Below are 107,044 nucleotides of genomic sequence, written 5' to 3' on the forward strand. Positions count from 1 at the left end.
GGCGCGGGCGCCTCGGCGACCGGCTCCGGGCTCGGGGCGCTCGCCTCGGGCGCGGGCGTGGCCGCCGGGGCCTCGGCCGCCTCCGCCTCCGCCACCGCCGGCGGGGCCTCGGCCACCGGGGCGCTGGTCGCCTGGGCCTCGGCGGCCGGCGCGGCCGCGGCCTGCTCGGCCGCCACCGGGGCGGTCGCCGGGGTCGCCTGGTTCTCGGCCGTCACGGCCCCGGCGGCGTTGGCGTCGACGCCGATCTGGGTGCCGCCGGAGGCGAGCGCGGCGCTGCTGGTGCGAGCGCTGGCCTTCTGGAGCTGGGTCCCGCTGGTGGTCTTCGCCGCGGTCTTGGTCGTCGTGCTGCCGCTACCGGCCGTCGTGGTGCTGCGCGAGCTGGCCTTGCCGGCACCGCTGTAGTACGGCGCCGGATCGACCGCCTTGCCGTTCTTGCGGACCTCGAAGTGCAGGTGCGGGCCGGTGGTGCGGCCCGTCATCCCGACGTAGCCGACGACGTCGCCCGCCTGGACCTTGGCGCCCTGGCGGACCGCGTTCTTCGACATGTGGGCGTAGCAGGTCTGCAGCCCGTCGCCGTGGTCGACGCAGACGATGTTGCCGTAGCCGGACTGGGTGCCGCTGAACGCCACCGTGCCCGCCGCGTAGGCCTTGATCGGGGTGCCGATCGCCGCGGCGATGTCCATGCCCGCGTGCTGCCGGCCCCACCGCGCGCCGTAGGGCGAGGTGACCGTGCCGCTGATCGGCTTGGCCGTCCCGCTGGTCGACCCGGTCGAGGACGATCCGCTGCCCGTGTCGGTCGGGGTGTCGGCCTTGGGGGACGCCTCGCGGTCGCTCGACGTCTCGCCGCCGCCGGTGCTCTTCGCCGCGTCCTTCGACCCACCGTCGCCGGTCGCCGTCGATGCCGCTCCGTCGCTGGAGCTGGAGCCCGCCCCCGAACCCGAACCGGAACCCGTCCCGGAATCCGACCCCGAGCCCGAGTCGGACGTGGCCGCCGCCTCGTCGCTCGCCGCGGTGCTCGACGGCGACCGATCGTCGTCGGTCAGGGCCGCGGTACGGGTCGTCGCCGCCCGCTCGCTCGGGCCGACGAGGACCAGGTCCTGCCCGCCGTCGGCGCTGGTCCGCGCCGCCACGACCTTCAGCGACGAGCCGCCCGCACCCGCGCCGCGGACCGACGCCTGCTGGGTGCTGAGCAGCGCCGTCCAGGTCTGCGGCCCGAGGACCCCGTCGACCTGCAGGCCGCGCTGGCGCTGGAAGCGCTCCACCGCCCGCACCGTCCGCTCGCCGTAGACCCCGTCGACGTGGACGCCGAGCCGCTGCTGGGCCTCGCGCACGTCCTGCCCGGTCGCGCCCGCGACCAGGATCGAGCGCGTCCGGCCCTCGTCGCTGATCGGCCCGGCGATCCGACCGCTGGTGGTGGCCGAGCCATCGGTCGTCGTGGTCGCGGTGTCGCCGGTCGCCCCGGCGGCGATCGCACCGCTGACGGCGGGACCGGTGGTCGAGCCGACCATCGCCACGCTCATCGCCATCGCCATCTTGCGCCGGCGCCGCTCGCGCGCCCGCTGGATCGGGACGCTGATCCGCCGCTCGCGCGCCCAGACCGTCGAGCGCTGCCAGAGGCTCGGATCGGCCAAGTCGCGGCCTCCGACACCGGTGCTCGCCGGAACGCCGGCCGCGGCCAGGGCCGAGGCGACGCCGTTCGGCCCCAGATCGATCGCGGTCGCGGTGTGGGTCGGGCGCGCCGCCGTCGCCTCCAACCGCCGCGCCAGGCGCGAGGGCTCGGACGCTGAGGTACCACGGATCGCCCGCTGGCGACGCTGTCGGGAGCGCTCGTGGGACGCCTGCCACAGGTCGTCGCGCACGAGGTCGCGCTGCTGTCCGGTCACTCCGGCATTCCTCCTGTCGGTGGCCTGCGGGGTGAGCTGACGGGCTCGCGCTCCAGGAGCTGCGCTACGCCTTGCGGCGATTCGCCCCAGCGGTCGTGACGACCGCGGTTGGTTCCCCCGCCCGCGCGCATCGGGCGCGCGGTTCGGCCGTTGAATCCGCAGAGCACCGTAGCGCACCCGCAACGCGGATTGCAGCACTTGAGGAAACGTTCATCGGGCCTTGAGGTGCCTCAGTCGACGACCACCTCGACGTCCTCGCGGCCGTCGTCGAAGGCCAGGTGGGTCTGGATCCGGGCCGCCTCGGCGAGCGGCGTCTCGTAGCTCCAGGCGACGTCCTCGACGCCCGCGACCGTCCAGTACGACGCCTCGCCCTTGTAGGGGCAGATCGTCCGCAGGCCCGAGCCCGGCGCCACCGCTCCCGGATCGACGTCGGCGGCCGGGACGTAGACCCGCGGCGGCAGGCCGGTCTCGAAGAGCAGCTTCGGCCGCACGCTGCGGGCGACCACGGTGCCGCCGATCCGGACCTCGACCGACCGCGATCCGTCGTGGACGTCGACCCGGTGGTAGGGGTCGCGCAGGTGGCCGACGATCCGGTCCTGCTCGGCGAACCAGGCCTCGACCTTCTCCGGGTAGAGGGCAGCCAGGCCGCGCAGCCAGGGAGCGGCGGGCTGTGGGTCCTCGTAGGCCCAGATCGCGTCCTCGACGACCTGCCCGCCGGCGTTCAGCGACCAGTACGAGGCGTCGCCCTTGAAGGGGCAGTGGGTGGTGGTCGCGGTGCGGGTCATCAGGTCGCCGCGGTAGTCCTCGAACGGGGCGTAGATCCGCGGCGGGATGCCGGTCTCGTAGAGCAGCTGCGCGCGGTCGCTGTCGAGGACCAACTCGCCGCCGACGACCGCCCGCACCCGCGGGCCGTAGGGCTGCAGGTAGAGCTGGTGGGCGGGGCTGGCCGCCCGCAGGTCGAAGTTGAAGCGACCGCCGGGCGCTCCCGCCAGCGGTCCGTCGCCGAGGGTCAGGCTCATGCGACGAGGTCTAGCGGGTCGCGAGCCGGTCCCGCCAGCGACGGGCGATCGGGGCTCACCCGTGGCGGGCGACGAGCGCGCGCAGGGCCGCGAAGGCCGGCTTCGGAGAGAGGTCGTCGCGCAGCAGGCCGTAGCGGCTCTGGAAGTCGGCCGAGCCGGAGTCGGCGTCGCGGAGGTCGAACCAGCGGTAGTCGCTGACCCCGTAGCGGCGGCGAGCGCCGAGCACGGCGGCGACCGAGGCCCGCAGTACCCGCGCCTGGGTCCGTTCGCTGCGGCCGGGGCCGGTCGGATAGCCGTTCTCCGAGACGTGCACCGCGACCCGTCGGCCGAGGCCGGCGCGGCGCATGTTGGCGCGCAGGCGGGCGAGCGAGCGGCGGACGGTGGTGCGGACCGCGTGCGACGAGGGCGGACGCCGGGCCGGGGTCGGCCAGGTGCCGGGGTAGACGTCGAGGCCGACGTAGTCGACGGCGCGGGCGAAGGCGGGGCCGCCGCTGCGTCGGAGGCCGGTCCAGAAGTCGTGGCCGCGCAGGTCGTGGGCGGCGTTGAAGCCGATCGCCAGGTGGCGGTGGCCGAGCCGGTCGCGCTCGGCGGCGGCGGTGGCGACTCCCTCGACGAGGGCCTGGGCGACGCCGGGGTAGTCGCCGTCGGCGGCGGCCGGGGCGCCGACGACGTTCGCCTCGTTGGTGATCTGCAGGCCGACCAGCTCGCGGCGGGGCCCGTAGGTGCGAGCGACCTGGCGGACGAACTCGAGGTAGGCGGGCACGGCGTGGGCCGGCTCGCGGTCGCTGGGCTGGTAGCGGAGGACCAGCTCGACCTGGCAGCCGGTGGCGGCGGCGTCGCGCAGGACCTGGTCGACGTGGGGCACGGCGGCGGCGAACGAGCCGGCGTCGTGGAAGGCGGCGTACTCGTGGAGCACGAAGTCCCGGCGGCCGGCGCGGAGGCCGCGGATCATCGCCAGCCGTCGCCCCGGGTCGACGGCCTGGGCGCGGAGGACGCCGTCGGTGCCGCCCGCGTCGCCGCCCGGATAGACCCCGAACCGCACGGCCCCAACGTAGCCCGGCAGCGGGCGGGCGGCGTCGGCCGTCGCGGGGGCGAGCGCCGGACCGCCGCGGAGCGCGACGGCGAGGGCGAGGGCGGCGAGCACCAGCAGCAGCGCCGAGCGGAGATGGGGCATCGATGACGTAGTCGTCCGCCCACGGGCGGAGGCGCACGGGCGGCGGGCGGTCCTCGACGCATGTCGCAGCGCCGCGAGGCCCGTGCGCACCGGCGCGACCACGGCCGGGGCGACCGAGATCGGGGGGAACGGGGGGTTCGAAACGCGCTGGCGCCCGCTCGGCACGGCGGGAGGCGCACGTCCTGTCGCCACCGTAGCGGGAACGGCCCCGCCGCCGCTCCCCCGACCGGCGGGTCTCCACGCACCCGCTCGCCGCGCCCGCTAGACTGCACCGCCGTTGCGCCCGTAGCTCAGCTGGATAGAGCGTCGGTCTACGGAACCGAAGGTCAAAGGTTCGAATCCTTTCGGGCGCGCTGCGGAAAGGCCTCCAGATGGAGGCCTTTCTTGCTGCTGGGGTCGCCCCGGACGCCGACCCGTCAGCCCGCGGTGACCGACCGCAGGTCCTCGAGCGACTGGTCGATCAAGCGCCTGAACGCCGCGGGGTCGTCGTGCGCGATCCAGCGCGCGAACGCCGCGTGGAAGACGATCACGCCGGCTCGCGCGGCGAGGTCGGCGTCGTTCGCCGATACGCCCCGCTCGCGCAACGCCGCCTCGATCGCGCTGGCGAGGTCGTCGAGCTTGATCAGCTCGCGCTCCCTGAGCTCGGGGGCGGCGTCGACGATCCGGGCGCGCGTGCGGGCGAACGCGTGGCGCTCGACGAACATCTCGGCGATCGGGTCGAGCCCGGCGACGACGGCCGCCAGCGGGGTGGCGTCCGGCGGGGCGGCGGAGACGGCCGCCGTCCAGGCGCGCTCCAGCTCGTGGCCGCCGCCGAACAGGACCTCCCTCTTGTCCGGGAAGTGGCGGAAGAACGTCCGCTTCGTCAGGCCGGCGCGCTCGGCGATCTGGGCGACGGTGGTGTCGTCGTAGCCCTGCTCGTCGAAGAGCGCGATCGCGGCCGCCATCAGGCGCCCGGCTGCGTCTGGTTTCCAGCGGGCCATGGGCGACCAGCGTAGTCGATGACACGGAGTGCCATCGGCCTGCTACTGTGATGTCACAAGGTGTCATCACCTCCCTCCCCGCGAGCCATCTGGAGAACCCACCATGCGCGTCTTCGTCACCGGTGCCTCAGGCCATGTCGCCTCCGCCGTCATCCCCGAGCTCCTGGCCAACGGCCACGCGGTCGTCGGCCTCGCCCGTTCGGACGCCGCGGCCGCCACGGTCGCGGCGCTCGGTGCCGAGGTCCGCCGCGGCGACCTCGACGATCTGCCGGGGCTCGAGCGCGCGGCCGCCGAGGCCGACGGCGTCATCCACCTCGCCTTCCGGCACGAGGCGATGCGCGCCGGCGACTTCACGGGCGCGATCGACTCGGACCTGGCCGTGACCCGGGCGATCGGCGAGACCCTCGTCGGAACCGACAAGCCCTTCGTGACGACCGGTGGCACGCTGATGCTCGCGATGGCGGGGATCACGGGACGCCCCGGGACCGAGGACGACCAGGTCGACGACGGTCCCCGGGCCGCGGCGGCCAACTACGCGCTGGCCCTCGGGGAGCGAGCCGTGCGCTCCTCGGTCGTGCGCCTGGCGCCGCTGATCCACAGCGACCTCGACCACCACGGCTTCACCCACGGGCTGATCGACGCCGCCCGCGAGACCGGGGTCGCGGCCTACACCGGCGACGGCACGAACCGCTGGCCGGCGGCCCACACGTACGACATCGGCGTCCTCTACCGCCTGGCCCTGGAGCGGGCCCCCGCCGGTTCGACGCTGCACGGCGTCGGCGACACGGGCATCCCGCGCAAGCTAATGGCCGAGACGATCGCCGCCAAGCTCGGCGTGCCGACCAAGAGCATCAGCGCGGAGGAGGCGCCGCACTACCTGGGCTACCTCGCGGCCTTCGCCGGGCTCGACAACCCGACCTCCAACGACCGGACCCGGCAGCTGCTGGGCTGGGAGCCGACCCACCCCGGCTGGGTCGAGGACGTCGAGCAGGGCCACTACTTCGCCTAGTCCCCCTCCCCCGCCCGCGCCCGCGCCCGCGCCGCCTGCCGCACCAGGTGGTCCCTCTCGGCCACGTCGGTGGCCCGGCGGGCGGCCTCGGCGTAGGCCTCCGCGGCCGGCCCGAGGTCGCCGGCCAGCTCGTGCAGGTGACCGCGGACGGCGTGCCAGCGGTGGCGGTCGCCGAGCACGTCGCGCAGGCGGTCGGTCTCGCGCAGGCCGGCCGCCGGGCCCATCACGTGGGCGACCGCGACCGCCCGTCCGAGCACCGCCGCCGGGTCCTGGCGCAGCGGCTGGTCACTCAGCGCGACGAGGTCGTCGTACCAGGCCAGGATCTGGGGCCAGTCGGTCTCCTCGGCCCTGGCGGCGTCGTCGTGGAGGGCCGCGATCGCCGCCTCGATCTGGTACCGCCCCGGGCGCTCGCGGGCCAGCGCCGCCTGCAGCACGGCCACGCCCTCGGCGATCTCGTCCGTCCTCCAGCGCCCGCGGTCCTGGCGGTCGAGCGTCACCAGCCGGCCCTCGTCGTCGAGCCGCGCCGCCCGCCGCGCGTGGTTGAGCAGCATCAGCGCCAGCAACCCGCCCACCTCGGGCTCGTCGCTGGCCAGCGTCAGCTGCCGCGTCAGCCGGATCGCCTCCTCGGCCAGGTCGACCCGGGTCGCCGGGCCCACGTGCCCCGCCGTGTAGACCAGGTAGAGCACCCGCAGCACCACCGCCAGGTCGCCCGGCCGGTCCAGCCGCCGCCCGGCCAGCGTCCGCTTCGCGCGGCTGATCCGCTGGGCCATCGTCGCCTCCGGCACGTAGAAGGCGTCGGCGATCTCGCGCGTGGTCAGGCCGCCGACGGCGCGCAGGGTCAGCGCCACCTGCGAGGCCGGCGGCAGCTCGGGATGGCAGCAGCAGAAGAGCACGAACAGCGTGTCGTCGCCCTCCGCCACCGGCCCCGGCGGCGGCTCGGCGTGGACCGTCTCCTCGCGCCGGACCCGCGCCGCCTCGCTGCGGCGAGCGTCGACCAGCCGCCGGGTGGCGACCGCCGTCAGCCACGCCCGCGGGTCGTCCGGCGGATGCTCGGGCCAGACCCGCAGGGCCTCGATCAGCGCCTCCTGGAGCGCGTCCTCGGCCGCGTCGAAGTCCTCGCCCCGCCGGACCAGCGCCGCCAGCGCGCGCGGGACGAGAGCCCGCAGCGCGCCCTCGTCCAGCGGCGCCACCGGCGTCACTCCGGCGACGGCGCCGCGGTCATGACCTCGCGCACGTCCAGCCACTCGTACAGCGGCTCGCCGCGCGGACCCGGCTCGGACGAGACGTAGGCCGCGACCTCGAGCGCCCGCTCGTGGGACTCGACGTCGATCATGAACCAGCCCGCCACCAGCTCGCTCGTCTCCGGGTGCGGGCCGTCGGTGGTGACCGGCGCCGCGCCCGGACCGCCGTAGCGGACCCAGGTGCGGGTCGGGGTCAGCGCCTGCGCGTCGACGAACTCGCCGTTCTCGCGCAGCATCTCGGCGACGTGGTGCTGGAAGGCGATGTGGGCCTCGACGTCCTCGGGCGCCCACTGGTCCATCGGCGGGAACGGGTGGTGCGGCTCGGGGCCACCGCGGTAGTGCTTGAGGATCAGGTACTTGGGCATCGGGGTTCTCCTGGTCTCGCGGGCCGCGCCGTTCGTGGCCCTTCACCTGGTGAGCGGAGCCGCGGGCATCATCTCGACAGCCGGCGCGAAATTGGCGCGTAGGCGCTCGCGACCGCTCAGGCCGCGCGCGGCGGCGTCGGCAGCTCGACCGTCACCGACAGCCCACCACCCGGCCGCGCCGCCAGCGTCAGCGTGCCGTCGTGGGCGTGGGTGATGCTGCGGACGATCGCCAGGCCGAGCCCGACGCCGGCGTGGTCGCTGCGGACCCGGCTGCTGCCGCCGCGCTGGAACGGCTCGACCAGCGTCGCCACCACCGACGGGGTCAGCGGCTCGCCCGTGTTCTCGACCGTCAGCCGCGGGCCGCGGGGCCCGGTCCCGGTGGTGATCCAGACCGTGCCGTCCCGCGGCAGGTTGTGGACGATCGCGTTGTGGACCAGGTTGGTGCTGACCTGCAGCAGCAGCGCGTGCGAGCCGCTGGCCACGGCCACGTCGCCGGCGATCTCGACCGCCACCCCGCGCTGCTCGGCGAGCGGCAGCAGCGTCTCGACCGCCTCCTCGGCCACCAGCGAGAGGTCGACCGGCTCGCGCACGAACGACCGCTGGTCGGCGCGGCTGAGCAGCAGCAGCGCCTCGGTCAGGTCGATCGCGCGGGCGTTGACGACGTGCAGCCGCTCGACCAGCTCGCCGTTGTCGTGGTCCGGATCCTTGCGCGCCACGTCGAGCAGGGTCTGCGTGACCGCCAGTGGGGTCCGCAGCTCGTGCGAGGCGTTGGCGGCGAACCGCTGCTGCTCGGCGACCTGGGCCTCGAGCCGCGCCAGCATCGCGTCGAAGCTGTCGGCGAGCTCGCGGAACTCGTCCTGGCGGCCCTCCAGGTGGATCCGGTGGGCGAGCGATCCGCCGGCGGCCACGCGGGTGGCGTTGGTGATCCGGGCCAGCGGGGTCAGCATCCGGCCGGCCAGGAACCAGCCGCCGACGAGGCCGAAGATCAGCAGCGAGCCGAGCACGATCGCCGCCTTCGGCACGAACGCGTCGAGCAGCTCGGAGCGATTGGGCCCGGTGATCAGGACCATCCGGCCGGGCGGCATCCGGTGGTCGGAGACGTCGGGGACGTAGCGCAGCAGGAACGCCCAGACGACCGCCATCAGCAGCACGCCGGCCAGCATCAGGAAGCCGGCGTAGCTGAGCGTCAGCTTCAGCCGGACGCTGGCCCCCGGCGCCCTATCCACGCCCTCCTCCCCCACCGTCGCCGTCGGCCGGGTCCTCGATCCGGTACCCGACGCCGGCCACGGTGGCGATCACCCACGGCTCGCCGAGCCGCTTGCGGAGGGCCGAGACGGTGATCCGGACCGCGTTGGTGAACGGATCGGCGTTCTCGTCCCAGGCCCGCTGCAGCAGCTCCTCGGCGCTGACCACCCCGCCGTCGGCCTCGATCAGCACCTCGAGCACCGCGAACTGCTTGCGCGTCAGCCCGACGTAGCGGCCGTCGCGGTAGACCTCGCGCCGGAACGGGTCGAGCCGCAGGCCGGCGATCTCGCGCACCGGCGGCCGGTGGTGGGCGCGGCGGCGGTCGAGCGCCCGCAGCCGCAGCACCAGCTCCTGCAGCTCGAACGGCTTCGTCAGGTAGTCGTCGGCGCCGAGCTCGAAGCCGGAGGCCTTGTCGTCGAGCCGGTCGGCCGCGGTCAGCATCAGGATCGGCATGCCGCTGCCCGAGGCGACGATCCACTTGGCGATCTCGTCGCCGCTCGGTCCCGGGACGTCGCGGTCGAGGACGGCGATGTCGTAGGCGTTGACCTGCAGCAGCTGCAGCGCGCTGTCGCCGTCGCCGGCGATGTCGGCCGCGATCGCCTCCAGGCGCAGGCCGTCGCGGATCGCCTCCGCCATGTACGGCTCGTCCTCGACCACCAGCACCCGCATGCCGCCGAGGCTAGCGCCGGCGCATATCGTCGGTGTATCGAGATCCGCGTACGCGCGCGCGACGTCGGACCGCCTTGACTGGCGGGATGACCTTTCGCGAACGGCGGTCGACGACGAGCGGGACGCTGCGGCTGCTGGCCGCCGCCGCGACGCTCGCGCTGGCCGTCACGGGCTGCTCGAGCGATTCGTCGACGACCGACACGACCACCGCCACCGCCGCCGGCACGAGCGGCCGCAGCGCCCCGAGCAGCGCCCGCGATCAGGCGGTCCGGTTCGCCGAGTGCATGCGCAAGAACGGCGTCGACGGCTTCCCGGACCCGAACGCGGACGGCGAGCTGACGGTCGACGGGGTCCTCAACGGCTCCTCGATCGACCCCGACGGCCCGGCCTGGAACCAGGCCCTCAGCGCCTGCCAGGAGCTCCAGCCGGCCGGCTTCAGCGGCCACCAGCGCAACGCCGAGCAGCAGCGGACGGCGCTGGCGTTCGCCCAGTGTATCCGCGAGAACGGCGTCGCCGACTTCCCCGACCCGACGCCCGACTCGCCGCTCGTCGACACCAACCGGATCCCCTCGACCGCGCGCGACGGCAACGCGGCGCTGAACGCGGCGATGCAGAAGTGCGGCGCCGTCTACGGCGAGAAGCTGGGCGTGAAGGCCCCGTGAGCGGGCGGACCCGGCTGCTGGCCGCCGCGGCCGTCCTGGTCGTCGCGGGCGCCGCCGGCGGCGTGGTCGCGGCGACCGGCTCCGACGACGCGACCGCCGCCGCCCAGGACCCGCCCGCGACCACCGCGCCCGTCGTCGCAGGACCGCTCTCGGCGGTGGTCGCGCTGAACGGGACGCTGACCTACCGGGCGCGGCCGGACGGCTCGCCCTACGTGGCGATCAACCAGGCCCGCGGGACCTACACCGCCCTGCCCGAGAGCGGCGACCGGATCGGCTGCGGCGACGCCCTCTACCGGGTCGACGACCGGCCGGTGCTGCTGCTCTGCGGCGCGATCCCGGCCTACCGCGACCTCGCGCTCGGCGCCCGCGGCCGCGACGTCCGGCAGCTGAACGCCAACCTCCACCGGCTCGGCGCCGACCGCGGCGGACCGGTCGATCCGCACGACCACGACTTCACCTGGAGCACCCGCCAGGCGCTGGCGCGGCTCCAGCGGCGCGCGGGCGCGACGGCGACCGGGGCGCTCGACCGCGACGCGGTCGTGGTGCTGCCGCAGGCGGCGCGGATCGCCAAGCTGGCCGCGACGCTCGGCGGCGGCGCGCGGCCGGGCGCCGCCGTCGCCCAGGCGACCTCGGACGCGCTCGAGGTGCAGGTGCGGCTCGACGCGTCGCAGCAGGGCCAGGTCCAGCCCGGTGACCGGGCCGTGGTCACGCTGCCCGGCAACCGCTCGGCCAAGGGTCGGGTCAGCCGGCTCGGTCGCGTCGCCCGTGCCGCCGGCAAGGACGGCGACGTCGCGGGCGCCACGATCCCGGCCGCGATCCGGCTCGACGACCGGCACGCGGCGCGCGGGCTCGACCAGGCGCCGGTGCGGGCGGAGATCACCACCGCGGGCGTGGCGCGCGCCCTCAGCGTCCCGGTCACGGCGCTGGTCGGGCGGACCGGCGGCGGCTTCGCGGTCGAGCTGGTGCGGGCCGGCGGCCGGCGGGCGCTGGTGGCGGTGCGGCTGGGCCTGTTCGACAGCGCCGGCGGCCGGGTCCAGGTGACGGGCGCCGTGCGCGCGGGCGACCGCGTGGTGGTCCCGTCGCGATGAGCGAGCCGGTCCTCGAGCTGCGCGAGGTGACCAAGGTCTACGGCGAGCCGGAGGCGGACGGCTCGCCGGTCGCGGCGCTCCAGGGGGTCTCGTTCGCGGTCCGGCCGGGCGAGCTGGCGGCGATCGTCGGGCCCTCGGGGTCGGGCAAGTCGACGCTGCTGCACGTGATGGGCACGCTCGAGCCGCCGACCAGCGGCGTGGTCCGGATCGGCGGGGTCGACGCGGCCGGGCTCGACGACCGCGCGCTCTCGCGGCTGCGCGCGCAGCGGATCGGCTTCGTCTTCCAGCAGTTCTTCCTCGCCGAGCACGCGACCGTGCGCGAGAACGTGGCCGACGGGCTGCTCTACGCCGGCGTCGCCGCCGGCGAGCGCCAGCGGCTGGCCGACGAGGCGCTGGAGCGGGTCGGGCTGGCCGACCGCGCCGGCTTCAAGCCGACGGCGATCTCCGGCGGGCAGCGGCAGCGGGTGGCGATCGCCCGGGCGCTGGTCGGACGGCCGGCGATCGTGCTCGCCGACGAGCCGACCGGCAACCTCGACAGCGCCACCGGCGCGGCGATCGTCGACCTGCTCCACGAGCTGCACGGCGACGGCGCGACGATCGTGCTGATCACCCACGACGGCGCGCTCGCCGAGCGGCTGCCGCGGCGGATCCGGATGCTCGACGGCCGCGTCGTCGCCGACAGCGGCGGCCCCGCGTGAGCGCCGTCCGCCACGGGCTGCGGCCGCGCGACGCGCTGCGGGTGGCCAGCGTCGGCCTCCGCTCGCGCCCGCTGCGGGCGGCGCTGTCGGCGCTCGGGATCGCGATCGGGACGGCGGCGATCGTCGCCGTGCTCGGGCTCTCGTCCTCGTCCCAGGCCGGGCTGCTGGCGGAGATCGACCGGCTCGGCACCAACCTGCTGACCGTCGAGGCCGGGCAGCGGCTGGCCGGCGGCGAGGCCCAGCTGCCGCACGAGGCGCCGGCCCGGATCGGCCACCTGGACGACGTCGCGCAGGTGGCGCACAGCGGTCTGCTGAAGGAGCGCAAGGTCTATCGCAGCTCGATGGTGCCGGCGGCCGAGAGCGGTGGGCTGCGGGTGCGGACCGCGAGCCTGAACCTGCCCGCGGTGCTCGGCACCGGCCTCGCCCGCGGCGCCTGGCTGAACGCGGGCACGGCGCAGGTGCCGGTGGCAGTGCTCGGGTCGGCCGCCGCCGCGCGGCTGGGGATCGAGCGGATCGACCCCGACCAGCGGATCTGGCTCGGCGACCGGTGGTTCGCCGTCGCCGGCGTCCTGCGGCCCTCGCCGCTGGCGCCCGAGATCGACGACAGCGCCCTGATCGGCTACCCCGCCGCCGAGCGCTACCTGGGCCACGTGAGCATGGTCGGCGGCGCGCCCCGTGTCGGCCCGCCGAGCACGATCTACCTGCGGACGGCGACCGGCCACGAGGCGAGCGTCCAGGCGCGGCTGGCGCCGACCGCCAACCCACAGGCCCCGAGCGAGGTCGCCGTCAGCCAGCCGTCGGACGTCCTGACCGCGCGGGCCGCGGCGGCGGGGGCGTTCGACAGCCTCTTCCTCGGGCTCGGGGTCGTGGCCCTGATCGTCGGCGCGGTCGGCGTCGCCAACACGATGATCATCTCGGTCCTCGAGCGGCGCTCGGAGATCGGCCTGCGGCGGGCGCTGGGGGCGACCAAGCGTCAGATCCGGGCCCAGTTCCTCGGCGAGTCGGTGCTGCTGGCCGTCCTCGGCGGGGTCGCTGGCGTGCTGGCCGGGGCGCTGGCGACCGCGGTCTATGCCAGCGCCAAGGGCTGGACGGTGGTGATCCCGGCCGAGGCCTGGTCGGGCGGAATCGCGGCGGCGATCCTGATCGGCGCGCTCGCCGGGCTGACCCCGGCCGTCCGCGCTTCGCGGCTGCCGCCGACGGTGGCGCTGCGGACGGTCTGAGCGGCCGCGTCAGCGCGGCTCGTCGCGCGGCCGCGTCGGCACCGCCGGCCGCGGCCGGCGCAGCATCGTCAGGCCCGCAGCGCCTGCAGCAGCCGCTCCAGCTCCTCGCGGGTCTCGCGCGCGGCGGTCGGCTGGTCGTCGGCCCGGGCGACGGCCATCGCGGCCTCGCAGAGGGCCCCGAACAGCAGCCGGGCCAGCGGCTCGACCGGGCGCGGGGCGAGCAGGCCCTCGGCGATCGCCCACTCCAGCGCCTCGTGCAGCAGCCGGTACGAGCCCTGGCCCTCGATCGCCCGCATCTGCTCCCAGCCGAGCGCGGCCGGGGCGTCGAGCAGGGTGATCTGCTGGACCTCGCGGTCGAGGCTGTGGTCGAGGAAGGCCACGCAGGCCGCCTCGACCCGCTCCCAGACGTCGCCGTCGACCTCGGCGTCGGCGATCACGGCCGCCATCAGCCGCTCCTGCTCGCGCTCGTAGACGGCCCGGAACAGCTCGCGCTTGTTGGCGAAGTGGTGGTAGAGCGCGCCCTTCGTCACGCCGGCCCGGGCGACGACGTCGTCGAGCGAGGTGCCGGGATAGCCGCGGGCGGCGAACAGCTCCCGCGCCGTGCTCACCAGCAGCGCGGTCGTCGCCTGGCTGCGCTCGGCCTGGGTCGGAGACATACCCGAAGTAGGTTACCCCGCCGCCGACGCCCGGAGATTTACAAACTGAGAGTACGTACTCATGGTATGTTCAGCCCGAGATCCACCCCCGACGAAGGGCACGACATGGGCAACACGCCTCAGGAGATCGAGCGGACGCTGCAGGCCTACGCGCTCGCCAAGAACCGCCACGACGTCGAGGCCGCGGTGGCCCTCTGCCACCCCGACGCCTCCTACGAGAGCGTCGGCGTCGCGGGCCGCATCCAGGGCCACGACGGGCTGCGGGCCTTCTTCGGCCAGCTCTTCACGATCCTGCCCGACTACCGCGGCGACTTCGACGGCACGGCGATCGCCGGCGACACCGCCGTGGTCTGGGGACGCTTCTCCGGGACGCTCGCCGCGCCGCTCTTCGACGGCGCGGTCGACGGGGCCAGGATCGACGTCCCGGTGACGTTCGTCTGCCGCTTCCGCGACGGGCTCCTGTACAGCGACACCGGCTACTTCGACGCGGCCACCTTCTACCGTCAGGCCGGCGCGCCGCTGCCCTCGATCCCCGCCTTCGTCGAGGCCGCCGGGTTCGTCCAGCGGTTCGCCGAGCGGTGGGCGAACCCGAGCGCCGAGGCCTTCCGCGAGATCCTCGACCCCGAGACCCGCAACCTCTACCCGGGGATGAGCGAGCCGCAGGGACCGGACGGGATCGTCGCCTGGCTCGGGGCCGCGACCGAGGCGCTGCCCGACCTGCGGCTGGAGGTGACCCGCTGGGCGACCGACGGCGACGCCGTGCTGATCGAGTTCCGGGCCTTCGCGACGGTCGCCGGCGAGCCGCGGACCTGGGAGGGCGCCGACCGCTTCCGGCTGCGCGACGGCCGCTGCATCGAGGGCCGCTCGTACTTCGACACCGCCCCGCTGGCCAGCGCTGTCCCGGCCGGCTGAGGGTCCCGCCCGCGGGATCGTGCCGGCGCCGATCGCGACCGGCTCTGACACGATCCCGCGCCTCCGGTCATGCAGCGACGATGGCCCCTTCCCTGACGACCCTCGACGACGCCGAGCTGCTGCGGCGCAGCGCCGACGATCCGGACGCCTTCCTCGTGGTCCGCGACCGCTGGGCGCCGCCGCTGGAGCGCTGGATCCGGCGCCGGACCGACGGCGACGCCCAGGCCGCCGACGCGCTGGCCGAGACCTTCGCCCAGGCGCTCCAGCACGCCGGCCGCTTCCGCGACGAGGTCGGCGGCTCGGCCGGCCCGTGGCTCTACGGGATCGCCGCCAACGTCGTCCGCCAGAGCTGGCGCCGGACCGAGGTCGAGCGACGCACCCGGTGGCGGCTGCAGCACCGCGACCCGCCGGCCGCCAGCGCCGACGAGGACGGGATCGCGGCCCGGATCGACGCCGACGCCGGGGCGGCGGAGCTGCGGTCGGCGCTCGCCGCGCTGCCCTCGGACCAGCGCCGCGCCGTCGAGCTGCGGGTGGTCGACGAGCTGCCCTACGACGAGGTCGCCGCGCGACTGGCGTGCAGCAACGACGCCGCCCGGCTGCGGGTCTCGCGCGGGCTGCGGCGGATGCGGCTGCTGCTGCTCGTGGTGCTGACTTTCGTGCTGCTGGTGGCGGTCGCGGCGGCCACCGGGCTGCTGCCGGCGGTGCGCAACGTCGTCCTCGGCGACGCCCAGCAGGTGCGGGCCGTCGACGGGCGCGGCGCGCCGCTGGCGACCATCCGCTGCTCCGGTCGCGACGCCGGCGACCTGATCTGCCGCACGATCCCCGGCGACGGACCGCCGACGATCCAGCAGGCGATCCGGCTGCGCGCGGCCGGCGCCCGCGCGGCGGTCGTCGAGTCGGGCCGGCTCTGCGTCGGCGGCCGCTGCCGCGAGCTGGTCGCGCCCGCCGTCGTGCCGCCCGCCGCCCCCGGACTGCGGACCCTCCACCGCAGCAGCCTGAGCCTGGCGGGACCGGCGCCGCGGGCCGGCCGCTTCCGCGGGACCCCGTCGTCCGGCGTCACCCACCTGACCCTGCCCGGCCGGGCCACCGTCGCCTGCCCGGCCCGCGGCGGGCCGCGCCCCTGCCGGCGGCTGCGGGCCGCGCAGGCCGCGCAGCCGCCGGTCCCGCTGGCGAAGCTGGCCGAGGCGCTCGGGGTCCGCTGGGCGGTCCTCGAGACGGCCACCGCCTGCACGCTCGTCCGGGGTCTCCGCTGCCGCGGGATCCCGCTCGCCGAGGCCCGCCGCGAGTCCGCCCGGGCGCGGGTCCGGGGCGCCGTGCCCGGCTCGATCGACTACGGGGCGATCGCGGTCCGCGCCGCACGTTGACACGGATCCGCCGCCGGCGGCGATGGGGCAGGCGTGATCGCTCGACCCCGGAACCCCAGGCGGCTCGTGCCCGCCGCCCTCCTCCTCGCCCTCGCCGCCCCGCCGGGCGCGGCCGCCGCCCCGATCGCGGCGCTGCGGGGCGACGCCGACCGCGACGGTCGGATCGACGTCGCCGGCGACCGTGACCTGGCCGCCCAGCGGACCGGGACCGTCGCGGCCGGCGTGCTCGTGCTGCCGAACGTCGACGACGACAGCGGTCGCTGCGCGGCGGAGCTGGCGAAGATCGTCGAGAAGCCGTTCACGCCGGTGGCGGCCGCTGCCTGCCGCGACGGCGCCGACGACGTCGTCAACGGCGACCGCGACGCGCTCGACCTGGCCGAGCTGCGGGTGCTGCCCTGGGCCGACGCCCCCGGCGACGCCAGCGGCAGCGTCCGGATCACGAGCGGCCAGCAGCACGCACGGCTGTTCCGCCGCGACGGCGGTCGCTGGTCGCCGGCGGCGGAGCTGTCGGCGGCCGACCTGCGGGCGGGGGTCGTGCTCGGGCTCGAGGCGACCGCGATCGCCGGCGACGGCGGCTGGGACGGGCGGATCGAGGTCGCGCTCGAGGTCCGGGCCGGCGGCCAGGCGGCGAGCGACCAGCTGGCGGCCCACGTCGCCCCCGTGCTGCTGGTGCCGCAGACCGCCCCGGCCCGCACGCTGTTCGCCAACGCGCCGGAGAGCCGGCGCCAGATCGACGCCTACCACCGCGAGTCCCGCGCGCAGGTCGGCCGCACGATCAAGTTCCTGAAGACGACCAAGCGCAAGGACGTGCCGAACTTCCTGCGCCGCTACCACCGCGATCCCGAGAGCTACCGCGCGGTCGGCCTGCGCCAGGCGAGCAACACGCGGTCGCTGAGCCTGGCCGCGCGCACGTTCGACCGCCGGCTGAAGGCCGCGGTCGCGGCGGTCGGGCTCGGTCGGCAGCTCGTCACCGACGCGGACACCTGGGCCTTCGCGCAGGACCAGTTCGAGCCCGCCTACGCCGCGGTCCCCGGTCCCGACGGCAGCCGCGTGATGCGCGTCGCGCTGCGGTCGACCGGGTTCGCCGACGAGCGGGCGGCCGACCTGACGCGCCACGGCGACAGCGCTTGGCTGCTGCGGACCCTCCGCGGAGCCGACTCCGGCGTCGTGCTCGGAGGCTCCGCGAAGAGCCCGTGGGAGATGGACGGCGGCCTCGAGGCGACGCCGCCGGTGCCCGGCGCGCCCCACGGCAAGGTCCTGGTCAGCGGCTCCGAGGCCGCGCGAGCGGCCACGGTGATCACGGCCCAGGGCGCCCAGCCGGCGATCACCGTCGACACCGGCTGGCTGCAGGTCGGCCACGTCGACGAGCTGTTCGCGTTCGTCCCGGCCGCGACGGCGCGCGGCTGGGCGCTGGTGGCCGCCGACCCGGCCGGGGCGCTGCGGCGGCTGCGGAAGCTGTCGGCGCGCGAGCGGCGGCGGGCCCGGGTGGTCGGCTCGGCCGACCGCTACGACGATCAGGCCCGCAAGCTGCCCTCTCCGACGGTCGCCGCGCTGCTGCGCTCGAAGGTCGCCGACCAGAGCGCCACCGCGGCCCGCCGGATCGACGCCCAGCTGGCCGTCCTGCGGCGCGAGCTGGGCCTGACCGACGCCGACGTCGTCCGCGTGCCGGTGCTGTTCGGCATCGCCCAGGACGCGCGCCGGCAGATCGCCTGGACCGGCAACGTCGCCAACGGCCTGGCCCCGGGCGGCCGGACCTTCCTGGCCGCCACGCCGCACGGCCCGGTCGTCGGCGGCCGCGACCTCTTCGCCGACGACGCCGCGGCGGCGCTGAAGGCGAAGGGCATCAGCGTCCGCTGGGTCGACACCTGGCCGTCGCCGCACGTGCGGCAGGGCGAGGTCCACTGCTTCACCAACGCCCTCCGCGACCTCGGCGACGGCGCCTGGTGGCGCCGCTGAGCCCCTCACCACGCTGGACATCCGACCAGTCCATCCTTGACAGATGGATAGTTCGTTCCCTACGGTCGGCGCATGGGCTTCGCGATCGCGGCACACGTCTCCGGCCTTCCCGTCGAGGAGACGCTGGCCGCCTTCGCTCCCGCGTTGACCGTCGGGATCGGCGTGCTGGGGATGGCGGCGCGGCAGCGGATCGGCCTCGCGCTGCGACGGCTGCGGCGGTCGCCGCGCTGACCGGCTCAGTCGTCGCCGGAGGCCCGCAGCACCAGCCGCTGGAGCGCGGCGACGCCGGCCCGCGTGGCCTCGATGTCGCCGTAGAGCAGGTACTGGAGCGAGAGGCCGTCGATCGCGGCGAAGACGACGTTGGCCAGCGCCGGGTCGCCCTCGACCCCGAAGCGGTCGAGCGAATCGCGGACGGCGGCGATGAAGCCGTCGTAGCTGCGCCGCACGTCCGGCGCCAGCTGCGGCCGGCGGGCGGCCGCGAGTACCAGCTCGTAGGAGAACATCGCCTCTTCCGGGAAGCGCTCCATCAGCTCCGGCAGCGATGACGCGAAGGCCGCGGGATCGTCGACCTCGGGCGCGATCCGGGAGACGCTGGTCGAGTGCTCGGCGGCCCACTGCAGCGCCTCGCGGACCATCGTGTCGCGGTCGCCGAAGTGGTACGAGGCGAGCCCGGCCGTGACCCCCGCCTCGCGTGCGACCGCGCGGAAGGTCACGCCGTCGAGGCCGTCGCGGGCGACGACGGCCACCAGCGCGCGGCAGAGCGCCTCGCGTCCGGCCCCCCGTCGCACGGTCCGTGGAGCTGATTCGTCGCGCTTCGCCACGTCCTCCACGGTAGCGACCCCCGCGCGCGTGGTCGATCGCGCGCGCCTCCCTCCCGCCGGCCACTTGACACTCGTCCAGCAGCCTGGTGGGGTGACGCCCGGCTGGGTCCGCAACCACCGGTGACGAACGTGAACCTCCCCCTGCAGCAGCCGACCCTCGAACCGCCTGTGCATGCCGCCGGGCGGGCGGCGGGAGGCGCCGATGCCGGCTGAGCGGAGCGCCGACGTCGTGGTCGTCGGCGGCGGCCACAACGGGCTGGTGGCCGCGATCGAGCTGGCCGCGGCCGGCCTCGACGTGGTCCTCGTCGAGCGCGACGAGCGGGTCGGCGGCGCCTGCAAGCACGGCGAGCCGACCGCCCCGGGCTACGTCCACGACCTCTACGCCACCAACCAGAACCTGTTCCTCGCCTCGCCGCTCTTCCAGCAGCGAGCCGCCGACCTGGAGCGGCACGGGCTGACCTTCGCCACCACCGACCGGCCGTTCGCCAACGTCTTCCCCGGCGAGCGCTCGCTGCGGGTCTACCAGGACACCGCCCGCACGCTCGAACTGCTGCGCGAGCACTCGCCCGGCGACGCCGACGGCTGGGAGCGGCTGTCGGCCCAGTTCGGACGCTTCTCCGAGCTGCTGTTCTCGCTCTACGGCAGCGAGCTGCCCTCGCGCGAGGCGGCCGGGCACCTCGCCCGCGCGCTCCGCCGCCACGGGCCGCGCGGCCTCGGCGAGCTGGGCTCGCTGCTGCTCTCCTCGACCCGCGAGCTGGCCGAGGACTACTTCGCCACCGAGGAGGCGCGGGCGCTGATCGCCCCCTGGGGCATGCACCTGGACTTCGGCCCCGACGTCTCCGGCGGGGCGATGTTCCCGTTCCTGGAGACCTTCGCCGACCAGGCCAACGGGATGTCGGTCGCGCGCGGCGGCGCCGGCCGGATGCCGGAGGCGCTAGCCGGGCTGCTGGGCGACGTCGGCGGCGAGCTGCGGACCGGCGACGGGGTGGTCCGGATCGCGGTCGACGAGGGCCGCGCCGCGGGCGTGACGCTGGCCAGCGGCGACCGGATCCGCGCGCGGGTCGCGGTGGTGGCCAACCTGGCGCCGCCGCTGGTCTTCGGCCCGCTGGTCGACGGGCCCTCCCCCACCTACCGCTACGGGCCGGCGACGATGGTCGTCCACGTCGCCCTCCGCGAGCCGCTGCGATGGCTCGGCGGCGACGACCTGCACCGCTTCGGCTACGTCCACATCGGTCCCTACGTCGACGACATGGGCCTGGCCTACGCCGAGGCCCAGGCCGGGCTGCTGCCGCGGGCGCCGCTGCTGGTCGTCGGCCAGACCTCGGCGATCGACCCGACCCGGGTGCCCGAGGGCGCGGCCTCGCTCTGGATCCAGGTGCGGGTGCTGCCGCGGACGATCCGCGGCGACGCCGCCGGCACGATCGACGCCCGCGACTGGGCGACGGCCAAGGCCCCCTACGCCGAGCGCGTGCTCGACCTGATCGAGGGCTACGCGCCCGGCCTCCGCGACCGGATCGTCGCGACCGCGGTCACCGGTCCCGACGACCTCGAGCGCGAGGTCCCGACGCTGGTCGGTGGCGACTCGCTCGGCGGCAGCCACCACCTGAACCAGGGCTTCCTGCTGCGGCCGGCGCCCGGCTGGTCGCGCTACGCCACGCCGCTGCCGGGGCTGTTCCTGTGCGGCTCCTCGACCTGGCCCGGCGCCGGGCTCAACGCGGTCTCGGGCACGCTCGCCGCGCGCGCGGTGCTGCGCGCGACGGCGTCGCCGATCGAGCGGCTGCGGGACGGCCGCTGGCCGTTCAGCCGCAGCTCGCTCCCCGGGTCCCGAAGGCGTCGGCCGACGTGATCCGCCAGCGTGGGTCGACGCGCTGGAAGAGCGTCGGCCCGCGATCGCGCGAGAGCGAGTAGTAGACCCGGCCGCGGGCGGCGCCGAGACCGTCGACGTCGACCGTCGTGCCGCCGGCGGTCGCGTCGAGGAACCCGACGTCCTCCTCGCAGGGGGCGCGCGGCAGCAGCCGGATCCGCTGGAAGCCCTCGCCGACCACGCCCGCGCGGGGGTAGGTCCAGCGCAGGTAGACGCTGTCGCCGCCGAGCTCGACCTCGGGCACCGCGAACCGCACCCGCGGGCTGTTGTCGCGCCGCAGCAGCACGAAGCCGCGGCGACCGTCGGTGCGGCTGGCGTGGACGACCGTCACCGACGCGCCGGGCTCGCGCGCGACCGGCTGGTACTCGACCCAGACGAACGAGCGGCCCTCGAGGTCGAGCGCGCCGCCCTTGACCGCGCCGCTCGCGACCCGCAGCGCCAGCCGCCCGCCGGCGACCGCGAAGACGCCGTCGCCGCCGCGGCAGGCGCCGGGCGGACCGCCCAGCAGCGCCAGCGTCGTCGCCCGCCAGGTCGCCCAGGCCTGCGCCGCGCAGGCCCCCGACGGCAGCTCCTCGACCAGCGGCACCGGCCGCGCGCCGCCGTGGTCGAGCCCCAGCCGCAGCAGCGAGCAGCGGCGCTCGTCGCAGCGCCGGTAGACGACCGCGATCCCGCCGTCGGGACCGCGCCCCAGGTCGGGCAGCGGCGGCCGGGTCGAGGCGATCGGGTCGACGGCGACGAGGCCGCCGTTCTGGACCCGCACCACCCGGTAGCGATCGTCGAGCGTCCGCACGACCCCGACGACGACCTCGCCGAGCGCGTCGACCTGCTCGACGATCCCCGGCGCCAGCACCCGGTCGTGGGTGGCGGTCGGGGTCGTCGTGCCGACCCCGCCGGGGGTCACGAAGCGGGCGGCGCGCTGGCCGTAGCGGCGCGACCGCAGTCCCGCGGCGAAGGCGGCCCGGGCCCGCTCGGAGCTGTCGACCCGCCAGTCGGAGCGCTTGTTCAGCTGGAACCAGATCAGCGCGTCGATCGCCGGGGTCCGGGAGAGGAAGCGGAACATGTCGGCGATCCAGGCGGCCTTGTCGCCGCCCTGCTCGGCGACGCCGACCTCGCTGATCTCGATCGGCTTCTCCGGCGCCAGCGCGTGCAGCTCGTCGAGCGCCGGGCCGAACAGCGCGGAGAACGGGCGCCAGGGCCGGAACCGCAGCTGGATCCCGCCGACGAAGCCCGACAGCCCGAGCCGGTCGACGTAGCGCGACCCCGGATACTCGCTCTCCTTGATCGCCAGCGCCACGGGGCTCCAGACCCACTCGACGTTGGTGGCGCCCTCGCTGTGGAAGATGCTCCAGACGTGCCGCCAGGCGCGAACGTACTCGCCCGAGCGGTTGCCGTTGAAGACCTCCGACCACGGATACCAGTTGCCGTTCATCTCGTGCGCGAAGCGCAGCCGCACCGGTCCGCCGTAGGCGGCCAGGTCGCGGGCCCAGCGGCGGATCAGCGGGTCGTAGCGGCCGCCGATGATCTCGCGCAGGCGGTAGGCGGGCTGCGGCGTCCGCAGCGGCTTGCTGCTGTCCCACGGCTCCCAGGTGATCTCCGGCAGGCTGCCGCGGGCGGCGATCCGGCGCAGCTGGCCGAGGTCGGGCCGCGCGACGTGGGCCCAGTCGGCGAACCAGAGCACGACGCTGACGTGCTTCTCGGCCGCGCGCTCGAAGCGGTCGACCGAGCGCAGCGCCGCGTCGTCCCACGGCTGGAACGAGTTGCGGGCCAGCTCGGTGGTGGTGACCCCGAGCATCACCTGCGCGACCGGCGACGGCGCGACCGGCAGCGCCGGCGGGCCCTCGTCGCCGTCGCGCTCGACCTGCAGCACCAGCAGCACGGCGATCGCCAGCAGCAGCGCGGCGGGGGCCAGCGCCATCCGCCAGCGGCGCGGACGCGGTTCGTCGCTCATCCGACCGCCGCCGCGATCGCGCCCCACAGGTGGACGGCGGTCGCGACCAGGGCCACGGTCAGCGCCGCCGCCAGCAGCAGGATCCCGCCGTGGGCGAGCAGCGCGTCGCGGCGGCCCGCGCCGCGGCGGGCCAGGCCGCGGACCTCGCCGCCGAGCGACACCAGCAGCGCGACCAGCGGCACCAGCGCATTCAGCAGCACCAGCACCACGTAGGAGTCGGCGGTCGCCGTGCGGCCGCTGAGGTCGGCTGCCCAGGCGACGGCGAGCGGGATCGCCACCAGCGCCGCCGTCGGCCCGAAGACGACGGCGGTCCGGGTCCGCGGCAGGCTGCCGCCGGTCCGGCCGCGCTTGGGGGTGATCATGTAGGAGTGCTCGGTCCGCAGCAGGACGCTGACCAGCGCCCACAGTACGACCGGCCAGCGAGCGACCATCAGCACCGCCCCGCGCCAGGTCATCCCGACCCCGGCCGGCTGGAACCACGGCCGCGCGAAGCACCACATCAGGAACCCGGTCAGCGAGACCGGCAGGAAGTAGGTGACGTAGTCGGCCAGCTCGGCGACGGCGATCCGCTGCTCGCTCAGCAGCGCCACCGACGGCGCCAGCCAGAGCAGCAGCAGCGTGGTCGACCAGAGCAGGTACCAGGTCTGCGCGAAGAGGAACTGGACCGCCTGCGCCGGGCTGTAGCGGCGCAGCAGCCGCGGCGTCCAGCGCAGCAGCACGGTGATCATCGAGTGGGCCCAGGCGAACTGCTGGCGCAGGTAGGTGCCCAGCTCCTCGGGGCCGTCGCCGGTCGCGATCTGCTCCGGCACGTAGACCCCGCGGTAGCCGTGCGCGGCCAGCACCACCGTGTCGAGGTGGTCCTCGGCCCGGGTCGGCTGGAAGCCGCCGATCCGGCGCACCGCGTCGGTCCGGTAGCTGGTGTGGGAGCCGACGATGAAGGGCGTCCCCGAGTGGCCGTAGAAGCCCATCTGGAGCGGGCCCTGGAGCACGATCTCGTGCTCGGCCAGGCCGCGGGCGGTCCAGCTGTCGAGGTTGCCGCAGACGCTCGGGGCCTGGACCCAGGCGACCTCGGGGTCGTCGAAGTGGCCGAGCACCCGGTCCAGGTACTCCGGCAGCGGCCGGTGGTCGACGTCGAGCTGGACGAAGACGTCGTACTCCTCCCCCAGCTCGGCGACGTGGCTGAGCCAGGCGTTGACGTTGCCGGCCTTGGTCTTGCGCTGGTGGGGCGGGCCGGGCTGGTTCCAGCGCTCGATCCCGGCGCGGGTGAAGTAGCGGACGCCGTGGTGCTCGGCGAGGTCGCGGACGACCACCGAGCCGCCCTCGTCGAGGATCCAGCTGTCGTGCGGGTGCTCGACCGCGCGCAGCGCCCGCAGCTGGGCCTCGATCACCTCGGTCGACTCGACCGCCGGCACGCAGAGGGTGATCATCGCCACCCGCAGCCCGGGCGGCGCGGGCCGCTCGGGCGGGCGCTTGATCCGGCCGACGAAGAACCAGAAGACCGAGGGCAGCACGACCGCCTGGTAGGCCAGCGCGGCGCTGACCGTGGCGGCCAGGGCCGGGGCGCCGTCGGCCGCGTGCGGCAGCCACCAGCGCCAGAACTGGACGTTGACCACGACCCAGAGCAGCAGCAGCGCCAGGTAGCCGATCCGGCGGCGGCGGAAGCGCGGCCGCGGACGCCCCGGACCGGCCGGGCGGCCTGAACCGGGCGGCGCGGTCGGGGTCGGGGCCGGGGCCGAGGTCGAGGTCGAGCCCGGGGCGAACGGCGGGGTCGACGCCGGGGCGCCGACGGCGACCGGAGCCGGCCCCGAACCGCCGGCGCGGGCGACCGCGAAGCGGGCGATCGTCGCGCGCCGCCGCCGGAGCAGGTCCCGCGTGGCGCGCGCGCTATGTCGTCCCCGCGTCCCAACTGACGCGGGCATACCCCCTCGCCGCACGGTCCGAGCCCCCCTCTGCGTGCGATCCGATGCCGCGGCGGGAGCTTCGACCCCCACCCGTCCGCGGCGTTCTGTCAACGAGAAGGGTAGCGCGCCGGCCGCGCGTCGTCGACGCCGTCAGCCGGCGGCCCGCAGCGGGCCGTGCCCGCCGTCCACCCCCCGTTCCCGCAGCGCGTCCAGGAGCGTCGCCAGCCGCTCCGTCAGGTGACCCTCGGCGGGCAGGCCGAGCTGGGCCAGGGCCCGGTCGGCCAGCGGCGCCAGGTGCCGCCGCATGCTCGAGCTGCGGCAGTGGCGCTCGATCTCCGCCCGGTCGGCCGCGAACGTCAACCGCGGCTGGTCGGGCAGCAGCGCGTACGGCGGGCAGCGCGGCCGGTCCGGGTCGAGCGCCCGGCCGGGCCAGGCGTAGGCCACCGCCATCCCGTCGCCGAAGATCTCGCGGTGGATCCGGTCGAAGTGCGGCTCGTCGCGCCCGGGACCGGCGCCGGTCGGATCGGCGCTCATGCTCCAGCCGACCTTGACCCCGGCCCCGTGGACCCGCCGTGCCCACTCGACGTCGGCCGCCTGGCGCGCGGCGTAGAGGTCGCCGCACGCCCGCCACGCCTGCTCCAGCAGCCGCGGGTAGCAGCGGTCGCCGATCTCCGACGCCAGCACCACCTCGTAGTCCTCGAGCTCGAACGCGGCCACCAGCGACCGCAGCTCGCCCGCGACCGTGCGGGCGCAGGCCGCCACCCGGCCGCGGGTCGCCTGCGCCCCGTAGAGCGCGTGGCGGTCCGCGATCAGGTGGACGACCCGCTCGGCGCCCCGCAGCTCGCGCTGGCGGGCCGCGACCAGCACCATCGCCAGCGCGTCCAGCGGCAGCCGGCCGACGCTGACGCCCTGCCGCGTCACCAGGCCGAAGCCCAGGTAGACCGCGGCGCAGTGGTCGTCGTCGCCCTCCGCGACCGACCGCACCAGCGGATCGGCCACGGCGGGCGGCGCCAGCTCAGTGGTCATCGCGCACCAGCGCCGGATAGTCGTGCTCGCGCGTCATCCCGATCCGCTCGGCGACCCGCTGGCTGGCCACCAGCTCGACGTCGCTGCTGCCGGTGACGTCGAACCCCGCCTCCGCCAGCTGCCGGGCCGCGATGTAGACGAGGTTGGTCGGGACGCCGCGGCGACGGTGCTCGGGCACGGTCGCGTGCCCCAGCTCGGCGCTGTGGGTCCCGACCACCGGGTGCATCCAGGTGATGATCCGGTCGCCCTCGACCGCGCAGAAGCCCAGGTCCGGCCCGGCCGCGAACGCCTCGGCCGACCCGTAGACCGCCAGCATCGTGTCGCCCAGCAGCGGCTGCTCCAGGTCCTCGGGCCGGATCGCGCGGACCTCGAAGCCGAGCGCGCGGACCGCGGCGATCCGCTCCCGCACGCCCTCCTCGGTCAGGTCGCGGGCCAGCGCCGCGCTGCGACCGCGGTACTGGCGACGGACCATCGCCCGGAACCCGGGCGGGGCCTCGCCCTCGCCGACGGTGGCGTCCGGCGGCAGGATCACCGTGACCCCGTCACGACGCTCCAGCAGCCGGCCGACCTCGGCCAGCACCCCGGCGTCGATCTGGCCGGTCAGGTAGCAGAACTTCGCCCCCACCTCGACCAGCCACGAGCTCGGCTCGCCGTCGACCGGGCCGATCGACCAGGTCCGGCCGGGGATCCGGCCGGCGCCGTGGGCCTCGACCCACGACGCGTTCGGATGGTGGGGCCCGAAGCGGGCCACGACCTCGGGCGAGGTCGCCCCGACGGTGCTGAGCAGCGTCGTCGTCGTCATCGGACGCTCCGGCCGCTCAGGCCCGCGCCACGGGGACGGCCTCGGGCACCCGCGCCCCGGCCACGCTCATCCGGAACATCAGCCGCTCCTCCGGGTAGTAGTCCGCGACCGGCAGGTGCTGGAGGCTGCGGTTGTCCCAGACCAGCAGGTCGCCCTCGCGCCAGACGTGGCGGTAGTGGAAGGCCGGGTTCTCGACGTGGTGGCGGAGGAAGCCGAGCAGGTTGGCGGCCTCGTCGTCGCTGAGGCCGACGATCCCGGTGGTGTGGGGCGCCGACATGAAGAGCGCCTTGCGGCCGGTCAGCGGGTGCTCGCGGATCAGCGGGTGGGCGACGGCGGTGTGCTGGGCGAAGTGCTCGTCGGGGTCGATCCCCTTCGCGCGCAGCGCCCGCTCCAGCATCGGGTTGCGGAACGCCTGCCGCATGTCGTGGACCCCCTGCAGCCCCTCCAGGAACCGCTGCATCGTCGGCGACAGCGCCTCGTAGGCGAGGTGCATGTTCGAGAACAGCGTGTCGCCCCCGACCTCGGGCGTGATCTTCGCGTAGAGGACCGTCGCGCTCGGCGGGTCGAGGAAGCCGATGTTGTCGCTGTGCCAGTGGTCGAGGCCCGGGCGGCGCTCGGCGCTGTTGTGGAGCGCCAGGCAGTCGGGGTGGCCCTCGAGCGCGAAGACCGACGTGTGGATCCGCATCTCGAGCGGGTTCTCGCCCGCGGCCGGGTCGAGCTCGCTGAAGATCGTCGCGAACCGCCGCTGGTCGTCGACGGTGATGTCCTGGCCGCGGACCACCAGCAGGTGGTGGTCGCGGAAGGCGCGGCGCGCCGTCTCCCGCTGTTCGTCGTCGATCTCACGAGCGAGGTCGACGCCGTCGAGCCGCGCGCCGAGCGCGAGGCTGACCCGCTCGACGGTGGTCGCTTCGGCGACGAGCTGATCGGTCGTCATGTCTTTCCCCCTGTGCTGCGATGGACACGAGTTCCTGGTGTGGCGCGAGGCTCGCAGCGGACGCCGGCGGCGGCAGTGCCAGTTCGGTCCCTCCTTCGTCCCGGGGTGCAACGTTCGGTCCGCTGGCGTGATCTGGCAGGCTCCCCCCGTGGCTGCCCTGCGCGTCCTGATCGCCGAGGACCAGGTGCTCCTGCGGTCGGGGCTGGCCCGGCTGCTGGAGGACGCGGGGCTCGAGGTCGTGGCCGAGGCGGGCGACGCCGACGAGCTGCGGCGCAAGGTCCGCGCGCACCGGCCCGACGTCGCGATCGTCGACGTCCAGATGCCGCCCGACCACGCCGACGACGGACTGCGGGCGGCGGTCGAGATCCGCCGCGAGCTGCCGGGCACGGCGGTGCTGGTGCTCTCGCAGTTCCTGGAAGAGCGCTACGCGACCGACCTGATCGGCGACGACGCGCACGGCGTCGGCTACCTGCTGAAGGACCGGATCATCGACGTCGAGTCGTTCGTCGACGCGGTCCGGCGGGTGGCGGCCGGCGGCTCGGCGCTCGACCCCGACGTGGTCGCCCGGATGGTCGGCCGCCAGCGGGTCGACGACCCGCTCGACGCCCTCACCCCGCGCGAGCGCGAGGTGCTGGCGCTGATGGCCGAGGGCCACTCCAACCGCGGGATCGCCGAGGCGCTCGGCGTCGGCGCCGCCGCGGTCGAGAAGCACACCACGCGGATCTTCCACAAGCTCGGGCTGACCGCGACCCCGACCGAGCACCGGCGGGTGATGGCGGTGCTGACGCTGTTGCGGGCCCGTTGACCGGGGGTCCGGCGGCGAGGGTTCGGGTTCGGGCCCAAAATCCACGGGATCGACCCTGAGGTCCGTGCCGGCGACCGGGCCTACGCTGCGGGCCGGATGTCGTCCCCCGCCCACCCGCTCCACTTGCCGGCCGTGCGCCGGTCCGCCGGCCGATGACGGTGCCGGTCGCCCCCGGCGTGCTCCAGCTGGCCGGCCGCCCGCGGAACGCGATCAACGTCTACCTGGTCGGCGACGTGCTGGTCGACGCCGGCACCCGCCACGCCCGCCGGCGGATCCTGCGCCAGCTCGCCGGCCGCCCGGTGCGGGCCCACGCCCTGACCCACGCCCACCCCGACCACCAGGGGTCGAGCCACGCGATCTGCGTCGAGCTGGGGCTGCCGTTCCTGGTCGGGGCCGGCGACGCCGACGCCGCCGAGACCCCCGGCGGGGTCGCGGCGCTGCAGGCGCCGGGCCTGGCCAACCGGCTGCAGCAGCGCTGGTGGACCGGCCCGCCGCACCCCGTCGACCGGCGGCTGCGCGAGGGCGACGAGCTGGCCGGGTTCGCAGTCCTGGAGACGCCCGGCCACAGTCCCGGCCACCTGGCCTTCTGGCGCGAGCAGGACCGGGTGCTGCTGCTCGGCGACGTGCTCAACCACGTCCACCCGCTGACCGGCCGGGTCGGCCTCCACGAGCCCCAGCCGATCCTGACCCCCGACCCGGTCCGCAACCGCGCCTCGATCCGGCGGCTCGCCGAGCTGCGGCCGCGGGTCGCCTGCTTCGGCCACGGGCCGGTCCTGCGCGACCCCGACGCGCTGCTGCGGTTCGCCGAGCGGCTGCCCGACGACCGCTGAGCCGGTCCGTCCCGTCCGTCCACCCGTCCCACCAGGAACCGATGTCCGCCACCCTCGCCGACGACCCGATCTGGACGTCCTTCGCCGCCAGCTACGACGACCTCGTCCCGCGCCTCGACTGCTTCTGGCGGATGGCCGCCAAGGCGGTCGACCACGTCGCCGGCCGCGCGACCGTGGTCGACGCCGGCTGCGGCACCGGGCTGCTGCTGCCCGAGCTGCTGCGGCACGGCGCGCGGCGGGTCGTCGGCTTCGACCCGAACCCGGCGATGCGGGCCCGGGCCGAGCGCCGCCGCGCGGCCCTCGCCCCCGGCGACCGCGTCCGCGTGACGCTGCTCGACGGCCGCGCCGAGCGGTTCCCCGACGCCGTGCCCGCGACCGTCGACGCGATCCTGCTGGTCAACGTGCTCTTCAACGTCGGCGACCCGGAGGCCGTCTTCGCCGCCTGCCGCGAGCGGCTCGCGCCCGGGGGTCGGCTGGTCGTGACCGGACCGCGCCAGGCGCCCGACCTGGACGGGCTGATCGAGCGCTCGCTGGTCGAGTGGAAGGAGCAGGGACGTGACGACGACGAGCACCGCGCGGCGATCGACCGCCACCTCGACGCCGCCCGTCGGATCGTCGCCGAGCCGGGGCACGTGCGGCGGCTGTTCGCGCCCGACGAGCTGGCCGAGCTGCTGCGGGAGCAGGGCTTCGCGCGCGTCGTCGCGGCCGACGGCGACGACTACTTCGGTCAGAACTTCCACGTCTGCGTTGAGCGCTGACCGCCCAGCGGCCCTGGTCGGCCGCGACGCGACGCTGCTGCGGCTGACCGAGCTGGTCGAGCGGACGGCCGGCGGCCTCAGCGCCGCCGCCGTGCTGACCGGCCCCTCGGGCTCCGGTCGCACCACGATCCTGGAGCTGGTCGCCGCCCGCGCCCGCCGCAGCGGCCTGCACGTGATCGCCCTCCGCGGCAGCAGCGGCCGGCCCGAGCCGTCCGGCTCCGCCCTCGCCGATCTCGTCGGTCCGCTGATGCACCTGGCCCAGGAGCTGGGCCCCGGCCACCAGCTGCTGCTGCGGCGGCTGACCGGCGGCCACGGGGTCGCGGCGTCGGCGCTGCTGCGGGCGGCGACGGCGGTCCACGCGCTGCTCGGCCGGGCGGCCGAGCGGCGGCCGCTGGCGCTGCTGGTCGACGACGCCGACCGGCTCGACCGCGCCTCGCTCGACGTCCTGCACCTGATCGGCCGCCGGCTGCTGGCCGAGCCGGCCCTGCTGGTGCTGGCCTCGCCGGCCGAGGCGCCGGCCGAGTTCGAGCGGATCGCGCTGGAGCCGCTGGCCGACGACGATGCCGTCGCGCTGCTGGCCGGCCTGCGCCCGGACCTCGCGCCCGGGGTCGCCCGCCGGATCGTCCGCGCGGCCGCCGGCCAGCCGCGCGAGCTGCGGGCGATCAGCGGCGACCTCGGCGAGGCCCAGGCCCACGGCCGGGCGCCGCTGCCGCTGCGGCCGGTCAGCGCCCACCGGGTCGCCGCGCTGCGGGCGCTGCTGGCCGAGGCCAGCCCCGCCGAGCGGACGCTGTGGACGACGCTGGCGGCCAGCGTCCCCGGCCCGCGCGACGCCGAGGCACTGGTGTCGTGGGTGCTGCGCGACGGGGCCGGGGCCGACCCGGGTCTGCGTCCCGGGCTGCTGGTCCACGACGACGACGGGCCGCGCTTCGCCTGCCCGCTCGACGCCCACGCCGTCCACGCCGCCTGCACCCCGACCGAGCGGCTGCTGGCCCACCGGCGGCTGGCCGCGATCTACCGCGACCAGCGGGCTCGGCTCTGGCAGCAGGCGCAGGCCGCCCCACGCGGCGCCGAGTCGCTGGCCGTCGCGCTCGAGCTGGCCGCGGTCGGGGCGCTCGGCGACGGCGCGCTGGCCGACGCCGAGCTGCTGGCCGCACGGGCGCTGGAGCTGACCACCCCCGACCGCCCGCGCCGCCGCCGCGCGCGGCTCCACGCCCGCTGCCTGGACGCCGTCGGCCGGCCGCTCGACGCGCTCGCCGTGCTCGACCTTGCCGGCGACCGCGACGGTGACGGGCGCGGGGTCCGCGAGCTGCGCGCCCGCGGCACGATCCGGGCCGCCGACCCGGTCGTCGGCGCCCGCCGGCTGGCGCCGCTGGCCGAGGCTCGCCGGACGCCGCGCGGGGCCCGGATCGAGCGCGAGCTGCGGGTCGCCGACGCGCTCGCCGGGCTGCCGGTCCCGCCCGGTCCCGAGACCGGTCCGGCCGAGGCGCTGGCCGCCGCCACCCACGCCGCCGCCGAGCAGGAGACCGCCGCCCGCGCGCTGCTCTCCGGCGCCGGTCCGGCGGTCCCGCTCGAGCGCGACGCGCCGATCGAGCTGGTGGCCCAGGCCACTCGCTCGCGGCTCGACGGCGACCTCCAGGCCGCCCGCGAGCAGCTGGTCGCGGCCGAGGCGGCGAGCGCCGACCAGCCGGTCCTCGCGGCCCACCTGGCGCTGCTGCTGCTGGAGATCCGGACCGTCGCCGGCCCACTGCCGGAGCCCGAGGAGTGCGACGCGCTCGCCAGCCGGCTGGCCGGCCACGGGATGACCGCGCTGCGCTGGCGGGTGCTCTGGGCCCACGGCCGGATCGCGCTGCTCGCCGGCTCCTGCGCCGAGGCCGGCGTGGTGCTCGACGATGCCGCGGCCGAGCGGCTGGCCAGCGGCGAGCCGCTGCCCGCGGCGCTGCTGCTCGACCGGGCCGAGGCCGCCGCCTGCGCCAACCAGCCGCCACCGCCGGTCGCCGTCGCCGAGCACGCCGGCAGCTGGGCCGCGGCCCACGCCGCGCTGGTCCGGGCCGAGAGCGCCGACGCGGTCGCCGCGGCCGCGCGCTGGTTCCTGGAGCGCCCGCCCGAGCGCGCCGGCTGGCGCGACGGCGCGGCGCTGGTCCACGCCGGCACCCGCCTGCGCCGGGCCCGGCGGCGGGCCGCGGCCCGCACCGTCCTGGTCCACGGCGAGCGGCTGCTGCGGGCCCGCGGCGCCTGGCCGTGGGCCGACCGCGCCGTCGAGGCGCTGGCCACGGTCGAGCGGCGACCGACCGCCGAGCGCAGCGGCCGGCCCGAGGCCCTGACCCCGAGCGAGCGCTGCACCGCCCGGCTCGCGGCCGACGGGCTCCGCAACCGCGAGATCGCCGGCCGCCTGGCCGTGGCCGAGAAGACCGTCGAGCAGCGGCTGACCGTGATCTACCGCAAGCTCGGCGTCCGCTCGCGGGTCGACCTGCGGGCCTCGCTCGACCGCGCCGGCGGATCAGCCCCCGGCCAGCGCCCGGCGCAGCGCCCGTAGGTGCAGCTCGGCGCAGCCGTGGCGGCCGGCCGACAGCCGGTCGCCGAGCAGGCCCTCGACCCAGCGGACGTCGAGGTCGTCGAGCTCGGCGGCCGCCATCCCGACCAGCGGCGCCGAGCAGAGCGACGCCGCGCCCTGCGAGATCGCGCAGCCCTGGCCGTCGAACCGCAGGTCCTCGATCCGCCCGTCCCGGACCCGCGCCGAGGCGCGGATCCAGTCGCCGCAGACCGGGCTGTGGACGGTCGCCTCGTGGGTCGCGTCGTCGAGCCGTCCGCGCCGCCGCGGCGCCCGCACGTGCTCGACGATCAGCGCCCGGTAGGCCTTGCGCTCCACGTCAGGCCACCGAGGTCCGCAGCAGCGCCAGCACGTCATCCAGCTCCCCCACCACCCGCTCGACGTCGGCCTCGCGGCTGTAGGGGCCGAAGCTGATCCGGACGCTGCCCTCGGGCAGGCCGAGCGCGGCGTGCAGCGGCTGGGCGCAGTGGAAGCCGCCGCGGACGCAGCAGCCGGCCTGACCGAGCAGGTCGGCGACGTCGTGGGGATGGGCGCCGTCGATCGCGAACGCGACCACGCCGGTCCGCCGGTCGAGGTCGTCCGAGCCGAGGATCCGGACCCCCTCGCGGGCGCCGAGCTCGCCGAGCGCGAGCGCGGTCAGCGTGCGGTCGTGGGCGCGGATCCGGGTCGGGCCGACGGCCTGCAGGTACTCGACCGCCGCCGCCAGCCCGCAGGCCTCGGCGATCGGCGGGGTGCCGGCCTCGAACCGCCACGGCGGGTCGCTCCAGACCACCTCGTCGGCGACCTGCTGGACCATCTCGCCGCCGAGCGCGTAGGGCGGCAGCGCGGCCAGCAGCGCCGGGTCGGCGTGGAGGACGCCGATCCCGGTCGGGCCGAGCGCCTTGTGCCCGCTCCAGCAGTAGACGTCGGCGGCCAGCGCCCGCAGGTCGACCGCCAGGTGGGCGACCGCCTGCGCCCCGTCGACGACCGTGCGGGCGCCGGCGGCGCGGCAGGCGGTGGCGATCCGCGCCACCGGGTTGATCGTCCCGAGCACGTTGCTGACGTGCGGGAAGGCCACCACCCGCACCCGGCCCGCGGCCAGCACGTCGGCCAGCCAGGCCTCGTCGAGCGCGCCCTCGGCGGTGACCGGCGCGACCAGCAGCCGCGCGCCCGCCTCCTCGGCCGCCCGCCGCCACGGCAGCAGGTTCGAGTGGTGCTCGGCGATCGAGACCACGACCACGTCGCCGGGCTGGAGCCAGGCCCGCCCGGCGCAGGCCGCGGCCAGGTTCAGCGCCTCGGTCGCGTTGCGGGTGAAGACGGTCCCGTCCGGATCGGCGCCGAGCGCGGCCGCGATCCGGCGGCGGGCGCCCTCGAAGGCCGCCGTCGCGCGCTCGGCCAGCGGGTAGAGCCCGCGGTGGACGTTGGCGCTGTCGCGCCGCAGGTGCTGCTCGACGGCGGCGATCACCGGCGCCGGCTTCAGCGCCGTCGCGCCGGAGTCCAGGTAGACCAGCTCCGGCTCGGCGGCGAAGATCGGGAAGTCCCCGCGGACGTCGAGCGCCGTCATGCCGCCCGGCTCACGACGAGCTCGATCCGTCCGTCGTGCTCGCGCTCGTGCAGCTCGAGCCGTTCGACCGCCGCCCAGGCGCCGAAGTCGACCGACGCCTCCGGGTCGGTCGCGATCACCGTCAGCGACTCGCCGGGCGCCAGCCCGCGCAGCGCCTGCTTGGCCCGCAGCAGCGGGATCGGGCAGCGCTCGCCCGAGGTGTCGAGGACCGTGCCGCCGGTCATCGGAAGCGGATCCGGTCGGCCTTGACGTCGCCGGCGATCGCCCGCGCCTCGTCGCTCGGGGCAGTGAACGCGACCCGCAGCACCCGCGCGGCCTCGGCCGCCGGCAGCGCGCCGATCGCCACCAGCCGCTCGCGGATCCTCCCCGCGGCATCGCCATCGGCCGGCTCCTCGCCCTCGACGGTCAGCGTCGCGCCGACCTCGGGCAGGCCGTTGTCGCGGACGTCGAGCCGCCAGTCGTGCAGCCGCTCGCCGACGACCGCGTCGACCGCCGCGTGCAGCTCCATCTCGTGCAGCGGGCGGCCACCGAGCCGCAGCTCGTTCTTGCGCCGCCCGAGCACCGACAGCCGCGGTCCGGGGCGGCCGCAGGGACAGGGGCTGCGGTGGACCTCGACCATGTCGCCGGTCCGGTAGCGGATCAGCGGCAGCAGCTCGCGGTCGAGGTCGCTGACCACGACCTCGCCGCGGACGCCGTCGGCGCAGGCGGAGACCGGGACCGGGCGGTCGCCGTCGCCCTCGGTCAGCAGCTCGACCACGACCTTGTCCATCAGGTGCATCGTGCGGTCGCCCTGCGGGCAGCTCATGGCGATCACGTCGGCCTCGACGCTGCCGTAGAGCAGCCGCACGTCGACATCCCAGTAGCGCCGCACCCGCCGCTCGACCGCCGGCGGCATCACGTCGCCGTAGAGGATCGCCGCGCGCACGTTCGGGAAGACCCGCGCGACCGGCCCGAAGGTCTGCTCGGTCATCTCGCCGATCAGCTCCAGCATCAGCGGCGTGCCGAAGAGGAAGGTCACCTCCTCGCCGCGGCCGGCGTCGAGGATCCGGTCGAAGTCGACGTAGGAGCTGTTGAGGACGGTCGCCCCCAGCCGCTCGCTGCCGGCGACGGTGGCCCACGCCGACAGCGAGGGCGGCGGCGAGGCCAGCGTCATCACCCGGTCCTCGGCCGTCAGCCCGGCGACCGCGAACGACCGACTCTCGTGCTCGATCTGGGCGTCGAGGTCGGCGCTGGTGAAGGGGATCTGCTTCGCCTGCCCCGAGGTGCCCGAGGTCTGGAAGTAGCAGCGCGGGCACTCGCCGAAGGTCGTCACCGTCTCCTCGACCGGGTGCGCGGTCGTCCAGCGGGCGAGGGCGTCGGGCGTCAGCAGGCCCGCGTCCTCGAACCGCTCGAGCCGGCCGTACAGCTCGTGCTCGAAGGGGAACTCGGTGCGTTGCGCGACGGGCAGCGGGGTCTCGCTCATGTGGGCCTCCGGGGTCGGGTTCGCGGTCCACGCTAGGCCGGCTCCCCTGGTCCGTCACCGGGGGTTTCCCGGCGCCGTCGTTGCCGGCGCCGGGAGCAGGGGAACCCCCCTTGCGAGGCCGCCGCCGCCCGGCCACGGTGCCCCGATGCCGATCCGGGAAGCGAGCGGGCGCGACGCCATCACCGAGCTGCTGGAGCGGGCCCGGGAGACCCACGCGCGGGCGCTGCTGACCGACGGCGCGGGAGGCCAGTGGCCGGTCGCCGTCGAGCGGCCCGACCCCCGGACCGTGCGGCTGGAGGCGGCCGCGCCGCTGCCGGCGCTGGTCGGCGAGCCGTGGCTGGAGCTGGTCCTGCCGGGCTCGTCGTGGCTGCTGCCGCTGGCCCTCCGGCGGGTGGCCGGGGACGCGGTCGAGGCGGCGCTGCCGGCCGTCGCCCGCGCCGCCTCGCCGGCCGCCGTTGGGGCCGACGCCGGCTGGACGCTGCGGACCGGGCGCGACGCCTGGCCGGTGGTGCGGGCCGACCTGGCGTCGCTGGTGGTGGTCGGCGACCCGCCGCCCGGGCCGCGGATCGACGCCACCCTGACCGCCGGCGCGACGACGCTGCCGCTGACGCTCGAGGTCGCCGCGCGGCTGCGCGGGCGGACGGTCCTGCGGCCGGCCGGAGCGCCGTACGCGTACCACGACCTGATCGCCCGGCGGACGTGGAGCCGGACCCGGCGGTCGGCGGCCAACGGGGCCGCCGTCTGGGACGTCTTCGCCGACAGCGGCCTGCTCGGCACCTTCGCCGACCCGACCGCGGCCGCCCGCCGCCGCGAGCGCTACGCCGCCGCCACCGCCCGGCTGGAGGCCGTCCCGCAGCTGGGCTTCAAGCTCGACTGGCTCGACGAGCAGCAGCAGCCGTTCGCCAGCGTCTCGTGCCTGAAGCTCCACGAGCGGGCCTGGTTCGGGCTCCACCTGGCCAAGCCGCAGGGCGACGCCGCCGACGGCACGCCCGGCAAGCGGGTGCTCGACGAGATCTTCGTCCAGTGGCACGAGCGGCTGGCCGCCGACCCGAGCGCCCGCTGGCTGGTCAACCTGCTGCGCGACCAGCCCGGCTTCCCGCAGGTGGCGGTCCGCGACGACCTCCGGCATCTGCAGGCCAGCGGCGGCACCTGCGAGGTCCGCAGCCGCGTGATCGAGGTCGCGATCGGCGCGCCCGACCCGGCGGCCGAGGCGGCGGTCCGGCGGCCGACCGCCGGCGAGCTGACGACGATCGCCGACGCGATCGCGGCGATCCGCCCGCACGGCTACCGCGAGGCGTTCGACCTGGTCGCCGAGCGGCTGGACGGGGCCGGGAGCGCGGCGGCGTGGGCGGCGGCCGGGCTCGACCGCGGCCGCGAGCTGTTCGTGCTGCCGGCCGCCGACGCCGGGCTCGACGGGGTGGCGGTGGCCGAGCGGCTGACTCCGGGCCTGCACCTCTACGACCTGCTCGACCTGACCCGCGTCTACGTCTTCGGCGGCGACGGCGAGCGGGTGCTGACCGCGCTGCTGGAGCGGGTCGCGCGCTGGTACCGCGACGCCGGCCGCGAGCGCTTCGTGCTGCTGGTCGACGACGACCTGGCGATCGACGAGCGGCGGCTGGCGACGCTCGGCCGCGACCTCGGCGAGGTCGACCAGGTGGTCCTCGACCTGCGGCTGGAGCCGGTCAACGTGGAAGGGCTGCGACGGCGGCTGGCCGTCGGCGACCGCACGCCGGTCGCGGCGGCGGCGAGGCCGGACGGCCCCGGTCCGCGGTGAGCGACCGCCACGGTCCGGGGCCGCCCGTCTCCGGCGTCGCCGGAGCGGGGCGACCGGATCAGGCCGAGGGGGCGGCGCCGGGCCAGGCGCCCTCGCGCTCGGCGCGCTCGCGCAGCTCGGGCGAGGCCTGGTCGGGCCAGACCCCGTAGCGGTCGAGGAAGCCGCGGGCGTCCTGCTCCTCGTCGCGCTCCTGCTCGCCCTTCAGGCCCATCCGGTACAAGCGGTCCGAGACGACCACGCCCAGCCCGCCGCCGAGCATCATCGCCGCGCCCTCGACGCCGATGATGTCGGGCCGCGCGACCACCATCACCGCGCCGACGACGAACATCAGGCCCGGGAGCCAGAAACGGACGATCTTGACGGTGGTGCTCACGGTCGACTCCAGTGCGGTCGAGGAGGGAAGGGCGGGACCCGGGAGAGGCCGGATCCCGCCCCGTGGACCGATCGTCTCGCGTCGCGCGCGGCGCCGGAAGAGGGTGACGCCGGACAGCGGTGGTCGGGCTAGCCGGACATCGCCGGCGGCAGCGGGACGACCGCCCGCAGCTCGCTGCCGCCGCCGTCGGCCGGCGCCACGGCCAGCGTCCCGCCGTGGGCCGCGACCCGGTCGCCGAGGCCCTGGAGCCCGCGGCCGGCGGCCGGATCGGCGCCGCCGCGGCCGTCGTCGGCGACCGTCACCAGCAGCCGCCCGTCGCGCTGCTCGACGTCGACCCGGGCCAGCGACGCGCCGGCGTGCTTGGTGACGTTCGCCAGCGCCTCGGCGATCACGAAGTAGGCGGTCGCCTCGACGGCGGCCGGCCAGCGGACGTCGGGGATCGTCGCCCGGACCGGCAGCGGCATCCGTCCGGTCAGCCCGTCGACGGCGGCGGCCAGCCCGCGGTTGGTGAGGATCGACGGGTGGATCCCGGCGGCCAGGTCGCGCAGCTCGGCCAGCGTCGCTCGCAGCTCGTCGAGCGCGGCGGCCAGCTGGGCGCGGGCCTCGTCGGGCCGCTCGTCGAGCGCGCTGATCCCCTGGCGGACCCCGAGCGCGACGTTCATCAGCCGCTGCTGGGCGCCGTCGTGGAGGTCGCGGCCGATCCGCCGCCGCTCGGCGTCGGCCGCCTCGACGATCCGGATCCGCGACCGCTCCAGCTCCTCGGCGCGGGCCCGCTCGACCGCGGCGGCGCGGGCGGTCCGCTCGCCGGCGCGGCGGTCGCTGACGTCGCGGAAGACGACCACCGCCCCGAGCCCGTCCGCGGTCGCGACCGGCGCCGACGAGTAGGAGACCGGGAACAGCTGGCCGTCGCGGCGGACGAACCAGTCCTCCCAGACCCGCACCACCTCGCCGGTCAGCCGCGGCCGCAGCAGCGGGCACTCGGCCTCGGGGAAGGGCCGGCCGTCGGGGCGGGTGTGGTGGATCGCCGCGTGGCTGGGGCGGCCGACCAGCTGCTCCTCCGGCCAGCCGAGCAGGTCGAGCGCGGCGGCGTTGGCGAAGCGGACGATCCCCTCGTGGTCGACCAGGTAGACGGCGTCGGCCAGGCTCTGGAGCAGCGCCCCGAGGACCGCCGGCGGGTCGGACCCGGCCAGCGTCGCCGGAGGGCCCTCCTCGCCGGCGCCGGCCGCCATCGCGCTCAGGCCCCGACCGGGGCGGCGGAGAGCCGCTCGACCGTCTCCACCAGCGGCCGCAGCTCCTCCTGCTCGCGGGCGACGGCGAGCGCCCCGCGCAGCGCCTCGTCGTGGGTCGGGCGGGCGCGGGCCAGCAGCGCCTGGCCGGCGTCGGTCAGCTCGGAATAGATCCCGCGGCGGTCGGTCGGGCAGAGGTGGCGGGCCAGGAAGCCGCGCTCCTCCAGCCGGGCGACGAGCCGGGTGGTGGCGCTCTGGCTGAGCACGACCGCGCCGGCCAGCTGCTGCATCCGCATGTGGTGCTCGTCCTGCCGCGAGAGCACGTCGAGCACCGTGTACTCGTTGACGCTGAGGTCGTGGCGGGACTCCAGCTCGCGGGCCAGGCAGTCCTCGATCCGGGCGTGGAGCGCGGCCAGCGTGCGCCAGCCCTGGGCTCGGGCCTCGATCGCGTCGTCGGGCATCGACATCGTGTCGAGAGAATACCAGTTGACGTCAATAGCCAGCGTTTGCAACTATTGCAGTCGCCGCTACTTGCTGGCGCCGCAATTTCGCCCTCCCCGTCCCGACTCCTCCGCCATGCCCCTCGCCCTCCTCGCCCTCGCCCTCGGCGCCTTCGCGATCGGGACCACCGAGTTCGTGATCGTCGGCCTCCTGCCCGAGGTCGCCGCCAGCTTCGACGTCTCGATCTCCTCCGCCGGGCTGCTGATCTCCGGTTACGCGCTCGGCGTCGCCGTCGGCGCCCCGCTGCTGACCGCCGCCGTCACCCGGATCTCCCGCAAGACCGTGCTGCTGACCCTGATGGGGGTCTTCATCGTCGGCAACGTACTGGCGGCGCTCGCGCCCAGCTACGGCGTGCTGATGGTCGCCCGCGTCGTCGCCGCGTTCGCCCACGGCGCCTTCTTCGGGATCGGCGCCGTCGTCGCCGCCAACCTGGTCGCGCCCGAACGGCGGGCGAGCGCGATCGCGCTGATGTTCACCGGTCTGACGGCGGCCAACGTGCTCGGCGTGCCGCTCGGCACCTTCCTCGGCCAGCAGCTCGGCTGGCGCTCGACCTTCTGGGCGGTCTCGCTGTTCGGCGCCGTCGGGCTGGTCGGGATCCTGACCCTCGTCCCCCGCCAACCGGCCGCCGCGGCCGGCGCGCTGCGGCGCGAGCTGGCCGCCTTCCGCCGCCCGCAGGTGTGGCTGGCGCTCGGCACCACCGCGCTCGGCTTCGGCGGCGTCTTCGCCTCGTTCACCTACATCTCGCCGATGATGACCGAGCTGGCCGGCTTCTCCGACGGCACGATCAGCTGGCTGCTGGTGCTGTTCGGGGTCGGGCTGGTGGCCGGCAACGTGATCGGCGGCCGGCTCGCCGACCGGGCGCTGATGCCGAGCCTCTACGCGATCCTGCTGACGCTCTCGGCGGTGCTGGCGCTGTTCGCCTTCAGCGCCCACTCGCAGGCCGCGTCGATCGTCACGATCGTGCTCTTCGGCGCCGCCGGCTTCGCCACCGTCCCGGCCCTCCAGGCGCGGGTGATGCAGCAGGCGGCCGGCGCCGAGACGCTGGCCTCGGCGGCCAACATCGCCTCCTTCAACCTCGGCAACGCGCTGGGGGCGTGGCTCTCCGGACTGGCGATCGCCGGCGGACTCGGGTACACCGCTCCCAACTGGATCGGCGCCGCGCTCGCCGCCGGCGGGCTGTTGCTGGCGCTCGTCTCCGGGTACCTGGAGCGGCGGACCAGCGCCGCCCGCGCGGGCCAGCCCGCCGCCGTCTGACCTTCCCCCTCCGCAACCGAAAGCCCCACGATGACCCAGATCCCCACCATCGACCTCAACGACGGCCACGCGATCCCGCAGCTCGGCGTCGGCGTCTTCCAGGTGCCGCCCGAGGACACCGAGCGGGCGGTCAGCACCGCGCTCGAGATCGGCTACCGCAGCCTCGACACCGCCGCGATCTACGGCAACGAGGAGGGCGTCGGCGCCGCGATCGCCGCCTCCGGCCTGGCCCGCGACGAGCTGTACGTGACCACCAAGCTCTGGAACGACGACCAGGCGCGCCCGCGCGAGGCCTTCGACGCCAGCCTCGAGCGGCTCGGCCTCGACCACGTCGACCTGTACCTGATCCACTGGCCGACCCCCGGCCAGGACCGCTACGTCGACGCCTGGCGGGCGCTGGCCGAGCTGCGCGAGGCCGGCCGCAGCCGCTCGATCGGGGTCTCGAACTTCCAGCCCGCCCACCTGCGGCGGCTGCTGGACGAGACCGGCGTGGTGCCGGCGGTCAACCAGATCGAGCTGCACCCGCGGCTGGCCCAGGCCGAGCTGCGCGCGTTCCACGCCGAGCACGGGATCGTGACCGAGGCCTGGAGCCCGCTCGCCCAGGGCGCGGTCCTCGACGACCCGGCGATCACCGCGATCGCCGCCGCCCACGACCGGACCCCGGCCCAGGTGGTGCTGCGCTGGCACGTCGAGCTGGGCAACGTCGTGATCCCGAAGTCGGTCACGCCGTCGCGGATCGCCGCCAACGCCGCGCTCTTCGACTTCGCGCTGACCGCCGAGCAGCGGGCGGCGATCGACGCGCTCGACGCCGGCGAGCGGATCGGACCGGATCCGGACGCCTTCGGCGGCTGAGCGCGTCGCGGCGGGCGGCTACGGCCAGACGAAGACGAACGGGTAGTGCGGCAGCAGCGCGTCGAGCGCCTCCGCCAGCCCCGTCGCCACCGCCTGCCGCGAGCTGGCGCTGTCGCGGACGTGCTTGCGCAGCTCGGCGTGGACGAAGCGGCCGCCGGCGGCGCGGGTCGCGTCGCCCTGGACGTTCTCCGTCCCCGCCAGCGGCGCGCCGCAGCCGCCGTTGCCGACGAAGGTGAAGACGCTCAGGCCGTGGGCGGTCAGCCGCTGGGCGGCGAGGGTGACGACGTCGTTCGGCGTCGACACGCCGGCCGAGACCACGACCTCCTTGCAGGTCGCCGGGCGGTCCTCCGCGAACCCGTGCAGCTGGACCACGGCGACCTTCGCGTCGGCGATCACCTGGTGGACGGCGTGGAAGACGCTGCCCGGCGCGTGGGCGACGTCGGCCACCCGGTCGCCGCTCGGCAGCGTCGCCGCGTTGGCGTTGCGGTGGGCCCCGGCCAGCAGCAGGTCGGCCGCCCGCGCGCCGCGCAGCAGCCGGACCGCGACGTCGAAGGTGCCGCCGTCCCAGATCGGGTGCGGGGCCTCGACGACGGCGTCCCAGAGGACCGCGTCGGGCGCGTGGACGTACAGGCCCCAGCCGTGGGGCCAGCTGTCGTCGCCGTTCTGGCGCTCGCGCAGCAGCACGTAGTCGCGGTCGACGACGGTGTCGTGGAAGCGGACCACGTCGTACTTCAGCGGCTGGGCGACGGTCGCGGCCTGGGTCAGCTCGCCGCGGCGGATCTTCCCGTAGGCGTCGGCGATCTTCTGGGCCTCGCTGGCGGTCGGCACGTCGTAGCCCTCGCTGCCGCTCACGGGCAGCTCGTCCTCGAAGGTGGCGACGACGGCGGAGAGGTCGCCCTGCTCGTCGAGCAGCGCCGCCGAGGCGACGGTCGGGACGGTGGCCAGCGCCGCCGCCGCTGCTGCGAGCAGCGCGAGCAGCGCCCGCAGCAGCGGGCCCGGGTGGGTGGTGTGGATCGAACGGTTCACGCAGCGGTGACGGCGGCGGGCGGCGGCGCCTTACGCGGCCTGGCGTAAGCCCCGCGGGGCGCGGACCGTCGTACCGGCGTGTCCAACCACAAGCACCAGATCCGATTCACGACCGCGCTGGCCGGCGCGTTGGCCGCGGTGGCCCTGCTCCCCGCGGCCGGCGCCTCCGCCGCGCGGACCCCCGCCGGCACGCTGTCCGCTGGCGCCCCGCGGCCGTCGGTGGCCAAGGTCTGCTGGGACGACCTCGGCGGCTACGGCTGCGAGAACGAGGACGGCAGCGGCTACCACTGCGACCAGACCGTCGACGGCAAGACCCTCGGCTGCATCCGCTGGGACGGCGACGGCAACGTCAGCGAGCTGTGACCGGGCGGCCGGCGCGGGCCGCGTAAGGCCGCGCCGGCCGGCGCCGTCTCCTCGGTCACCGGGCCCGCGCAGTCCCCCTCGCGGGTCCGGTGCGTAACTCACACCCATCCGAGGAGCGAGCAGATGCTCAACACGCCGGTCGTCGTCGCCGGGTTCCGGCTCAACCACAACCAGGCGCTCACCACGCCGGTGGTCGTCGCGGGAACCCGCTTCAACCACAACCAGGTCCTCACGACCCCGGTGGTGGTCGCCGGGGGTCTGCTGAACCACAACCAGGTCACCGGCCGCTAAGCGCCACGACCACGGGGATCGCGCCCGCCGGCGCGATCCCCGACCCCTCCTCCGGCGATGACCGCCCGCTCCGCCGCGCAGCTCTTCCGCTCCGCGGCGCACGCCGCCGAGCGCGGCGACCTGCTGGTCGCCGCCGACCTCGCCGCGGCCAGCGCCGAGCGCTTCGGCCGCTCGCCCGACGGCGCCAACGCCCGCACCCTCGCCGCTCGCTGCCTGCAGGCCCGCGGCCGCTACGCCGACGCCCACGACCACGTCGCCCGTGGCCTCGACGCGCTCGCCGCCGTCGTCGCGCCCGACCCCGCGATCGCCCGCGTCCGCGCCGCCCTGGTCGTCACCGGCGCCTCGATCGCCGTCGACCGCGGCCACTACGCCGAGGCCGTCGCCGCCGTCGAGGCGCTGCTGCGCGACGCCCCCGACGGCGACCCCGCCGACCGCTTCGCCGCCGCCACCACCGGCGGCGTGGCCGCCAAGGCGCTCGGCCGCCACGACCGCGCCGCCGCCTTCTACCGGATCGCCGAGGCCGCGCTGCGGACGGGCGCGCTCGGCGGCGAGGCGCGGGCCGTGCTCGACCACAACCTCGGCGGCCTGGCCCACGCCCGCGGCGACCTCGAGACCGCCCGCCGACACGCCGAGGCCGCGCTGGCCTGGCGGCAGGCCGCCGCCGGCGACCGGCCCCACGACCGCGCGGTCGCCGTCGAGCGGGCGGCGCTGGCCGCGATCCTGATCGACGCCGGCGAGTGCGTGGCCGCGGTCGCGCTGCTCGACGCGGCGCTGGCCAGCTTCGCGATCACCGGGACCGACGACCCGCTCGACGTCGGCGCCGCCCAGCACAACCTGGCCGAGGGCCTGCGGCGGCTCGGCGACGACCGCGGCGCCGCCCGCGCCTACGAGGCCGCGGTCCGGGCCAAGAGCGCCGCGCTCGGCCCCGCCCACCCCGAGGTCCGGCTCAGCCGCGAGGCCCGCGACGCGCACCGCGCGCGCCGCGCCGGCGGCTGACCCTCAGCGACGGTCGCGCAGGCGGTCGACCGTCCGCGCCCGCCAGCCGTCGTCGGGCGGCTCGATCCGCCAGCCGGCGTAGGCCTGCCGGGCCCGCCGCAGGCCCTGCTCGGCCTCGCGGCAGCGCGGGCAGCGGGCGCGGTGGACGGCGAGCGCCGCGTCGGCGACGGCGGCCTCGTCGTCGAGGGCGGCGGCGACCTCGCGGAGGGCGCTCCAGCATTCGCGGCCGAGCCGCTCGGCCACCTGCGTCCCGCCGAGCCGGTCGGCCAGCCCGACCCGCGCCGCGGCGACCGTCGCCGCCACCGTCCGCCGGGTGCCGCCGGTGATCCCGGCCACCTCGGCGTAGCCCAGCCCGTCGTCGGCCAGCAGCGCCAGCGCCTCGCGCTGGGCCCAGGGCAGCAGCGCCGCCGCCTCGGCGACGGTCATCCGCCGGTCGATCGCCTCGCTCCGTCGCTCGTCCGCCACATCTGGGTAGACCCCGTCGACCGGTGCTCGGCTTACGCGGCGGCACCCAGTAACGCGCGCGGGCGCCGCGCCGTCGATCGGACAGGGACGCGGTGACGCCCCCGCGACCGCGTGGAGCCCGCGTCCCCGGGAACGAGGAGAACCCATGAAGCCGATTCGAACCGCGGCGCTCGGCGCCGTCCTGCTGGCCGGGCTGCTGCCCGCGACCGGCGCCCAGGCGCAGTCGACGACCCCGACCGGCGGCAGCGGCCAGATCGCCGCCCCGACGGTCGTCGTCGACGGCAAGTGGTCGGCCTGCAAGAAGAAGCACGGCGGCAAGTTCTTCAAGACGCTCGGTTGCTGGTTCACCCCCTGCCGGCCCAGCGCCGGCAACCTCGAGCCGCCCGGGTCGTCCGGCAACCCCACGGTCTACGGGGTCGGCGTCAGCTGCAACTTCTGAGCCGCGGACGCGGCGCGGCCGGCACCCTGGGGTGCCGGCCGCGTGGTCCCGCTACCGCTGCCGAGCCGCGATCACGGCGCCGGGTGGTTCTCGCAGAGGGCGTAGTTGAAGATCTGCGTGATCTGCTGCGCCATCAGCAGCCCCTTCCCGAGCTTGCCGCCGTCGACCAGGATCAGTCCGCCGTTGCACTCGATCGGACCCTTGGCCCAGTAGTCGTTGAGCGGCGACTTCTCGAACGCGCCCTTCGACGCGGTGTGCCACAGCGCCAGCCGGTCGTCGGCCCGCAGGCCGTTGAGCGCGTAGCTCAGCCGGTTCACGTCCATGGTCACGTTCTGGCCGAAGCGGATGTGCACCAGGCCGTTGACCGGATGTCCGTCGGTGTCGACCGCGATGTGTCCCCGGAGCCGCAGGGACTCGGTGACGTACTCGTCGAGCGACATGTCGAAGGCGAGCTTCTGCAGCTTCAGGTTCTGGAAGATCACCCCGTCCATCCCGTTGCCGTCCGCGAGCGTGCAGGTCGCGCCCTTGTAGCAGACGGTCAGCTCCTGGATCGTCATCGGCGATGACGCCTCGACGAAGATCGATCCCGAGTCGTTGCGGGTGCCGTTCGGCTGCGGGAAGCCCGCCGGCTGGCGGCCGATCCGCTTGTCGATCAGGTACGCGTCCGAGGTCGCGCACCAGCGGTAGGTCGAGTAGCAGGCGCGCAGCTTCTCCGGCAACGCACCGGTGCTGACCGTCAGCTTCTTGGCCCCGCCCGCGTTCGACGACAGCGTCAGGCCGGGCGCCGAGCCCTGGGCCTGGTACTCGATGTCCGCCAGCTGCTCGTCGTAGTCGCCGCTGGCCCCGACGTCGACCGTCAGCTTCGTCTTCGGCCGCAGCTTCGCCAGCCGTCCGCTGAGGAAGAAGTGGTCCTTGCCCGACGCCTCGTACTCCCCGGGCTCGCTCTCCGGCAGCTCGAAGTCGACCCCGAACGGGCGACCGGCGACCGCGTCGACGTTGGCGACCGTGACCGAGCGCTCCGGCTCGCCCTCGGCCTGCTCCTTCGGCGGCTGCAGCAGCAGCCCGCGGAGACCGCTGATCCGGCCGACGGCGTAGAACTCGGCCGCCGTCTCGACGTAGTCGAAGCCGTCCTCGTCGGCCGGGATCCGGCTGCTGACCAGGTTCGCCTGGTCGAGCCGGCTCTCCTTCTCCGTCATCCGGGCCTCGATCCGGCCGATCGGATCGGCGGCCGAGACCTCGATCCGGTCGCTGGTCTTGACCGTGAACGCCTTCGGCACGTCGGTCACGTCGAGCCGCGCGAAGCGGGCCCGGTCGGTGATCTCGACCCCGCGGACGGTCAGCTGGGCGCTGGCGATCGGGGCGCCGGCCGACCACTGGATCAGCCGCCCGTCCTTCCCGTTCGGCGCCAGGCTCAGCCGCGCCTTCGGCGGCAGCGCGGCCAGCGTCAGCTTGCCGCGCAGCGACTCGTCGCTGTCCGCCTGCGGCATCCGCAGGACCGCCTCGAACGGCTTGCCGGCGACGCTGTCGGCGGCCACCACCTGGGTCGTGCCCGGATCGACCTCGAAGCTGCGCAGCCCGTGGATCGCGACCGCGACGGCGAACTTCGCCGGCTCGTCGACGTAGGTCGCGCCGTCGTTGGCGACCGGCGGGGCGATCGTGTTCGCCTCGCTGTCGGCCAGCCGCAGGCGGACGCCGCCGACCGGGTCGGCCGCGCTCATCTCGAGCTTGCCGGAGTCGCGGGTGGCGACGGTGAACTGCTTCGGCAGGTCGGTCACCGTCAGGCCCGCGTAGCGCGCCCGCTCGGTCAGCCGCACGTCGCGGACGACCATCGTGGCGCTGGGGACGGCGGCGTCGGCGCTCCAGCCGATCAGCTTCCCGCCCCCGGCCCGCGGCTCCAGGCTCAGCCGTGCCTTCGGCGGCAGCTTCGCCAGGTCGACCTCGGCCCGCAGCGGCTGCGGCGACCCGCTCTGCGGCATCGTGATCCGGGCGCCGAACGGCTTGCCGGCGGCGCTGTCGACCGCCACCACCTGCGTGCTCCCGGTCCGCAGCTCGAAGCTCCGGACGCCGCCGATCCGGGCCGCGACGCCGAAGCTCTGCGGCGTGTCGACGTAGCTGACGCCGTCCTTGCCGGGCGGCGGCGTGATCGCGTTGGCGCTCTGGTCGACCAGCCGCAGGCGGACCTCGCCGATCGGGGCCGAGGCGCCGCCGACGATCGTCCCGTCGGGCGACGACTGCAGGGTCAGCTTGCCCGGCAGCGCGTCGGCCTCGACGTCGAGCACGTCGGCGCGGTCGGTCAGGTCGAAGCCGCGGAAGTGCAGATCGGCCTTCGTCACCGTGCCGGCGGCGTCGTACTGGATCCCGCGGGCGCCGCCCTCGTCGTCGAGCTGGAGGACGGTCCCCGGCTGCAGCTGGGCGACCGTCCCCCAGACCTCGTAGAGCGGCCGCGGCGCACGACCGTCACCGCCGCCGGCGGAGATCACCGGTCCGGCCGCGTCCGACCACTTCAGGTCGACGTCGAGCGGCTGCGGGCTGGCCACGTCGGGCGCGACCCGCAGCGGCTGGTCGGTCCGCAGCGCCACGCCGCGGACGTCGCGCAGGCGCGCGGCGACGTCGAACTCGCCCGGCCGGTCGCGGTAGCGGACGAAGCTGCGCGGGATCGCCTGACCGTCCGAGATCGGCAGCGGGCCCTGGCCGCCGCCGAGCGGGGCCGGCTTGCGCTCGTCGGAGAGCCGCAGCGAGACCTCGTCGATCGTGCCGCCCTCGGGGGTCAGCCGGTAGCCCTCGGCGCCGCCGACGTAGCGGGCGACGGTCTTCTTCGTCGGTCCGGTCAGCGAGGCGTAGAGCGAGCGGACGCTCTGGCCGTTGGCCTGGAAGATCGGCTGGACGCCGTCGACCTGGGCCCGCAGCTTCTTGGCCGCCGTCGCCCCGTCGACCGTCAGCTGGTCGCCGGTCTGGTCGACCAGCAGCTTCTGCGGCACGTCCTCGCCGACGATCCCGACGTGCTCGCGGTCGACGCCGCCGACGAAGCGGGTGTAGTCGAAGCTCCCGCGGCTGGCCACCTGGGCGGCGTCCCAGACGACGTGGCGGCCGTCGGCGTTCGGCGCGTAGGTGACCTTGGTCCAGGTCGGCAGCTGCTCGACGTGGGCGTTGATCCGCTGGGTCTCGGGACCGGCGCTGCTGTCGACCTTCAGGTCGAGCGTCGGGCGGCCGGGCGCGGTCAGCTGGAAGACCGGCGCGTCGGTCATCTGGGCGTTGAGGTCGAGCTGCGCCGGCAGCGCCGAGAAGCGGGCCTCGATCCCGGTCGGGTCCTTGCGGGCGTCGCCGTCGGGGGTGAAGGTGGCGCCGGTGACCGCGGTCTTCGCGCCGGCGCCCTCCTGGGTGACCCCGACGCTGACGTCGGTCGCGGTCGGGGCCTTGAGCTTGGCCTTGAACGCGGTCGGCGCCGTGTCGAGCCGGCCGTCGTAGCCGAAGGCCATCCGCTTGGCGCCGGTGTACGGCAGCCGCACCTCGACCTTCGTGCGCAGCTTCTGCCCGTTCGGCCAGCCGAGCCCGTTGCGCTTGATGTCGACCGTGGCGCTGGTGCCGGAGATCGTCAGCAGCGTCGCGGTCAGCTCGGGCGCCAGGTCGTCGTCGACGTTGAGCACCGTCGGCACGTCGATCAGCGCCTTGTGGGTGCGGACGATCGGCTGGCCGCCGGTTTCCGTCGTCGTGACGTACTCGTAGCTGAGGGTGTTGCAGAGCTGGGGCGTCAGCTCGCAGACGAGGCCCGCGCGGGCCTCGTCGGTGGTGGGTCCGGTCAACGCTGCTCCCAGCACGATCGCCAGAAGCAGCAGCTTGCGGAGCGTTCTCACGTCTCTCTCCTCGTCGGCGGGGCGCCGCCTCCCCGACGGCGCTCCCTGCCTGGGAGACTCGGCCCGGCCACCGCGCCTTACGGCGCCGCGACCGGCACCAGCGCGTCGCAGCGCTCGCGGTAGGCGGCCAGCGCCGCGCGGACGTCGTCCAGGTGGTCGCCGCCGAACTTGGCCAGGCAGGCGTCGGCCAGCACCAACGCCACCATCGCCTCGCCGACCACGCCGGCGGCGGGGACCACGCAGGAATCGGTCCGCTCGCGCAGCGCCGCCGCCGGCTCGCCCGTGCCGAGGTCGACCGAGCGCAGCGGCCGGGTCAGGGTCGGGATCGGCTTCATCGCGCCGCGGATCACCAGCGGCTCGCCGGTGGTCATCCCGCCCTCGAGCCCGCCGGCGTGGTTCGTGCGCCGCTCCAGGCCCGGGAACAGCTCGTCGTGAGCCGCCGATCCGGGCCGCGCCGCCAGCGCGAAGCCGTCGCCGAACTCGACCCCCTTGCAGGCCTGGATCGAGCAGACGGCGGCCGCCAGCCGCCCGTCGAGCCGCTGCTCCCAGCTGACGTGCGAGCCGAGCCCGACCGGCAGCCCGAAGACGACCACCTCCCAGACCCCGCCGATCGACTCGTTGGCCTTCCGCTGGCGGGTGATGTGGTCGACCATCGCCGCCCCGGCCTGCGGGTCGAGGCAGCGCACCGGGTGCTCGTCGACGCCGGCGAAGGCCGCCAGCTCGCGCGGGCGCAGCGCGGTCTCGACGTCGCCGATCCGGGTCACGTGCGAACGGACCTCGACCCCCAGTTCGCGCAGCAGCGCGCGGGCGAGCGCACCGCCGGCGACGCGGGCCGCGGTCTCGCGGGCGCTGGCCCGCTCGAGCACGTCGCGGACGTCGCGGTGGCCGTACTTCAGCAGCCCCGCCAGGTCGGCGTGGCCGGGACGCGGCAGCCGCACCGGTGGGATCTCGGCGTCGACCGGCCACGGGCTCATCCGCTCGGCCCAGTTGGCGTGATCGCGGTTGGCGACCTGGAGCGCGACCGGCGACCCGAGCGTGCGGCCGTGGCGGACGCCGGCGGTCACCTCGACCCGGTCGCGCTCGATCCGCATCCGCCCGCCGCGACCGTGGCCGAGCTGGCGCCGGGCGAGGTCGTCGTCGAGCGCGTCGCGGTCGAGCGGCAGCCCGGCCGGCAGGCCCTCGACGACGCAGGTCAGGCCCGGCCCGTGCGACTCGCCGGCGGTGATCATGCGCAGGCGCACGTCAGCTCCCGGCAGGCGTCGACCGGATCGGGGGACGCCATCAGCGCCTCGCCGACCAGCACCGCGTCGACCCCGGCGGCGGCCAGCCGGCGGACGTCGTCGGCGCCGCGGATCCCCGACTCGGCGACGACCGTCGCGCCCGCCGGCATCCCGTCGAGCAGCCGGTAGGTCCGCTCGACGTCGACGCTGAAGTCGCGCAGGTCGCGGTTGTTGACGCCGACGATCCGGGCGCCGATGCTGCGCGCCACGTCCAGCTCGACCGCGTCGTGGACCTCGACCAGCACGTCGAGCCCGAGGTCGAGCGCCGCGTCGTGGAGGCTGGCCAGCTCGCGGGTCGGCAGCGCCGCCACGATCAGCAGCACCGCCGACGCGCCGGCCGCCCGGGCCTCCAGCAGCTGGTAGCGGTCGATCACGAAGTCCTTGCGCAGCAGCGGCAGCTCGGTCACCCAGGCGGCCTCGATCAGGTCGTTCAGCTCGCCGCCGAAGTGCCGCTGCTCGGTCAGCACCGAGAGCGCCGCCGCCCCGCCCCGCTCGTAGTCGCGGACGACGTCGGCCAGCTCGCGGTCGGCGCGGATCGTGCCCCGCGACGGCGACCGCCGCTTGTGCTCGGCGATCACCGACAGGCCGGGGGCCCGTAGTGCGGCGGCGAACGAGGCCCGCCGCGGCGCGGTCAGGGCCCGGGCCTGCAGCTCGGCCGGCGAGGTCCGCCGCTGGCGCCGCTCCAGGTCGTCGGCGGTGGTCCGGACGATCCGGTCGAGGACGTTCATGCCGCCACCGCCTCGGGGACGCGGGCGACGACCCGCTCCAGCACCATCCGCGCCGCGCCGCTGTCGAGCGACGCCCGCGCCAGCGCCCCGGCCTCGCCGAAGGTCGCCGCGCGGCCGGCGACGTAGATCGTGGCGGCCGCGTTCAGCAGCGCCATCTCGCGGGCGCTGCCCGGCTCCCCGGCCAGCACCGCGCGCAGCCGCTCGGCGTTCTCCTCCGGCTCGCCGCCGGCGACGTCGTCGATCGGGCGGCGGCCGAGGCCGAACGCCTCCGGCCCGATCCGGGCGTCGCCGACGATCCGCCCGTCGCGGACCTCGATCACGCGCGAGTCGGTCTCCAGGCTCAGCTCGTCGAGCCCGTCGTCGCCGCGCACCACCAGCACGTGGAGGGCGCCGAGCCGGGCCGCGGCCTCGGCCACCAGGCCGACCGCGCCGGCGTCGGCGACGCCGATCACCTGCCGCCGGACCCCGGCCGGGTTGGTCAGCGGGCCGACGAGGTTGAAGATCGTCGCCACCCCCAGCGCCCGCCGGACCGGCACCACGTGGCGCATCGCCGGGTGGTGGGCGGGGGCGTAGAGGAACCCGAACCCGGTCTCCTCGATCGTCGCCGCGACCGCCTCCGGCGCCGCGCCCAGCTCGACCCCGAGCGCCCGCAGGACGTCGGCCGAGCCCGAGCGGCTGGTGCTGGAGCGGTTGCCGTGCTTGGCCACGCGGCAGCCGGCGCCGGCGGCGATCAGCGCCGCCAGCGTCGAGACGTTGAAGCTCGGGCGGCCGCCGCCGGTGCCGGCCGTGTCGACGAGCCCGTCCGGGTCGGGCAGCGCGACCGGGGTCGCCAGCGCCCGCATCGTGCGGGCGACGCCGATCAGCTCGTCGACGGTCTCGCCGCGGGCCCGCAGGCCCAGCAGCAGCGCCGCGGTCTGCTCGGGCGCGGCGCGGCCGGCCATGATCACGCGGATCGCGGCGCCGGCCTCGTCGGCGGTCAGCGGCTCGTGGCGCGCGATCCGCCCGAGGGCGGCGCGCAGGTCGCCGGGGGTGCTCATGCTGCCTCCAGGAAGTTGGCGAGCAGGCGCTTGCCGTGCTCGGTCAGGATCGATTCGGGGTGGAACTGGACGCCCTCGACCGGCAGCGTCCGGTGGCGCAGGGCCATCACCACGCGGGTCCCGTCGACGACCGCGTCGGCGCTGCACTCCAGCGCCGGCGGCAGGTCGGCGTCGACGACCAGCGAGTGGTAGCGGCCGACCGGGACCGGCGACGGCAGGCCGTCGAAGAGCGAGCGCCCGTCGTGCTCGATCGGCGACGCGACGCCGTGGGCCGGCGCGTGGCGGACCACCCGGCCGCCGAACGCCCGCGCGATCGACTGGTGGCCCAGGCAGACGCCCAGCAGCGGCACCCCGGCCTCGGGGAACGCCCGCGCCAGCTCGACGCTGATCCCGGCCTCGTCGGGCGTGCACGGTCCGGGCGAGATCACCGCCCGGTCGTAGCCGCGGGCCAGCAGCTCGGCGGTCGTCGCCGCGTCGTTGCGGACCACGTCGACCTCCGCCCCCAGCTCGGCCAGGTACTGGACCAGGTTGTAGGTGAAGGAGTCGTAGTTGTCGACCATCAGCACGCGGGTCATGCCGCACCGCCCGCCCGCTCGACGGCGCGCACGACCGCCCGCGCCTTGTCGACCGTCTCCTGCCGCTCGCGCCCGGGATCGGAGGCGGCGACGACGCCGGCGCCGGCCTGGACGTGGACCCGGCCGTCGCGGATCACCGCGGTCCGGATCACGATCGCCGTGTCGAGGTCGCCGTCGTGGCCGAGCCAGCCGACCGCGCCGCCGTAGGGCCCGCGCTTGACCGCCTCCAGCTCGTCGATGATCTGCATCGCGCGGACCTTCGGCGCGCCGCTGAGGGTGCCGGCGGGCAGCGTGCTGCGGAGCGCGTCGATCGCGTCGACCCCGGGCGCCAGCGCCCCGTCCACGCGCGAGACGACGTGCATCACGTGCGAGCAGCGGACGACGTCCATCAGCCGCTCGACCCGCACGCTGCCCGGCGCGCAGACGCGGCCGAGGTCGTTGCGGCCGAGGTCGACCAGCATCGTGTGCTCGGCCCGCTCCTTGTCGTCGGCCAGCAGCTCGCGCTCCAGCCGCTGGTCCTCGGCCTCGTCCTCGCCGCGGCGGCGGGTGCCGGCGATCGGCGACGTGCTGGCGACCCCGTCGCGGACCCGCAGCAGCGGCTCGGGGCTCGCGCCGCAGAGCTGGAAGTCCCCGAAGTCGAGGAAGAACAGGTAGGGCGCGGGGTTGACCGCCCGCAGCGCCCGGTGGACGTCGAACGGGTCGCCGGCCAGCGGCGCCGACCAGCGCTGCGACGGCACCACCTGGAAGGCGTCGCCGGCCTCGATGTAGCGGACGCAGGTCTCGACCATCCGCTCGTAGCGCTCGGGCGCGGTCCCGCCGCGGAAGCCGCCCGCGGCCACCGCGGGTTCCGGCATCGGGTCGAGCGGCGACTGCAGCCGCTCGCGGACCTCGGCGATCCGGCGCGCGGCCTCGGCCCGGCCGAGCGCCGGGTCCTCCCCCGGCCGCACCGTCGCCATCACCGTCACCTCGTGGGCGACGCGGTCGATCGCGACCACCACGTCGGTCACCATCGCCGCCAGGTCGGGCAGGCCCAGCTCGTCGGGCGGGGTCGGGCCGAGCGACTCGACGGTCCGCACCAGGTCGTAGCCGAAGAGCCCGACCGCGCCACCGCGGAAGGGCAGCGGCGGACCGGCGTCGCGCGCCGCCCGGCCGGCCGCCTCGGCCACCAGCCGGTACGGGTCGCCGGGATCGCCGAGGTGCCAGCGGAGGACGGCCGCGGGCCGCACGCCGATGTAGGCGTGGCGGCCGGCGGCGCCGTCGTCGCCGGCCGGCTCGAGCAGGAACGACGGCCCGTCGCCCCGCAGCCGCTGGTACGCGGCCACCGGCGTCAGCTCGTCGTCGAAGAACGTCGTCCAGACGGTGGCGCAGGAGCCCTCGCGCAGCGCGTCGCGCACCGCGTCGACCGAGGGCCGGACGCCGAGCGTCCGCTCCGGGACCGCGATCGCCATCGTCCTAGGCCCCGAGCGCGACCGGCGCGGCGGCCGCCTGGCGGCCGGTGGCGGCGACGACCCGCGCGACCGCCTCGGCGTAGCCGGCGAAGTCGTCGACGTGCAGCGACTGGCGGCCGTCGCAGACCGCCTCGTCGGGCCGCGGGTGGACCTCGACGATCAGCCCGTCGGCGCCGGCGGCGGCCGCGGCCAGCGACAGCGGGGTCACCCACTCGCGGCGGCCGGCGGCGTGGCTCGGGTCGACGATCACCGGCAGGTGGGTGCGCTCCTTCAGGACCGGGATCGCCGAGACGTCGAGCGTGAACCGGTAGGAGGACTCGAAGGTGCGGATCCCGCGCTCGCAGAGCAGCACCCGCTCGTTGCCGCCGTGGAGCACGTACTCCGACGCCGCCAGCAGCTCGTCGATCGTCGCCGCCAGGCCGCGCTTCAGGAGCACCGGCCGGTCGCAGCGGCCGAGCTCGGCCAGCAGCGTGTAGTTCTGCATGTTGCGGGCGCCGACCTGGATCACGTCGGCGTGCTCGACCGCGTCCTCGACCTGGCGGGCGTCCATCACCTCGGTGACGACCGGCATCCCCAGCTCGTCGCGGATCTCGGCCAGCATCCGCAGCCCGGCCAGCCCGAGCCCCTGGAAGGCGTAGGGCGAGGTCCGCGGCTTGTAGGCGCCGGCGCGGAACATCGTCGCGCCGGCGGCCTGGACCGCCTCGGCCGTCTCGCGCACCTGCTCGGCCGACTCGATCGTGCATGGTCCGGCGATCAGGGCGAAGGTCTCGCCCCCGATCCGCCGGTCGCCGATCGCGAAGACGCTGTCCTCGCCCCTCCGCACCGAGAGCCGGTGGTGAGGATGCTGGCTGGTCGCCCCCTGCGTGGTCATAAGTTCCCGCTCCGTTCCGTCGTCGCTGTCGATGCGGCCCCTGCCGCCGTCGGTTGCAGTCGAAGACGGAGCGGGGTGGCCGGGCCTTACCCACGACGGGAACGCGATGACGACCACCACCCCCACCGACGCCGGCCCCGCTCCGGCGCCCCCGCCGACCGACGCGCCGCCGCGGCCGCCGTTCGGCGGCCGCTTCGTGCCCGAGCCGCTGGTGCCGGCGCTGATCGAGCTCGACCGCGCCTGGTCGGCCGCCCGCCAGGACCCGCTCTTCGCCGCCGAGCTGACCGCGCTGCTCGACCGCTTCGCCGGCCGGCCGACGCCGCTCCACCGGGCCGCGCGCTTCAGCGAGCTGGCCGGCCACCCGGTGCTCGTCAAGCGCGAGGACCTGCTCCACAGCGGCGGCCACAAGATCACCAACGCGCTCGGCCAGGCGCTGCTGGCGCGGCGGCTCGGGCGCGAGCGGCTGATCGCCGAGAGCGCGTCCGGCCAGCACGGGATCGCGACCGCGACCGCCGCCGCCCAGCTGGGCCTGGCCTGCACGGTCCACCTGGCCGGCCCGGCGACCGGCGCGGCCGCCGCCCGGATCCGGATGCTCGGCGCCGAGGTGGTGCCGGTGGCGGGCGCCGAGGACGGGGTCCGGGGCGCGTTCGCCCAGGCCCTGCGCGACTGGATGGCCGACGGCGAGCGGGCCCACTTCCTGCCCGGGTCGTGCGTCGGACCGGCGCCGCTGCCGGCGATCGTCGCCGACCTGCAGGCGGTGATCGGCCGCGAGACCCGCGCCCAGCTGCGGGCCGACGGCCAGTGGCCGGCGCGGGTGGTGGCCTGCGTCGGCGGCGGCGCCAACGCCTGGGGGATCTTCTCCGCCTTCCTCGAGGACGACGACGTCGAGCTGGTCGGGGTCGAGGCCGGCGACGGCTGGACCGCACCGCTGACCAGCGGCGCGCGGGCCGGGATCCTGCACGGCGCGCGGGTGCCGGTGATCCGCGACCGCGACGGCCACGCGGTCCCGCGGCGGTCGATCGCCGAAGCGCTGCGCTACCCCGCCGCCGGGCCCCAGCACGGCGAGCTGCGCGACCGCGGCCGGGCCCGCTACGTGGCCGTCGACGACGCCCGCGCCGTCGCCGCCTACCGCGCGTTCGCCCGCAGCGAGGGGATCCTGCCGGCGATCGAGGCCGCCCACGCGCTGGCCTGGGTGCTGGAGCACCCATCGCCGCTGACCGTGGTCTGCCTCTCGGGCCGCGGCGGCAAGGACCTGGCGCGGGTCGAGGCGATCGCGTGAGCGGCGCCCAGCGGCTGACCGAGGCGATCCGGCGCGCGCCCGGGCGGGCCGCGCTCGGGACCTTCGTCGTCGGTGGCTTCCCGACGGTCGAGCTGAGCTGCGCCGCGGCCGCCGCGTCGGCCGCCGCCGGGGCCGCCTTCGTCGAGGTCGGACTGCCCTCGCACGACCCGACCGCCGACGGCCCGGCGATCGCGACCGCCGGCCGCGCGGCGCTCCAGCGCGGGGCCACGATCGACGGGATCCTGGGCGGCGTGGCGATGATCGCGCCGGTCGTCCCGGTGGTGGTCATGTGCTACGCCAGCGCCGTCCACGCCCGCGGGCCGGAGCGGTTCGCGGCCGCGCTGCGGGCGGCCGGCGTCTGCGGCCTGATCGTGGCCGACCTGCCGGTCGACGCCGCCCTCGACGTGCAGGTGGCGTGCGCCCGCCACGGGATCGGCTGGATCCCGGTGGTCGCGGCGTCGACCCCGGCCTCGCGGCTGCGGGCCGCGACCGCCGCCGGCGGCGGCTTCGTCTACGTCGCCCAGGCCGGCGGGGTGACCGGCGAGCGGGGGGCGATGCCGGAATCGACCGCGCCGACCGTCGCCCGCGTCCGCGAGCTGACCGAGCTGCCGGTCGCGGTCGGCTTCGGTGTCTCCACGGCCGAGCACGTGCGGGCGGTCGCCGCCACCGGGGCCGACGGGGTGATCGTCGGCAGCCGGCTGGTGCGGGCGATCCTCGAGCACCGCGACCCGGTCGCCGCGGTCGCCGCCGTCACCCGCGAGCTGGTGGCCGGGCTGGCCCCGCCGACGCCGGCCGCGCGCGCGGCGCCGTAACTCGGGCCGCGCCCGGCGGTTGTCCGGGCGTGACCTCGCCACGCCCGTCGACCCCTGCCCACGACCAGCCGGTCCCCCCGTGGCCGATCGCCGTCCACGACGGCGTGGCCGTCGCGACCATCACCGGCACCCCGGCGAACCGCCAGGACGAGCGCTTCTACGCCGCTCTCCACGCGACCCTCGACCGGCTCGACGACGAGCACCGCGAGCGGCCGCTGGTGCTGACCGGCGAGGGCCGGACCTTCTCGGCCGGGCTCGACGTCCGCTACGTCGCCGAGCTCTTCCGCGACGGCGACCACGACGCGCTGCTGGCGTGGAAGGATCGCTACTTCGCGACCAACCTGCGCCTGTTCGCCTTCGATCGTCCGCTCGTGGCTGCCGTCAACGGACACGCCTACGCCGGTGGCCTCATCACCGCGCTCTGCGCCGACGTCCGGATCGGGGTTCGCGGACCCGCGCGCTTCGCCCTCAACGAGGTCCCGATCGGGATCCCGATGCCGCGCACCTACCTGGAGCTGCTGGCCAGCGCGATCGGCGGCCCGGCTACCACCCGGCTGGCGCTGCGCGGCACCGAGCTCGACGTCGACGGCGCCCACGCGATCGGGATCCTCGACGAGCTCTGCGCCCCCGACGAGCTGCTGCCGCGGGCGATCGCCGAGGCGGCGCGGCTGGCCGGCGGCTCGCTGCCGGCCTTCCGCTTCACCAAGCGCGCGCTCCGGGCCCCGGTGCTGGGCCGGATGCACGAGGCGGCCGAGGGGATCGACCGCGGCTTCGTCGAGGTCGTCCGCTCGCCCGCCTCGCGGGCCGCGATCGGCCGGCTGCTGGAGACCCTCGACCGCTGATGGCCGGGCTGACCGAACGCGAGCGGGAGCTGGCCATGCTGACCGGCCGCGTCGAGCGACTGACGGCGGCGCGCCGCGGCGGGGCCGTGGTCGTCGCCGGGCCGCCCGGGGTCGGCAAGACGACGCTGCTCGACGCGACCGCCGCCGCGGCCGAGGCGGCCGGCGCGGCGGTCGTGCGGGTGGTCGGGCGCGAGATCGAGTCGCCGCTGGCGCTGGGGCTGGTCGAGCGGCTGGTCGACGCCCTGCCGGACGCGGTCGGCGGGGTGCCGGCCGGCCCGGCCGCGGCCGCGGCGCCGCTCGACGAGGGCGAGCTCGACCCGGGCCGGATCGCGCCGCGGATCAGCGAGCTGCTGGAGGGCGCCGTCGCCGAGCGGCCGCTGCTGGCCTGCGTCGACGATCTCCAGTGGGCCGACCGCGCCTCGCTCGACGTGCTCGGCTGGTTGCTGGAGGAGTGGGCCGAGGAGCTGCCGCTGCTGTTCGTCGCCGGGCTCCGCGACGCCGACGGCGGCGGCCCGCTGGCCGAGCGGCTGGCGGCGCTCGGGGCGACGGTCGTCCGCCCGCGGCCGCTGACCGTCGCCGGCGTCGGCGCGCTGCTCGCCGACCACGGGCTGCGGCCGACCGCGGCCGAGCTCGACGGCTTCGTCGCCCGCAGCGGCGGGATCCCGTTCCTGGTCGTGGCCCTCGCCCGCCAGCGGCTGGAGGGCGCAGACGCCGACGACGTGCCGCTGAGCGTGCAGGAGGCGGTCGGCCGGCGGCTGGCCGCGCTCGACCGCGACGCGCTGCGGACCGCCCGCGCGCTGGCGGTCCTCGACGGTGCCCCGCCGGCGGTCGCCGCCGCCGTCCTCGACCGGCCCCCGGAGGCGGTCGCCGCGGCCACCGAGCGGCTCCGCGGTCGCGGGCTGCTCGGCGACGACGGCGGCTTCGAGCACCCGCTGGTGCGCGAGGCGGTGCTGGCGGCCATCCCCGCCTCGGCCCGTTCGCTGCTGCACGGCCGGGCCGCGCAGGCGTTGCTCGCCGCCGGCGACCGGCGGGCGGCCGCCGTCCACGCGCTGGCCGCCGCGCCGACCGGCTCCGAGCCGCTGGTGCGGGCGCTCGGCGACGAGGCCGCGGTGGCGCGCCGCGAGGGCGACCCCGAGCACGCCGTGCGGCTGCTGCGGCGGGCGATCGAGGAGCCGGCCCCGCGCGACCGGCTCGGCGACCTGCTGCGCGAGCTGGCCGAGCTGCTGATCGAGCTGGGCCGGTTCGACGACGCGATCGCCACCGCCCGCCGGTTGCACGGCCTCGACCGCGGCGGCGACGGCCCCGAGTCGCTCGCGGCCGAGCTGCTGGAGGCGCGGGCGCTGACCGTCTCCGGCCGCAGCCGCCAGGCGATGGACCGGCTGCGGGCGGTCCTGCGCGGGCCGGCCGCCCGCGATCCCCACCGGCGGCTCGAGGCCGAGGTGCTGCTGACCACCGCCGCCGCGGTCACCTTCCCCGCCTTCGGCGGCTGGACCCCGGACGAGATCACGGCCTACGACGAGGCCTACGCGATCGAGCCGCTGCTGGCCTGGAGCACGCTCAGCATGCGGGCCCGCTACGAGTACCTGGCCCGCGGCGACCGCGAGGCGATCCTGGAGCTGTCGCGGCAGGGGGCGACGCCGCCGCCGGACGTGCCGCTGACCCCGATCGTGACCGTCCAGCTGAGCGTCGCCGCGACCGGGATGGTGGCCTGCGGCGCCGCCCGCGAGGCGCTCTCGCTGCTGGAGCCGCTGCTGACCCGGGCGCGGGCGTCGTCGTCGCGGATGGCGGTCGCGCTGCTGCTGGTCGGCCACGCCACCGCCTGCCTGGCGCTCGGCGACCTGCGCCGCTGCGAGGAGGAGGTGACCGAGTTCCGCGGCCTGCCCGGCGCGCCGCGCTGGGACGCGATCATGCTGCCGCTGCTCAGCCAGTGCCTGCGCGAGCAGGGCCGCTTCGAGGAGGCCGCCGCCGCGGTCGTGCCGGTGCTCGACGCCAGCGACCCCCAGCACCGGCTGCGGGCGCTGCACGCCGACGCCGAGCTGCGGCTGGCCCGCGGCGACGACGCGGCCGCGCTGGCGGGGTTCCTGGCGCTCGGCGAGGAGGAGCGCCGCGACCCGGCGCTGGCGGTCCCGATCCGCACCTGGCGCGGCGGCGCAGCGGTCGCGCTGCTGCGGCTGGGCCGGACCGGCGAGGCCCGGCGGCTGGCCCAGGAGCACCTGGAGCACGCCCAGCGCTGGGGCGGCGGGGCGCTGCTCGGCGAGGCCCACCGGGTGCTCGGCGAGGTGACCGGCGACGCCGCCCTGGTCGAGCGCGGCCTGCCCGCCCTGCGCGACGCCGAGCTGCGGCTGGAGCACGCCCACGGGCTGCTGGTGGCCGGCCGCCTGCACCGCCGCGCCGGTCGCCGCGGGGTCGCCGCCGACCGCTTCGAGCACGTCCTGCGGGCCGCCCGCTGGTGCGGCGCCCACGCGCTGGCCGAGCAGGCCGCCGCCGAGCTGGCCGTGCTCCGCAGCCGCCCGCGGGCGCTCGCCTTCAGCGGCCTCGACGCGCTGACCGCGGCCGAGCGGCGGGTGGCCCGGCTGGCCGCCGACGGCCTCCGCAGCGAGGAGATCGCGCGCCAGCTGTACGTCAGCCGGCGGACGGTCGAGAACCACCTCGGCCGCACGTACCAGAAGCTCGGCGTCCGCGGCCGCGAGGAGCTGCGCTCGCGGATGGCGGTCGACGCCGTCGCCTAGCCGCCGCCGGCCCGCCGCAGGGCCCGCACCAGCTCCTGGCGCGAGCGGACGCCGAGCCGGCGGTAGATCCGCCCCAGCTGGTTCTCGACCGACTTCGGCTGCAGCACCAGCGCGTCGGCGACCTGGCGGTTCGACAGTCCCTCGGCGACCAGCTCGGCGATCCGCCGCTCGGCCGGGGTCAGCCCGAGCGGGTCGTCCTCGCGGGCGCTGCGGCGGCCGCCGGCGTCGCGCAGCGCCTCGTCGACCAGCCGTGCCCGGCGCGGGTGGCGGTCCGGGTCGAGCCGGTCGAGCGCCGACCGCAGCCAGCGGCGGGCGGCCGGCTGGTCGCCCGCTCCCAGCACGGCCTGGCCGAGCAGCTGCTCGACGGTCGCCTGGACGTAGCCGTCGGCGACCGGCGCCGGGTCGTCCTGCTCCAGCCCGACCAGCCGCGCCGTGGCCTCGGCGACGGCCAGCGCGCCGGGTGCGCCCCAGCGGCGAGCGTGGTCGCGGTGCGCGGCGGCCAGGGTCCGGGCGGTCGCGGCGTCGTCGCGGTCGTGGGCGATCCGGGCCGCCTCCAGCCGCCACGGCGTGGCCGGCGAGAAGGCCATCCCGGCCCGCGCGTCCGCCTCGCCGACCGCGCGGAAGGTCGCCGCCGCGGCGTCGTCGTCGCCCGCGGCCCGCTCCAGCAGCCCGCGGGCGTGGAGCAGCGGGTTGGTGAGGGCGGTCGCCGGCAGCGGGAAGGCGACCCCCGCCCGCTCCAGCTCCGCCCGCGCGTCGTCGACGCGGTCGAGCTCGATCAGGGCCCGGATCCGGCAGCTGAGGGCCATGAACCCGAGGCTGGCGTGGGCGCCGGTCAGGTCGAGCGCCTCGGCCGCCCGCTCGGCCGCGGCCGGGTGCTCGCCGACGGCCAGCGCGTCGTAGGCCCGCAGCATCAGCAGGCCGGCGGTCCCGAAGAGGGCGTGGAGGTCGCGGGCGGTCCGCTCCCAGCCCGCCAGCGCGTCGGAGACGAACGGCCGGTCCTCGGCCAGCAGCAGCGCGAACGACGCGTAGTAGCCGGCGTTGCGGAGCAGGAAGGCCTCGATCGCGACGGTCCCGTGGGCCAGCCCGCGGCGGGCCAGCGAGACCACCTCGTCGCGCGGCTCGCCGGCCACGAACGCCCGCCAGGCGAGGATCGAGAGCATCTGCTGCTCACCGTCCTCGCGGCCCTCGAGCGTGCGGTGGCGGTCGACCGCGGCGGTCACCGCGGTCGGCCGGAAGAGCAGCTCGTTGGCCAGCAGGCAGGCGTCGGCGGCCAGCGCGGCGCTGGCCGAGACGCGGCCCGCGACCTGCTCGTGGACGGCGGCGAAGGCCGCGAACGCCGCGTCGATCGTGTCGGCGTGCGAGGTCATCATCGTGTTGCGCTCGATCGCCCACCGCAGCCGGGTCTCGTCGTCGGGCGCGTCGGCGACGGCCCGATCGATCGCGTCGGCGGCGGCGACCGGGTCGCCGGTCTGCCAGTGGGCGAGCGCCAGCAGCGCGTGGACGACGGCGTCCTCGGCCGGGGCGGCGTCCTCGGCCAGCGCCCGCCGCAGGTAGCGGACGGCGGTCTCGGGGGCACCGGCCAGCAGGTCCTCCTGGCCGGCCCGGACCAGCGCCTCGCGGGCCCACGGCAGCCGTCCGGGGCGGGCGGCCAGCACGTGGGTGGCGACGTCGCTGGCCGGCGCGGCGCGGTCGGCGAAGCGGCGGGCGGCCTCCTCGTGCAGCTGCTGGCGGCGACGGAGCCCGATCGCCTCGTAGAGCGCCGAGCGCAGGATCGGGTGGTGGAAGCCGGCGTCGTCCTCCGACAGCAGGCCGACCTCGGTCAGCCCGTCGAGGTCGGTGGCGACCGCCTCGACCGGACGGCCGGCGAGCGCGGCCAGGTCGTCGATCCGGGCCCCCGGTCCGAGCACGGCGACCGCCTCGGCGACCGCGGTCGCGTCGGGCCCGACCGCCTCGGCGCGGGCCAGCAGGTGGTCGACGAAGCGGTCGAGGCCGCCCTCCAGCAGCGCCAGCCCGGCCGCCGCGCCCTCGCGCCAGCGGGTCCGCAGCTCGGCGACGACCTCGACGGTCAGGAACGGGTTGCCGCCGGTCAGCTCGTGGCACTGGCGGCCGAGCCGCTCGATCCCGGGATCGCGGAGGGCGCCGGCGACGATCGCCGCGGTCGCCCGCTCGCTCAGCGGCCGCAGCTCCAGCAGCTGCGCGTCGGCGGGGTCGCCGAGCAGCGCGGCCGGCGCGGCGACCGGGTCGCCGTCGCCGGTCCGGACCGCGGCGACGAGCACCAGCGGCTGGTCGGCCAGCCGCTGGGCGAGCAGCGCCAGCGTCCGCCGGCTCGGCTCGTCGACCCACTGCAGGTCGTCGACCACCAGCAGCGTCGGCCGCTCCGCCGCCAGCTCCAGCAGGTAGTCGCTGAGCCCGCGGGCGATCACCTGCGCGCCCTCGCCGAGCATCACCGACGGCGCCGCCGCGCCCGCCTCGGCGACCACCCGCCAGGCGCTGGCGGCGCGGGCCCCGCGCGGCGGGCGGGCGCCGCGGGCGGCCAGCGCCCCCAGCAGCTCGCGGACGCTGCCGTGGCCGACGGTGGCGCGGGTCGGGACCCCGCCGACCGCGGCGACCAGCGCCCCGGCCGCCTCGCCCTCCTGGCGGAAGGCGGCCAGCAGCCCGCTGCGCCCGATCCCGGCCGGACCGCGGACGAGCAGCACCCGCCCCCGCCGCAGGACGGCGGCGTCGCGCAGCGCCGACCGCAGCGCCGCCAGCTCGGCGTCGCGCTCCAGCAACCGCTGCCGGCCCCAGCGGGCCACCCCGTGCTCGAACTCGTCCTCGACCCTCACGCCGTCCCCCACCCGGTCACGGCCCGTACCGGCCGCACGCTACCGGCTGGCGGTCGGCGGGACGAGCGTCCGCGCGCGCTCAGACCGCCACCGGCTGCAGCGCCTGGTTCAGGTTGCGCCGCGCGCGGTGGAGCATCTGGGCGACGTTGTTGGCGTTGCTGTCGATCCGGTCGGCGATCTGGTGGTAGGTCAGGTCCTCGGCGACCCGCATCACCATCACCTCGGCCTGGCGCGGCGGGATCGCCCGCAGCGCGGTCAGCAGGTCGCCGCGCAGCTCGGACGAGAGCGCCCGCCGCTCCGGGTCGTGACGGGGGTCGGTGCTGACCGGGTCGGCCGCGCGGTCGCCGGCCTCGGCCAGGGCGTCGAGGCTGAGCACCGCCCGCCGCCGGCGCAGCAGGTCGCAGCAGGCGTTGCGGGCGGTCGCGAAGACGTAGGTCCGGAGCGCGTCCGGGTCGTCGCGGACCGCCGGCTGCCGCCGCAGCAGGTTGAGGAACGTCTCCTGCGTCGCGTCCTCCGCGGCGGCCGGGCATCCCAGCACGCGTTGGCAGAACGCCTGGACGCGCGTCGCGTACGCGTCGAAGAGCTCCGTGATGTCCTGCGCCGTCAGCTGCTTGGTGCCCATGAGGTCCGCCTCTCCCGTGAGTGCGGAACCGATGCTGCGCTCCGGCGGCGGGAACCTCATGAGGCGCCGACCCCCCACTTACGGCGGGGGCGCGCGAGCGCGTTGGAGGGGGCGTTACCCAGTCGCGACCAGCGTGCGGGCGCGGGTGCGGGCCAGGTGGCGCGAGATCACCAGCCGCTGGATCTGGTTGGTGCCCTCGAAGATCTGCATCACCTTCGCCTCCCGCATCAGCCGCTCGACCGGGAAGTCCTTGGTGTAGCCGTAGCCGCCGAGCACCTGGACCGCGTCGGTCGTGACCCGCATCGCGGCGTCGGTGGCGACCAGCTTGGCGATCGACGCCTGGCGGCTGAAGGGCAGCCCGCGGTCGCGGCGGCGGGCGGCCTCGAGCATCGTCGCCCGCGCCGACTCGACCGCCGCGGCCATGTCGGCGAGCAGGAACCCGAGCCCCTGGTGGTCGATGATCGGCTTGCCGAACGTCTCCCGCTGCTGGGCGTAGGCGACCGCGTGGTCGAGCGCCGCCTGGGCCAGCCCGACGGCGACCGCGGCGATCCCCAGCCGCCCGCTGTCGAGCGCGGCGAGGGCGATCGGCAGCCCCTCGCCCTCGTCGCCGATCCGCCGCTCGGCCGCGACCACGACGTCGTCGTAGACCATCGTCGCCGTCGTCGACCCGGTCAGCCCCATCTTCGCCTCGGGCGGCTCGGCGCTCAGGCCGGGGGCGTCGCCGGGGACCAGGAAGCAGCTGATGCCGCGGGTCCGGTCCTCGTCGGTGCGGGCGAACAGCGCGTAGTAGTCGGCCTCGCCGCCGTGCGTCACCCAGGCCTTGCTGCCGCGGATCCGGTAGCCGCCGGCGGTCGCGTCGGCGGTCGTCCGCAGCGCCGCCGCGTCCGACCCGGCCTGGGCCTCGGAGAGGCTGTAGCCGCCCAGCAGCTCGCCAGAGAGCAGTCCCGGCAGCCACCGCTCGCGCTGGGCGTCGCTGCCGTGGGTGGCCAGCGGGTAGCACGACATCACGTGGACGCTGACCCCGACCGCGACGCTCGACCAGGCGCCGGCCAGCTCCTCCAGCGCCTGCAGGTAGACCTCGTATGGCAGCCCGCCGCCGCCCAGCTGCTCGGGGTAGGGCATCGCCAGCAGGCCCAGCTCGCCGAGATGGCGGAAGACGTCGCGGGGGAAGGCGGCCTCGGCCTCGGCGCGGGCGGCCCGCGGCGCCAGCTCGGCGGCGGCGACGTCGCGGGCCATCGCGACGACGGCCTCGGCTTCGGGCGAGGGCAGGAGGCGGTCGGCCGGCATGGCCACACAGTACCAAGAGCGATACTGCAGTACTGATCGTGGGATCATCACGCTACCCTTCCGGGATGGCGACGACGGTGACCGAGCGGCACGTGGAACTGCTCGACGAGGCGGTCGAGCTGTTCCTCGCCGAGGGCTTCGCCGGCTTCACCCTCAGCGACCTGGCCGCACGGCTGCGCTGCTCGAAGACCACCCTCTACGCGCTCGGGCGGACCAAGGAGCAGCTGACCGCCGGCGTCGTCCGCCACTTCTTCCGCCGCGCGACCGCCTTCGTCGAGCAGCGGACCGCCGCCCACGACGACCCGGCCGAGCGGATCGTGGCCTACCTGCGGGCGGTCGCCGACGCCCTGCGGCCGGCGTCGCCGCGGTTCATGGCCGACCTGGCCGAGCACGCCGCCGCGGCCGAGGTCTACGAGCAGAACACCGCCGCCGCGGCCGCCCGCGTCCGGCGGCTGATCGCCGAGGGCGTCGACGGCGGCGAGTTCCGGGCCGTCCACGCCGCGTTCGTGGCCGACACGGTCGCCGCCACCATGACCCGGATCCAGGACGGCACCGTGCTGCGGACGACCGGGCTGCACGACGCCGACGCCTACGAGGAGCTGGCCGCGCTGGTGCTCGGCGGCGTCCGCCGCTGACCGCCCGCGGGCGGCGGGAGACGACCCCTCCCCGCCGTAGACTCGGGCCATGGCGGTGGAGGCGGACGCGGACCCGGGCGACGGCGCCGCCGGCCTGGCCGCGCCCGGCGGTCCGGCCAACGTCACCGCCGCTCGCAGCCCCGAGCGCGGCGGCGCCACCGCCACCCGCGCCGTCCGCGACATCGCCCGGGCCGAGGTCGACCTGGTCCGCGCCCGCCTGCGGAGCCTCGGACCAGGACCGGACGAGCGGCTCGACCGGGCCCGCTACCTGCTGTCGTTCGCGCGCCTGACCGCGTTCGAGCCGGGGGTCGCGCTCGGCGAACCGGTCGGCCGCCGGCCCGACGTCGACCTGACCGCCGAGCTGGCCGGCTTCCGCGCCCAGGTGATCGCCGAGCTGGCCGCGATCCGCCGCGCCGGCGCCGACGGGCCCGACCTGGCGACCGCGATCGGGGCCCTGGTCGAGCGGCTGGAGGAGCCGCTGGCCGAGCGGCGGGCGGCCGTGATCGCCGGCCACGGCGCCGACTTCTCGGCCGCCGAGCTGGACGCCGAGGTCGGCACCCGGGTGCTGGTCAACGCAGCCGGCGGGGGCGGCGGCGCCGGCTACGTCTACCTCGGCGCCTACCAGCGGCTGGACGAGGCGGGGATCCGCCCCGCCTACCTGATCGGGGCCTCGATCGGGGCGCTGATGGGCGTCTTCCGCGCCCGCCACGCCGACCCCGACTGGGCGGCGCTCGACGCGATCGCCAAGTCGACCGACCGGCGGACGCTGTTCACGTCCGGCACCACCCGCCGCCGGTTCGGGATGCCGGGGCTGCTGCCGCTGCGGCTGCGGAAGGCGTTCGGCGAGCAGTTCGCGATGCCCGACGGCGAGCCGATCACGCTCGCCGACCTCGAGGTCCCCTACGAGGCGGTGGTGGCGGGCGTCCGCCGGCGGCCCTTCCAGCGGCTGCCGCGCCACTTCCGGGCCGAGGCGACCGAGCCGGCGCTGGAGGACCCGGGCGCCCGCCACTCCCCCGCCCGCGTGACGCCGGCGATCGCGACCCGGATGTGGCAGGCGACGGCGTTCTTCGACCCGCGGCTGGTCGAGCCGGTGGTGATCGGCGCCGAGCCGGGGACGACCGCCTGCCGGGCGCTCGACGCGGCCGGCTTCTCGGCCTCGATCCCGGGGGTCCTCCACTACGACCTGGCCCCGGACGACGACCACCCCGGCGCGCAGGCGTTCGCGGCGCTGATGGAGCGGCGCGAGCTGGCGGCGCTGATCGACGGCGGGATGGTGGCCAACGTCCCCGCCGAGCTGGCCTGGCGGCGGGTCCAAGCCGGGCGGCTGGGCACCCGCAACGCGCTGGTGCTCGCGTTCGACTGCTTCCAGCCGCAGTGGGATCCACGTCACCTGTGGCTGCATCCGATCACCCAGGCGGTGAAGATCCAGCTGCGCCGCAACGCGCTCTTCGCCGACGCGATGGTCCAGTTCACGCCGACGCTGTCGCCGGCCAACCTGGTCCCGTCGGCGGCCTCGATCGACCACGCCCGCGGCTGGGGACGGGCCTCGGTCGAGCCGCTGCTGCCGCTGCTGCGGGAGCTGCTGCGGCCGATCCGCTGGAGCGGCGCGTCGGGTTGACGGCGGGGTCGGCGCGGTCGAGGATCGCGACGACCACTTCGAGGGGAGCAGCGATGGCCGTCACCGCCGCGGTGCGCCGGCGCCGCGAGGCGCTCGTGCGCGAGCACATGGAGTCCGAGAACGAGCACGACTACGACACGACGCTCGCCACCTTCCACCACCCCCGCTACGAGCTGATCGCGACCGGCGACGTCTTCGACGGCGAGCAGCAGGTCCGCCGCTACTTCCAGGAGACGCGGACCGCGTTCCCCGACCAGCGCAACGAGCTGATCGCCCTCCACCACGCGCCCGAGGCGGTGATCGTCGAGTTCTGGCTGCTCGGCACCCACCTGGGCTCGTTCCGCGGCCTGCCGGCGACCGGTCGCAGCTTCCGGGCCCAGATGACGTCGTTCTTCCTCTTCGAGGGCGAGAGCGACCGCCTGGTCGCCGAGCGGGCCTACTTCGACAGCGCCACGATCCTGCGCCAGCTGGGGATCGCCCACGACCCGGCGACGCTGGTCGGCCGGATCGCGACGGTCGCCAACCACCCGCTGACGATCGCCCGCGCGCTCTGGCGGCAGCGGCGGACGGGCTGACCTCAGCCGTGGACGTGGAGCCGGTCGTCGACCCCGCGGACGCCGTCGACCGCGGCGACGTCGCGCACCAGCTCGTCGCGGACGTCGGCCGTCGCGACCGCCCCGCGCAGGTGGACGACTCCGTTCTCGGCGTCGATCACGACGTCGCCCTTGGGGGCGTCGGGCGCGCGAAAGACCTCGCTCTTGACTCGGTCGGTCAGGGTCCGGTCGTCGGGGTGGGCGCGAGCGGCCGCCCGCTGCGCCGCCTGCCGGCGGGCGCCGCGGTGGCGCGGGTCGACGAGCAGGGTGACGAGCGCGCCGACGACGGCGCCGAGCGCCAGCAGGACGCCGGAGCGCAGCGGCCGGCGGCGCAGCTTCGAGGCGGTCCCGTGGCGCGCGTGGCGGACGACGGCGCGGGTCGCGCGGCGGGTCAGGTAGCTCTGGGGCGTGGTCATGGGGTCGGTCTCCGCGGTCGGGGACATCGGACGGTTACCCGACCCCCGCGGCCCAGAAACCCCCCCCACCCGAACTGGTGTCACCTCACCCCTCCCCACCCGAACTGGCGTCATTCCACACCGCTATCCGGAGCGGAACGACGCCAGTTCGGCGGGGCGGGGACGGAATGACGCCAGTTCGGCCGGGCCGCGAGGGGCTAGGCTCGCGACAGGTCGCCCGAAATCCTATTTGCCTAAATCCTGACCCGGATATAGACTTTTATCGTGTCCTGTCGCCGCCGCCCGCTCCGCCCGTGACCACCGCCCTCGTCCTCCAGTGCCAGGACGACGCGCCCCCCGGCCTGCTCGGGCCCTGGGCGCGCGAGCGCGGGATCGCGCTCGACGTCCGCCGGGTCGACCGCGGCGAGCCGCTGCCCGACCCCTACCGCTACGACCTCGCCTTCGCGCTCGGGTCGGACGCGTCGCTGGCCGGTCCGCCGCCGTCGTGGGCGCGCCCGGTGATCGACTGGCTGCGCGACGCCGAGGCCGCCGGCGTCCCCGTGCTCGGCATCTGCTTCGGCGCCCAGGCGCTGGCCGTCGCCCACGGCGGTCGCGTCACCCGCCTGCCGCAGCCGGAGATCGGCCTGGTCGACATCGACAGCGCCGACGCCGATCGGGTGCCCGGCGGCCCCTGGATCGCGTGGCACGAGGACGTCGTCTCGCTGCCGCCGCTGGCCTACGAGCTGGCCCGCAACGAGGTCGGCCCGCAGGCCTTCTGCGTCGGCCACGCGCTCGCCGTCCAGTTCCACCCGGAGGCGACCGCCGCGATCCTCGCCGACTGGGCCGACGCCGACGACGGCCGCGCGCTGGCCGACGTCGGGATCGAGCGCGGCGCGCTCGAGCAGCGCGCCCGTCAGGTCGAGGCCCAGGCCAGCAGCGCCGCGTTCCGGCTCTTCGACCGCTTCGCCCGGGCGACGATCCCGCTCGCCAACGCCTCCTGACCCCGCGCCGGCGGTGACGTTCCGGTCGCTCGCCGTCCGCAACGTCGCGCGCAGCGGCGGCGTGCGACGGCGGCGCCCGTCACGATGGTCCGGTGCCGCTGGCCGTCGAGACCGTCACCCTGCCGCTGGGCGTCGACCTGGCCGCGGTCGCGGTCGGGGCGATCTTCGGCGCGCTGGTGGCGCTGCGCCGCGACCTCGACCTGACCGGGACGATCGGCCTCGCCGTCTGCGGCGGGCTCGGCGGCGGCGTCGTCCGCGACCTGCTGCTGAACACGATGCCGGTCGCGCTGACCAAGGGCGCCTACCTGCCGGTGGCGCTGGGGACCGGGATCGTGATGCTGGTCGCCCACCCCCAGGCGCGGCGGCTCGACGACCTGCTCGACCTGGCCGACGCGGTCGCGCTCGGGCTGTTCGCGATCGTCGGCGCGTCGAAGGCGCTCGACGCCGGGCTCGGCTCGGTCGCCGCGGCCGCGGTCGGGGTGGTCGCCGCCACCGCCGGCGGCGTCCTCTGCGACCTGCTCAGCGGCGAGCGGCCCTACATCTTCGGCCCCGGCCCGATCTACGGCCTGGCCGCGGCGGCCGGCAGCGCCGCCTACGTGCTGGTCGAGCGGCTGGGAGCGAGCATCGCGCTCGGGATCGCCGTCTCGCTGCTGGTGACGATCGGGCTGCGGCTGCTGGCCGTCCACCGCGGGCTCAGCACCCCGGTCGCGACCGCGACCCGGCTGCCGCGACCGGCCGAGGGCGCCAGCTGGCGGCTGTCGGTCCGCGGCCGCGACCGCACGCCACCGCGCCGCTGACCAGACCGGAGCCCGCCTCCGCTCGGCCCCGGATCGCCCGTCCCGACGGGCCGCCGCGGCCGGCCTGGCAGCATGGACCGGGTGAGCGACGTCGCCCTCTCCGTCCTGGACCTGGCCCCCGTCGTCGACGGCTCGACGCCCGGCCAGGCGCTGCAGAACTCCGTCGACCTGGCGCGGCTGACCGAGGCCCTCGGCTACACCCGCGTCTGGTTCGCCGAGCACCACAACATGCCCGGGATCGCCAGCTCGGCCCCGGCCGTCCTGATCGCCCACATCGCCGCCGCCACCGAGCGGATCCGGGTCGGCTCGGGCGGCGTGATGCTGCCCAACCACTCCTCGCTGGTGATCGCCGAGCAGTTCGGGATGCTGCAGGCGCTGCACCCCGACCGGATCGACCTCGGGCTCGGCCGCGCCCCCGGCACCGACGGCCCGACCGCCGCCGCGCTGCGCCGCACCAGCGACCCGTTCGGGCTCGAGGACGAGTTCCCCCAGCAGCTGGCGGAGCTGCGCGGGTTCCTGCGCGGCGAGCTGCCCCCGGACCACCCCTTCCGCAGCATCCACGCGGTCCCGAACGTCGGCCAGGAGCCGCCGATCTGGCTGCTCGGGTCGAGTGGCTTCAGCGCCCAGCTGGCCGGCGAGCTGGGGCTGCCGTTCAGCTTCGCCCACCACTTCAGCGCCCAGAACACGGTCCCGGCGGTCGACCTCTACCGGGCCAGCTTCAAGCCGTCGGCGGTGCTCCAGGCGCCCTACGTGATGCTCGGCGTGGCCATCGTCGCGGCCGAGGACGACGAACGCGCGGCCTACCTGAACGGCCCCTCCGGGCTCCAGTTCCTGCGCCTGCGCCAGGGCCGCCCAGGCCTGCTGCCGACCCCCGAGGAGGCGGCGGCCAAGCAGTACTCGCCAGCCGAGCAGCAGTTCCTGGAGGGTCGCAAGGCATCGCAGATCGTCGGCGGTCCCGACACGGTCCGGGCCGGGATCGAGGCGCTGCTGGCGCGGACCAACGCCGACGAGCTGATGCTGACGACGATGGTCCACGACCACGAGGACCGCCGCCGCTCGTACGAGATCGTCGCCGACGTGATGGACCTCGCCCCGCGCGAGCCGCGCCCGCGCCCCGTGTGACCTTCCGGTCGCCGGGCGACCGGAACGTCACATCCGGCGGGGTCCGGCGCGGCCCGGCGCGCCGCCGCGGGCATGACATCCGTCACGGGCAGGTCACGACGGACACCACTTCCGGGCGGGGGGAGCCGGTCCTAGGTTGGGGGCATGTCCTCCACCACCACGTCCGACCGCCGCCCGGGGCGGACGGACGCCCCCTCGCCGCCGGCGCCGCCCGGCATCGCCCTGGCCGGGCTGGCCAAGGCGTTCCGCACCCCCCAGGGCCCGGTCCACGCGGTCCGCGGCGTCGACGTGACGATCACCCCCGGCGAGACGGTCGCGCTGCTGGGCCCCAACGGCGCCGGCAAGTCGACCACGATCGAGATGCTGCTGGGGCTGACCGTGCCGGACAGCGGCAGCGCCTCGGTCTTCGGCCGCAGCCCCAACGCCGCGGTCGACGCCGGGCTGGTCGGGGCGATGCTCCAGACCGGGGCCCTGATCCGCGAGGTCAAGGTCCGCGAGCTGGTGGCGATGATGGCCGCCCTCTACCCCGCGCCGCTCGACGTCGACGAGGTGCTGGAGCTGACCGGCCTGCAGGAGATCGCCGGCCACTGGACCCACAAGCTCTCCGGCGGCCAGACCCAGCGGGTGCGGTTCGCGATCGCGCTGGTCAGCAACCCCGACCTGCTGGTGCTCGACGAGCCGACGGTGGCGATGGACGTCGAGGGCCGCCACGCCTTCTGGACCACCATGCGGGCCTTCGCCGCCCGCGGCAAGACGATCGTCTTCGCCACCCACTACCTGGAGGAGGCGGACGAGTTCGCCGACCGGGTGGTGCTGATGGCCAAGGGCCGGGTCGTCGCCGACGGCCCGACGACCGAGATCAAGGCGATCGTCGGCCTGCGGACGATCCGGGCGACGCTGCCCGGCGCCGACCTGCGGGCGCTCGGCGAGCTGCCGGGCGTGAGCGCCAGCGACCGCCGCGGCGACGCGGTGGTGCTCAGCTGCAGCGACTCCGACGCCGCGATCCGGGCCCTGCTCGCCGCCCACCCCGACGCCCGCGACATCGAGATCAGCGGCGCCGGCCTCGAGCAGGCGTTCCTGGCGCTGACCGGCGACCACCACGACGACCAGACCGAGGACGACCGATGACCGCGCTCGCCTACACCCGCTTCGAGCTGCGGCGGACGCTCCGCAACCGCCGCTTCCTGTTCTTCGCGCTCGGCTTCCCGCTGGCGCTCTACTTCCTGATCGCCGGCCCGAACAAGAACGAGACGAACCTGAGCGGCTCGGGGATCTCGGCGCCGGTCTACTTCATGGTCAGCATGGCCGCCTGGGGCACGATGATGTCGATGCTCTCGACCGGTGCCCGGATCGCCGGCGAGCGGGCGGTCGGCTGGAACCGGCAGCTGCGGATCACCCCGCTCTCCAGCCGCTCCTACCTGGCGACCAAGGTCATCACCGCCTATGCGACCGCGCTGCTGGCGATGGCCACGCTCTACGTCGCCGGGGCGATCCTCGGCGTGCGGCTGGAGGCCGGCCGCTGGGTCGAGATGAGCCTGCTGATCCTGATCGGGCTGGTGCCGTTCGCGGCGCTCGGGATCCTGATCGGCCACCTGCTCTCGACCGACTCGGTCGGCCCGGCGATGGGCGGCGGGGTCGGCATCCTGGCCTTCGTCAGCGGCTTCTGGTTTCCGCTCGACGACGGCAGCTTCCTGCACGACCTCGGCGAGCAGCTGCCCTCGTACTGGCTGGTCCAGGCCGGCCACGTCGGGCTCGGCGGCGACGCCTGGCCGCTCCACGCCTGGATCGTGGTCGGCGCCTGGACCCTCGTGCTCGGCCTGCTGGCGGCCCGCGCCTACCGACGCGACACGGGCCGGCAGTAGCCCCCCCCATCAGCCGCCCTGGTGCTTGACCGCGGTCGGCGCCAGGGTCAGGCTGATCCGCTGCTCGCCGGGCTGGAGGAAGGGGTAGTCCTTCCCGAAGTACTTGTGCGACAGCTCGTCGATCTGCTCGCGCGCCCCGTCGTGGGTCGCCTCGGTCAGCCGCGCGCGGATCTCGACGTACTCGTAGGGGTTCTCCTCGCTGCGGACGACGATCAGCGCCTCGCCCCGCTCCCGCAGCTGGCGCGGCCAGCGGCGGCCCTCGGCCGAGTTGAGGATCACGGCCTGGCCGTCGGTGTGGACCCAGACCACCGAGGCGTAGGGCCGGCCGTCGCCGTCCTGGGTGACCACGGTGGCGAAGTTCGGGCCGGCGAGCAGCTCGGCCGGGCGGCCGTCGAGGGTGGTGCTCATCGTTTGCGCTCCTTGAAGGGGACGGGCCGCACCAGGGTCGCGGTCGTCCGCCGCCCCGTCAACCCCCGCCGCCGGCGATCTCGGCGACGGGCCCGTACGATGGCGCCGATGCGTGCCGTCCCCGCGCGCCGCCGCGCCCGGCGCGCGCTGGCGCTGGCCCTGCTGGTAGCCCTGGTCGGCCCCGGCGCCGCGGCCGCCGCGGCGCCGACGCTCGGCCCGCCGGCGCTGGTCGCGGGCGCGGTCCCGGGCGACTGGGCGGGGCTGCTGCCGGGCCGGCCGGTGCCCTTCCGGCCGTCGGCATCGCCGGTCTGCCGCGACGGCGACCCCCGCTGCATCGAGGTCACGCTCGCGACGATGCGGCGGCGGCTGGCCGGCCTCGCCGCCCGCTGCGACCACGACGCCGTCTTCGCGCTGGTCTACCTGCGGGTGACCGAGGAGGTCCGCCGCGCGCTGGGGGCCGGCGACTACCGCGACCCGCGCTGGGTGGCCCACCAGGACGCGGTCTTCGCGGCCGACTACTACGCGGTCTACGACGACTGGCACGCGGGCCGTCGCGCGCGGGTGCCGGCGGCCTGGCGGATCGCCTTCGACGCCGCCGACCGCGGGACGGTCTCCGGACTCGGCGACTTCGTGCTGGCGATGAACGCGCACATCAACCGCGACATGCCGTACATGCTGGCCCGGATCGGCCTGACCCGGCCCGACGGCCGCTCGCACCGACCCGACCACGACGTCTTCGACCGCCGGCTGGCGCGGCTCTACCGGCCGGTGCTGGACGAGATCGCCGCCCGCTTCGACCCGTCCGCCGACGACGTCGACCTGGGCCCGGTCGACGACGCGCTGGCCCGCGGGCTGCTGAGCGGCTGGCGGGCGATCGTCTGGCGCAACGCCGAGGCGCTGGCCCTGGCCCGCGACCCCGCCGCCCGCGCGCTGGTGGCGAGCGGGATCGAGCGCTACGCCGAGACCCAGGCCACGATCCTGCGCGGCTTGCTGGCCGTCGACCGCCGGGCCGCCGACCGCCGCGACCGCTGGTGCGCGGCCCACGGCGACGACGGCCCGGCGGTCAGGCGCGGCCGCTGACGACCACCTGGCCGGTCGGCGCCGGCGAGCCGCCGTCGGGCTCGTCGGTGACCATCAGCTGGTCGTCGCGCCCCAGCCGACCCGGCACCGCGACGCCGCCGGCCCCCCGGCGGTCGACGTCGAAGAGCGCGTCGGTCGGCTGCGGATCGCCGCCACCCCGGGCGATCCACACCTGGTAGCGGCGGCCCGCCGCGGGCGCCGGCAGGCCGCTGACCTGCAGCCGCCCGTGGCCGTCGCGGAGCAGCAGCCGGGCCGTGCCGCCGGGCGCCAGCCGCCGGTCGACGGTGAAGGCGACCGTCCGCGCCGGCGGCGCCGGCTGCGAGCCGCCGTCGACCACCACCGCGGCCACCACCAGCGCCGCCAGCACCGCGGCCAGCGCGACCGCCGTCCGCGGGCGGGCGAGCGCCGCCCACCAGCGGCGGCGACCGGCGGCGCGATCGACGACGGCGGGCGCGGGGACCGGCGCGGGCGCGGCCGCCTCGGCCCGCACCTGCGCCATCACCGCCGCCTTCGTGGCCGGGCTCGGGGCGACCGGCGGCGCCGGCGCCAGCAGCGCCTCGCGGACCGGCTCCAGCGCGACCAGCTCGGCGCGGCAGTCCGGGCAGACGGCCAGGTGGGCGCGGACCCGCTCGGCCTCGCGGTCGTCGCAGGTGCCGAGGACGAAGGCGCCGAGCAGCTCGGCGACCGCCGGATCGACGCAGCTCACGTCGGGCCTCCCGCGGCGAGCACGTTGCGCATCCGGGCCAGCCCGCGGTTCATCCGCGCCTTGACCGTCCCCAGCGGCAGCTCCAGCATCCCGGCGATCTCGCTCTGGGAGTAGCCGGAGTAGAACGACAGCTCGATCACCCGCCGCTGGTCGGGGCTCAGCTCGCCCAGCACCTCGCGCGTCTCGGCGCCGCTGGTCCGGCGCAGCGCGGCCGCCTCGGTGTCCTGGGCCGCCGGCGCGGCGTGACGCTCGTCGAGGGCCTCGTCGACCATCTCCCGCTCCTTGATCCGGGTCACCCGCCGCAGGTGGTCGATCGCGCGGTTACGCACGATCGTCAGCATCCACGACCGCACGCCGCCCTGGCGTGGGTCGTAGGCCGCCGCCGAGCGCCAGACGGCGAGGAACGCCTCCTGGCAGACGTCGTCGGCCGCCGGGCGGCTGCCGGCGATCCGGTAGGCGAGCGCGAACGCGGCCCCGGCGTGGCGGTCGTAGAGCGCCTCGAAGGCGTCGGCGTCACGGGCGACCACCCGCTCCATCAGGGCGGCGTCCGGCAGCGCCTCGAGCGGCGACGGCGACATCGCGCGTCCGACCTTACGCCCCGGAGCGGATCAGCGGGGTGATCGCGCGGACCACGGCGTCCTTCTCGCTCGCGACGTCGAACCCGCGCGGGGCCGGGTCCTTGCCGCGGAGCAGCCGGATCACCGCCGCGTGGCGGGCCTCGACCTGGACGATCGAGCCGGCGGCGGCCAGCACCTCCTTGCTGCGGATCGCCGGCGCGGCGCCGTTGTAGGCGCTGACGCCGGTGTCCTCCAGCGTCGTCGCCAGCCGCAGGAAGCTCGCCTCGTCGCGGACCGGGAAGCGGAAGCGCGGGGCGGCGGCCGGCTTCCCGCCCAGCTGCTCGATCGTCGCGGTCAGGGCGGCGACGTGCTCGGCCTCCTCGCGGCCGAAGCGGCGGGCGGTGGCGGCCACCTCGTCGCGCAGGTCGAGCGTGCGACCGACGCGGTAGAAGGCGGTCTCCAGGTGCTCGAGGGTGAGCGCGAAGTTGAGGACGTCGACGTCGCCCATCTCGCCGGCCGCGAGCGCGCGGCGGACGGTCGGGCCGACGAGCCCGACGCCGGACGCGGCGGCGCCGGCCAGGACCGCCTTCAGCAGGAACGCCTGGCGGGTGTCGCCCGCGACCTCGATCGCGGCCAGCGGGGCGGTGGTCTCGTTGCGCACGGGTGGCTCCTCAGTCGACCAGGAACGGCTTGACGGCGGCGAGCACGGCCTGCTCGTCCATCGGCTTGGCGAACGCCCCGTCGGGCGTGGCGGGACGGCCCAGCAGGTGGTTCAGCGCGGCGGCATGACGCGCCTCGACCGAGTGGATGCTGAGCGCGGCGGCGAGGATCTCGGGATCGCGGATCTCGCCCGCCTTGCCCAGGTAGGCGGCGGCGCCCAGGTTCTCGACGGTGGCGGCCAGCTCCAGCACCGCCTTCCGCTCCTCGACCGGGAACTTCGAGCGGGGCGCGGCCGGCGGCGTGCCGCCGAGCTTCCCGATCGTCGCCTTCAGCGCCTCGACGTGCTGGCGCTCCGACTCGCCGAAGCGCTTGGCGACCTCCTGCTCGGCGCCCTTCAGCACCCCGGCCGCGACGACCGCGGCGTAGAAGTCCGCCTCCAGGTGCTCGAGCGTCAGCGCGTACTCGAGGATCTTCAGGTCGCCGCCCGCCGCGTCGGCCTTGGTGGACGCGGTCGCGGCGGTCGACGCGCCGCCGTCGTCGTCACCGCAGGCGGCCAGCAGCAGCGCGGCGGCGCCGGCGCCGCCGGCCCCGGCCAGGCGCAGGAAGCCGCGGCGCGAGCCGGCGTCGCTCGGCGGGGTGGGTGGGGCGGTGGCGGTCACGGGCGGGTCCTCTCGGGTCGTTCACCGGGAGGAACGACCCACGGGCCCGATCGGATGCACCCCCGCTCAATCGCGTCGGCAGAGCGCCAAGCCGAAGCGCCGCTCCCCGTCGGTCAGCAGCCGGTCGAGGGCCAGGCCGGCCGCGGCCAGGTCGGCCCGCAGCCGCTGCGGGGTGAACTTGCTGGAGATCTCCGTCCGCAGGTCCTCGCCGGCCGCGAACGGCACCTCCAGCTCGAGCGCGTCGATCGTCACCAGGTGGTCGCGCGGCGCCCGCAGGCGGATGTCGATCCACTCGTGGCGACGGTCGAAGAAGGCCACGTGCTCGTAGTCGTCGACGGCGAAGTCCGCTCCCAGCTCGCGGTTGATGACCGTCAGCACGTTGCGGTTGAAGGCGCTCGTGACCCCCGCCGCGTCGTTGTAGGCCAGCTCGATCAGCGCCGGGTCCTTGACCAGGTCGACCCCCAGCAGCAGCCAGCCGTCGCCGTCGAGCAGCGTCGCCAGCCGCCGCAGGAAGTGCCGGCGGCTGCCCGGCGGCAGGTTGCCGATCGTGCCGCCGAGGATCGCCAGCAGCCGCGGGCCGATCGGGTCGGGGATCAGGTCGAGGTCGCGCTCGAAGTCGCCGACGATCCCGTGGACGGGGATCCCGTGGGCCCCGGCCACCGCCCGCCCGGCGTGGTGGACGGTCGGCTCGCTGACGTCGAGCGGCACGTAGCGCCGCAGCGTCCCGGCGGCGTCGAGCGCGTCGAGCAGGACCCGGGTCTTGGTCGCGAAGCCGGAGCCCAGCTCGACCAGCTCGACGGCGCCGGTCCGCGCGGCGATCTCGCCCGCGCGGTCGACCAGGATCGAGCGCTCGGTGCGGGTCGGGTAGTACTCCGGCAGCTCGCAGATCGCCGCGAACAGGTCCGATCCGTGGTCGTCGTAGAGGTGCTTCGGCGGCAGCTCCTTGAACGGCTGGGTCAGCCCGTCGTAGACGTCGTCGGCCAGCGTCCGCGGGGCCGGGTCGGCGTCGGCCACGACCACCCGGACCAGGTCGGGAGCGGCGACCGCCGCCGTCCGCGAGGCGCTCATGCGAGGTCCCCCGCCAGCCGCGCGCCGGCGAAGATCTGCCGTCGCTGCGGCAGGTCCCAGTTGCGGAAGCTGGCCGAGGCGACCCGCGGGTGAGCGGCGAACGATCCCCCGCGCAGCACCCGGTAGCCGCGGTCGAAGAAGACCTCCGAGTACTCGCGGTAGGGGTGGGCGCGGAAGCCGTCGTAGCCGGCGAAGACGCTGGCCGTCCACTCCCAGGCCGCGCCGACGCCCGCCAGCCGGCCACTGGCCGCGGCGTGCTCCCACTCGACCTCGGTCGGCAGCCGCAGCCCGCGCCAGGCGGCCAGCGCCTCGGCCTCGAACCAGCTCAGGTGGCAGGCGACGGCGTCGTCCGCCACCCGCGCCGGCGGCCCGGGCGGCCCCTCGCGCTCGCCGCGCCAGGCCCAGCCCTCGTCGCTCCACCAGCGGCGGTCGCCGTCGGCCTCGGCCACGAACGCCCGCCACTCGCCGGCGGTCAGCGGCGCGCGGGCGATCCGGAACGGGGCCAGCGGGCGCCGGTGGCGGGGCCGCTCGTTGTCGTAGGCGAAGCCCTCCTCCCCCGCGCCGATCGTGGCGACGCCGCCATCGATCTCGACCAGCTCGCCGGCGCCGGCGACCGGGCCGGGCAGCGCGTCGAGCCACGGGGCCAGGTCCCCCAGCCGCAGCGCCTGCAGGATCGTCTCCGTGTGCTGCAGCTCGTGGCGCAGGACCAGTTCGTGGAGGACCGGGTCGGCGCCGCGCTCGGCGACCACGTCGTCGACCCGCCCGCGGACCTCGGCCAGGAACGCCCAGGCGCCGGGGACGTCCAGCAGCTCGACCTCGCCGCGGACCGCCCGCGGGGTCTCGAAGGCGTCGTAGACCGCCGCCAGCTCCGGGTGCAGCAGCGGCCGGTCGCCGTGGCGGTGGACCAGCCACAGGTCCTCGTAGGCCGCGATGTGGGCCAGGTCCCAGACGATCGGGCTCATCAGCGGCGAGACCTGGCGCTCGAGCTGCTCGACCGTCAGGCCGGCGACGAGCGCGCGGGTGCGGCGGCGGACGGCGGCCAGTGCCGCGTGCGGGTCCGCCGGCAGCGGGGTGCGGAGGGCGGCGACGGGATCCTCGACCGCGCCGAGGCCGTTGAGCGACTCGCCGGGGGCCGGATCGGGGTCGCCGCCGGGCCGCCGCGGACCCGGCGGGGCCGCGCAGGGGCCGTCCTCGCCGGTCGGCGGCGGGGTCGGAACGGACAGGGGCTCGGCGTGGGGCACGGCAGCTCCGTCTGGTCGTCGCGCCCGGTGGCCGGACGCGTTGACGGACCACGGCCGGCCGACGCCACGCTGGGGCGCTTGACCGTCCGCGATCGGGGACGGATGGAGTCTTGCGCGTCCGGCGGACGACGGCAACCCGCCCCGCCTCGCGTGGCGGATCCGCCCCGGACGCCGGGGGTCAACCGCCACGCGAGGCGGGTCGGCGGGCGGGTGGGCGGGTGGGCTCCGGGGGGCCTAGGGCTGGAGCCGCTCGACCGCCCAGGCCCCACCCTCGTCGCGGCGGTAGAGGAAGCGGTCGTGCATCCGGTTCGGGCGGCCCTGCCACAGCTCGACCTCGACCGGAGTCACCCGGTAGCCGCCCCAGTGCGGCGGCAGCGGGATCTCGCGGTCGTCGGGGAAGCGCTCGGCGGCCCGCGCCATCCGCGCGTCGAGCGCAGCGCGGTCGGCGACCGGCGCGCTCTGGTGCGACGCCCAGGCGCCGCGGCGGCTGTCCGGCGGGCGGGTCGCGAAGTAGGCCTCCGCCTCGGCCCGGTCGACCTCGGCGCAGGGCCCGGTGACCCGGATCTGGCGGAAGAGCGAGGTCCAGTGCAGGCAGAGCGCGGCGTGCGGGTTCTCGCGCAGCTCGTGGGCCTTGCGCGACGTCAGGTTGGTGTAGAAGGTCAGCCCGCGGGCGTCGAGGTCCTTCAGCAGCACCATCCGCACCGACGGCCGGCCCTCGGCGTCGGCGGTCGCCAGCGCGATCGCGTTGACCTCGGTCGTGTCGTCGAGCGCGTCGCGCGCCTCGGCCACCCAGCGGGCGACCTGCACCATCGGGTCGGGGTGCAGGTCGCCGCGGTCCAGCGGGGTGCCGTCGTAGGTCCGTCGCAGCTCGCCGAGTCCGCCCATCGACGGATCGTCGCACGGCCGCTCAGGCGTCGGCGTGGACCGTCCGGTGGCGGCCGTAGGCGATCGCGCCACCGAGCCAGGCCGCGATCCCGAACACGGCCAGCCCGGTCGGCACCGCCAGCGCGTCGCCCATCTTGTCGGCCAGCGACGCGCCGCCGACCAGCTCGGTGACGGAGACCGGCGGCAGCAGCGCCAGGAACCAGTCGGGGGTGGTCGACAGCGAGCCGGCGATCGGCACGATCCCGAGGGTCAGGGCGAGGACGCCGCCGATCACCGGCGCGCCGCCGAGCCCGGCCGACCCGAGCCCGAGCGCGCTGAGCGCGATCACCAGGTCGGTCACCAGCACCGCCGGCAGCTGGTCGATCGCCCACGACCAGGTCATCGGGTCGGCGCCGCCGGAGCGGATCGCCGCGCCCAGCAGGCAGGGCACGGCCCACGAGGCCAGCGCCAGCGGCACCACCACCGCGACCACCGCCGGCACCCGCGCCCAGAAGAGCGAGGTCCGCGGCCGGCCGGTGGCGGCGAGGGTCGCGAAGACCCCGGCGCTGCGATCGGCGATCCCGGCCGTGACGCCGACCATCGCCGGGCCGACCAGGCCCGGGCCGAGCACCAGCGCGATCGTGATGTCGGCGGCGTCGATCCCGCCGATCCGGGTCGCGCTCGAGATCAGGTTGAGGAACAGGGTCCCGAGCGGGACCAGGATCACGGTGAAGAAGCAGGCCACCCAGACGGCCCGGGTCCGCCGCAGCCGCAGCAGCTCGGCGGGGATCATGCGCGACATCGGTCAGGCCTCCACGAGGGTCGGGGTCGGGGCGTCGGCGCGGTCCTCGCCGCGCGACAGCAGCTCGAGGACCCGGTCCTCCAGCCGCTCGGTCGAGCTGGCCACGCCGTAGGGCGCGAAGCCGTGCCCGACCAGGTCGCGGACCAGCTCGCCGGTGATCTGATGCTCGCCGGCCAGCGACGAGACCCGCAGCCGGACGGTCAGGCGGTCGTCGCCGGCGGTGCTCGCGCCCTGGACGTCGGGGCGGGCGGCCAGCAGCGCCGCGGCCTCGGCGGCGCGGGTCAGCCGCAGCTCGACCCGCGGCTCGCGCGAGGCGGCCAGCTCGTCGAGCGAGCCCTGGGCGACGATCCGGCCGTCGCGGATCACGGCGGCCATGTCGCAGGTCTTCTCGACCTCGTCGAGCAAGTGCGAGGAGAGGAAGACCGTGCGGCCCTCGGCGACCAGCGAGCGGACCAGCGCCCGCAGCTCCTGGATCCCCGCCGGGTCGAGTCCGTTGGCCGGCTCGTCGAGGATCAGCAGCTCGGGGTCGCAGAGCAGGCAGCGGGCGATCCCCAGCCGCTGGCGCATCCCCAGCGAGTAGCCGGCGACCCGGTCGTCGGCGCGGTCGGCCAACCCGACCCGCTCGAGCGCGGCCGGGATCCGCTCCTCGGCCTCGCGGTCGAGCACGGCGGCGTGGATCCAGAGGTTCTCGCGGCCGCTCATCTGGCCGTGGAAGCGCGGCTCCTCGACGATCGCGCCGACCCGCCGCAGCGCCTCGCGGCGGTCGGCCGGCAGCTCGTGGCCGAGCAGCTCCATCGCGCCGCCGTCGGCCGCGGTCAGGCCGAGCAGCATCCGGATCACGGTGGTCTTGCCGGCCCCGTTGGGGCCGAGGAAGCCGAAGGCGACGCCGCGCGGCACGTGCAGGTCGACGCCGCGAACGACGTCGCGGTCGCCGTAGCGCTTGCGGAGCCCCTGGGTCTGGAGGACGGGACGGGATTCGCTCATGGGGAACGATCCTGCGCGGCCGCGGCTGGACCGGCATCGGGCGCGCGATCCGACCGCCCTCGGTCGCAGGAGGGAGCGCGCGGCCGCGAGCCTCCGTCGCAGGAGGGAGCCGGCGCCGGTTGCGTACGCTGCGGCGATGGCCGTCGATCCGCTCGCCGAACGGGGCTTCGCCCACGCCGCCGACCGCTACGAGCGGGGCCGGCCGGGCTACCCGCCGGCGGCCGTCGAGCGGCTGATCGCCGCGCTCGGCCTGGCCGCCGACGCGACCGTCTGCGACCTCGCCGCCGGCACCGGCAAGCTGACCCGCGAGCTGACCGGGCGGGTCGGCCACGTGATCGCGGTCGAGCCGTCGGCCGGGATGCGGGTGCCGCTGGCCGCCGGCTCGCCCACCGCGACCGTCCTCGACGGGACCGCCGAGCGGATCCCGCTCGACGACGCCAGCGTCGACGCGGTCTTCGTCGCCCAGGCGTTCCACTGGTTCGACGTCCCGGTCGCCGGGCGTGAGATCGCGCGCGTGTTGCGGCCCGGCGGCGGGCTGGCCGTGCTCTGGAACCGGGCGGTCGGCGACGGTCGGTTGGAGGACCTGCTCGGCGAGCACCTGCCGTCTCACCGCACGTTCCCGGGCGGCGACCACGAGCGCTGGAGCGAGGCCCTCGCCACCCTGCCCGCCTTCGGCCCGATCGCCCACGACGGCGTCGACCACGTCCAGCGGCTGGACGTCGAGGGCGCCGTCGCCCAGGTCGCCTCCTACAGCTGGATCGCCGCGCTGCCCGACGACGAGCGGGCGCGGGTGCTGGAGCGGACCCGGGCCGCGATGGCCGACCGCGACACGATCGACCTGCGGCTGCGCTGCGGGCTGTACTGGACCCGCCGCCGCTGACGGCGGCATGGCGTCGATCGGGGACGATGGACCTCCACCGTCGACCGGAGGACTCCATGAGCACCACCGCCGCCTTCGACCTCCCGGCGTTCGTCGCCGCGATCGAGGCCCGCGACGCCGAGACCCAGATCGCGCTCTTCGCCGAGGACGCCGTGGTCACGACCTGCGACCACGAGCATCCGCCGAGCCGCCCGCTGGTCGCCCGCGGCCGCGACGAGATCGCGGCCCAGCTGCGCGACGTCGTCGGCCGCGACATGACCCACCGGGTGACCGACGCGCTGGTCACCGACGACCGGCTGGTCTACGCGCTCGACTGCGCCTATCCCGACGGGACCCACGTCCACTGCCAGGTGATCGCGCAGCTGGCGGACGGCCGGATCAGCGCCCAGAGCGGGGTCCAGACCTGGGACCACTGACTCAGCGCGAGAGCGTCCCGCCGGAGCCGTCGCCGGGGCGCGGCTGCGGACCGCCGCCGCCGTCGCCGCCGCCGGGGGCCGGTCCCTCCCCCGCCGGCGGCGCCGACGAGGTCGCGCCCTGGCGCGCCAGCCGCTGGGCCAGCGCCGCGGTCGGCGCGTAGGCGATCGTCACCTGCGCGCCGCGGGCGGCGACGGCCACCCCACCGCCGTCGGCCATCCAGGCGCCGCGCCCGGCGGCCCGGGCCCCGCGCCGGCGGGCGACGATCCGGCCGTAGGCGGCGGCGAGCTTGGTCGCGTCGTCGGCGCTCGCCATCCGCAGCGCGCCGACGAACGCGTCGCGGCTGACGCACGGGGCCACGCAGCCCTTGCCGTCGGCCGCCCGCCGGCGCAGGTAGGCGTAGCTGCCGCCGCGCCAGGCCATCACCAGCGGCAGCGCGGCGGCGGCGTCGGCCTCGCGGGTGACCAGGATCCCCAGCAGGTTGGCGGCGGCGAAGTCGTCGTCGTCATCGTCGGTCAGCGACACCCACCCCGGTCCCAGCAGCCGCGCGGCGTGCACGCGCACCCGGGCCGGGCGCGCCCGCTGCGCGTAGCGGCTGGGATCGATGATCTCGGCGGTCGTGCGCGGCGGGCGGGCGACGAACGCCCCCGCCACCAGCGGCGCCGGGCCGGGCGCGCCGAGCGACTGCACGAACGCCTGGCCGAAGGCGTACGGGAATCCGAGCATCAGCAGCTGGCCGTACGGCAGCTGCTTCTGCAGCCGCTGCAGCTGCCGCTCGTCGCCCGGGTCGCGGTCGGGCACGTGGTAGCGCGAGACGTAGGCGCTGGCGACCGCCTCGGCGCTGCCCTCGACCACCGACAGGTAGGCCAGCGCCCGGTCCTCGTCGCCGCCGCGCTGGAGCCGCTGGGCGCGGCGGAAGATCCCGAAGTGCTGGTCGTCGATCGCGTGCACCAGCTCGTGGGCGATCGTCGACTCGGCGCTCGGCGGCAGCCGCGGCCCGCGCTGGACGATCACCATCTCGTTGCGCGAGCCGTCGTAGAAGCCGAGGAAGCCGTCCTCGGCCAGCGTCCGCTGCATCCGCTCCAGGTCGGCGTCCGCCGGCAGCATCCGCAGCAGCTTCAGCATCGCCACCGTCACCCGGTCGTCGCGGCTGACCGCGGCCTCGCCGTCCTGCCGCTGCTGGCGGCGGATCAGGGCCGAGATCTCGCGGCTGGGGACGACCCGGAAGCGCGGCCGCTTGCGCAGCTTCAGCCCGCGGATCGCCTCGACCCGGCGGATGATCCGGTCGGGCTGCAGCTCGGCCAGCGAGCGCGCGCCCGGGGCCGCCGCCGGGCGGTCGCCGCCGCCGTCCCCGTCGTCGTCGCGGAGCAGCAGCAGCGCGCTGCCGGCGATCGCCGCCAGCACCAGCAGCAGCGCCAGCCGCACCGGCGGCCGGCGCAGCGCCCGCATCAGCGGACCCCCTGCTCGCCGGCGCGGACGACGCCGTGCTCGTAGGCCCAGACCACCGCCTGCACGCGGTCGCGGACGTCGAGCTTGCGGAGCACGTTCGAGACGTGGGTCTTGACCGTCGCCTCGGTCAGCACCAGCCGCTCGGCGATCTCCAGGTTCGAGAGCCCGCCGGCGATCAGCCGCAGCACCTCGCGCTCGCGGTCGGTCAGCTCGGCGACGGCCGCGTCCTGGACCGGCGCCGCGGCCAGGTCGCTGCCGAACCGCTCGAGCAGCCGCTTGGTGATCCGCGGGGCCAGCAGTGCGTCGCCGCCGGCGACCACCCGCACCGCCTCGACCAGGTCGGCCGGGCGGGTGTCCTTGAGCAGGAAGCCGGAGGCCCCGGCCCGCAGCGCGGCGTAGACGTACTCGTCGAGGTCGAAGGTGGTCAGCACCACGACCTTGCCGGCGTCGGCGGCGACGATCCGGCGGGTCGCCTCGATCCCGTCGACCTCGCCCATCCGGATGTCCATCAGGACCACGTCCGGCCGCTTCAGCCGCGCGGCCTCGGCCCCGGCGGCGCCGTCGTCCGCCTCGCCGACCACCTCGATGTCGCCGGCGGCCTCGAGGATCATCCGGAAGCCGGAGCGCAGCAGCGCCTGGTCGTCGACGAGCAGCACCCGGATCGCCATCGCGCCATCCTGACGGAGCGGCCGGCGTCAGGTCGCCCGCGTCGCCGTCCGCTCGTCGCGCGGCAGCGCGGGGGTCAGCGGCACGACCGCCTCGACGACGGTGCCGCCGATCGGGCCCGGTCCGATCGCGATCGTGCCGCTGAGCACCGCCACCCGCTCGCGCATCCCGACGATCCCGTGGCCGCCGCGCCGCTCCGGGTCGAGCGCGTCGCGGTCCTCGCGGGCCGCGACCAGCCCGACCCCGTCGTCGGCGATCCGCAGCACGACCGTCTCGTCGGCGACCGTCACGGCGACCTCGGCGCGGCTGGCGCGGGCGTGGCGGAGGACGTTCGTCAGCGCCTCCTGGGCGACCCGCAGCAGCGAGACGTCGGTCGCCGGGCCCAGCCGCCCGAGGTCGCCGCGGACCTCCAGCTCGACGTCGAGCCCGGCCGCCCGCACGTGCTCGACCAGCTCGCCGAGCCGCGCCAGCCCCTGCTGGGCGCGGCGCTCCGCCCCCTCGGCCTCGTCCTCGCCGCCGCGCATCGCCTGCAGCATCGCGCGCAGCTCCTGCATCGCCGAGCGGCCGGTCTCCTCGACCGCCCGCAGCGCGTCGCGGGCGCGGTCGGGGGCGGTCTCCCAGACGGCGTCGGCGGCCGAGGCCTGAACCACCATCACCGCGACGTTGTGGCTGACGACGTCGTGCAGCTCGCGGGCGATCCGGGTTCGCTCCTCGGCCACCGCGCGCGCCGACTGGGCGTCGCGCTCGCGCTCCAGCCAGAGGGCCCGCTCCAGCAGCGCGTCGCTGTAGCGGCGGCGGGTGTGGAGGGCGTAGCCGACCAGCCAGGCCGCGAACGAGGCCATCGCCGGCAGCGCCACCCCCAGCGCCAGGTCGACCGCCTCCTGGCTGCTGGCGGCGACGCCCTCGATCTGGCTCGCGGTCAGCGCCAGCACCAGCGTGGTGGCGAGCGCCGCCGGGACCGATCGTCGGGCCGGCCAGGCGGCCGAGAGCGCGGCCAGCGGCAGCACCGGCACCAGCAGCAGCAGCAGGTAGACGCCGCTGTTGTCGACCGACGCGCCCGAGAGCACCACCGCCTGCGAGGCGATCCAGGACGCGAACGGCCACCGCAGCCGGGTGGCGAGCAGGATCGCCGTCGCCATCGGCGCCAGCAGCCACCACTGCAGCCGCGGATCCTGGTAGCCGAGCCCGATGGCCGCGACCGCGCCGATCGCCAGCGGGACCAGCGACGGGCCGTAGGTCCACAGCGCGGCCAGCCAGCGCGGCGTCTCGAGGACCGCGGGCAGCGGCTCGGGGTCGGGTCGATCGGACGGCTCCGCCATCGCCACCATCGTCGCGGGTGACGTCCCCGCGCGCATCCGTCGCAGGCCGGAGATCAGGATCCGTCGCGCGACCGATGTCGGTGGAGACGGCCGCTGCAACCGTTGTTGCAGCCCAGAACGACCTCCCCCGGAGTCCACCGCCATGTCCGCCCTCACCGCCCCCGTCACCGCCGCGCCGGCCCCCGCCCACGGGGCGCCGCAGCAGCGCCCGGGCCTGCGGCTGCGGGAGATCGCGCGGCTGCTGCTCGTCCCCGACGCGGCCGCCGCGGTCACCCCCGCCGCCCAGGCCCGCGACGTCCAGGAGCTGCTGGTCCGCGCCGGCTACCTGGGCCCGGCGGGGATCACCGGCCGCTGGCGGCCGGTGACCGTCGACGCGGTGCGGCGCTTCCAGCGCGAGCACGGCCTGCCCGAGGACGGGGTCGCCGGAGCGGCGACGGTCGACCTGCTGCTCGAGGTCGTCGCGCTCCGCGACTGAGCGACCGGGCCGGGCCGGACGTCGCGCTCAGCCGGCGACCGGCTCGGCCGCCGGCAGCCCGAAGTCGACGCCGGTCAGCTCCTGCGACCGCTCCCACAGGGCCCGCGCGACCTCGCGGTCGTGGCCGGCGCGGGTCGAGGGGACCTCGCCGATCGGCCCGCGGTTCTGGGCCAGCCGGGTCGGGCCGACGTAGGCGCCGCCGGAGACCTCGGGGTGGGTGGCGGCGTAGAGCGTCGGCTGGGCGCCGTAGCTGTCGCTGGTCGCCAGCAGCCCGTTGCCGATCCGGCCGGCGAGCCCGTTCAGGCGATCGCCGATCCCGCGGCCCTGGCCGGGGCCGGCGGTCTGCAGGTGGGTGGCCGAGTAGCCGGGATGGGCGGCGGCGCTGCGCAGCGGCAGGTCGCCGGCGTCGGCCCGCCGCTGCAGCTCGCGGGCGAACAGCAGGTTGGCCAGCTTGGACTGCCCGTAGGCGGCCCAGCGGCGGTAGGGGCGGCGCTCCCAGTTGAGGTCGTCGAGGTCGATCCGGCCGATCCGGTGGAGGCCGGAGGAGACGGTCACCACCCGCGGCGCCGGCGCCGCCCGCAGCCGGCCCAGCAGCAGCCCGGTGAGGGCGAAGTGGCCGAGGTGGTTGGTGCCGAGCTGCTGCTCGAAGCCGTCGGCGGTCCGCCGCTCGGGGGTCGCCATCACGCCGGCGTTGTTGATCAGCAGGTCGAGCGGCCGGCCCTCGTCGTCGAGCGCCGCCGCCAGCTCGCGGACCGAGGCCAGCGCGGCCAGGTCGAGCGGGCGGACCTCGACCTCGGCGTCGGGCAGCTCGGCGCGGATCGCGGCGGCGGCTTCGTCCCCGCGGCCGCGGTCGCGGCAGGCCAGCGTGACGTGGGCGCCGGCCCGCGCCAGCTCCAGCGCGGTCTGCCGGCCGAGCCCGCTGTTGGCGCCGGTCACCAGCGCCCGGCGGCCGGCCAGCGAGGGGATCTGCTGCGTGCTCCAACCCATGCGCGGCAGGATAGTCGTGGACGTTCGGCTGGTTCCGCGGACGGCCGCGCTACCGTGCGGGGATGGGGCTGCTCTCGACCTTCGCCACCGTCGTCCGGGGGCCGCGGCGCGAGCTGCCGGGCCGGGTGGTGTCGATCACCGGCGGCGCGCGCGGGATCGGGCTGGCGACGGCGCGGGCGCTGGCCGCCGAGGGCTGCCGGGTCGCGCTGGCCGACCTCGACGGCGACCTGGCCTCGATCGAGGCGGCCGCCCTGCCCGGCGGCCCGCACCACGCCGCCGCGCTCGACGTCCGCGATCCCGAGGCGCTGGCCGCGTTCGTCCGCGGCACGGAGCAGGCGCTGGGGCCGCTCGACGTGCTGGTCAACAACGCCGGGATCCTGGTCACCGGCGACTTCGCCCGCCAGCAGCACGAGGCGGCGCGGGCGATGGTCGAGGTCAACGTGCTCGGTGTCGTCGCCGGCTGCCGGGCGGCGCTCGACCGGATGCTGCCGCGCGGCCGCGGCCAGATCGTCAACGTCGCCTCGGCGGCGGCCCGCTCGCCGGTCGGCGGCGAGGCGGTCTACGCGGCCACCAAGCACGCGGTGCTCGGCCTCGGGCGCTCGCTGCGGCTGGAGCTGCGCGGCAGCGGGGTGACGGTGACGACGATCCTCCCGGGGCTGGTCGAGACCGAGCTGGCGCAGGGGACGACGACCACCCGCGGGCTGCCGTGGATCACGCCGGACGAGGTGGCGGCGGCGATCGTCGACGTCGTCCAGCGGCCGTGCGCCGAGCGCGCGGTGCCGCAGCGGCTGGGGACGATCCTGTGGGCGCAGGGCCTGCTGCCGCCGGTGGTCGCCGAGCCGGTCGCGCGGCTGTTCGGCGCCGACCGGGTCGGGCTCGACACCGACGCCCGGCTGCGCGGCGCGTACCACGACCGCGCGCAGGGCCCGATCGGCTAGCCGGCGGTCACCGGCAGGATCACGACCTCGTCCTCGCTGCCGGGCCAGCAGCGGGCCATCGCGCGGACGATCTGCCGCGCCTGCTCGAGGGTCGCGCAGCGCGCCAGCGACCGTCCCGACAGCAGGTCGTCGACCTCGAAGCGGGCGGGCGCGTCGGCGGGCGTCTGCATGCGCCGACGCTACGCCGCCCGCGGCGGTCGCGACCACGGCGACGGCCGTCCTTCCCACCCGGATGGGTGGCGACGGCCGAACGAGCGTCCAGGCCCGCTAGCCCTCGCGTCCGGCGCGGGCCCGCGAGGGGCGGCCGCTGGGGACGCGGGCGAGCAGGAAGCGGGCCAGCTCGCCGAGGTTGACGCGCCAGACGTCGAGCCCCGGGTAGCCGGGGTGCGGCGGGTGGACGGTGGCCGCGCCGATCCCCTCGCGCGAGACCAGCACCGGGATCGGGGCCAGCCCGCCCAGCCGCTCGTCGCGGACGCGGGTGGCGACGGCGGCCAGCCGCGCCAGGTCGAGATCGTCGCCGGCGTCGGTGGCGAGCAGGACGACGAAGGCCAGCCGCTCGTCGCGGGCGATCACCAGCGCGGCGTCGCCGTAGGCCCCACCGAGCCCGAGGATCCCGTCGACGACGGGGACCAGCGGCTCGAGCGCCCGCTGGAGGGTGGCCTGGCGCTCGCGGCCGCGGCGGAAGCGGCGGCGGCGCGAGGGTGGCGTGGTCCCCGGGAGCGGCCGCGCGACGGCCACCTCGACCGGGGCGACGACCGGCGGCGGGCCGGTCAGCGAGGCGGGCGGGACGTCGGGGACGACGACGCCGGAGGGCAGCGGCGGCAGCGCCACCGAGCGCTCGACCGGCGACGGCAGGTGGGCGGCGGGGCGGGTGCGGACCGGCGGGGCGCTGCGGCGGTGCGGCGCCGAGGTCCGGCGGGCGGCGCGCTCGCGGCGGAGCCGGCGACGGCGGAGGCCGCGCAGGAGCAGCGCGCCGAGCCCGGCGACCAGGACCATCAGGGCCGGGACGAGGAAGCGGACGACCGGGTCGAGCGTGGCGGCCAGCGAGCGGCCGACGACCGGGTCGAGGAAGGCACCGATCCGGCGGTCGACCAGCTGCGAGCCGCGGCGGAGGACGGTCGGATCGCTGCCGGTCCGGACCAGGTAGCCGCAGAGCCGCACGCGCTCGGTCGGCAGGGCGACGGTCCCGACCATCGCGAAGGCGCGGCCGGCGCCGAGGCGGGTGCCGGGACGGAGCGCGCTGAGCGACTGCCAGCCGACGCGCTCGCTGCCGGCGGGGGCGGTCAGGCGACCGCGGCCGTCGACCCGCGGGGCGGGGCAGCGGGCGCTGGCGGCGGTGGCCAGGACGCGGACGGTGACGGCGGCGCCGTCGGCCAGGCGGGCCGGCGTGCGGCCGCTGATCTCCAGCCGGGCGCGCTCGCGGGCGCCGCTGGTGGTGCGCTCGGCCTGCAGCCGCAGCGGGCCGGCGGTGGCGGCGGGCAGCTCCGCGGCGTGGGCGCGGTGCAGCAGCATCGGCGGCGAGAAGAGCAGGAACAGCCCGACCGCGACCAGCACGAGGATCGCGACGAGCAGCCGGGTCGATCGCGTGGCGTGCTGGTGCCTCACACCGAGAACGTCGTCGTCCTCCCCGCTCGTGTGAAGGGGTGCGGGGCGTCGACGGACGGACGTTGGATGGCGCCGCCCGCGCGCACGCCGTCCACCCTCAGGGACGGGGCCCGAAGCCGGCCGCGATCCACGGACGGAGCTCCGGCAGCAGCGCGTCGAAGTCGGGGTCGGCTTCCCGTTCGAGCAGGTCGCAGGCGAGCTGGCGGACCGCGTAGATCAGCCCCACGAAGGCGACGTGGCCGACGTCGGGCAGGCGCGGGTCGGCGTCGCGCAGCCGCCGGTGGCGGTCGCGCAGCGCGGCGGCGAAGCGGTCGAGCGAACGGCGCCGGCGCTCGCGCGCGGCCGGGCCGACGGCGTCGATCTCGACCTGGAAGGCGCGGCCGACGACCAGGTCGCGGCGGAGGGTCGAGAAGTAGGCCCCGATCGCGGCCCCCAGCACCTCGTCGACGCTGCCGGTGGTGGCCAGCGCGTCGCGGACCTCGGCCAGGAGCACCTCGATGAAGCGGTCGTAGGCGGCGAACGCGCAGGCCTGCTTGTCGGCGAAGGCGACGTAGAACGCGCTCCGCGAGACCCCCGCGCGGCGGGCGACGTCCGCGACCGCGACGGCGGCGAAGCCGCGGTCGGCCAGCAGCTCGGTGAAGGCGACCATCAGCCGCTCCCGCTGGGCCGCGAGCACCGCGGTCCGCGGCAGCCGGTGGCGCCCGCGCGGCAGGGCGACCGGGGGATCGAAGAAGACGCCCGGGTGGACGGGCTGGAGCGGCGGACCCACGGCGGGAGGGTGGCAGACGGCGAGCGGCCCCGTTGACAGCGGCCCACCGCCTCCGCCAAGATCGGAGGACGCCGCGTTACTCCGATGGGACCGGAGGATCGCGGCGAGCGGCTGGGAGGGCCGCGGGCGCGGTGCGGGCGGGGGGCGGCCCGGCGGCGCGGACAGGGACGGCCCCGGAGGACGCTCATGGAGGACCCACGCCTGACCCGCCGGACCGTGCTCGGACGCGCCGCGGCGGGCGCATCGGGGCTGGCGCTGGCCGGCGCGCTCGGTGGCGGGCGGGTCGCGGCGGCCACCGCCGGATCCCGCGGCGTCGTGCCGCTGCCCGGCGCCGCCGAGCTGCGCGCCGACATCCAGCGGATGGTCGACTTCGGCCCGCGGCTGACCGGGACCCCGGCCCACGAGCGGTTCATCGCCTGGATCGAGCGCGAGCTGGAGGCGGCCGGCGCGACGGTGATCGCCCGCGACGAGCACGAGCTGACCTCGTGGGAGGCGACCGGGCGGGCGCTCGAGCTGCGCGGCGGCCCGTCGCCCGGGCCGGTCCGGGTCGCGACCCAGGTGACCCGCTCGCGGGAGACCGGCCCGGCCGGGGTGACGGGGCCGCTGGTCTACGGCGGCGCGCTGCCGCTGCCCAGCGTCAACACCCTCGGCACCGACCTCCAGGGACTGCTCTCGGCGCTCGATCGCTATCCGGCCGAGCTGCTGAGCGCGGTCACCGCGCTGGTGGCCCAGATCCCGCGGATGTCGATGCGGGGAGCGATCGTCGTCGTCGACCTGCCGTTGCCGTTGCCGCTGCCCGAGTCGACGTTCCTGCCGCTGCTGAGCGGCTTCCACTGGCCCGGGCACAGCGTCGCCGACATCGCGCTGCGCGACTACAAGCGGCTCTGGATCCCGCTCGGGACGAGCACCGGGGTGTTCGAGCAGGCCGGCGCGGCGGGCGTCGTGTTCGTCTTCGACGCCTCCTACGAGGCGCTCGAGGGCAACGACTCGCCGTTCCTCGGGCCGTTCGAGCCGCTGCCGGCGCTCTGCGTCGACCGCGACGCCGGCCGCCGGCTGCGGGAGGCGGCCGCGGCGGGCGCCGACGCCCACCTGACCCTGACCGCGAACCGCCGCCGCACGACCTCGCCCAGCATCGTCGCGGTCCTGCCCGGCAGCAGCGACGAGGCGACGATCCTCAACACCCACACCGACGGCCAGAACTTCGCCGAGGAGAACGGCGCCGTGGCGATGGTCCACCTGGCCCGCCACTTCGGTTCGCTGCCGCGCGGGCAGCGACTGAAGCGCTCGCTGGTCTTCAGCGCCGTCACCGGCCACATGGCCTCGGGCCTGCCCCAGACCGAGGGCTTCATCGAGGACCACCCGGAGCTGGTCCGCTGCGCCGCCGCCGCGATCACCATCGAGCACCTCGGCTGCACCGAATGGGTCGACGTCGTCGGGCGCGGCTACCGCGCGACCGGCGACCCGGAGATGCTCGGCCTGTGGGTCTCCGACACCCAGCTCCGCGGCCAGGTGATGGCCAGCGTCCGGGAGCACGCGATCCCCCACACCGTCTTCGTGCGGCCCGGCCTGCAGTTCGGGATCGGCGGCGCCTTCCAGACCGCCGGCGTCCCCCAGGTCGGCTTCCTCGCCGGGCCGAACTACCTGGTCTCGATCACCGAGAACGGCCACATGGACAAGCTCGACGCCGAGCTGGCGGCGCGCCAGGTCCGCTGGACCGCCGACATGATCCGGCGGATCGACCGAATGTCGCTGGCCGAGCTGCGGACCGGCGACCCGCTGCTGCGGCCGCGCACGACCGCCGGCTGCCCGCGGTTCCCGGTCCGGCCGCCGCGGCCGGCGGCCCCGGCGACCCGGGTCGTGCTGCGGCTGCGGATCGACCGGACCAGCGCCCGCGGCCTGCGGCGCCGTGGCTGGCTGCGCGGGCGGCTGCGGGTCGGCGCCCCCGGCCGGGTCCGGCTGCGGGCGACCGTCGAGCGGCTCGGCGGCCATCGCGTGCGCTCGCGGCTGGCCGAGGACGTGGTCCGCGTCGGCCGGCCCGGAACGCGACGGTTCTCGCTCCGCCTGACCGCCCGCGGCCGACGCGCGCTGCGCAGCGGCCGGCGGTTCCGGGTCACCGTCGTCGGCCGCAGCCACCAGGACGGCCGGCTGCTGCGGCGGACGGCCCGCCGGACGATCGGGCGCTAGCGGCGGCGGCCGCGGCCGCTGAGGGCGCGCAGCACCAGCAGCAGCAGGACCGACCCGAGGATCGCGATCGCCCAGGTGCCGGTGTCGTAGAACGAGCCGATCTCGCCGACGTCGGCCGCCGAGGCGATCGCCCCGCCGATCAGCGCGCCGAGCACGCCGACCGCGGTCGTGGTCAGGCAGCCCTGGGCCTGCGACCCGGGAACGACCGCCCGGGCCAGCAGGCCCGAGATCAGTCCCAGCACGATCCAACCGAGAATGCCCATCGAGCCAACGGTATCGCGCCGAGCGCGCTACCCTTCACGGCCCTCGCCTCCGTAGCTCAGCTGGTAGAGCACTTCACTCGTAATGAAGGGGTCAGCGGTTCGAGTCCGCTCGGAGGCTCCTGGAGAACGCCCTGCACCCGCGGGGCGTTCGTCGTTTCGGCGACGTCGTCACCGTCGATCCGTCCAGCATTGGACGATCGACCACTGGCCACCGCTGCGATCGGTGTGCGAGCGTCGGTCCAACGACCGTGGAGGAGCCGTGGGAGACGCCGGGGACGAGCAGCTGCCGACCGACGAGGAGGTCGAGCGGGCGCTGCGCCGCGCCTGGTTCCCGGTCGCCCGGATCGCCGACCTGGAGCGGCCGCGGCGGGTCGAGCTGCTGGGCGAGACGCTGGTCGCCTACCTCGACGAGGGCGGCACGCCGCAGGTGGTCGCCGACCGCTGCGGCCACCGCGGCGCCTCGCTCGCCGACGGCCACGTCGAGGGCGACCGGATCGTCTGCCCCTACCACGGCTGGCAGTGGCGCGGCGGCGACGGCCGCTGCGTCCACATCCCCTCGCTCGGGCCCGAGGCGGTGATCCCGCCGCGTGCGCTGATCGCCCGTCACCACGCCCGCGAGCAGTGGGGCCTGGTCTGGTGCTGCCTGGACGAGCCCGCGGTGCCGCTGCCGTGGCCGGACGCGCTCGACGGCAGCGGCTGGATCCACGGCCCCGGCCGCCCGATCGCGATCGCCGCCGGGCCGCGGGCCGCGACCGAGAACTTCCGCGACGTCGCCCACTTCCCCTTCGTCCACGCCGGCACGATGGGCCACCTGGACGCGGTCGTCGCCCCGCTGGCGGTCGAGCGCGACGGGACCGAGGTGCGGATGTCGCGCACCTACGACGCCCGCGGCGGCCAGGACGCGCTCTGGCAGGAGCGGATGACCTTCGGCTACCACGCGATCGCCCCGGCCTTCGTCTGCCTGCGGATGGAGCACGAGGACGGCGCCGTCCGCTTCCTGCTCAACGCGCCCAGCCCCCACACCGCCCCGACCGCCCCCGGGCGTCCGCGGTCGACGATCTTCTGGGTCGAGGGCTTCACGCCCGACTACCGCGCGATGACGCTCGACGAGGTGCTGGAGTCGGAGGCCCAGGTCTACGACGAGGACAGCCCGATCCTCGACCGGCTGGAGCCGGGCGAAGCGACGCTCGACAACGGCGCCGAGGTCCACACCCCCGCCGACCGCTACACGCTCGCCTACCGCCAGGCCTTCCGCGCCTTCGTGCGGCTGGCCAACGGCGCGCCCGCCGCCGAAACCGCCGCGAGCGCGGCGGCCGACTGAGCCGCCCCGAGCCCCCGTCCACCCCGCGCCCGGCCGCCGGCCGGGGCGGGTAGGCTGCGCCCGTGCAGCCTGAGACATCGGGACGGATTCTGCGCCTTCTGCTCGGCCTCGAGGCGCTGCTGGGCCTGGTCGTGCTCGGCGGTCTCGGCGTCTACACGGTGATGGGTCCCGGCGGCGGTGCCAGCTGCGGCGGCTCCTGCGACCAGTGGGAGTCGATCGCCACCACCGCCCTGACCCTGGCCGCGATCGTCGGCGGCGCGCTGCTGGCGGCGATCGTCGTGGTCGGCGCGCTGGGGCTGGCCGGGGCCGCCCAACGGGCCCGCGGCGGCCGTTGACCCGCGGCGGCCGTTGACCCGCGCCCGCCGTCACGTTCCGGTCGTCCAGCGACCGGAACGTCGCAGCCGGCGACCTGCACGCGCGCCTGCACGCCGTCCTCGGCCCCGCGTACGGTCCCCGGCCGATGCTGCGGGAAGCGAAGAGCGCCCGGTTCGCGCGCCGGACGACCCTGCTCGGGCGCCGCTACGGGCTGGTCCACGGGCACGAGCAGGCCACGGTCCGCTGGAGCCCGCGGGCCTTCCGCGCGCTCCAGGCCGAGCAGCTGGAGCACCCGGTGCCGCTGCTGCGCGACGACCGGCGAACCTGGTGGGCGTTCGAGGACCGGGTCTACTGGGAGGACGACGACCTCTCCGCCGACGACGTGCTGGCCCTGGTCCGCGACCGCGAGCGGCGCCAGCGACGGCGGCTGGAGCGGGCCCACGCCGCGCTCGCCGGCGACGGCGCCGACGACCTCCCCCGCCGGCGCCCGATCCCGCGCGAGCTGCGGCGGACGGTCTGGGAGCGCGACGGCGGCGCCTGCGTCGAGTGCGGTGCGACCTTCGAGCTCCAGTACGACCACGTGATCCCGCTCGCCCTGGGCGGGGCCGACAGCGTCGAGAACCTGCAGCTGCTCTGCGCCCCCTGCAACCAGCGCAAGGGGGCGTCGGTCGGCTAGGAGCCCTCCGGCCCCAGCCCCCGCCACAGCAGGTCGACCGCCTGCGCCGCCCACTCCTCGACCTCCATCGGGCGGCCGGCGACGTGGCGGGCGAAGAACGAGCCGACCAGCAGCTCCATCGCCAGCAGGCCGTCGAAGTCGGGCCGGACCTCGCCCCGCTCCTGCGCCGCCCGCACGATCCGGGCCATCCGCTCGCGGTGCGGATCGACCACCCGCTCGCGGTGCAGGCGCAGGATCTCGCTGTCGTCGCGCTCGACCAGCATCGCGCCGAGCACGTCGAGCCCGACCCGCTCCAGCTTGCGGCCGAAGGCGACGAGGAAGGCCAGCAGGGCGTCGCGCAGGTGCGGTTCGCGCTCGGCGGCGTCGACGTCGACGTCGAAGCGGGCGATCGCGGCGGTCGCCAGGTCGCCGCGGTTGCGGTAGCGGCGGTAGATCGTCGTCTTCGCCACCCCGGCCGTCTCGGCCACCGCCTCGACGGTCAGGGCGCTCAGGCCGCGCTCGCCCAGCAGGTCGTAGGTCGCCCGCAGGATCCGGTCGTCGACGTCGGCGCTCACCGCGGCTCCGCCTCGGGCCCCGCCGTGGCGACCACCGGTGGCCCCTCCCCCGCGCCGCCCGCCAGCGGCGCCTGCGAGACGACGAAGTCCTGCCGCCGGACCAGCAGCGCCGCCCCGACCGCGCCGACCAGCGCCACGATCGCGGTGATCACGAAGAGCGTGTTGAGGCCACTGGTGAAGGCCCCGTGCGCGACCTCGCGCAGCCGCTCGACCTGGGCCGGATCGGCGCCGGCCGGGATCGCCGCCAGCGCCCGCTCGGTCTGCCCGGCCGTCACCGCCGCCGCCAGCTGGTCGGCGTGCGCGGCCGCCGGCATGCCCGCCGTGCCCTGGGCGATCAGCTCGTGAACCCGGTGCTGGAAGACGGCGCCCAGGGCCGCGATCCCCGAAGCGATCCCGACCTGGCGGAAGGTCGAGTTGATCCCCGACGCCATCCCGCTGCGGCGCGGCTCGACGACGCCGATCGCGGTCGAGGCCAGCGGCGGGTTGACCAGGCCGCTGCCGAGGCCGGCGACGATGAAGCCGGCGATCAGCACCGTCCAGGTGTCGCCTGGCTCGACGCCGTGCATCAGCAGCAGGCCGACGCCGACGAAGAAGAGCCCGCCGCCGAGCAGCACCCGCACCGGCACGATCGCCGACAGCCGTCCGGCGACCGGGCCGACCAGCAGCATCAGGCCGGTGATCGGCAGGAACCGCAGGCCGGCCTCCAGCGGGCTGAAGCCGAGCACCCCGCCCTGCAGGTAGAGCGTCAGGTAGAGGAAGATCGCGAACAGCGACGCCGACATGCAGAAGGCGACCATCGACGCCCCGAGGAAGGTCGGCTTGCGCAGCAGCCGGAGGTCGAAGAGCGGGTTGTCGCGCCGCAGCTGGCTGACCGCGAACAGCGCCAGCAGCAGCACCGATCCGCCGAGCGAGGCGACGATCGTCGCGCTGCCCCAGCCCTCGGCGTTTCCGCGCACGAGGCCGAAGATCAGCAGGAAGAGCGCGGCGCTGAAGAGGATCGCCCCCAGCCAGTCGATCCCGGCCGGGTGCGGATCGCGCGACTCGGCCACGCGGGTCAGGGTCAGCGTCGCGGCGACCAGGCCGATCGGCAGGTTGACGAAGAAGATCCACTCCCAGCCGAAGGCGTCGGTCAGGACCCCGCCGACCAGCGGCCCGACGGCGACCGCCGCGCCGGTGACCGCGCCCATCACGCCGAACGCGACCCCGCGGTCCTTGCCGTGGAAGGCCTGCGCGATCAGGGCCAGCGAGGTGGCGAACATCATCCCGCCGCCGATCCCCTGGACCCCGCGCAGCAGGTTCAGCAGCAGCGGGTCGTTGGCCAGGCCGCAGCCGAGCGACGCGAGCGTGAAGACCGCCAGCCCGCCGACGAAGACCCGCCGGCGGCCGATCAGGTCGGCCAGCGACCCGGCGACCAGCAGCGACGCGGCCAGGGTCAGCGAGTAGGCGTTGACGACCCATTCGAGGTCGGAGAACGACGACCCCAGGTCGCTGCCGATGTCGGGCAGCGCGACGTTCACGATCGTGACGTCGATCAGGAGCATGAACACGCCGAGCGCGATCGCGATCAGCGTCCACCACTTCGAGTCCACGTGACCCTCTCTCGGACGGAAACGCTACGTAGCGTAGCGGCGCCGGGCGGCCGTTCCGGCAACCCGGCGCGTGGCCGCTCGCGACTGGTCCGGTCCCGCTCCACGCGCCATGATGGACCGGTGCAGGCGCGGGACGTGATCACGGTCGCCCGCCGCCGCGCCGGACTGACGACCGGCCGGCTGGCCGCGGCGCTCGGCGTCGCCCCGGCCACCCTCGAGGCCTGGGAGTCGGGCGCCGGCGACCCGACCTACGGCCAGGTCCAGGAGGTCGTCGCGCTCTGCGGCTTCGACCTCCACGTCGGCCTGCCGCACGCCGACGGCGCGACGCCCGACCGGGTCGCCGCCCAGCTGGCCCTGGCCCCCGCGGCGCGGCTGGCGGCGCTGGCGGTCGGGCCCTTCGACCACGGCGAGGTGCTGGCCACGGCCGCCGGGTCCGGTGCCCGCTTCGTGGTGATCGGGGAGACCGCCGCCGCGCTCCACGGCTGGCCGCTGCCGCTGGCCGGCCACCGGGTCGAGCTGGTGCCTCACCCCGCCGACCACGACGCGCTGCTGCTGGCGCTCGCCGCGCTCGAGCCGGCCGCCCACGGTCCCGGCCGCGTCGACCTGCTGGAGACGCCGCCCGGCACCGGCGGCTACGACGACCTGGCCGCCGACGCCGCGGCGGTCGCGCTCGCCGCGCCCGCGGAGGCGGTCGCCGTCGCCTCGCTCGTCGACCTGCTGCGGATCGACCAGGCGACCGGCGGCCACCACGCCGGCGTGCTGGTGACGACGCTGGCCGTCGCTCGCCGCGCCGGCGCCGCGGGCGAACCGCTCAGCGGCTGACGCGGATCGTGCGCTCGGCGCCGTCGCGGGCCCCGGCGCCGTCGCTGGCCGCCACCCGCACGGTCAGCCGCCGCGCCGTGCCGGCCCGCCGCCGCTGGGCGGCCGTCAGCCGCACGACCAGCCGCTTGCGGGCGCCGGCGGCCACCCGCACCGCGGCCAGCTTGCGCAGCGTCCGCTTGCCGGCCAGCACCCGGCCGTCGATCCGGCACGAGACGCTGGCCGCCGTCGGGCAGCGGACCTCGACCCGCAGCCGCCGGCCGGAGAGCCGCACGCCGGGCCGCGACAGCCGCAGCGTCGGGGTCGTCACCGGCGGCGCCTCGGGACCGATCGCCACCAGCCGCGGGGTCGCGAAGCGGACGGTCGTCGACGCGCCCGAGGGCACTTCGACCCGGGCCGTCACCTGGACCCGGTAGCTGCCGCCGCGGGTCAGCGCCTTGGGGTCGATCCGGACCGGGCCGAGCACGTGGCGGGTGCCGTCGCGCTCCAGCGCCTGCTCGGGGACCGACGCCACCGCGGCCCCGCCGGCGGCCGGGACCAGGTCGAGCCGGGCCCGCGCCGTGGCGCCGCCGGGACCGTCGAGGCGGGCGCCGTAGGAGACCCGCACCGCCGAGGCGTCGTGGCCGTCGGCGGCGTCGTAGCGGAAGCTGTCGGAGCTCATCGTGACCGTGCCGCTGCCCGGCAGCAGCAGCGGGCCGTCGAGCCGCATCCCCGAGAGGTCGGCGTCGCTGCCCGACGACGGCGCGGGCACGGCGGTGCCGGTCGCGCAGAGCAGGAAGCAGCCGCCGACGTCCAGCCGCGCCGGGCCGAGCGGGGTCAGGTAGAGCGTGTCGCCGACCGTCGCGCGGTCGCCGCCGCGGTCGAGCGCACGGATCACGGCCGGCGGTGCGCCCGCGTCCCCGTCGGCGGCGCCCGCCGCCGACGGCGAGACGGCGAGCGCGAGCAGCGCCCCGCCGGCTCCGAGCACGCGCACCGCCACCGTCATCGGCGCACCCGCAGGACGACGGTCCGGGCCGCCGAGCGGTCGGACTGGTCCTTGACGCTGACGCGGACCGAGAGCCGGCTGGCGCGCCGGACCCGGCTGTTCTGGCCCTTCGCCGTGGTCAGGCTCACGGTCTTCGAGGCGCCGGCGCGGACGGTGGTCGGGCCGCCGCGGGCCAGGATCCGGCCGCCACCGCGGACGACGGCGCTCGCCCGGCAGCTGGTGGTCGCGTCGCGCGGGCAGGCCACCCGCAGCCGCAGCCGGTTGCTCTTGCGGCTGAGCGCGGTGCTGCCGATCTTCAAGCGCAGGGCCGCCGTCGGCTTCGGCTTCGGCGGGTTGGTGGTGCCGCCGCCGGGGCCGGGAGTGCCCGGTCCGGGGTTGCCGGGGCCGGGGCCGGGCGGCGGGGGAATCAGGTTCGGGTCGAGCGCCAGCAGCACGTCGCGCGTCACCTGCAACTCGATCGAGGTCGTCGTGTCGCCGGGCTTGACCGTCGCCGCGTCGGTGTCGGCTCCGCCATCGAGCGTGTCGGCTCCGTTGCCGCTGCCATCGAGTCGATCGTAGCCGTCGCCGCCGCGGAGCACGTCATCGCCGTCGCCGGCGGCGACGCCCGCCTGGTCGCTGCCGAGCAGCAGGTCGTTGCCCGCGCCGCCGTCGATCGTGTCGCTGCCGGCGCCTCCGACCAGCAGGTCGTGGCCGGCGCCGCCGTCGATCCGGTCGTCGCCGGCGCCGCCGTCGACGCCGTCGTTGCCGGCGCCGGTCCAGATCAGGTCGTTGCCCTCACCGCCGAGCACCGCCGTCGGCACCGCGACCGTGCGCGACTCCCAGGCGTCGTCGCCGCCGCGCAGCTGGGCGACGATCGCCGACACGCCCGCGCTCGGGCACTCCGCGGTGTTCGGCGCCACCAGCGTGCAGCCGGCGCCGACGGCGATCTGGGCGCCGACGAAGCGGATCTGATCGCCGCGCGGCGTCACGATCACGCTGTTGGGGGCGTCGCTCCCGAGGTACTCGATCCGTCCCGACGTGGCCGAGACCACGCCGCCGTCCGGGATGTCGCGGGCGGCCCGCAGCTGCACGCCGTCCCAGCCGACGATGGCGCCGCTGAACCCGAACGGGACCTGGTAGCGGACGGTCAGCCGCAGCCGGTACGACTGGCCGCGGGTCAGGGCCGTGGGCGAGACCGACTTGGTGACCGACGTCCAGCTGGCCGCCGGCGACGAGGTCAGGAACTCGGGCACCATCGGCGTGGCGACCACGGCCGAGGTGGTCGCGTCGATGATCTGCGCGCTGGTCGAGACGACGGCCGTCGCGTCCGGGAGCATCGGCAGGCGACCGACCGTCAGGCTGACCGAATCGGGGTCCTGGCCGCCGGCGCCGTCCCAGACGAAGGCCGGGCTGGTCCAGACCACCGAGGTGTCCGCCCGCACCGTCAAGCCGCCGGCCAGCTGAGTCAGCAGGTAGCCGTCGGCCTGCCCGCCCGCCGGCTGCCAGGTCGCCGAGCCCTCGGGGCAGGTCGCGCTCGGCGTGCAGTCGCCGTAGCTGGTGGCGGCCGTCCAGCCGCCGGCGCTGGCCGTGAAGGTGCGAGCGTCCGGGGCGAGCGGATAGTCGCTGGACACGACGTCCGCACTCGCCGGGGCCGCGCACAGCAGCATCCCCGCCATCGTCGCTAGAACCGCCCGCGTCCGTCCCATCAGCACACCCCTTGGAGACCGCCGCCCACCCCTCGTGATCGGCGTGTGCGAGGCAGCCTAGATCATCGGCTGCGCCCGCAGCGCGGGTCCCCGAGACGGTTGTCGAAGGGACGGCTGGGCCGCGTCGGGGACGGTGTGCGCGTCACCCCCGGACGGCCCCGCCGGCGGCCGGGACGGGGCTACGGACACATCCGCGCGCCGCCCCCGAGCGGCTGCGGCGCGTCGTCCGTCGCCACCAGCCGCACGCCGACCGTGCGCTTCTGGCCCTTCTTCACGGGGAACGAGAGCAGCGCCACCCGCCGGGTCCGGCGGCTGGTCGTGGGAGCGCCGACGCTGGCCAGCCGCAGCCGGGCACCGTCCGGCAGCGTGCAGAGGCCGACGCGGTAGCCGCCGTGGTCGGCCCGCAGCAGCAGCCCCTCGGCGCCCTTCGCGTTGACGGCCGTCCCCCGCAGGCTGCCGACCTTGCCGCCACGGCGGACCAGCCGCACCGACGGCGCGGTGCCCCAGACCGGGAAGCGGACGGTCGCGGTGCCGTCGCGGGCGGCCTCGACGCGGCGGGTGACCACGATCGACTGCTCGCCGAAGCGGGTGCTGACGTCGACCGCGCCGGCGCTGGTCCGCACGCGGCCCTCGGCGACCACGCCGCGGCCGACGACGCCCCGTAGGTCGCGGCTGCCGCCACGGCGGACGCTCAGCGTCGTCTCGCCCCGCAGCGCGGCCTTCGCGCCCGGCTGGGTGTCGAGCACGATCCGGCCGCCGCGGGCCAGGTCGAGCCCGAACGCCGCCCGCCCGCTGCCGCCGGTGCCGGAGACGGGGTCGCCGGCGCCCGACAGCAGCCGCGCCATCTCGATCCCGCCGTAGTCGTCGGTCGGGTGGCGGACGAGGATCGCCGTCGAGTAGCGCGGGCTGGAGACGGCCAGCCGCTGGGCGTCGGGGTCGTAGGCGAACCACGCCGGCGGCGGGCTGGCACGGCGGGCCCCGATCTGGAGCTGCGCCATCCGGGCGGCGTGGGCCTGCATCCGCGAGGCGGTGAAGACCGGGTCCTGGACCGGCGCGCCGTCGCGGCCCTTGACGTCCCAGAGCGCGCTCGGCAGCTTGCCGCCGGTCTCCGCGGCCAGGTGCTCGTAGGTCTCCAGGCCGCGGTCGGCGATCCAGCTCGCCCAGCCCTCCTGGCCCGGCACCGCCGCCAGCCGGCGGGCGGTGATCAGCGTCGTCAGGCCCTGCTGGGCGAACCCCCAGTAGCGGGTCAGCTGCCAGCGGCGGGTGCCGAGGCTCGTGTCCCAGTTGAGGTAGCCGGCGTGGGTCCAGTCGCCGAACAGCACCCGCTGCGACCACTTGCGCAGGACCGCCTCCTGGCCCGACGGCAAGGGCTTCATCCCCTTCGCGACCGCCCAGTCGTAGTGGCGGAGGCCGGAGAAGACCAGGTTCTCGTACTCGGGGCTGGAGAGCAGCGCCGCGCCGCTGGCGTTGGCGTTGCGGGGCGAGTAGATCATCCCCAGGCCCTTGTTCAGGTAGGCCGTGCGGCCGGCGACGATCGGCGTCTTCGCCCCCTTCGCGAACCGCAGCAGCTGCAGCCGGTAGTCGGCCAGGAACGACGGGTTGCCGGTCACGCGGGCGGCGAAGGCGTCCATGTCGGCGTGCCAGTTGAACTGGGTCAGCAGCATCGCCGGGTAGCGGAAGAACGGCGACGCGGCGACGTCGGTGATCGTCTGCTGGATCCGCAGCGCCAGGTCGGGCGGCATCTCGACGACGTCGCGGGCCTCCCAGGCGGCGGTCAGGGCCTCGGCCACCTGCGGGTCGACGGCGACGTGCTGGCCGCCGCGGCGCTGGGTCGACGAGGTCCAGCCGGGGACGTGCGTCTGGCCGGTGGTGTTCGGGTCCGGCGGCTGCAGGTAGGCGGGGAAGCGGGTCAGCGCCCGCGCCAGCAGCACCACCCGGTCGTCCTTGCGCGACGGGCCCTGGTGCTTGGCGAGGGCGGCCGCCGCGTGGGTCAGCAGCATGTTCGCGTCCAGCCGCACGTCGTCGATGCTCTGGACCGGCAGGTAGACGCCGAGGTCGGCCCGCCACTGCGGCTCGACGTCGGCTTGGCGGCGATCGGCGAAGGCCCAGTAGTCGCCGTCGCTCAGCTGTCCTCCGGGGGCCGCGGTGGCGACCGCCGGGGCGGCGGCCAGCAGCGTGGCGGTGGCGGCGAGCGCCGCGATCCGCGCCCTCACGGGCGCCGGCCCGCCCCGTCCGCCGGTGCCCGTCCGGGAGCGGACGGCGGGAACGGAAGGACGGGCAGGACGGATGACGCTGGCACCCCGCCAGCCTTCCCGATCGGCCGTGCGGCCGCAACCGGGAACCGTCTCCGCTACCCGGCGCGGGCTAGCGTCCGTCGGCGACCGGGGCCGGGTCGTCGGCGTCCGCCGACTCGCGGTCGGCGGCGCGGGCGGCCTCGCGGGCCGCCTCGAACGCGGCCTCGTGCCGCTCCTGGTCCTCGAGCGTCGCGTGAACGATCAGGACCGGGATCGGGCTGTGGTGGAGGACGTGGTGGCTGACGCTGCCGAGGACGGTCGAGCGGACCGTCCCGCGCCCCCGCGAGCCCATCACGATCAGGTCGTGCTTGCCGCTGCGGGCGGCCTCCAGCAGCACGTCGCGGATCGGCTCGCGGCGGAGGCAGATCGTCACCGGGACGTCCTGCGGGACCTGCCGCTCGGCGGCGCGCAGGATCGCCTGCGACTCGCTCTCGCACTCCTCGGGGTGCTGGATCGCGCCGGCGCCGGCCGCGGCGGCCGCGACCCAGGGCGAGGGCCGCATCAGCGAGGTGACGATCGTCAGCCGCCCGTGCGAGGCGCGGACGATGTCGATCGCCTCGGCGAGCGCCCGCTCGGCGTGGGCGGATCCATCGGTGGCGACGAGCACGTTGAGGAACATCTCAGATCCTTGCCTATGCCAAGCTATTGTACCGCGCTCGACGCTCGAGGGGAACCGGATCGGCGCCCGCGGACGGCGGCGCACCGCGCCTGGCCAGGTGGCCATCGCTCAGCTCTCGGTCAGCACCGTGTCGGCGTCGGCGTAGGGCGGCGCGCAGCAGCAGAGGATCGCCAGCTCGCCGTCGGGGTCGGCGAACAGCTTGTGGCGGGCGCCGGGCGGGATCACCACGCAGTCGCCGGCTCGCAGCGGCCGCTCCTCGTCGTCGATCCGGATCCGGCCGCGGCCGCGGGTCACGTAGTACAGCTCCTCCGAGCGCCGGTGGTAGTGCTCCGTGGTGGCGCCGCCGGCCGGCACGGTCGCCTCGGCCAGCGACTGGTTGGCCGTCGGCAGCGAGACCGGCCCGGCCAGCTCGCGGATCGTCGATCCGTCGAGGGTCGTGAACGGCCGCGCGTCGGCGTGGTTCCCCAGCAGCATGGGCGCGAACGTACCAGCGGTCGCCCGCCCCGCGGGGCGGTCCGCGCCCGCCCGTCGCCCGTCGCCCGCCGATCGGGGATGATCGTCCTCGGGATGACCCCTGACTCTCGGGCCGCCGCCGCGTTGCCGATACGTGGGATGTGCCCGCCGCACCGATGACCCCCTCGATCGCCGCCACGCTGCGCCTGCGCCGGGATCCGGCGCTCCGTTCGCGTGCGGTGCGGGGGGACGCGCAGGCCTTCGCGCTGCTCTACGAGCGGCATCATCAGGCGCTCTACCGCTACGCGCGCTCGATCCTGCAGCACGACGAGGACGCCCGCGATGCGCTGCAGAGCGCGATGGCGCGGGCCTTCTCGGCGCTGCAGGAGGAGGAGCGGGACTTCGAGCTGCGGCCGTGGCTGTTCCGGATCGTGCACAACGAGGCGATCTCGCTGGCCCGCCGGCGGCGGCCGACGAGCGAGCTGGAGGAGGCGCGGACGCTCGGTCGCGACGACCTGGAGCGGACGGTCGAGACCCGCGAGCGGCTGGCGCACCTGCGCCACGACCTGCGGGACCTGCCCGAGCGGCAGCGCTCGGCGCTGGTGCTGCGGGAGCTGAGCGGGCTCGGGCACGACGAGATCGCCTCCGTCCTGGAGACCAGCCCGCGGGCGGTCAAGCAGACGATCTACGAGGCGCGGCTGGCCCTCGCCGAGTTCGCCGAGGGGCGGGCGATGGAGTGCGCTGACGTCCAGCGCCAGCTGTCCGACGGCGACGGCCGCGTGCTGCGGGCCCGCCGCGTGCGGGCGCACCTGCGGAGCTGCACCGGCTGCCGCCGCTTCCAGGCCGCGCTGGCCCAGCGGCCGGGCGACCTCGGCGCGCTGGCACCGCCGCTGCCGCTGGCCGCGGCGAGCGGGATCCTGGCCGGCCTGCTGCCGGGCGGGGCCGGCGTCGCCGGCGGCGGGGCGGCCGCGAGTGCCGGGGCGGCGGGCGCCGGCGCGGTCGGAGCCGGCGGGCTGACGCTCGGCGGGCTGTCGCTGGGCGCGCTCGGCGGCGGGGCGAAGATCGGCTTGGCGCTGGCGGTCGGTGCGGGCGTCGCCGGCGGCGTCGCGGTGACCGCCCACGAGCGGCCGCCCGAGCGACCGGCGGTCCGCTCCGTCCCGGTCGCGCCGGCGCGACCGCCGGTGGTCGCGACCCCGGTGGTCGAGCGGACGGCGCCCGCCGGCGGCGCGGCCGCGAGCGACTCGGCGAAGCCCGGCGGCGACCGCCGCCGGACGGACGAGCGCCGGCGGGAGGGCCACGGGAAGCACGGCCACGCCGCGACCGCGGCCCCGTCCGGAGCCACCGCGCACGGCGGCTCCGGCGCGAACGGCCCCGGCAAGGGCCACGGATCCTCGCCCGGCCGCGGCAGCGGCAGCGGCGGCGGTTCGCCGAGCGGTCGCGGCACCACGGGCGGCGGGAAGGACGCCGCTCCCGGTCGCGACCGCGGCGGTCCCGCTCGCCGCACCGCCAGCGGTCCGCCGGCCCACGCCCGCGGCCCGGCCCGCCGCGCCGACCGTGGCGGCCCGTCCCGTTCGACCCCGGCGGCCCGCCGGCCGGGGCCGGAC

General features: G+C 76.5%; 104 protein-coding genes, 2 tRNA genes and 1 riboswitch. Of the genes, 46 read left to right on the forward strand and 60 right to left on the reverse strand.

The annotated features are described in order from the left end of the window. The 3 genes from SH587_RS18065 to SH587_RS18075 form a co-directional block, all read right to left on the reverse strand. On the reverse strand, positions 1-1,883 hold a 1,883-nt coding region (locus SH587_RS18065; RefSeq protein WP_320672044.1), incomplete at its 3' end, for a peptidoglycan DD-metalloendopeptidase family protein. Between the two features lie 5 nt (positions 1,884-1,888). Next, positions 1,889-2,042, reverse strand: a riboswitch (cyclic di-AMP (ydaO/yuaA leader). 71 nt (positions 2,043-2,113) lie between these two features. Next, positions 2,114-2,902, reverse strand: a complete 789-nt coding sequence (locus tag SH587_RS18070) for a DUF427 domain-containing protein (protein ID WP_320672045.1) — start codon at positions 2,900-2,902, stop codon at positions 2,114-2,116. A 55-nt stretch (positions 2,903-2,957) separates the two neighbouring features. Next, positions 2,958-4,076 carry a glycoside hydrolase family protein gene (locus tag SH587_RS18075; protein WP_320672046.1) on the reverse strand — a complete coding sequence of 373 codons (1,119 nt, stop codon included), beginning with the start codon at positions 4,074-4,076 and terminating at the stop codon, positions 2,958-2,960. A gap of 279 nt (positions 4,077-4,355) precedes the next feature. On the opposite strand from SH587_RS18075, the gene SH587_RS18080 reads away from it, so the two are divergent. After that, a tRNA-Arg gene (locus tag SH587_RS18080) sits at positions 4,356-4,429 on the forward strand. Between the two features lie 63 nt (positions 4,430-4,492). Here the strand turns inward: SH587_RS18080 and SH587_RS18085 are convergent. Next, positions 4,493-5,020, reverse strand: a complete 528-nt coding sequence (locus SH587_RS18085) for a TetR/AcrR family transcriptional regulator (protein WP_320672047.1) — start codon at positions 5,018-5,020, stop codon at positions 4,493-4,495. Positions 5,021-5,159: 139 nt separating this feature from the next. Here SH587_RS18085 and SH587_RS18090 point away from each other — a divergent pair, with 139 nt between their 5' ends. After that, positions 5,160-6,065 (forward strand): SDR family oxidoreductase, encoded by a 906-nt coding sequence (locus tag SH587_RS18090; protein ID WP_320672048.1) that lies wholly within the window; start codon positions 5,160-5,162, stop codon positions 6,063-6,065. Here the strand turns inward: SH587_RS18090 and SH587_RS18095 are convergent. From SH587_RS18095 to SH587_RS18110, 4 genes are all read right to left on the reverse strand, one after another. Beyond that, on the reverse strand, positions 6,062-7,264 hold the full coding sequence (locus SH587_RS18095; protein WP_375341785.1) for an RNA polymerase sigma factor: 1,203 nt from the start codon (positions 7,262-7,264) through the stop codon (positions 6,062-6,064). The two genes, SH587_RS18090 and SH587_RS18095, sit on opposite strands and share 4 nt — an antisense overlap. Further along, a complete protein-coding gene (locus tag SH587_RS18100; RefSeq protein WP_320672050.1) occupies positions 7,261-7,671 on the reverse strand; it encodes a YciI family protein in 411 nt (136 codons plus the stop codon). The genes SH587_RS18095 and SH587_RS18100 overlap by 4 nt, the downstream gene beginning before the upstream one ends. Before the next feature lie 116 nt (positions 7,672-7,787). Continuing rightward, positions 7,788-8,897 (reverse strand): sensor histidine kinase, encoded by a 1,110-nt coding sequence (locus SH587_RS18105; RefSeq protein WP_320672051.1) that lies wholly within the window; start codon positions 8,895-8,897, stop codon positions 7,788-7,790. Continuing rightward, complete coding sequence (locus tag SH587_RS18110) at positions 8,890-9,585, reverse strand: response regulator transcription factor (RefSeq protein WP_320672052.1); 696 nt, start codon at positions 9,583-9,585, stop codon at positions 8,890-8,892. The genes SH587_RS18105 and SH587_RS18110 overlap by 8 nt, the downstream gene beginning before the upstream one ends. 86 nt (positions 9,586-9,671) lie before the next feature. On the opposite strand from SH587_RS18110, the gene SH587_RS18115 reads away from it, so the two are divergent. From SH587_RS18115 to SH587_RS18130, 4 genes are read left to right on the forward strand one after another with little or no spacing between them, the layout of a single operon-like run. Then, positions 9,672-10,247 carry a hypothetical protein gene (locus SH587_RS18115; protein ID WP_320672053.1) on the forward strand — a complete coding sequence of 192 codons (576 nt, stop codon included), beginning with the start codon at positions 9,672-9,674 and terminating at the stop codon, positions 10,245-10,247. Beyond that, positions 10,244-11,335 (forward strand): peptidoglycan-binding protein, encoded by a 1,092-nt coding sequence (locus SH587_RS18120; protein WP_320672054.1) that lies wholly within the window; start codon positions 10,244-10,246, stop codon positions 11,333-11,335. The genes SH587_RS18115 and SH587_RS18120 overlap by 4 nt, the downstream gene beginning before the upstream one ends. Further along, on the forward strand, positions 11,332-12,033 hold the full coding sequence (locus SH587_RS18125) for an ABC transporter ATP-binding protein (protein WP_320672055.1): 702 nt from the start codon (positions 11,332-11,334) through the stop codon (positions 12,031-12,033). The genes SH587_RS18120 and SH587_RS18125 overlap by 4 nt, the downstream gene beginning before the upstream one ends. Beyond that, positions 12,030-13,253, forward strand: coding sequence for an ABC transporter permease (locus tag SH587_RS18130; RefSeq protein ID WP_320672056.1), 1,224 nt, complete (start codon positions 12,030-12,032; stop codon positions 13,251-13,253). The genes SH587_RS18125 and SH587_RS18130 overlap by 4 nt, the downstream gene beginning before the upstream one ends. Positions 13,254-13,321: 68 nt before the next feature. On the opposite strand, the gene SH587_RS18135 is transcribed toward SH587_RS18130, so the two are convergent. Further along, complete coding sequence (locus tag SH587_RS18135) at positions 13,322-13,909, reverse strand: TetR family C-terminal domain-containing protein (protein ID WP_320672057.1); 588 nt, start codon at positions 13,907-13,909, stop codon at positions 13,322-13,324. A gap of 105 nt (positions 13,910-14,014) precedes the next feature. Between SH587_RS18135 and SH587_RS18140 the strand changes: the two genes are divergently transcribed. From SH587_RS18140 to SH587_RS18155, 4 genes are all read left to right on the forward strand, one after another. Beyond that, complete coding sequence (locus tag SH587_RS18140; RefSeq protein ID WP_320672058.1) at positions 14,015-14,821, forward strand: nuclear transport factor 2 family protein; 807 nt, start codon at positions 14,015-14,017, stop codon at positions 14,819-14,821. An 80-nt stretch (positions 14,822-14,901) separates the two neighbouring features. Then, entirely contained in the window at positions 14,902-16,185 is a 1,284-nt protein-coding gene (locus SH587_RS18145) for an RNA polymerase sigma factor (RefSeq protein WP_320672059.1), read from the forward strand. Positions 16,186-16,251: 66 nt separating this feature from the next. Further along, positions 16,252-18,141 (forward strand): protein-arginine deiminase family protein, encoded by a 1,890-nt coding sequence (locus tag SH587_RS18150; RefSeq protein WP_320672060.1) that lies wholly within the window; start codon positions 16,252-16,254, stop codon positions 18,139-18,141. A gap of 72 nt (positions 18,142-18,213) precedes the next feature. Beyond that, the gene (locus SH587_RS18155) at positions 18,214-18,372 is read left to right on the forward strand and encodes a hypothetical protein (protein ID WP_320672061.1); all 159 of its coding nucleotides are present in this window, start codon (positions 18,214-18,216) and stop codon (positions 18,370-18,372) included. Between the two features lie 5 nt (positions 18,373-18,377). Here the strand turns inward: SH587_RS18155 and SH587_RS18160 are convergent, their stop codons facing one another. Next, on the reverse strand, positions 18,378-18,929 hold the full coding sequence (locus tag SH587_RS18160) for a TetR/AcrR family transcriptional regulator (protein ID WP_320672062.1): 552 nt from the start codon (positions 18,927-18,929) through the stop codon (positions 18,378-18,380). Positions 18,930-19,164: 235 nt separating this feature from the next. On the opposite strand from SH587_RS18160, the gene SH587_RS18165 reads away from it, so the two are divergent. Beyond that, the gene (locus tag SH587_RS18165; RefSeq protein ID WP_320672063.1) at positions 19,165-20,808 is read left to right on the forward strand and encodes a phytoene desaturase family protein; all 1,644 of its coding nucleotides are present in this window, start codon (positions 19,165-19,167) and stop codon (positions 20,806-20,808) included. Here the strand turns inward: SH587_RS18165 and SH587_RS18170 are convergent. From SH587_RS18170 to SH587_RS18190, 5 genes are all read right to left on the reverse strand, one after another. Further along, a complete protein-coding gene (locus SH587_RS18170; protein ID WP_320672064.1) occupies positions 20,762-22,774 on the reverse strand; it encodes a glycoside hydrolase family 26 protein in 2,013 nt (670 codons plus the stop codon). The genes SH587_RS18165 and SH587_RS18170 overlap by 47 nt on opposite strands. After that, on the reverse strand, positions 22,771-24,693 hold the full coding sequence (locus SH587_RS18175; RefSeq protein ID WP_320672065.1) for a glycosyltransferase family 2 protein: 1,923 nt from the start codon (positions 24,691-24,693) through the stop codon (positions 22,771-22,773). Before SH587_RS18175 ends, SH587_RS18170 begins: the two co-directional genes overlap by 4 nt. Before the next feature lie 132 nt (positions 24,694-24,825). Beyond that, complete coding sequence (locus SH587_RS18180; RefSeq protein ID WP_320672066.1) at positions 24,826-25,701, reverse strand: hypothetical protein; 876 nt, start codon at positions 25,699-25,701, stop codon at positions 24,826-24,828. Beyond that, entirely contained in the window at positions 25,691-26,503 is an 813-nt protein-coding gene (locus tag SH587_RS18185; protein WP_320672067.1) for a GNAT family protein, read from the reverse strand. The genes SH587_RS18180 and SH587_RS18185 overlap by 11 nt, the downstream gene beginning before the upstream one ends. A gap of 16 nt (positions 26,504-26,519) precedes the next feature. Beyond that, positions 26,520-27,437, reverse strand: a complete 918-nt coding sequence (locus tag SH587_RS18190; RefSeq protein ID WP_320672068.1) for a TauD/TfdA dioxygenase family protein — start codon at positions 27,435-27,437, stop codon at positions 26,520-26,522. Between the two features lie 157 nt (positions 27,438-27,594). On the opposite strand from SH587_RS18190, the gene SH587_RS18195 reads away from it, so the two are divergent. The 4 genes from SH587_RS18195 to SH587_RS18210 all read left to right on the forward strand — a co-directional run bounded on the left by SH587_RS18195 (position 27,595) and on the right by SH587_RS18210 (position 32,363). After that, positions 27,595-28,242 carry a response regulator transcription factor gene (locus tag SH587_RS18195; protein ID WP_375341787.1) on the forward strand — a complete coding sequence of 216 codons (648 nt, stop codon included), beginning with the start codon at positions 27,595-27,597 and terminating at the stop codon, positions 28,240-28,242. 152 nt (positions 28,243-28,394) lie between these two features. Beyond that, entirely contained in the window at positions 28,395-29,072 is a 678-nt protein-coding gene (locus SH587_RS18200; RefSeq protein ID WP_320672070.1) for an MBL fold metallo-hydrolase, read from the forward strand. 41 nt (positions 29,073-29,113) lie between these two features. Further along, entirely contained in the window at positions 29,114-29,830 is a 717-nt protein-coding gene (locus SH587_RS18205) for a class I SAM-dependent methyltransferase (protein WP_320672071.1), read from the forward strand. Further along, entirely contained in the window at positions 29,820-32,363 is a 2,544-nt protein-coding gene (locus tag SH587_RS18210) for an AAA family ATPase (RefSeq protein ID WP_320672072.1), read from the forward strand. The genes SH587_RS18205 and SH587_RS18210 overlap by 11 nt, the downstream gene beginning before the upstream one ends. Here the strand turns inward: SH587_RS18210 and SH587_RS18215 are convergent. Genes SH587_RS18215 through SH587_RS18230 form a run of 4 tightly spaced genes read right to left on the reverse strand, consistent with a single transcriptional unit; the run spans position 32,328 to position 35,383 of the window. Next, positions 32,328-32,696 carry an iron-sulfur cluster assembly scaffold protein gene (locus SH587_RS18215; RefSeq protein ID WP_320672073.1) on the reverse strand — a complete coding sequence of 123 codons (369 nt, stop codon included), beginning with the start codon at positions 32,694-32,696 and terminating at the stop codon, positions 32,328-32,330. The two genes, SH587_RS18210 and SH587_RS18215, sit on opposite strands and share 36 nt — an antisense overlap. 1 nt (position 32,697) lies before the next feature. Further along, positions 32,698-33,921 (reverse strand): aminotransferase class V-fold PLP-dependent enzyme, encoded by a 1,224-nt coding sequence (locus tag SH587_RS18220; protein ID WP_320672074.1) that lies wholly within the window; start codon positions 33,919-33,921, stop codon positions 32,698-32,700. Further along, a complete protein-coding gene (locus SH587_RS18225) occupies positions 33,918-34,145 on the reverse strand; it encodes a sulfurtransferase TusA family protein (RefSeq protein ID WP_320672075.1) in 228 nt (75 codons plus the stop codon). Before SH587_RS18225 ends, SH587_RS18220 begins: the two co-directional genes overlap by 4 nt. Further along, positions 34,142-35,383 carry a phenylacetate--CoA ligase family protein gene (locus tag SH587_RS18230; RefSeq protein ID WP_320672076.1) on the reverse strand — a complete coding sequence of 414 codons (1,242 nt, stop codon included), beginning with the start codon at positions 35,381-35,383 and terminating at the stop codon, positions 34,142-34,144. Before SH587_RS18230 ends, SH587_RS18225 begins: the two co-directional genes overlap by 4 nt. A gap of 145 nt (positions 35,384-35,528) precedes the next feature. Between SH587_RS18230 and SH587_RS18235 the strand changes: the two genes are divergently transcribed. Further along, a complete protein-coding gene (locus tag SH587_RS18235; RefSeq protein WP_320672077.1) occupies positions 35,529-37,157 on the forward strand; it encodes a hypothetical protein in 1,629 nt (542 codons plus the stop codon). Positions 37,158-37,215: 58 nt separating this feature from the next. Here SH587_RS18235 and SH587_RS18240 read toward each other — a convergent pair whose 3' ends face one another. From SH587_RS18240 to SH587_RS18250, 3 genes are all read right to left on the reverse strand, one after another. Further along, positions 37,216-37,530: a hypothetical protein gene (locus SH587_RS18240; RefSeq protein WP_320672078.1), complete on the reverse strand. Its 315-nt coding sequence runs from the start codon at positions 37,528-37,530 to the stop codon at positions 37,216-37,218. A gap of 128 nt (positions 37,531-37,658) precedes the next feature. Beyond that, entirely contained in the window at positions 37,659-38,759 is a 1,101-nt protein-coding gene (locus SH587_RS18245) for a sensor histidine kinase (RefSeq protein ID WP_320672079.1), read from the reverse strand. A gap of 5 nt (positions 38,760-38,764) precedes the next feature. Next, complete coding sequence (locus SH587_RS18250; protein WP_320672080.1) at positions 38,765-39,223, reverse strand: MarR family winged helix-turn-helix transcriptional regulator; 459 nt, start codon at positions 39,221-39,223, stop codon at positions 38,765-38,767. Positions 39,224-39,332: 109 nt separating this feature from the next. Between SH587_RS18250 and SH587_RS18255 the strand changes: the two genes are divergently transcribed. Both SH587_RS18255 and SH587_RS18260 read left to right on the forward strand, forming a co-directional pair. Continuing rightward, positions 39,333-40,511: an MFS transporter gene (locus SH587_RS18255; protein WP_320672081.1), complete on the forward strand. Its 1,179-nt coding sequence runs from the start codon at positions 39,333-39,335 to the stop codon at positions 40,509-40,511. Between the two features lie 30 nt (positions 40,512-40,541). Continuing rightward, positions 40,542-41,363 (forward strand): aldo/keto reductase, encoded by an 822-nt coding sequence (locus SH587_RS18260; protein WP_320672082.1) that lies wholly within the window; start codon positions 40,542-40,544, stop codon positions 41,361-41,363. An 18-nt stretch (positions 41,364-41,381) separates the two neighbouring features. On the opposite strand, the gene SH587_RS18265 is transcribed toward SH587_RS18260, so the two are convergent. Beyond that, positions 41,382-42,389 carry a hypothetical protein gene (locus SH587_RS18265; protein ID WP_320672083.1) on the reverse strand — a complete coding sequence of 336 codons (1,008 nt, stop codon included), beginning with the start codon at positions 42,387-42,389 and terminating at the stop codon, positions 41,382-41,384. 78 nt (positions 42,390-42,467) lie between these two features. Between SH587_RS18265 and SH587_RS18270 the strand changes: the two genes are divergently transcribed. From SH587_RS18270 to SH587_RS18280, 3 genes are all read left to right on the forward strand, one after another. Further along, a complete protein-coding gene (locus SH587_RS18270; protein ID WP_320672084.1) occupies positions 42,468-42,752 on the forward strand; it encodes a hypothetical protein in 285 nt (94 codons plus the stop codon). Positions 42,753-42,875: 123 nt separating this feature from the next. Continuing rightward, entirely contained in the window at positions 42,876-43,043 is a 168-nt protein-coding gene (locus SH587_RS18275) for a hypothetical protein (protein WP_320672085.1), read from the forward strand. A gap of 57 nt (positions 43,044-43,100) precedes the next feature. Next, positions 43,101-44,039 (forward strand): tetratricopeptide repeat protein, encoded by a 939-nt coding sequence (locus tag SH587_RS18280; RefSeq protein WP_320672086.1) that lies wholly within the window; start codon positions 43,101-43,103, stop codon positions 44,037-44,039. A 3-nt stretch (positions 44,040-44,042) separates the two neighbouring features. On the opposite strand, the gene SH587_RS18285 is transcribed toward SH587_RS18280, so the two are convergent. Beyond that, the gene (locus SH587_RS18285; RefSeq protein WP_320672087.1) at positions 44,043-44,465 is read right to left on the reverse strand and encodes a sigma factor-like helix-turn-helix DNA-binding protein; all 423 of its coding nucleotides are present in this window, start codon (positions 44,463-44,465) and stop codon (positions 44,043-44,045) included. Between the two features lie 184 nt (positions 44,466-44,649). Here SH587_RS18285 and SH587_RS18290 point away from each other — a divergent pair, with 184 nt between their 5' ends. Further along, the gene (locus tag SH587_RS18290; protein ID WP_320672088.1) at positions 44,650-44,943 is read left to right on the forward strand and encodes a hypothetical protein; all 294 of its coding nucleotides are present in this window, start codon (positions 44,650-44,652) and stop codon (positions 44,941-44,943) included. A gap of 71 nt (positions 44,944-45,014) precedes the next feature. Here the strand turns inward: SH587_RS18290 and SH587_RS18295 are convergent, their stop codons facing one another. The 7 genes from SH587_RS18295 to aroF form a co-directional block, all read right to left on the reverse strand. Beyond that, a complete protein-coding gene (locus tag SH587_RS18295) occupies positions 45,015-48,794 on the reverse strand; it encodes a hypothetical protein (protein WP_320672089.1) in 3,780 nt (1,259 codons plus the stop codon). A 77-nt stretch (positions 48,795-48,871) separates the two neighbouring features. After that, positions 48,872-50,035, reverse strand: a complete 1,164-nt coding sequence (aroC, locus tag SH587_RS18300) for a chorismate synthase (RefSeq protein WP_320672090.1) — start codon at positions 50,033-50,035, stop codon at positions 48,872-48,874. Beyond that, positions 50,020-50,802 carry an indole-3-glycerol phosphate synthase TrpC gene (gene trpC, locus SH587_RS18305; protein ID WP_320672091.1) on the reverse strand — a complete coding sequence of 261 codons (783 nt, stop codon included), beginning with the start codon at positions 50,800-50,802 and terminating at the stop codon, positions 50,020-50,022. The genes aroC and trpC overlap by 16 nt, the downstream gene beginning before the upstream one ends. Continuing rightward, on the reverse strand, positions 50,799-51,839 hold the full coding sequence (trpD, locus tag SH587_RS18310) for an anthranilate phosphoribosyltransferase (RefSeq protein ID WP_320672092.1): 1,041 nt from the start codon (positions 51,837-51,839) through the stop codon (positions 50,799-50,801). Before trpD ends, trpC begins: the two co-directional genes overlap by 4 nt. Next, positions 51,836-52,414 (reverse strand): anthranilate synthase component II, encoded by a 579-nt coding sequence (locus SH587_RS18315; RefSeq protein ID WP_320672093.1) that lies wholly within the window; start codon positions 52,412-52,414, stop codon positions 51,836-51,838. The genes trpD and SH587_RS18315 overlap by 4 nt, the downstream gene beginning before the upstream one ends. Beyond that, positions 52,411-53,862, reverse strand: a complete 1,452-nt coding sequence (locus SH587_RS18320) for an anthranilate synthase component I family protein (protein ID WP_320672094.1) — start codon at positions 53,860-53,862, stop codon at positions 52,411-52,413. The genes SH587_RS18315 and SH587_RS18320 overlap by 4 nt, the downstream gene beginning before the upstream one ends. A 4-nt stretch (positions 53,863-53,866) precedes the next feature. Further along, on the reverse strand, positions 53,867-54,733 hold the full coding sequence (aroF, locus tag SH587_RS18325) for a 3-deoxy-7-phosphoheptulonate synthase (protein ID WP_320672095.1): 867 nt from the start codon (positions 54,731-54,733) through the stop codon (positions 53,867-53,869). 106 nt (positions 54,734-54,839) lie between these two features. Here aroF and SH587_RS18330 point away from each other — a divergent pair, with 106 nt between their 5' ends. Genes SH587_RS18330 through SH587_RS18345 form a run of 4 tightly spaced genes read left to right on the forward strand, consistent with a single transcriptional unit; the run spans position 54,840 to position 60,395 of the window. Beyond that, positions 54,840-56,012, forward strand: a complete 1,173-nt coding sequence (locus SH587_RS18330) for a pyridoxal-phosphate dependent enzyme (protein WP_320672096.1) — start codon at positions 54,840-54,842, stop codon at positions 56,010-56,012. Continuing rightward, positions 56,009-56,824 (forward strand): tryptophan synthase subunit alpha, encoded by an 816-nt coding sequence (trpA, locus tag SH587_RS18335; RefSeq protein ID WP_320672097.1) that lies wholly within the window; start codon positions 56,009-56,011, stop codon positions 56,822-56,824. The genes SH587_RS18330 and trpA overlap by 4 nt, the downstream gene beginning before the upstream one ends. A 29-nt stretch (positions 56,825-56,853) precedes the next feature. After that, positions 56,854-57,666 (forward strand): enoyl-CoA hydratase/isomerase family protein, encoded by an 813-nt coding sequence (locus tag SH587_RS18340; protein ID WP_320672098.1) that lies wholly within the window; start codon positions 56,854-56,856, stop codon positions 57,664-57,666. Further along, complete coding sequence (locus SH587_RS18345) at positions 57,666-60,395, forward strand: AAA family ATPase (RefSeq protein WP_320672099.1); 2,730 nt, start codon at positions 57,666-57,668, stop codon at positions 60,393-60,395. Before SH587_RS18340 ends, SH587_RS18345 begins: the two co-directional genes overlap by 1 nt. Here the strand turns inward: SH587_RS18345 and SH587_RS18350 are convergent. The 3 genes from SH587_RS18350 to SH587_RS18360 all read right to left on the reverse strand — a co-directional run bounded on the left by SH587_RS18350 (position 60,392) and on the right by SH587_RS18360 (position 65,129). Continuing rightward, positions 60,392-63,220 carry an ATP-binding protein gene (locus SH587_RS18350; protein ID WP_320672100.1) on the reverse strand — a complete coding sequence of 943 codons (2,829 nt, stop codon included), beginning with the start codon at positions 63,218-63,220 and terminating at the stop codon, positions 60,392-60,394. The two genes, SH587_RS18345 and SH587_RS18350, sit on opposite strands and share 4 nt — an antisense overlap. A gap of 79 nt (positions 63,221-63,299) precedes the next feature. After that, complete coding sequence (locus SH587_RS18355) at positions 63,300-63,842, reverse strand: RNA polymerase sigma factor (RefSeq protein WP_320672101.1); 543 nt, start codon at positions 63,840-63,842, stop codon at positions 63,300-63,302. 114 nt (positions 63,843-63,956) lie between these two features. After that, entirely contained in the window at positions 63,957-65,129 is a 1,173-nt protein-coding gene (locus SH587_RS18360; protein ID WP_320672102.1) for an acyl-CoA dehydrogenase family protein, read from the reverse strand. Positions 65,130-65,194: 65 nt separating this feature from the next. Here SH587_RS18360 and SH587_RS18365 point away from each other — a divergent pair, with 65 nt between their 5' ends. From SH587_RS18365 to SH587_RS18375, 3 genes are read left to right on the forward strand one after another with little or no spacing between them, the layout of a single operon-like run. Beyond that, positions 65,195-65,764, forward strand: a complete 570-nt coding sequence (locus tag SH587_RS18365; RefSeq protein WP_320672103.1) for a TetR/AcrR family transcriptional regulator — start codon at positions 65,195-65,197, stop codon at positions 65,762-65,764. A gap of 49 nt (positions 65,765-65,813) precedes the next feature. Further along, positions 65,814-67,382 (forward strand): patatin-like phospholipase family protein, encoded by a 1,569-nt coding sequence (locus SH587_RS18370; protein WP_320672104.1) that lies wholly within the window; start codon positions 65,814-65,816, stop codon positions 67,380-67,382. A gap of 53 nt (positions 67,383-67,435) precedes the next feature. Beyond that, positions 67,436-67,957, forward strand: coding sequence for an ester cyclase (locus tag SH587_RS18375; RefSeq protein WP_320672105.1), 522 nt, complete (start codon positions 67,436-67,438; stop codon positions 67,955-67,957). A gap of 2 nt (positions 67,958-67,959) precedes the next feature. Here SH587_RS18375 and SH587_RS18380 read toward each other — a convergent pair whose 3' ends face one another. Continuing rightward, positions 67,960-68,391 carry a BON domain-containing protein gene (locus SH587_RS18380; protein WP_320672106.1) on the reverse strand — a complete coding sequence of 144 codons (432 nt, stop codon included), beginning with the start codon at positions 68,389-68,391 and terminating at the stop codon, positions 67,960-67,962. Between the two features lie 293 nt (positions 68,392-68,684). Here SH587_RS18380 and SH587_RS18385 point away from each other — a divergent pair, with 293 nt between their 5' ends. The 5 genes from SH587_RS18385 to SH587_RS18405 all read left to right on the forward strand — a co-directional run bounded on the left by SH587_RS18385 (position 68,685) and on the right by SH587_RS18405 (position 73,152). Then, positions 68,685-69,371 (forward strand): type 1 glutamine amidotransferase, encoded by a 687-nt coding sequence (locus SH587_RS18385; RefSeq protein WP_320672107.1) that lies wholly within the window; start codon positions 68,685-68,687, stop codon positions 69,369-69,371. 92 nt (positions 69,372-69,463) lie between these two features. After that, positions 69,464-70,168, forward strand: a complete 705-nt coding sequence (locus SH587_RS18390) for a trimeric intracellular cation channel family protein (RefSeq protein WP_320672108.1) — start codon at positions 69,464-69,466, stop codon at positions 70,166-70,168. A gap of 72 nt (positions 70,169-70,240) precedes the next feature. After that, positions 70,241-71,290 (forward strand): LLM class flavin-dependent oxidoreductase, encoded by a 1,050-nt coding sequence (locus tag SH587_RS18395; protein ID WP_375341786.1) that lies wholly within the window; start codon positions 70,241-70,243, stop codon positions 71,288-71,290. A gap of 144 nt (positions 71,291-71,434) precedes the next feature. Then, positions 71,435-72,418, forward strand: a complete 984-nt coding sequence (locus SH587_RS18400; RefSeq protein ID WP_320672110.1) for an ABC transporter ATP-binding protein — start codon at positions 71,435-71,437, stop codon at positions 72,416-72,418. Next, positions 72,415-73,152, forward strand: coding sequence for an ABC transporter permease (locus SH587_RS18405; RefSeq protein WP_320672111.1), 738 nt, complete (start codon positions 72,415-72,417; stop codon positions 73,150-73,152). The genes SH587_RS18400 and SH587_RS18405 overlap by 4 nt, the downstream gene beginning before the upstream one ends. A 9-nt stretch (positions 73,153-73,161) precedes the next feature. Here the strand turns inward: SH587_RS18405 and SH587_RS18410 are convergent, their stop codons facing one another. Beyond that, the gene (locus tag SH587_RS18410) at positions 73,162-73,560 is read right to left on the reverse strand and encodes a pyridoxamine 5'-phosphate oxidase family protein (RefSeq protein WP_320672112.1); all 399 of its coding nucleotides are present in this window, start codon (positions 73,558-73,560) and stop codon (positions 73,162-73,164) included. 108 nt (positions 73,561-73,668) lie between these two features. Between SH587_RS18410 and SH587_RS18415 the strand changes: the two genes are divergently transcribed. After that, positions 73,669-74,640: a DUF5995 family protein gene (locus SH587_RS18415; protein ID WP_320672113.1), complete on the forward strand. Its 972-nt coding sequence runs from the start codon at positions 73,669-73,671 to the stop codon at positions 74,638-74,640. Here the strand turns inward: SH587_RS18415 and SH587_RS18420 are convergent. The 9 genes from SH587_RS18420 to SH587_RS18460 all read right to left on the reverse strand — a co-directional run bounded on the left by SH587_RS18420 (position 74,624) and on the right by SH587_RS18460 (position 82,181). Further along, complete coding sequence (locus SH587_RS18420) at positions 74,624-75,346, reverse strand: anti-sigma factor (protein WP_320672114.1); 723 nt, start codon at positions 75,344-75,346, stop codon at positions 74,624-74,626. The two genes, SH587_RS18415 and SH587_RS18420, sit on opposite strands and share 17 nt — an antisense overlap. Continuing rightward, positions 75,343-75,924, reverse strand: coding sequence for an RNA polymerase sigma factor (locus tag SH587_RS18425; RefSeq protein ID WP_320672115.1), 582 nt, complete (start codon positions 75,922-75,924; stop codon positions 75,343-75,345). Before SH587_RS18425 ends, SH587_RS18420 begins: the two co-directional genes overlap by 4 nt. Before the next feature lie 13 nt (positions 75,925-75,937). Next, the gene (locus tag SH587_RS18430; RefSeq protein ID WP_320672116.1) at positions 75,938-76,564 is read right to left on the reverse strand and encodes a ferritin-like domain-containing protein; all 627 of its coding nucleotides are present in this window, start codon (positions 76,562-76,564) and stop codon (positions 75,938-75,940) included. A 10-nt stretch (positions 76,565-76,574) separates the two neighbouring features. Further along, entirely contained in the window at positions 76,575-77,222 is a 648-nt protein-coding gene (locus SH587_RS18435; RefSeq protein ID WP_320672117.1) for a ferritin-like domain-containing protein, read from the reverse strand. Between the two features lie 66 nt (positions 77,223-77,288). Continuing rightward, on the reverse strand, positions 77,289-78,290 hold the full coding sequence (gene egtD, locus SH587_RS18440) for an L-histidine N(alpha)-methyltransferase (protein WP_320672118.1): 1,002 nt from the start codon (positions 78,288-78,290) through the stop codon (positions 77,289-77,291). Beyond that, positions 78,287-79,531 carry an SUMF1/EgtB/PvdO family nonheme iron enzyme gene (locus SH587_RS18445; RefSeq protein WP_320672119.1) on the reverse strand — a complete coding sequence of 415 codons (1,245 nt, stop codon included), beginning with the start codon at positions 79,529-79,531 and terminating at the stop codon, positions 78,287-78,289. Before SH587_RS18445 ends, egtD begins: the two co-directional genes overlap by 4 nt. A 234-nt stretch (positions 79,532-79,765) precedes the next feature. Then, positions 79,766-80,416 carry a pyridoxamine 5'-phosphate oxidase gene (pdxH, locus tag SH587_RS18450; RefSeq protein ID WP_320672120.1) on the reverse strand — a complete coding sequence of 217 codons (651 nt, stop codon included), beginning with the start codon at positions 80,414-80,416 and terminating at the stop codon, positions 79,766-79,768. Positions 80,417-80,438: 22 nt separating this feature from the next. After that, on the reverse strand, positions 80,439-81,197 hold the full coding sequence (locus tag SH587_RS18455; protein WP_320672121.1) for a hypothetical protein: 759 nt from the start codon (positions 81,195-81,197) through the stop codon (positions 80,439-80,441). A gap of 3 nt (positions 81,198-81,200) precedes the next feature. Continuing rightward, positions 81,201-82,181 (reverse strand): ABC transporter ATP-binding protein, encoded by a 981-nt coding sequence (locus SH587_RS18460; protein WP_320672122.1) that lies wholly within the window; start codon positions 82,179-82,181, stop codon positions 81,201-81,203. A 136-nt stretch (positions 82,182-82,317) separates the two neighbouring features. Here SH587_RS18460 and SH587_RS18465 point away from each other — a divergent pair, with 136 nt between their 5' ends. Continuing rightward, positions 82,318-83,061: a class I SAM-dependent methyltransferase gene (locus SH587_RS18465; protein WP_320672123.1), complete on the forward strand. Its 744-nt coding sequence runs from the start codon at positions 82,318-82,320 to the stop codon at positions 83,059-83,061. A 56-nt stretch (positions 83,062-83,117) separates the two neighbouring features. After that, positions 83,118-83,477, forward strand: coding sequence for a nuclear transport factor 2 family protein (locus SH587_RS18470; protein ID WP_320672124.1), 360 nt, complete (start codon positions 83,118-83,120; stop codon positions 83,475-83,477). A 1-nt stretch (position 83,478) separates the two neighbouring features. Here the strand turns inward: SH587_RS18470 and SH587_RS18475 are convergent, their stop codons facing one another. The 3 genes from SH587_RS18475 to SH587_RS18485 are packed head-to-tail and all read right to left on the reverse strand — an operon-like array spanning position 83,479 to position 86,909. Continuing rightward, entirely contained in the window at positions 83,479-84,924 is a 1,446-nt protein-coding gene (locus SH587_RS18475; RefSeq protein WP_320672125.1) for a hypothetical protein, read from the reverse strand. Further along, the gene (locus SH587_RS18480; RefSeq protein ID WP_320672126.1) at positions 84,924-85,592 is read right to left on the reverse strand and encodes a response regulator; all 669 of its coding nucleotides are present in this window, start codon (positions 85,590-85,592) and stop codon (positions 84,924-84,926) included. Before SH587_RS18480 ends, SH587_RS18475 begins: the two co-directional genes overlap by 1 nt. A 27-nt stretch (positions 85,593-85,619) precedes the next feature. Continuing rightward, a complete protein-coding gene (locus tag SH587_RS18485; protein WP_320672127.1) occupies positions 85,620-86,909 on the reverse strand; it encodes a sensor histidine kinase in 1,290 nt (429 codons plus the stop codon). Positions 86,910-87,051: 142 nt separating this feature from the next. Between SH587_RS18485 and SH587_RS18490 the strand changes: the two genes are divergently transcribed. After that, positions 87,052-87,384, forward strand: a complete 333-nt coding sequence (locus SH587_RS18490; protein ID WP_320672128.1) for a peptidoglycan-binding domain-containing protein — start codon at positions 87,052-87,054, stop codon at positions 87,382-87,384. A 27-nt stretch (positions 87,385-87,411) separates the two neighbouring features. Here the strand turns inward: SH587_RS18490 and SH587_RS18495 are convergent, their stop codons facing one another. Beyond that, entirely contained in the window at positions 87,412-88,371 is a 960-nt protein-coding gene (locus tag SH587_RS18495) for an oxidoreductase (RefSeq protein WP_320672129.1), read from the reverse strand. Between the two features lie 62 nt (positions 88,372-88,433). On the opposite strand from SH587_RS18495, the gene SH587_RS18500 reads away from it, so the two are divergent. Further along, complete coding sequence (locus tag SH587_RS18500) at positions 88,434-89,309, forward strand: SDR family oxidoreductase (protein WP_320672130.1); 876 nt, start codon at positions 88,434-88,436, stop codon at positions 89,307-89,309. Here the strand turns inward: SH587_RS18500 and SH587_RS18505 are convergent. From SH587_RS18505 to SH587_RS18515, 3 genes are all read right to left on the reverse strand, one after another. Next, a complete protein-coding gene (locus tag SH587_RS18505) occupies positions 89,306-89,479 on the reverse strand; it encodes a hypothetical protein (protein WP_320672131.1) in 174 nt (57 codons plus the stop codon). The two genes, SH587_RS18500 and SH587_RS18505, sit on opposite strands and share 4 nt — an antisense overlap. Positions 89,480-89,576: 97 nt before the next feature. After that, positions 89,577-90,914: a hypothetical protein gene (locus SH587_RS18510; protein WP_320672132.1), complete on the reverse strand. Its 1,338-nt coding sequence runs from the start codon at positions 90,912-90,914 to the stop codon at positions 89,577-89,579. 97 nt (positions 90,915-91,011) lie between these two features. Beyond that, complete coding sequence (locus SH587_RS18515; RefSeq protein ID WP_320672133.1) at positions 91,012-91,683, reverse strand: TetR/AcrR family transcriptional regulator; 672 nt, start codon at positions 91,681-91,683, stop codon at positions 91,012-91,014. 186 nt (positions 91,684-91,869) lie between these two features. Here SH587_RS18515 and SH587_RS18520 point away from each other — a divergent pair, with 186 nt between their 5' ends. Further along, positions 91,870-93,867, forward strand: a complete 1,998-nt coding sequence (locus tag SH587_RS18520) for a zinc-binding metallopeptidase family protein (protein ID WP_320672134.1) — start codon at positions 91,870-91,872, stop codon at positions 93,865-93,867. On the opposite strand, the gene SH587_RS18525 is transcribed toward SH587_RS18520, so the two are convergent. Further along, positions 93,864-94,130: a GlsB/YeaQ/YmgE family stress response membrane protein gene (locus SH587_RS18525; RefSeq protein ID WP_320672135.1), complete on the reverse strand. Its 267-nt coding sequence runs from the start codon at positions 94,128-94,130 to the stop codon at positions 93,864-93,866. The genes SH587_RS18520 and SH587_RS18525 overlap by 4 nt on opposite strands. Positions 94,131-94,175: 45 nt before the next feature. Here SH587_RS18525 and SH587_RS18530 point away from each other — a divergent pair. The 4 genes from SH587_RS18530 (at position 94,176) to SH587_RS18545 (ending at position 96,442) form a co-directional block, all read left to right on the forward strand. Beyond that, positions 94,176-94,248 (forward strand) — tRNA-Thr (locus SH587_RS18530). A 141-nt stretch (positions 94,249-94,389) separates the two neighbouring features. Further along, a complete protein-coding gene (locus SH587_RS18535; protein WP_320672136.1) occupies positions 94,390-95,451 on the forward strand; it encodes a Rieske 2Fe-2S domain-containing protein in 1,062 nt (353 codons plus the stop codon). A 62-nt stretch (positions 95,452-95,513) separates the two neighbouring features. Continuing rightward, complete coding sequence (locus SH587_RS18540) at positions 95,514-95,786, forward strand: hypothetical protein (protein ID WP_320672137.1); 273 nt, start codon at positions 95,514-95,516, stop codon at positions 95,784-95,786. A 125-nt stretch (positions 95,787-95,911) separates the two neighbouring features. After that, positions 95,912-96,442 (forward strand): HNH endonuclease, encoded by a 531-nt coding sequence (locus SH587_RS18545; RefSeq protein WP_320672138.1) that lies wholly within the window; start codon positions 95,912-95,914, stop codon positions 96,440-96,442. Here SH587_RS18545 and SH587_RS18550 read toward each other — a convergent pair. After that, positions 96,439-96,996 (reverse strand): TetR/AcrR family transcriptional regulator, encoded by a 558-nt coding sequence (locus SH587_RS18550; protein ID WP_320672139.1) that lies wholly within the window; start codon positions 96,994-96,996, stop codon positions 96,439-96,441. The two genes, SH587_RS18545 and SH587_RS18550, sit on opposite strands and share 4 nt — an antisense overlap. Next, positions 96,993-98,585 carry an MFS transporter gene (locus tag SH587_RS18555; protein WP_320672140.1) on the reverse strand — a complete coding sequence of 531 codons (1,593 nt, stop codon included), beginning with the start codon at positions 98,583-98,585 and terminating at the stop codon, positions 96,993-96,995. Before SH587_RS18555 ends, SH587_RS18550 begins: the two co-directional genes overlap by 4 nt. A 120-nt stretch (positions 98,586-98,705) precedes the next feature. On the opposite strand from SH587_RS18555, the gene SH587_RS18560 reads away from it, so the two are divergent. Continuing rightward, positions 98,706-99,407 carry a helix-turn-helix domain-containing protein gene (locus SH587_RS18560; protein WP_320672141.1) on the forward strand — a complete coding sequence of 234 codons (702 nt, stop codon included), beginning with the start codon at positions 98,706-98,708 and terminating at the stop codon, positions 99,405-99,407. Here the strand turns inward: SH587_RS18560 and SH587_RS18565 are convergent. The 5 genes from SH587_RS18565 to SH587_RS18585 all read right to left on the reverse strand — a co-directional run bounded on the left by SH587_RS18565 (position 99,397) and on the right by SH587_RS18585 (position 105,461). Continuing rightward, positions 99,397-100,377: a hypothetical protein gene (locus SH587_RS18565; RefSeq protein WP_320672142.1), complete on the reverse strand. Its 981-nt coding sequence runs from the start codon at positions 100,375-100,377 to the stop codon at positions 99,397-99,399. The genes SH587_RS18560 and SH587_RS18565 overlap by 11 nt on opposite strands. Positions 100,378-100,385: 8 nt before the next feature. Then, entirely contained in the window at positions 100,386-101,999 is a 1,614-nt protein-coding gene (locus SH587_RS18570) for a calcium-binding protein (RefSeq protein WP_320672143.1), read from the reverse strand. Between the two features lie 254 nt (positions 102,000-102,253). Further along, positions 102,254-104,287, reverse strand: coding sequence for a hypothetical protein (locus tag SH587_RS18575; RefSeq protein ID WP_320672144.1), 2,034 nt, complete (start codon positions 104,285-104,287; stop codon positions 102,254-102,256). A 151-nt stretch (positions 104,288-104,438) separates the two neighbouring features. Continuing rightward, positions 104,439-104,987, reverse strand: a complete 549-nt coding sequence (locus SH587_RS18580) for a universal stress protein (protein WP_320672145.1) — start codon at positions 104,985-104,987, stop codon at positions 104,439-104,441. A gap of 108 nt (positions 104,988-105,095) precedes the next feature. Then, complete coding sequence (locus SH587_RS18585; protein WP_320672146.1) at positions 105,096-105,461, reverse strand: cupin domain-containing protein; 366 nt, start codon at positions 105,459-105,461, stop codon at positions 105,096-105,098. Between the two features lie 140 nt (positions 105,462-105,601). Here SH587_RS18585 and SH587_RS18590 point away from each other — a divergent pair. Next, a partial coding sequence (locus SH587_RS18590; RefSeq protein WP_320672147.1) for an RNA polymerase sigma factor occupies positions 105,602-107,044 on the forward strand: 1,443 nt, incomplete at its 3' end.

This window comes from Patulibacter defluvii, from assembly GCF_034096925.1.
Taxonomy (GTDB): Bacteria; Actinomycetota; Thermoleophilia; order Solirubrobacterales; family Solirubrobacteraceae; genus Patulibacter; species Patulibacter defluvii.

Excerpts from the sequence above, each read along its gene's own strand:
- SH587_RS18480 (WP_320672126.1), bottom strand. The coding sequence starts at position 85,592 with ATGGCGATCCGGGTGCTGCTCGTCGACGACCAGGCGCTGCTGCGCTCC.
- SH587_RS18110 (WP_320672052.1), bottom strand. The coding sequence starts at position 9,585 with ATGCGGGTGCTGGTGGTCGAGGACGAGCCGTACATGGCGGAGGCGATC.
- SH587_RS18255 (WP_320672081.1), top strand. The coding sequence starts at position 39,333 with ATGCCCCTCGCCCTCCTCGCCCTCGCCCTCGGCGCCTTCGCGATCGGG.
- SH587_RS18355 (WP_320672101.1), bottom strand. The coding sequence starts at position 63,842 with ATGGGCACCAAGCAGCTGACGGCGCAGGACATCACGGAGCTCTTCGAC.
- SH587_RS18285 (WP_320672087.1), bottom strand. The coding sequence starts at position 44,465 with ATGACCGTCGCCGAGGCGGCGGCGCTGCTGCCCTGGGCCCAGCGCGAG.
- SH587_RS18410 (WP_320672112.1), bottom strand. The coding sequence starts at position 73,560 with ATGAGCACCACCCTCGACGGCCGCCCGGCCGAGCTGCTCGCCGGCCCG.
- SH587_RS18330 (WP_320672096.1), top strand. The coding sequence starts at position 54,840 with ATGACGACCACCACCCCCACCGACGCCGGCCCCGCTCCGGCGCCCCCG.
- SH587_RS18405 (WP_320672111.1), top strand. The coding sequence starts at position 72,415 with ATGACCGCGCTCGCCTACACCCGCTTCGAGCTGCGGCGGACGCTCCGC.
- pdxH (WP_320672120.1), bottom strand. The coding sequence starts at position 80,416 with ATGGGCGGACTCGGCGAGCTGCGACGGACCTACGACGGCACCCCGCTG.
- SH587_RS18100 (WP_320672050.1), bottom strand. The coding sequence starts at position 7,671 with ATGCCCAAGTACCTGATCCTCAAGCACTACCGCGGTGGCCCCGAGCCG.
- SH587_RS18245 (WP_320672079.1), bottom strand. The coding sequence starts at position 38,759 with ATGGCGGCCGGCGCCGGCGAGGAGGGCCCTCCGGCGACGCTGGCCGGG.
- SH587_RS18525 (WP_320672135.1), bottom strand. The coding sequence starts at position 94,130 with ATGGGCATTCTCGGTTGGATCGTGCTGGGACTGATCTCGGGCCTGCTG.
- SH587_RS18165 (WP_320672063.1), top strand. The coding sequence starts at position 19,165 with ATGCCGGCTGAGCGGAGCGCCGACGTCGTGGTCGTCGGCGGCGGCCAC.
- SH587_RS18175 (WP_320672065.1), bottom strand. The coding sequence starts at position 24,693 with ATGCCCGCGTCAGTTGGGACGCGGGGACGACATAGCGCGCGCGCCACG.
- SH587_RS18585 (WP_320672146.1), bottom strand. The coding sequence starts at position 105,461 with ATGCTGCTGGGGAACCACGCCGACGCGCGGCCGTTCACGACCCTCGAC.
- SH587_RS18280 (WP_320672086.1), top strand. The coding sequence starts at position 43,101 with ATGACCGCCCGCTCCGCCGCGCAGCTCTTCCGCTCCGCGGCGCACGCC.
- trpC (WP_320672091.1), bottom strand. The coding sequence starts at position 50,802 with ATGAACGTCCTCGACCGGATCGTCCGGACCACCGCCGACGACCTGGAG.
- SH587_RS18075 (WP_320672046.1), bottom strand. The coding sequence starts at position 4,076 with ATGCCCCATCTCCGCTCGGCGCTGCTGCTGGTGCTCGCCGCCCTCGCC.
- SH587_RS18470 (WP_320672124.1), top strand. The coding sequence starts at position 83,118 with ATGAGCACCACCGCCGCCTTCGACCTCCCGGCGTTCGTCGCCGCGATC.
- SH587_RS18475 (WP_320672125.1), bottom strand. The coding sequence starts at position 84,924 with ATGCGGGCGCTGCGCCGGCCGCCGGTGCGGCTGGCGCTGCTGCTGGTG.
- SH587_RS18275 (WP_320672085.1), top strand. The coding sequence starts at position 42,876 with ATGCTCAACACGCCGGTCGTCGTCGCCGGGTTCCGGCTCAACCACAAC.
- SH587_RS18345 (WP_320672099.1), top strand. The coding sequence starts at position 57,666 with ATGGCCGGGCTGACCGAACGCGAGCGGGAGCTGGCCATGCTGACCGGC.
- SH587_RS18090 (WP_320672048.1), top strand. The coding sequence starts at position 5,160 with ATGCGCGTCTTCGTCACCGGTGCCTCAGGCCATGTCGCCTCCGCCGTC.
- SH587_RS18415 (WP_320672113.1), top strand. The coding sequence starts at position 73,669 with ATGCGTGCCGTCCCCGCGCGCCGCCGCGCCCGGCGCGCGCTGGCGCTG.
- SH587_RS18500 (WP_320672130.1), top strand. The coding sequence starts at position 88,434 with ATGGGGCTGCTCTCGACCTTCGCCACCGTCGTCCGGGGGCCGCGGCGC.
- SH587_RS18395 (WP_375341786.1), top strand. The coding sequence starts at position 70,241 with ATGGACCGGGTGAGCGACGTCGCCCTCTCCGTCCTGGACCTGGCCCCC.
- SH587_RS18320 (WP_320672094.1), bottom strand. The coding sequence starts at position 53,862 with ATGGCGATCGCGGTCCCGGAGCGGACGCTCGGCGTCCGGCCCTCGGTC.
- SH587_RS18545 (WP_320672138.1), top strand. The coding sequence starts at position 95,912 with ATGCTGCGGGAAGCGAAGAGCGCCCGGTTCGCGCGCCGGACGACCCTG.
- aroF (WP_320672095.1), bottom strand. The coding sequence starts at position 54,733 with ATGACCACGCAGGGGGCGACCAGCCAGCATCCTCACCACCGGCTCTCG.
- SH587_RS18455 (WP_320672121.1), bottom strand. The coding sequence starts at position 81,197 with ATGTCGCGCATGATCCCCGCCGAGCTGCTGCGGCTGCGGCGGACCCGG.
- SH587_RS18200 (WP_320672070.1), top strand. The coding sequence starts at position 28,395 with ATGACGGTGCCGGTCGCCCCCGGCGTGCTCCAGCTGGCCGGCCGCCCG.
- SH587_RS18205 (WP_320672071.1), top strand. The coding sequence starts at position 29,114 with ATGTCCGCCACCCTCGCCGACGACCCGATCTGGACGTCCTTCGCCGCC.
- egtD (WP_320672118.1), bottom strand. The coding sequence starts at position 78,290 with ATGAGCGCCTCGCGGACGGCGGCGGTCGCCGCTCCCGACCTGGTCCGG.
- SH587_RS18400 (WP_320672110.1), top strand. The coding sequence starts at position 71,435 with ATGTCCTCCACCACCACGTCCGACCGCCGCCCGGGGCGGACGGACGCC.
- SH587_RS18225 (WP_320672075.1), bottom strand. The coding sequence starts at position 34,145 with ATGACCGGCGGCACGGTCCTCGACACCTCGGGCGAGCGCTGCCCGATC.
- SH587_RS18190 (WP_320672068.1), bottom strand. The coding sequence starts at position 27,437 with ATGACGACCGATCAGCTCGTCGCCGAAGCGACCACCGTCGAGCGGGTC.
- SH587_RS18155 (WP_320672061.1), top strand. The coding sequence starts at position 18,214 with ATGGGCTTCGCGATCGCGGCACACGTCTCCGGCCTTCCCGTCGAGGAG.
- SH587_RS18125 (WP_320672055.1), top strand. The coding sequence starts at position 11,332 with ATGAGCGAGCCGGTCCTCGAGCTGCGCGAGGTGACCAAGGTCTACGGC.
- SH587_RS18505 (WP_320672131.1), bottom strand. The coding sequence starts at position 89,479 with ATGCAGACGCCCGCCGACGCGCCCGCCCGCTTCGAGGTCGACGACCTG.
- SH587_RS18235 (WP_320672077.1), top strand. The coding sequence starts at position 35,529 with ATGCCGATCCGGGAAGCGAGCGGGCGCGACGCCATCACCGAGCTGCTG.
- SH587_RS18250 (WP_320672080.1), bottom strand. The coding sequence starts at position 39,223 with ATGTCGATGCCCGACGACGCGATCGAGGCCCGAGCCCAGGGCTGGCGC.
- SH587_RS18375 (WP_320672105.1), top strand. The coding sequence starts at position 67,436 with ATGGCCGTCACCGCCGCGGTGCGCCGGCGCCGCGAGGCGCTCGTGCGC.
- SH587_RS18360 (WP_320672102.1), bottom strand. The coding sequence starts at position 65,129 with ATGCCGGCCGACCGCCTCCTGCCCTCGCCCGAAGCCGAGGCCGTCGTC.
- SH587_RS18290 (WP_320672088.1), top strand. The coding sequence starts at position 44,650 with ATGAAGCCGATTCGAACCGCGGCGCTCGGCGCCGTCCTGCTGGCCGGG.
- trpD (WP_320672092.1), bottom strand. The coding sequence starts at position 51,839 with ATGAGCACCCCCGGCGACCTGCGCGCCGCCCTCGGGCGGATCGCGCGC.
- SH587_RS18370 (WP_320672104.1), top strand. The coding sequence starts at position 65,814 with ATGGCGGTGGAGGCGGACGCGGACCCGGGCGACGGCGCCGCCGGCCTG.
- SH587_RS18170 (WP_320672064.1), bottom strand. The coding sequence starts at position 22,774 with ATGAGCGACGAACCGCGTCCGCGCCGCTGGCGGATGGCGCTGGCCCCC.
- SH587_RS18315 (WP_320672093.1), bottom strand. The coding sequence starts at position 52,414 with ATGACCCGCGTGCTGATGGTCGACAACTACGACTCCTTCACCTACAAC.
- SH587_RS18260 (WP_320672082.1), top strand. The coding sequence starts at position 40,542 with ATGACCCAGATCCCCACCATCGACCTCAACGACGGCCACGCGATCCCG.
- SH587_RS18380 (WP_320672106.1), bottom strand. The coding sequence starts at position 68,391 with ATGACCACGCCCCAGAGCTACCTGACCCGCCGCGCGACCCGCGCCGTC.
- SH587_RS18220 (WP_320672074.1), bottom strand. The coding sequence starts at position 33,921 with ATGACGGCGCTCGACGTCCGCGGGGACTTCCCGATCTTCGCCGCCGAG.
- SH587_RS18580 (WP_320672145.1), bottom strand. The coding sequence starts at position 104,987 with ATGTTCCTCAACGTGCTCGTCGCCACCGATGGATCCGCCCACGCCGAG.
- SH587_RS18425 (WP_320672115.1), bottom strand. The coding sequence starts at position 75,924 with ATGTCGCCGTCGCCGCTCGAGGCGCTGCCGGACGCCGCCCTGATGGAG.
- SH587_RS18115 (WP_320672053.1), top strand. The coding sequence starts at position 9,672 with ATGACCTTTCGCGAACGGCGGTCGACGACGAGCGGGACGCTGCGGCTG.
- SH587_RS18145 (WP_320672059.1), top strand. The coding sequence starts at position 14,902 with ATGGCCCCTTCCCTGACGACCCTCGACGACGCCGAGCTGCTGCGGCGC.
- SH587_RS18140 (WP_320672058.1), top strand. The coding sequence starts at position 14,015 with ATGGGCAACACGCCTCAGGAGATCGAGCGGACGCTGCAGGCCTACGCG.
- SH587_RS18520 (WP_320672134.1), top strand. The coding sequence starts at position 91,870 with ATGGAGGACCCACGCCTGACCCGCCGGACCGTGCTCGGACGCGCCGCG.
- SH587_RS18085 (WP_320672047.1), bottom strand. The coding sequence starts at position 5,020 with ATGGCGGCCGCGATCGCGCTCTTCGACGAGCAGGGCTACGACGACACC.
- SH587_RS18495 (WP_320672129.1), bottom strand. The coding sequence starts at position 88,371 with ATGGGTTGGAGCACGCAGCAGATCCCCTCGCTGGCCGGCCGCCGGGCG.
- SH587_RS18490 (WP_320672128.1), top strand. The coding sequence starts at position 87,052 with ATGTCCGCCCTCACCGCCCCCGTCACCGCCGCGCCGGCCCCCGCCCAC.
- SH587_RS18460 (WP_320672122.1), bottom strand. The coding sequence starts at position 82,181 with ATGAGCGAATCCCGTCCCGTCCTCCAGACCCAGGGGCTCCGCAAGCGC.
- SH587_RS18485 (WP_320672127.1), bottom strand. The coding sequence starts at position 86,909 with ATGGCGGAGCCGTCCGATCGACCCGACCCCGAGCCGCTGCCCGCGGTC.
- SH587_RS18185 (WP_320672067.1), bottom strand. The coding sequence starts at position 26,503 with ATGACGACGACGACGCTGCTCAGCACCGTCGGGGCGACCTCGCCCGAG.
- SH587_RS18365 (WP_320672103.1), top strand. The coding sequence starts at position 65,195 with ATGGCGACGACGGTGACCGAGCGGCACGTGGAACTGCTCGACGAGGCG.
- SH587_RS18230 (WP_320672076.1), bottom strand. The coding sequence starts at position 35,383 with ATGAGCGAGACCCCGCTGCCCGTCGCGCAACGCACCGAGTTCCCCTTC.
- SH587_RS18135 (WP_320672057.1), bottom strand. The coding sequence starts at position 13,909 with ATGTCTCCGACCCAGGCCGAGCGCAGCCAGGCGACGACCGCGCTGCTG.
- SH587_RS18465 (WP_320672123.1), top strand. The coding sequence starts at position 82,318 with ATGGCCGTCGATCCGCTCGCCGAACGGGGCTTCGCCCACGCCGCCGAC.
- SH587_RS18070 (WP_320672045.1), bottom strand. The coding sequence starts at position 2,902 with ATGAGCCTGACCCTCGGCGACGGACCGCTGGCGGGAGCGCCCGGCGGT.
- SH587_RS18180 (WP_320672066.1), bottom strand. The coding sequence starts at position 25,701 with ATGACCACTGAGCTGGCGCCGCCCGCCGTGGCCGATCCGCTGGTGCGG.